This window comes from Rahnella sp. PD4, assembly GCF_049199325.1.
GTDB lineage: Bacteria > Pseudomonadota > Gammaproteobacteria > Enterobacterales > Enterobacteriaceae > Rahnella > Rahnella perminowiae.
This window is the reverse complement of sequence record NZ_JBLZQF010000002.1, coordinates 634386-749463: the sequence shown is the minus strand read 5'-3', so window position 1 is coordinate 749463 and position 115078 is coordinate 634386. Positions and strand designations below refer to the sequence as shown.

At 51.7% G+C, this 115078-nt stretch carries 104 protein-coding genes, 6 tRNA genes, 1 other RNA gene and 5 pseudogenes (2 of these 116 only partly in view); 53 read left to right on the top strand and 63 right to left on the bottom strand.

What is annotated here, in order from left to right; all coding sequences use genetic code 11:
* The 5 genes from yegQ to mdtD form a co-directional block, all read right to left on the bottom strand.
* On the bottom strand, positions 1–1316 hold the 5' portion of the coding sequence (yegQ, locus tag ACOZIO_RS08060) for a tRNA 5-hydroxyuridine modification protein YegQ (protein ID WP_421595169.1). The gene continues 70 nt to the left of window position 1, outside the view; the window shows 1316 of its 1386 coding nt (coding positions 1–1316); its start codon is at positions 1314–1316; its stop codon lies off the left edge, out of view.
* 186 nt (positions 1317–1502) lie between these two features.
* Positions 1503–1850, bottom strand: a complete 348-nt coding sequence (locus ACOZIO_RS08055) for a YegP family protein (protein ID WP_129952176.1) — start codon at positions 1848–1850, stop codon at positions 1503–1505.
* A 154-nt stretch (positions 1851–2004) separates the two neighbouring features.
* Complete coding sequence (gene baeR, locus ACOZIO_RS08050; RefSeq protein ID WP_129952177.1) at positions 2005–2724, bottom strand: two-component system response regulator BaeR; 720 nt, start codon at positions 2722–2724, stop codon at positions 2005–2007.
* Positions 2725–4110 carry a two-component system sensor histidine kinase BaeS gene (gene baeS, locus ACOZIO_RS08045; protein WP_129952178.1) on the bottom strand — a complete coding sequence of 462 codons (1386 nt, stop codon included), beginning with the start codon at positions 4108–4110 and terminating at the stop codon, positions 2725–2727. It abuts the gene before it with no gap.
* Positions 4107–5582, bottom strand: a complete 1476-nt coding sequence (gene mdtD / locus ACOZIO_RS08040; RefSeq protein WP_129952179.1) for a multidrug transporter subunit MdtD — start codon at positions 5580–5582, stop codon at positions 4107–4109. The genes baeS and mdtD overlap by 4 nt, the downstream gene beginning before the upstream one ends.
* 260 nt (positions 5583–5842) lie before the next feature.
* Between mdtD and ACOZIO_RS08035 the strand changes: the two genes are divergently transcribed.
* A complete protein-coding gene (locus ACOZIO_RS08035; RefSeq protein WP_129991779.1) occupies positions 5843–6796 on the top strand; it encodes an aldo/keto reductase in 954 nt (317 codons plus the stop codon).
* 68 nt (positions 6797–6864) lie between these two features.
* On the opposite strand, the gene yegD is transcribed toward ACOZIO_RS08035, so the two are convergent.
* The 3 genes from yegD to tal all read right to left on the bottom strand — a co-directional run bounded on the left by yegD (position 6865) and on the right by tal (position 11343).
* Positions 6865–8217 carry a molecular chaperone gene (yegD, locus tag ACOZIO_RS08030; protein ID WP_129952773.1) on the bottom strand — a complete coding sequence of 451 codons (1353 nt, stop codon included), beginning with the start codon at positions 8215–8217 and terminating at the stop codon, positions 6865–6867.
* A 124-nt stretch (positions 8218–8341) separates the two neighbouring features.
* Positions 8342–10336, bottom strand: coding sequence for a transketolase (tkt, locus tag ACOZIO_RS08025; protein ID WP_421595168.1), 1995 nt, complete (start codon positions 10334–10336; stop codon positions 8342–8344).
* 56 nt (positions 10337–10392) lie between these two features.
* Positions 10393–11343: a transaldolase gene (gene tal / locus ACOZIO_RS08020; RefSeq protein ID WP_129952181.1), complete on the bottom strand. Its 951-nt coding sequence runs from the start codon at positions 11341–11343 to the stop codon at positions 10393–10395.
* 384 nt (positions 11344–11727) lie between these two features.
* Here tal and maeB point away from each other — a divergent pair, with 384 nt between their 5' ends.
* Entirely contained in the window at positions 11728–14007 is a 2280-nt protein-coding gene (gene maeB, locus ACOZIO_RS08015) for an NADP-dependent oxaloacetate-decarboxylating malate dehydrogenase (protein WP_129952182.1), read from the top strand.
* Positions 14008–14070: 63 nt separating this feature from the next.
* Here the strand turns inward: maeB and ACOZIO_RS08010 are convergent, their stop codons facing one another.
* The 4 genes from ACOZIO_RS08010 to amiA form a co-directional block, all read right to left on the bottom strand.
* The gene (locus tag ACOZIO_RS08010) at positions 14071–15018 is read right to left on the bottom strand and encodes a nucleoside hydrolase (RefSeq protein ID WP_421595167.1); all 948 of its coding nucleotides are present in this window, start codon (positions 15016–15018) and stop codon (positions 14071–14073) included.
* Positions 15019–15087: 69 nt separating this feature from the next.
* Positions 15088–15537, bottom strand: coding sequence for a YaiI/YqxD family protein (locus tag ACOZIO_RS08005; protein WP_217158046.1), 450 nt, complete (start codon positions 15535–15537; stop codon positions 15088–15090).
* Positions 15537–16505: an oxygen-dependent coproporphyrinogen oxidase gene (hemF, locus tag ACOZIO_RS08000; RefSeq protein ID WP_129952185.1), complete on the bottom strand. Its 969-nt coding sequence runs from the start codon at positions 16503–16505 to the stop codon at positions 15537–15539. Before hemF ends, ACOZIO_RS08005 begins: the two co-directional genes overlap by 1 nt.
* 99 nt (positions 16506–16604) lie before the next feature.
* Positions 16605–17489 (bottom strand): N-acetylmuramoyl-L-alanine amidase AmiA, encoded by an 885-nt coding sequence (gene amiA, locus ACOZIO_RS07995; RefSeq protein ID WP_129952186.1) that lies wholly within the window; start codon positions 17487–17489, stop codon positions 16605–16607.
* A 277-nt stretch (positions 17490–17766) separates the two neighbouring features.
* Between amiA and ACOZIO_RS07990 the strand changes: the two genes are divergently transcribed.
* Positions 17767–18192, top strand: a complete 426-nt coding sequence (locus tag ACOZIO_RS07990) for a GNAT family acetyltransferase (RefSeq protein WP_095922987.1) — start codon at positions 17767–17769, stop codon at positions 18190–18192.
* Between the two features lie 64 nt (positions 18193–18256).
* On the opposite strand, the gene ACOZIO_RS07985 is transcribed toward ACOZIO_RS07990, so the two are convergent.
* Entirely contained in the window at positions 18257–18655 is a 399-nt protein-coding gene (locus ACOZIO_RS07985; protein ID WP_205951576.1) for a YgiW/YdeI family stress tolerance OB fold protein, read from the bottom strand.
* A gap of 296 nt (positions 18656–18951) precedes the next feature.
* On the opposite strand from ACOZIO_RS07985, the gene ACOZIO_RS07980 reads away from it, so the two are divergent.
* The 10 genes from ACOZIO_RS07980 to ACOZIO_RS07935 all read left to right on the top strand — a co-directional run bounded on the left by ACOZIO_RS07980 (position 18952) and on the right by ACOZIO_RS07935 (position 28340).
* Positions 18952–19395 carry a DUF2919 domain-containing protein gene (locus ACOZIO_RS07980; protein ID WP_421595166.1) on the top strand — a complete coding sequence of 148 codons (444 nt, stop codon included), beginning with the start codon at positions 18952–18954 and terminating at the stop codon, positions 19393–19395.
* 150 nt (positions 19396–19545) lie between these two features.
* On the top strand, positions 19546–20169 hold the full coding sequence (locus ACOZIO_RS07975; protein ID WP_129952189.1) for an RpoE-regulated lipoprotein: 624 nt from the start codon (positions 19546–19548) through the stop codon (positions 20167–20169).
* Positions 20170–20274: 105 nt separating this feature from the next.
* The gene (locus tag ACOZIO_RS07970) at positions 20275–21174 is read left to right on the top strand and encodes a Dyp-type peroxidase (protein ID WP_129991698.1); all 900 of its coding nucleotides are present in this window, start codon (positions 20275–20277) and stop codon (positions 21172–21174) included.
* A 211-nt stretch (positions 21175–21385) separates the two neighbouring features.
* A complete protein-coding gene (locus ACOZIO_RS07965; RefSeq protein ID WP_421595165.1) occupies positions 21386–22426 on the top strand; it encodes a sulfate ABC transporter substrate-binding protein in 1041 nt (346 codons plus the stop codon).
* Positions 22426–23256 carry a sulfate/thiosulfate ABC transporter permease CysT gene (cysT, locus tag ACOZIO_RS07960; protein ID WP_129952192.1) on the top strand — a complete coding sequence of 277 codons (831 nt, stop codon included), beginning with the start codon at positions 22426–22428 and terminating at the stop codon, positions 23254–23256. Before ACOZIO_RS07965 ends, cysT begins: the two co-directional genes overlap by 1 nt.
* Positions 23256–24131 carry a sulfate/thiosulfate ABC transporter permease CysW gene (cysW, locus tag ACOZIO_RS07955; RefSeq protein ID WP_129952193.1) on the top strand — a complete coding sequence of 292 codons (876 nt, stop codon included), beginning with the start codon at positions 23256–23258 and terminating at the stop codon, positions 24129–24131. The genes cysT and cysW overlap by 1 nt, the downstream gene beginning before the upstream one ends.
* Complete coding sequence (gene cysA, locus ACOZIO_RS07950; protein ID WP_129952194.1) at positions 24121–25215, top strand: sulfate/thiosulfate ABC transporter ATP-binding protein CysA; 1095 nt, start codon at positions 24121–24123, stop codon at positions 25213–25215. Before cysW ends, cysA begins: the two co-directional genes overlap by 11 nt.
* Before the next feature lie 115 nt (positions 25216–25330).
* Positions 25331–26215, top strand: coding sequence for a cysteine synthase CysM (gene cysM, locus ACOZIO_RS07945; protein ID WP_129952195.1), 885 nt, complete (start codon positions 25331–25333; stop codon positions 26213–26215).
* A 102-nt stretch (positions 26216–26317) separates the two neighbouring features.
* Positions 26318–27001 carry a response regulator transcription factor gene (locus ACOZIO_RS07940; protein ID WP_129952196.1) on the top strand — a complete coding sequence of 228 codons (684 nt, stop codon included), beginning with the start codon at positions 26318–26320 and terminating at the stop codon, positions 26999–27001.
* On the top strand, positions 26982–28340 hold the full coding sequence (locus tag ACOZIO_RS07935; protein WP_129991702.1) for a HAMP domain-containing sensor histidine kinase: 1359 nt from the start codon (positions 26982–26984) through the stop codon (positions 28338–28340). Before ACOZIO_RS07940 ends, ACOZIO_RS07935 begins: the two co-directional genes overlap by 20 nt.
* Before the next feature lie 152 nt (positions 28341–28492).
* On the opposite strand, the gene crr is transcribed toward ACOZIO_RS07935, so the two are convergent.
* The 5 genes and pseudogenes from crr to cysZ all read right to left on the bottom strand — a co-directional run bounded on the left by crr (position 28493) and on the right by cysZ (position 33451).
* Entirely contained in the window at positions 28493–29002 is a 510-nt protein-coding gene (crr, locus tag ACOZIO_RS07930; RefSeq protein ID WP_101076258.1) for a PTS glucose transporter subunit IIA, read from the bottom strand.
* Positions 28981–30778, bottom strand: a pseudogene (gene ptsI / locus ACOZIO_RS07925) (phosphoenolpyruvate-protein phosphotransferase PtsI). The gene crr and the pseudogene ptsI overlap by 22 nt, the downstream one beginning before the upstream one ends.
* Positions 30779–30828: 50 nt before the next feature.
* Complete coding sequence (gene ptsH / locus ACOZIO_RS07920) at positions 30829–31086, bottom strand: phosphocarrier protein Hpr (protein WP_013574433.1); 258 nt, start codon at positions 31084–31086, stop codon at positions 30829–30831.
* Positions 31087–31489: 403 nt separating this feature from the next.
* Positions 31490–32455: a cysteine synthase A gene (gene cysK / locus ACOZIO_RS07915; RefSeq protein WP_129952199.1), complete on the bottom strand. Its 966-nt coding sequence runs from the start codon at positions 32453–32455 to the stop codon at positions 31490–31492.
* A gap of 210 nt (positions 32456–32665) precedes the next feature.
* On the bottom strand, positions 32666–33451 hold the full coding sequence (cysZ, locus tag ACOZIO_RS07910) for a sulfate transporter CysZ (protein WP_129952200.1): 786 nt from the start codon (positions 33449–33451) through the stop codon (positions 32666–32668).
* 223 nt (positions 33452–33674) lie between these two features.
* Between cysZ and zipA the strand changes: the two genes are divergently transcribed.
* The 3 genes from zipA to ACOZIO_RS07895 all read left to right on the top strand — a co-directional run bounded on the left by zipA (position 33675) and on the right by ACOZIO_RS07895 (position 37012).
* On the top strand, positions 33675–34673 hold the full coding sequence (gene zipA, locus ACOZIO_RS07905) for a cell division protein ZipA (protein WP_217138984.1): 999 nt from the start codon (positions 33675–33677) through the stop codon (positions 34671–34673).
* Between the two features lie 71 nt (positions 34674–34744).
* Entirely contained in the window at positions 34745–36766 is a 2022-nt protein-coding gene (gene ligA, locus ACOZIO_RS07900; RefSeq protein WP_421595164.1) for an NAD-dependent DNA ligase LigA, read from the top strand.
* A 3-nt stretch (positions 36767–36769) separates the two neighbouring features.
* On the top strand, positions 36770–37012 hold the full coding sequence (locus ACOZIO_RS07895; RefSeq protein ID WP_129952203.1) for a DUF3820 family protein: 243 nt from the start codon (positions 36770–36772) through the stop codon (positions 37010–37012).
* Between the two features lie 79 nt (positions 37013–37091).
* Here ACOZIO_RS07895 and ACOZIO_RS07890 read toward each other — a convergent pair whose 3' ends face one another.
* Positions 37092–38081, bottom strand: a complete 990-nt coding sequence (locus ACOZIO_RS07890) for a bile acid:sodium symporter family protein (protein WP_421595163.1) — start codon at positions 38079–38081, stop codon at positions 37092–37094.
* 98 nt (positions 38082–38179) lie between these two features.
* Here ACOZIO_RS07890 and ACOZIO_RS07885 point away from each other — a divergent pair, with 98 nt between their 5' ends.
* Positions 38180–39106: a LysR substrate-binding domain-containing protein gene (locus ACOZIO_RS07885; protein ID WP_421595162.1), complete on the top strand. Its 927-nt coding sequence runs from the start codon at positions 38180–38182 to the stop codon at positions 39104–39106.
* A gap of 33 nt (positions 39107–39139) precedes the next feature.
* Here ACOZIO_RS07885 and ACOZIO_RS07880 read toward each other — a convergent pair whose 3' ends face one another.
* Positions 39140–39481: a FlxA-like family protein gene (locus ACOZIO_RS07880; RefSeq protein ID WP_217220023.1), complete on the bottom strand. Its 342-nt coding sequence runs from the start codon at positions 39479–39481 to the stop codon at positions 39140–39142.
* Between the two features lie 123 nt (positions 39482–39604).
* On the bottom strand, positions 39605–40156 hold the full coding sequence (locus tag ACOZIO_RS07875) for a nucleotidyltransferase family protein (protein WP_421595161.1): 552 nt from the start codon (positions 40154–40156) through the stop codon (positions 39605–39607).
* Positions 40157–40432: 276 nt separating this feature from the next.
* On the opposite strand from ACOZIO_RS07875, the gene eat reads away from it, so the two are divergent.
* Genes eat through eutC form a run of 3 tightly spaced genes read left to right on the top strand, consistent with a single transcriptional unit; the run spans position 40433 to position 44067 of the window.
* Positions 40433–41842, top strand: a complete 1410-nt coding sequence (gene eat / locus ACOZIO_RS07870) for an ethanolamine permease (RefSeq protein WP_129952208.1) — start codon at positions 40433–40435, stop codon at positions 41840–41842.
* Between the two features lie 21 nt (positions 41843–41863).
* Positions 41864–43246: an ethanolamine ammonia-lyase subunit EutB gene (locus tag ACOZIO_RS07865; RefSeq protein ID WP_217138986.1), complete on the top strand. Its 1383-nt coding sequence runs from the start codon at positions 41864–41866 to the stop codon at positions 43244–43246.
* A gap of 11 nt (positions 43247–43257) precedes the next feature.
* On the top strand, positions 43258–44067 hold the full coding sequence (gene eutC, locus ACOZIO_RS07860; RefSeq protein ID WP_217158568.1) for an ethanolamine ammonia-lyase subunit EutC: 810 nt from the start codon (positions 43258–43260) through the stop codon (positions 44065–44067).
* Between the two features lie 110 nt (positions 44068–44177).
* Here the strand turns inward: eutC and ACOZIO_RS07855 are convergent.
* The 5 genes from ACOZIO_RS07855 to ACOZIO_RS07835 all read right to left on the bottom strand — a co-directional run bounded on the left by ACOZIO_RS07855 (position 44178) and on the right by ACOZIO_RS07835 (position 44747).
* Positions 44178–44303, bottom strand: a non-coding RNA gene (locus ACOZIO_RS07855) — RtT sRNA.
* A gap of 44 nt (positions 44304–44347) precedes the next feature.
* Positions 44348–44423 (bottom strand) — tRNA-Lys (locus tag ACOZIO_RS07850).
* Positions 44424–44430: 7 nt separating this feature from the next.
* A tRNA-Val gene (locus ACOZIO_RS07845) sits at positions 44431–44506 on the bottom strand.
* Between the two features lie 43 nt (positions 44507–44549).
* Positions 44550–44625: transfer RNA gene (locus ACOZIO_RS07840), tRNA-Val, on the bottom strand.
* 46 nt (positions 44626–44671) lie between these two features.
* Positions 44672–44747 (bottom strand) — tRNA-Val (locus ACOZIO_RS07835).
* A gap of 264 nt (positions 44748–45011) precedes the next feature.
* Between ACOZIO_RS07835 and gltX the strand changes: the two genes are divergently transcribed.
* A complete protein-coding gene (gene gltX / locus ACOZIO_RS07830) occupies positions 45012–46430 on the top strand; it encodes a glutamate--tRNA ligase (protein ID WP_129991708.1) in 1419 nt (472 codons plus the stop codon).
* A gap of 101 nt (positions 46431–46531) precedes the next feature.
* Here gltX and ACOZIO_RS07825 read toward each other — a convergent pair whose 3' ends face one another.
* Positions 46532–47323 carry a formate/nitrite transporter family protein gene (locus ACOZIO_RS07825; RefSeq protein ID WP_013574448.1) on the bottom strand — a complete coding sequence of 264 codons (792 nt, stop codon included), beginning with the start codon at positions 47321–47323 and terminating at the stop codon, positions 46532–46534.
* Between the two features lie 353 nt (positions 47324–47676).
* Here ACOZIO_RS07825 and ACOZIO_RS07820 point away from each other — a divergent pair.
* Together ACOZIO_RS07820 and ACOZIO_RS07815 are read left to right on the top strand one after the other, a co-directional pair.
* Positions 47677–47752, top strand: a tRNA-Ala gene (locus ACOZIO_RS07820).
* 71 nt (positions 47753–47823) lie between these two features.
* Positions 47824–47899: transfer RNA gene (locus ACOZIO_RS07815), tRNA-Ala, on the top strand.
* Between the two features lie 134 nt (positions 47900–48033).
* Here the strand turns inward: ACOZIO_RS07815 and ACOZIO_RS07810 are convergent.
* Positions 48034–49221: a NupC/NupG family nucleoside CNT transporter gene (locus ACOZIO_RS07810; RefSeq protein WP_013574449.1), complete on the bottom strand. Its 1188-nt coding sequence runs from the start codon at positions 49219–49221 to the stop codon at positions 48034–48036.
* A 416-nt stretch (positions 49222–49637) separates the two neighbouring features.
* On the opposite strand from ACOZIO_RS07810, the gene ACOZIO_RS07805 reads away from it, so the two are divergent.
* Entirely contained in the window at positions 49638–50867 is a 1230-nt protein-coding gene (locus ACOZIO_RS07805; RefSeq protein WP_129952212.1) for an Nramp family divalent metal transporter, read from the top strand.
* Between the two features lie 74 nt (positions 50868–50941).
* On the opposite strand, the gene ACOZIO_RS07800 is transcribed toward ACOZIO_RS07805, so the two are convergent.
* Positions 50942–51376: a DUF2502 domain-containing protein gene (locus tag ACOZIO_RS07800; RefSeq protein WP_037038488.1), complete on the bottom strand. Its 435-nt coding sequence runs from the start codon at positions 51374–51376 to the stop codon at positions 50942–50944.
* 159 nt (positions 51377–51535) lie between these two features.
* On the bottom strand, positions 51536–52525 hold the full coding sequence (gene mgrA, locus ACOZIO_RS07795) for an L-glyceraldehyde 3-phosphate reductase (protein WP_129952213.1): 990 nt from the start codon (positions 52523–52525) through the stop codon (positions 51536–51538).
* A 327-nt stretch (positions 52526–52852) separates the two neighbouring features.
* On the opposite strand from mgrA, the gene ACOZIO_RS07790 reads away from it, so the two are divergent.
* Positions 52853–54511, top strand: a complete 1659-nt coding sequence (locus ACOZIO_RS07790; protein ID WP_129952214.1) for an alpha-keto acid decarboxylase family protein — start codon at positions 52853–52855, stop codon at positions 54509–54511.
* On the opposite strand, the gene ACOZIO_RS07785 is transcribed toward ACOZIO_RS07790, so the two are convergent.
* The gene (locus tag ACOZIO_RS07785; protein WP_129952215.1) at positions 54500–55387 is read right to left on the bottom strand and encodes a LysR family transcriptional regulator; all 888 of its coding nucleotides are present in this window, start codon (positions 55385–55387) and stop codon (positions 54500–54502) included. The two genes, ACOZIO_RS07790 and ACOZIO_RS07785, sit on opposite strands and share 12 nt — an antisense overlap.
* A 144-nt stretch (positions 55388–55531) precedes the next feature.
* Here ACOZIO_RS07785 and ACOZIO_RS07780 point away from each other — a divergent pair, with 144 nt between their 5' ends.
* Both ACOZIO_RS07780 and ACOZIO_RS07775 read left to right on the top strand, forming a co-directional pair.
* Positions 55532–56005 carry a multidrug/biocide efflux PACE transporter gene (locus tag ACOZIO_RS07780; protein ID WP_129952216.1) on the top strand — a complete coding sequence of 158 codons (474 nt, stop codon included), beginning with the start codon at positions 55532–55534 and terminating at the stop codon, positions 56003–56005.
* Between the two features lie 102 nt (positions 56006–56107).
* A complete protein-coding gene (locus tag ACOZIO_RS07775) occupies positions 56108–56806 on the top strand; it encodes an aspartate/glutamate racemase family protein (RefSeq protein WP_129952217.1) in 699 nt (232 codons plus the stop codon).
* Here the strand turns inward: ACOZIO_RS07775 and ACOZIO_RS07770 are convergent.
* On the bottom strand, positions 56803–58065 hold the full coding sequence (locus tag ACOZIO_RS07770; RefSeq protein WP_129952218.1) for an ion channel protein: 1263 nt from the start codon (positions 58063–58065) through the stop codon (positions 56803–56805). The two genes, ACOZIO_RS07775 and ACOZIO_RS07770, sit on opposite strands and share 4 nt — an antisense overlap.
* Positions 58066–58283: 218 nt before the next feature.
* Between ACOZIO_RS07770 and glk the strand changes: the two genes are divergently transcribed.
* Positions 58284–59249 (top strand): glucokinase, encoded by a 966-nt coding sequence (glk, locus tag ACOZIO_RS07765; RefSeq protein ID WP_129952219.1) that lies wholly within the window; start codon positions 58284–58286, stop codon positions 59247–59249.
* Between the two features lie 127 nt (positions 59250–59376).
* On the opposite strand, the gene uraH is transcribed toward glk, so the two are convergent.
* The 4 genes and pseudogenes from uraH to ACOZIO_RS07745 form a co-directional block, all read right to left on the bottom strand.
* Positions 59377–59784, bottom strand: a complete 408-nt coding sequence (gene uraH, locus ACOZIO_RS07760) for a hydroxyisourate hydrolase (protein ID WP_095922951.1) — start codon at positions 59782–59784, stop codon at positions 59377–59379.
* A 238-nt stretch (positions 59785–60022) separates the two neighbouring features.
* Positions 60023–60349 (bottom strand): annotated as a pseudogene (locus ACOZIO_RS07755) (LytTR family DNA-binding domain-containing protein); the annotation flags it as partial.
* 89 nt (positions 60350–60438) lie between these two features.
* Positions 60439–60793: pseudogene (locus ACOZIO_RS07750) on the bottom strand (response regulator); the annotation flags it as partial.
* A 65-nt stretch (positions 60794–60858) separates the two neighbouring features.
* Positions 60859–62577, bottom strand: a complete 1719-nt coding sequence (locus ACOZIO_RS07745; RefSeq protein WP_129991716.1) for a sensor histidine kinase — start codon at positions 62575–62577, stop codon at positions 60859–60861.
* A gap of 114 nt (positions 62578–62691) precedes the next feature.
* Here ACOZIO_RS07745 and ACOZIO_RS07740 point away from each other — a divergent pair, with 114 nt between their 5' ends.
* Both ACOZIO_RS07740 and alaC read left to right on the top strand, forming a co-directional pair.
* Complete coding sequence (locus tag ACOZIO_RS07740) at positions 62692–63231, top strand: GNAT family N-acetyltransferase (RefSeq protein WP_129952223.1); 540 nt, start codon at positions 62692–62694, stop codon at positions 63229–63231.
* A gap of 116 nt (positions 63232–63347) precedes the next feature.
* Positions 63348–64607 (top strand): alanine transaminase, encoded by a 1260-nt coding sequence (gene alaC, locus ACOZIO_RS07735; protein ID WP_129952224.1) that lies wholly within the window; start codon positions 63348–63350, stop codon positions 64605–64607.
* 96 nt (positions 64608–64703) lie between these two features.
* Here alaC and ACOZIO_RS07730 read toward each other — a convergent pair whose 3' ends face one another.
* Positions 64704–66509, bottom strand: a complete 1806-nt coding sequence (locus ACOZIO_RS07730; RefSeq protein WP_421595160.1) for a DUF4153 domain-containing protein — start codon at positions 66507–66509, stop codon at positions 64704–64706.
* A 193-nt stretch (positions 66510–66702) separates the two neighbouring features.
* On the opposite strand from ACOZIO_RS07730, the gene ACOZIO_RS07725 reads away from it, so the two are divergent.
* The gene (locus ACOZIO_RS07725; RefSeq protein ID WP_129991719.1) at positions 66703–67161 is read left to right on the top strand and encodes a nuclear transport factor 2 family protein; all 459 of its coding nucleotides are present in this window, start codon (positions 66703–66705) and stop codon (positions 67159–67161) included.
* Between the two features lie 67 nt (positions 67162–67228).
* Here ACOZIO_RS07725 and csgG read toward each other — a convergent pair whose 3' ends face one another.
* From csgG to csgD, 4 genes are read right to left on the bottom strand one after another with little or no spacing between them, the layout of a single operon-like run.
* Positions 67229–68062, bottom strand: coding sequence for a curli production assembly/transport protein CsgG (csgG, locus tag ACOZIO_RS07720; protein WP_129952227.1), 834 nt, complete (start codon positions 68060–68062; stop codon positions 67229–67231).
* Positions 68063–68094: 32 nt separating this feature from the next.
* On the bottom strand, positions 68095–68487 hold the full coding sequence (gene csgF, locus ACOZIO_RS07715; RefSeq protein ID WP_129952774.1) for a curli production assembly/transport protein CsgF: 393 nt from the start codon (positions 68485–68487) through the stop codon (positions 68095–68097).
* Between the two features lie 60 nt (positions 68488–68547).
* The gene (gene csgE / locus ACOZIO_RS07710) at positions 68548–68943 is read right to left on the bottom strand and encodes a curli production assembly/transport protein CsgE (protein ID WP_421595159.1); all 396 of its coding nucleotides are present in this window, start codon (positions 68941–68943) and stop codon (positions 68548–68550) included.
* 4 nt (positions 68944–68947) lie between these two features.
* Positions 68948–69598 (bottom strand): biofilm master transcriptional regulator CsgD, encoded by a 651-nt coding sequence (gene csgD / locus ACOZIO_RS07705; RefSeq protein ID WP_129952229.1) that lies wholly within the window; start codon positions 69596–69598, stop codon positions 68948–68950.
* A gap of 874 nt (positions 69599–70472) precedes the next feature.
* Here csgD and ACOZIO_RS07700 point away from each other — a divergent pair.
* The 3 genes from ACOZIO_RS07700 (at position 70473) to csgC (ending at position 72051) form a co-directional block, all read left to right on the top strand.
* Positions 70473–70961: a curlin gene (locus tag ACOZIO_RS07700; RefSeq protein WP_129952230.1), complete on the top strand. Its 489-nt coding sequence runs from the start codon at positions 70473–70475 to the stop codon at positions 70959–70961.
* 70 nt (positions 70962–71031) lie between these two features.
* Positions 71032–71508 (top strand): curli major subunit CsgA, encoded by a 477-nt coding sequence (gene csgA / locus ACOZIO_RS07695; RefSeq protein ID WP_421595158.1) that lies wholly within the window; start codon positions 71032–71034, stop codon positions 71506–71508.
* A 213-nt stretch (positions 71509–71721) separates the two neighbouring features.
* Entirely contained in the window at positions 71722–72051 is a 330-nt protein-coding gene (gene csgC, locus ACOZIO_RS07690; protein WP_235173801.1) for a curli assembly chaperone CsgC, read from the top strand.
* A gap of 11 nt (positions 72052–72062) precedes the next feature.
* Here the strand turns inward: csgC and ACOZIO_RS07685 are convergent, their stop codons facing one another.
* From ACOZIO_RS07685 to hycA, 13 genes are all read right to left on the bottom strand, one after another.
* Complete coding sequence (locus ACOZIO_RS07685) at positions 72063–73088, bottom strand: HoxN/HupN/NixA family nickel/cobalt transporter (RefSeq protein ID WP_217138994.1); 1026 nt, start codon at positions 73086–73088, stop codon at positions 72063–72065.
* On the bottom strand, positions 73081–75402 hold the full coding sequence (gene hypF, locus ACOZIO_RS07680; protein WP_421595157.1) for a carbamoyltransferase HypF: 2322 nt from the start codon (positions 75400–75402) through the stop codon (positions 73081–73083). The genes ACOZIO_RS07685 and hypF overlap by 8 nt, the downstream gene beginning before the upstream one ends.
* Before the next feature lie 136 nt (positions 75403–75538).
* Positions 75539–77710, bottom strand: a complete 2172-nt coding sequence (fdhF, locus tag ACOZIO_RS07675; protein ID WP_129952235.1) for a formate dehydrogenase subunit alpha — start codon at positions 77708–77710, stop codon at positions 75539–75541.
* A 23-nt stretch (positions 77711–77733) separates the two neighbouring features.
* Complete coding sequence (gene hydN, locus ACOZIO_RS07670) at positions 77734–78279, bottom strand: electron transport protein HydN (RefSeq protein WP_129952236.1); 546 nt, start codon at positions 78277–78279, stop codon at positions 77734–77736.
* Between the two features lie 329 nt (positions 78280–78608).
* On the bottom strand, positions 78609–79094 hold the full coding sequence (gene hycI / locus ACOZIO_RS07665) for a hydrogenase maturation peptidase HycI (RefSeq protein ID WP_129952237.1): 486 nt from the start codon (positions 79092–79094) through the stop codon (positions 78609–78611).
* The gene (locus tag ACOZIO_RS07660; RefSeq protein ID WP_129952775.1) at positions 79087–79566 is read right to left on the bottom strand and encodes a formate hydrogenlyase maturation HycH family protein; all 480 of its coding nucleotides are present in this window, start codon (positions 79564–79566) and stop codon (positions 79087–79089) included. The genes hycI and ACOZIO_RS07660 overlap by 8 nt, the downstream gene beginning before the upstream one ends.
* Positions 79566–80363, bottom strand: coding sequence for an NADH-quinone oxidoreductase subunit B family protein (locus ACOZIO_RS07655; RefSeq protein ID WP_129952238.1), 798 nt, complete (start codon positions 80361–80363; stop codon positions 79566–79568). Before ACOZIO_RS07655 ends, ACOZIO_RS07660 begins: the two co-directional genes overlap by 1 nt.
* Complete coding sequence (locus ACOZIO_RS07650) at positions 80360–80917, bottom strand: formate hydrogenlyase complex iron-sulfur subunit (protein ID WP_129991725.1); 558 nt, start codon at positions 80915–80917, stop codon at positions 80360–80362. The genes ACOZIO_RS07655 and ACOZIO_RS07650 overlap by 4 nt, the downstream gene beginning before the upstream one ends.
* A gap of 13 nt (positions 80918–80930) precedes the next feature.
* Positions 80931–82655 carry an NADH-quinone oxidoreductase subunit C gene (locus ACOZIO_RS07645; protein ID WP_129952240.1) on the bottom strand — a complete coding sequence of 575 codons (1725 nt, stop codon included), beginning with the start codon at positions 82653–82655 and terminating at the stop codon, positions 80931–80933.
* A gap of 44 nt (positions 82656–82699) precedes the next feature.
* On the bottom strand, positions 82700–83653 hold the full coding sequence (locus ACOZIO_RS07640; RefSeq protein WP_129952241.1) for a respiratory chain complex I subunit 1 family protein: 954 nt from the start codon (positions 83651–83653) through the stop codon (positions 82700–82702).
* Between the two features lie 10 nt (positions 83654–83663).
* Complete coding sequence (locus ACOZIO_RS07635; protein ID WP_421595156.1) at positions 83664–85568, bottom strand: proton-conducting transporter membrane subunit; 1905 nt, start codon at positions 85566–85568, stop codon at positions 83664–83666.
* Entirely contained in the window at positions 85565–86194 is a 630-nt protein-coding gene (locus tag ACOZIO_RS07630) for a 4Fe-4S dicluster domain-containing protein (protein ID WP_129952243.1), read from the bottom strand. Before ACOZIO_RS07630 ends, ACOZIO_RS07635 begins: the two co-directional genes overlap by 4 nt.
* Before the next feature lie 147 nt (positions 86195–86341).
* A complete protein-coding gene (gene hycA / locus ACOZIO_RS07625; protein ID WP_129952244.1) occupies positions 86342–86809 on the bottom strand; it encodes a formate hydrogenlyase regulator HycA in 468 nt (155 codons plus the stop codon).
* Between the two features lie 360 nt (positions 86810–87169).
* Here hycA and hypA point away from each other — a divergent pair, with 360 nt between their 5' ends.
* The 6 genes from hypA to flhA all read left to right on the top strand — a co-directional run bounded on the left by hypA (position 87170) and on the right by flhA (position 92994).
* Positions 87170–87514: a hydrogenase maturation nickel metallochaperone HypA gene (hypA, locus tag ACOZIO_RS07620; RefSeq protein ID WP_421595155.1), complete on the top strand. Its 345-nt coding sequence runs from the start codon at positions 87170–87172 to the stop codon at positions 87512–87514.
* Between the two features lie 31 nt (positions 87515–87545).
* Positions 87546–88337, top strand: coding sequence for a hydrogenase nickel incorporation protein HypB (gene hypB / locus ACOZIO_RS07615; RefSeq protein WP_217158605.1), 792 nt, complete (start codon positions 87546–87548; stop codon positions 88335–88337).
* On the top strand, positions 88328–88606 hold the full coding sequence (hypC, locus tag ACOZIO_RS07610; protein ID WP_129991729.1) for a HypC/HybG/HupF family hydrogenase formation chaperone: 279 nt from the start codon (positions 88328–88330) through the stop codon (positions 88604–88606). Before hypB ends, hypC begins: the two co-directional genes overlap by 10 nt.
* A complete protein-coding gene (hypD, locus tag ACOZIO_RS07605) occupies positions 88606–89778 on the top strand; it encodes a hydrogenase formation protein HypD (protein ID WP_129952248.1) in 1173 nt (390 codons plus the stop codon). The genes hypC and hypD overlap by 1 nt, the downstream gene beginning before the upstream one ends.
* Positions 89771–90793: a hydrogenase expression/formation protein HypE gene (gene hypE / locus ACOZIO_RS07600; RefSeq protein ID WP_217158609.1), complete on the top strand. Its 1023-nt coding sequence runs from the start codon at positions 89771–89773 to the stop codon at positions 90791–90793. Before hypD ends, hypE begins: the two co-directional genes overlap by 8 nt.
* Positions 90794–90909: 116 nt before the next feature.
* Positions 90910–92994 carry a formate hydrogenlyase transcriptional activator FlhA gene (gene flhA, locus ACOZIO_RS07595; RefSeq protein WP_408004143.1) on the top strand — a complete coding sequence of 695 codons (2085 nt, stop codon included), beginning with the start codon at positions 90910–90912 and terminating at the stop codon, positions 92992–92994.
* Positions 92995–92998: 4 nt separating this feature from the next.
* Here flhA and ACOZIO_RS07590 read toward each other — a convergent pair whose 3' ends face one another.
* Genes ACOZIO_RS07590 through ACOZIO_RS07580 form a run of 3 tightly spaced genes read right to left on the bottom strand, consistent with a single transcriptional unit; the run spans position 92999 to position 94291 of the window.
* A complete protein-coding gene (locus ACOZIO_RS07590; RefSeq protein ID WP_129991731.1) occupies positions 92999–93541 on the bottom strand; it encodes a DUF4865 family protein in 543 nt (180 codons plus the stop codon).
* Positions 93541–93945, bottom strand: a complete 405-nt coding sequence (locus ACOZIO_RS07585) for a tautomerase family protein (protein WP_129952252.1) — start codon at positions 93943–93945, stop codon at positions 93541–93543. The genes ACOZIO_RS07590 and ACOZIO_RS07585 overlap by 1 nt, the downstream gene beginning before the upstream one ends.
* Before the next feature lie 22 nt (positions 93946–93967).
* Positions 93968–94291, bottom strand: a complete 324-nt coding sequence (locus ACOZIO_RS07580; protein WP_129991732.1) for a carboxymuconolactone decarboxylase family protein — start codon at positions 94289–94291, stop codon at positions 93968–93970.
* 104 nt (positions 94292–94395) lie between these two features.
* Between ACOZIO_RS07580 and ACOZIO_RS07575 the strand changes: the two genes are divergently transcribed.
* A complete protein-coding gene (locus ACOZIO_RS07575) occupies positions 94396–95277 on the top strand; it encodes a LysR substrate-binding domain-containing protein (RefSeq protein WP_129991733.1) in 882 nt (293 codons plus the stop codon).
* Between the two features lie 10 nt (positions 95278–95287).
* Here ACOZIO_RS07575 and ACOZIO_RS07570 read toward each other — a convergent pair whose 3' ends face one another.
* A complete protein-coding gene (locus ACOZIO_RS07570; protein ID WP_129952255.1) occupies positions 95288–95488 on the bottom strand; it encodes a DNA polymerase III subunit theta in 201 nt (66 codons plus the stop codon).
* A 155-nt stretch (positions 95489–95643) separates the two neighbouring features.
* Here ACOZIO_RS07570 and yghX point away from each other — a divergent pair, with 155 nt between their 5' ends.
* A complete protein-coding gene (yghX, locus tag ACOZIO_RS07565) occupies positions 95644–96549 on the top strand; it encodes a YghX family hydrolase (RefSeq protein ID WP_129952256.1) in 906 nt (301 codons plus the stop codon).
* Between the two features lie 52 nt (positions 96550–96601).
* On the opposite strand, the gene yghU is transcribed toward yghX, so the two are convergent.
* Both yghU and ACOZIO_RS07555 read right to left on the bottom strand, forming a co-directional pair.
* Positions 96602–97447 carry a glutathione-dependent disulfide-bond oxidoreductase gene (gene yghU / locus ACOZIO_RS07560; RefSeq protein WP_217139004.1) on the bottom strand — a complete coding sequence of 282 codons (846 nt, stop codon included), beginning with the start codon at positions 97445–97447 and terminating at the stop codon, positions 96602–96604.
* Positions 97448–97538: 91 nt separating this feature from the next.
* A complete protein-coding gene (locus ACOZIO_RS07555; RefSeq protein ID WP_129952258.1) occupies positions 97539–98600 on the bottom strand; it encodes a LacI family DNA-binding transcriptional regulator in 1062 nt (353 codons plus the stop codon).
* 285 nt (positions 98601–98885) lie between these two features.
* Here ACOZIO_RS07555 and ACOZIO_RS07550 point away from each other — a divergent pair, with 285 nt between their 5' ends.
* From ACOZIO_RS07550 to ACOZIO_RS07535, 4 genes are read left to right on the top strand one after another with little or no spacing between them, the layout of a single operon-like run.
* Entirely contained in the window at positions 98886–100061 is a 1176-nt protein-coding gene (locus ACOZIO_RS07550) for a Gfo/Idh/MocA family protein (protein ID WP_421595154.1), read from the top strand.
* 2 nt (positions 100062–100063) lie between these two features.
* Complete coding sequence (locus tag ACOZIO_RS07545; RefSeq protein WP_129952260.1) at positions 100064–101131, top strand: Gfo/Idh/MocA family protein; 1068 nt, start codon at positions 100064–100066, stop codon at positions 101129–101131.
* 14 nt (positions 101132–101145) lie between these two features.
* Entirely contained in the window at positions 101146–102168 is a 1023-nt protein-coding gene (locus tag ACOZIO_RS07540; RefSeq protein WP_217233163.1) for a Gfo/Idh/MocA family protein, read from the top strand.
* Between the two features lie 39 nt (positions 102169–102207).
* On the top strand, positions 102208–103746 hold the full coding sequence (locus tag ACOZIO_RS07535; RefSeq protein WP_217233153.1) for an MFS transporter: 1539 nt from the start codon (positions 102208–102210) through the stop codon (positions 103744–103746).
* Between the two features lie 43 nt (positions 103747–103789).
* Here ACOZIO_RS07535 and ACOZIO_RS07530 read toward each other — a convergent pair whose 3' ends face one another.
* On the bottom strand, positions 103790–104317 hold the full coding sequence (locus tag ACOZIO_RS07530; protein WP_421595153.1) for a GNAT family N-acetyltransferase: 528 nt from the start codon (positions 104315–104317) through the stop codon (positions 103790–103792).
* Between the two features lie 232 nt (positions 104318–104549).
* On the opposite strand from ACOZIO_RS07530, the gene nlpA reads away from it, so the two are divergent.
* On the top strand, positions 104550–105368 hold the full coding sequence (gene nlpA, locus ACOZIO_RS07525; RefSeq protein ID WP_421595152.1) for a lipoprotein NlpA: 819 nt from the start codon (positions 104550–104552) through the stop codon (positions 105366–105368).
* 68 nt (positions 105369–105436) lie between these two features.
* On the opposite strand, the gene ACOZIO_RS07520 is transcribed toward nlpA, so the two are convergent.
* On the bottom strand, positions 105437–105715 hold the full coding sequence (locus tag ACOZIO_RS07520; protein WP_129952265.1) for a DUF3761 domain-containing protein: 279 nt from the start codon (positions 105713–105715) through the stop codon (positions 105437–105439).
* Between the two features lie 158 nt (positions 105716–105873).
* On the opposite strand from ACOZIO_RS07520, the pseudogene ACOZIO_RS07515 reads away from it, so the two are divergent.
* The 5 genes and pseudogenes from ACOZIO_RS07515 to ACOZIO_RS07495 form a co-directional block, all read left to right on the top strand.
* Positions 105874–105984: pseudogene (locus ACOZIO_RS07515) on the top strand (type VI secretion system tube protein Hcp); the annotation flags it as partial.
* Positions 105985–106642: 658 nt separating this feature from the next.
* Positions 106643–107050: a YbjP/YqhG family protein gene (locus ACOZIO_RS07510; protein WP_258453696.1), complete on the top strand. Its 408-nt coding sequence runs from the start codon at positions 106643–106645 to the stop codon at positions 107048–107050.
* 227 nt (positions 107051–107277) lie between these two features.
* Complete coding sequence (locus ACOZIO_RS07505) at positions 107278–108012, top strand: hypothetical protein (protein WP_421595151.1); 735 nt, start codon at positions 107278–107280, stop codon at positions 108010–108012.
* Between the two features lie 96 nt (positions 108013–108108).
* On the top strand, positions 108109–108408 hold the full coding sequence (locus ACOZIO_RS07500; protein WP_235173813.1) for a hypothetical protein: 300 nt from the start codon (positions 108109–108111) through the stop codon (positions 108406–108408).
* The gene (locus ACOZIO_RS07495) at positions 108405–108680 is read left to right on the top strand and encodes a hypothetical protein (RefSeq protein ID WP_129952268.1); all 276 of its coding nucleotides are present in this window, start codon (positions 108405–108407) and stop codon (positions 108678–108680) included. The genes ACOZIO_RS07500 and ACOZIO_RS07495 overlap by 4 nt, the downstream gene beginning before the upstream one ends.
* Positions 108681–108916: 236 nt before the next feature.
* Here ACOZIO_RS07495 and ACOZIO_RS07490 read toward each other — a convergent pair whose 3' ends face one another.
* Positions 108917–114439, bottom strand: a complete 5523-nt coding sequence (locus tag ACOZIO_RS07490; RefSeq protein WP_421595150.1) for a DUF3320 domain-containing protein — start codon at positions 114437–114439, stop codon at positions 108917–108919.
* Between the two features lie 432 nt (positions 114440–114871).
* On the opposite strand from ACOZIO_RS07490, the pseudogene ACOZIO_RS07485 reads away from it, so the two are divergent.
* Positions 114872–115078, top strand: a pseudogene (locus ACOZIO_RS07485) (integrase core domain-containing protein) (its annotated part continues 87 nt past the right edge of the window); the annotation flags it as partial.

Here is a 115078-nt window from a genome sequence, read left to right as displayed (position 1 = left end):
ACATCTTCCGGCAGCGCAACATAAACGAAGTGGCCATTACCCGGTGCCACGTCGGTCGGCTGACCTTTTTTGTTGCGTAACGCGTCGAGTGTGAACTGAACGTTGCCCTGCGGCGTCATCATTTCCACGCTGTCGCCGACGCTGAACTTATTTTTTACGTCGATTTCTGCCCAGCCATCTTTACGGTTACCGGTAAATTCACCGACAAATTGCTGGCGGTCACTGACCGAGAAACCGTATTCGTAGTTCTGTTGTGCGTCATGTGTATGACGGCGCAGAAAACCTTCGGTATAACCGCGATGCGCCAGGCCTTCCAGCGTTGACAGCAGCGTCGGGTCAAACGGTTTTCCGGCCACTGCGTCGTCAATGGCACGGCGATAAACCTGTGCGGTGCGGGCGCAATAATAGAAGGATTTGGTACGGCCTTCTATTTTCAGCGAATGTGCGCCCATTTTAGTCAGGGTTTCCACATGCTGAATCGCACGCAGGTCCTTAGAATTCATAATATAAGTGCCATGCTCATCTTCAAAAGCACTCATGTATTCACCCGGACGCATCGCTTCTTCCAGCATAAATACTTTATCCGTCGGCTGGCCGATGCCTAACGTGGGTTCTGCGGCTTCTACCTGCTGAACCGGGATCGGTTCGTATTGGTGCACGATGTTGCCGATGGCGTCTTCTTTGCCTTCCTGAACTTTATACTCCCAACGGCAGGCGTTGGTGCAGGTCCCCTGATTCGGATCGCGTTTATTGATATAACCGGAAAGCAGACAGCGGCCGGAATACGCCATGCACAGTGCACCGTGCACGAAAATTTCTATTTCCATGTCCGGCACCTGAGCACGGATTTCAGCGATCTCTTCAAGCGACAGCTCGCGGGACAAAATGACGCGCGTCAGCCCCATTTGTTTCCAGAATTTCACTGTTGCCCAGTTCACGGCGTTGGCCTGCACCGAGAGGTGAATATCCATTTGCGGGAACGCTTCGCGTACCATCATGATAAGGCCCGGATCGGACATGATCAGGGCGTCCGGTCCCATATCTATGACCGGTTGTAAATCACGGATAAAGGTTTTGAGCTTGGCGTTATGCGGGGCGATATTGACCACCACATAGAATTTTTTACCCAGGGCGTGGGCTTCGTTAATGCCTGTTTCCAGGTTCTGGTGGTTAAATTCGTTATTACGCACACGCAGGCTGTAGCGGGGCTGGCCGGCATAAACCGCATCAGCACCGTAGGCAAAAGCATAACGCATATTTTTCAGGGAGCCGGCAGGGGACAGCAGTTCCGGAACAAAAGAATCGCGGGTAAACATAGTCAATCTCAGTCTGATCACAAGTCAGGGCCGTCCCGGATGCGGGGCGACGAAAGGTCAGAATTGTAACGTCTGAGTTGTTTAAAAGCAGCCAGTTCGTGTGGGTATTTGAAGTTTTACCGGGGCAGATCAATTTTTGGATCCTGAGGTTGCAGCAGGAAATGTAGCAACCTCAGGATAACGAGGTCAGGCGATTTGCTGGGTGAGATCACGGATCTCCGGGCTTAGCCCGTTTTTGATAACGGACAGCACCCCTTTTTTAGCGGTGCGGGGTGCGGTGTACATCTCGCTTATGGCAATGACCTGATGATTTTTTGCTTTCAGGACAAAGTAAAACTGCCCGTCTTTCGTGGGTTTGATCTCGTACTGGGCTTCTTCTGAGACGTTGTTTTGTACCGATAAGATGCCGTTTTCCGCTGATGCTTTGCTGGCATACATTTCACTGGTGAGAAGAATCTCTCCGTTACCGGCTTTAAGGATAAAGTGATATTGCCCGTTCCTCGCCTTAATCAGCTCATAGTGGCTATTAGCCATAAAGGTAATCTCCATAAGAGGGGTTATTTTTCAGAAATAAGTGTAGTTAATGGAGACTTTTTCGCGGCGATAGCGGAAATTTAAGGTATGAAATGTGAGCTGGCCGACAGACTTTCAGTAACTTTACAAACCTGAATTGCCGGCCCGAAGAACATTAAACTAAATGGCAAGGCTCCGCTTCCCAGCGGTAACCGACGCCGTATACCGCGCGGATAAATGCCTTTTCACCATCAAGTGATTCGAGCTTACGGCGCAGGTTTTTGATGTGGCTGTCGATGGTGCGATCCGTCACAACGCGGTAATCGTCATAAAGATTATTGAGCAGCACTTCCCGGGTAAAGACATACCCGGGTTTCACAGACAGGGTTTTTAGCAGACGAAATTCCGCCGGAGTCAGCTCAAGTTCGTGTCCCTGAAAAGTGGCCTGAAAGCGAGCCTCATCAATATGCAGGCCGGTATCTTTTGTCACGTGCTCATCCGGACGTACACAACGGCGCAGGATAACCTTCACGCGCGCGACCACTTCCCGCGGGCTATAAGGCTTACAGATATAATCATCTGCGCCAATTTCCAGCCCGAGCAGACGGTCAATTTCTTCCGTTTTGGCAGTCACCATCATGACCGGCACATCGGAGAACTGGCGGATGTCACGGCATATCGTTAAACCACTGCTGCCCGGCAGCATCAGATCCAGCAGAATCAGTGCCGGGGGCTGGGTTTTAACCAGCGTAACCACGTCGTTGCCGTCGGGTAACCACTGCGTGGCATAACCTGCCGCTTCGAGATAATCAATCAGTAACTGGGCGAGTTTAGGCTCATCCTCCACGATCAGGATTTTCAACGGCGCAGGGCCGGACAATGCAGAGTCGTTCATTCAGTTTCTCGGGCCATGTGGGACAGAAAGAGGCAGGACGACCGTAATGCGTACGCCACCCGCCGGGGAGTGGCTTGCGCTGATCTGCCCGCCGTGGGCTTCGACGATATTCTGGCAAATTGCCAGACCTAAACCCGAGCCGCCGCTGGCGCGGTTACGCGAGCCTTCGGTACGGTAAAACCGTTCAAAAATACGGATGAGCTGCTCATCGCTGATGCCCGGCGCGCTGTCCTGGAAAATCAGATTCAGCGTTTTTTCACAGATTTCTCCCAGGATTTCCAGGCCGCCATTCGGATCAGTATAGCGCAGGCTGTTTTCCAGCAGATTATTGAAAAGCTGCGACAGCCGCTGCGGGTCACCAAAGACTTCAGCACTTTCCGGCAGATGGCTGTTGAGCGTTAACTGTTTGCTGTGGAAACGGTCACGCGAGCCGGCCTCGGCCAGTTGTAGCAGATGTACAACGTCGGTATCGACTTTGCGATAAGCCAGCGCACCGGCATCTGACAGAGAAAGCTGATGCAGATCATCGACCAGTTTGGTCAGAATCGCCACTTCAGATTGCAGCGATTCCAGTGAACCGACGGTCATTTTACGCACACCATCCTGCATGGCTTCCAGCTCACCGCGCAATACCGCCAGCGGGGTGCGTAACTCATGGGAAATATCTGCCATAAATGCCCGGCGCATCTGTTCGTTTTTCTCCAGCGTCATTGCCAGCTGGTTAAAGTCCTGCGCCAGTTTCCCCAGTTCATCTTCACTGTCGACTTCCACGCGGGTGCTGAAATTTCCCGCAGCAAGCTGATGGGTGCCATTAACCAGCCGTTTTACCGGTGCGAGCATACCGCGAGATAACACCCAGGTTACGACGGCGGCCAGCAGTGCGGTAAAAGCGACAATCATCCAGCTGGTGCGGCTCTGCTGACGCTCGAAGTTGATATCGGCATCGCGGGTCAGGCGCTCAGCGGGCGTGGAAATTACTGAACCGATGATCACGCCATTGACGGTCATCACGCGACGCGGCCCTTGCAGATCGGGCGGGACCGGTTGATCGTAACCGCCGATCCGGCGATCGTGACTGTCGAGGATCCAGAATTTTGTCCGCCAGCCCTGTGGCGGCATTTTCGAACTGCTGTTTTGTTCAAAGGAGCGCATCAGCTGGTAGATCAACCGATCATTTGTTTCCAGAAACTCCCAGCTGCCATGCTGCTTGTATTGCTCCTGCAACGTGTCCGCTAACAGTTCGACGCGCTGTTCGTTGCTTTGGCGGATATAGTCAATAAAGCCTCTTTCGAAGCTCATCCGCACGCCCCAGTTCATGATGATCAACACCAGTGCGCAGGTACAAAAGATGGCCATAAACAGCTTGGCGGTGATACCAGGTTTCATGATTTTCTCATCGGATCGGGGGAAGCGGCCGCCGCACGACGCCGGTTAATGATGGCGTTTTTCTGCCTGTCAGGCGGCACTTTGGAAAATACCCAGGCAGGCAGGGCAATCACCAGCGCCATCGACATATAGCAATACAGAAAAGCGGTGTGCAGGGTACTGCTGTCAGGTGTCATTGCTTGCTGATGTGCGAACAGGCCAATCAGTAAACCGGCAACGCTGACACCGAGGCTCATTGACAATTGCATGATCATCGACAGTAAGCTATTGCCACTGCTGGCAAGGCGTGGCGGTAAATCTTTAAGTGTCAGGGTATTCATCGACGAGAAGCGCAGCGAGTTCACCATTCCCTGGAAGAACAGCACAATCGGGATCATCCATACGGCGCCGTAAATCGCCACCAGCGGAAAAATCAGGGTAATCAATGCCAGCAGCAATGTGGCGCTGACCAGTGCCGAACGATAACCCAGCTGATTAACCAGCCGGACCACCACGCGTTTCATCCCCATGCTGCCCAGCACCATTGGGATCATCATCAGTCCGGCATGGAAGGGCGTAAAGCCCATCCCAAGTTGCAGGAAGACCGGTGTCATAAACGGCAGCATGCCGCTGCCGATACGCCCCAGCAAGCTGCCGGTCAGGCCAATTTTAAAAGACGGTGTATGGAACAGGCGCAAGGAAAACAGTGCTGAAAGATTACCGCGAGCGTGTAACCAGTAAATGCCCAGCGCCGCACCACCGGCGATGACCAGTAATACGATTTCCAGCGCCGTCAGCCCCATGCTGCGGCTGCCTTCCAGCGCCAGCGTCAGCGTGGCCATACACACTGCCAGCATAACAAACCCGCTGATATCAAAGCGCCGGGTTTGCATTTTATAGTTCGGCATGATCATTAATGTGGCGATGCATCCGGCCAGACCGACCGGCAAATTGATCAGGAAAATCCAGTGCCAGCTTGCATATTGCACCAGAAAACCGCCTAACGCCGGGCCCAGTAACGGGCCGACCTGACCGGGCAATGTCACCATTGTCATCGCTGCCATGTATTCGCTGCGCGGGACAATTTTCAGCACTGTTAGCCGGCCAACAGGCACCATCATCGCGCCGCCAATCCCCTGAACGATGCGTGACATCACCAGTTCGCGCAGGCTTTCCGATTGTGCGCACAGCAGCGAACCGAGCGTGAACAGCACAATGGCTGAAAAAAATACCCACTTAACCCCGACTTTGTCCGCCAGCCAGCCACTCGCCGGTAACATCACCGCGACCGTCAGCACATAAGCCACAATGACCGAATGCATGTGCAACGGATTTTCACCCAGACTGCGGGCCATCGACGGCAGGGCAGTATTAACGATCGTAGTGTCAAGGGCCTGCATAAAAAAGCCAAAGGCGACGATCCATAATTGCCAGCGAACTGAAGCTGGCAGCGGCGTGGAAGGAGGTAAAGTGTCAGTGTTTTCAGATTTCATGAGTCATCGCATCAGCACAATCATTGTTGCGGTATTTCAGGCGGGAATTAACCTGCAGACCGGCTTACAGTGTAGCCAGAATGTTTCAGCAGAAAATGGAGGAAATAAGGAGAGTCTTTCCCATTTTTTGACAATACTTCTGACTATAAAGAATAGCTTTCAGCCTGACATTTTATATCAAAATGCTAAGGTTGACCTTTGACCATCAACCGTTCGCATGCAAAGTAAGTCTGATCTGAGCGTTTAAAAGGGAGATAATGATGAACAAAAGAGAACTGGGTCGTACAGGTATCCAGGTGCCGCCGTTAACCTTCGGTGGCAATGTATTTGGCTGGACCGTCGATCAGGCAGCCTCGTTTAACCTGCTGGATGCCTTGCTGGATCATCAACTGAATTTCATTGACACAGCTGACGTCTATTCGAGCTGGGTTGAAGGTAATAAAGGGGGCGAATCCGAAACCATTATCGGTAACTGGCTGAAAAAAACCGGTAAGCGTGATCAGATTATTCTCGCCACCAAAGTCGGAAAACCGATGGGTGAGGGGAAAGTCGGGTTGTCGCCACGCTATATCAAAGAGGCGGTAGAGGCCTCGCTGAAGCGTCTGCAAACGGATTATATTGATTTGTATCAGTCACATGATGACGATGCCGATACACCGCTGGCTGAAACCATGGCGGCATTTGACCGGCTTATTAAAGAAGGGAAAGTGCGTGCCGTTGGGGCATCCAACTACAGCGCACCACGTCTGGTTGAAGCGCTGAAAGTCAGTCAGGAAAACGGACTGGCGCGTTATGAAACGCTGCAACCGCAATATAATTTGTATGACCGTAAAGTATATGAAGAAGCGCTGGAAAAAGTCGTGACGGATAACGGCTTAGGTGTCATCAACTTCTATGGCCTGGCAGCCGGTTTTCTGACCGGGAAGTACCGTACCAGGGCCGATGCAGGGAAGAGTAAACGCGGTGAAAGTGTGATTGCGCGTTGCCTGAATGAGCGTGGCCTGAAAATACTGGCCGGATTGGATCAGGTTGCCGGTAAGCATGGTGCTCAGCCGGGACAGGTAGCACTGGCCTGGCAGATTGCCCGTCCGGGTATCACTTCACCGATTGTCAGTGCGACCTCTCTGCAACAGCTAAACGAACTGGCGCAGGCTGCGACCCTGAAGCTGGATGAGTCTGATATCAGGACGTTAAATGATGCCAGTGCCTGGTAAGTCCTGGCTCTGAACCATAAAAAACCGCCTGGATTCAGGCGGTTTGCGTTTATCGGTCTCTTTAAATCCTAACGGAATAACGTTTGGGCCCAGCGTGCCAGACCTGCCGTAACCGAGCCGAAATCATTTCCTCCAACCAGCGGGATCCCGGGTAACTGCGCCTGCAAAGCGGCGCGCAGCAACGGTGAACGTGCACTGCCACCGGTCAGGTAAATCACATCCGGTTTAATTTCGCTGCTGGCGAGTGCCAGACTGACCTGCTCCTGAATACGTTCCAGGGGCTGAGAAATCGCGTCACTCAGTTGCTGCTGGGTAATGGTTTCTGCCAGACCCGATTCAATGAAGTCCATGGCTGCCGTCACGCTTTCACGTTCAGACAATGCAATCTTACTTTCTTCCGCTGCACGAACCAGACGGTAGCTCAGACGTTGTTGCTGAACTTTCAGCAGGCGTTTGATCAAATCAGGCTGCGCTGCATCACGGATCAAATCACGTAACATGCGGCCGTTCGCCACACTATAGAAATCCAGTTGCGCCGGAACATCGTTGGTCGCGACGGCATTCCAGTAAGGCAGGGCCGGGATAGCGATACCTTTCTGGGTTTCACTGCCCATACCAAATTGTGGAGTCAGCTGTTTGAATGCGGTCATAATATCCAGATCATTACCGCCGATGCGGCAACCACTATGACCAAGCAGGCTGTTCTGACGCTCTGCTTTATCACGCCATTGTGGCCCCATCAGCAGTACCGAGCAGTCAGTCGTGCCGCCGCCGATATCGACAACCAGCACCGTTTTCTCTTCGGTCAGTGTGGCTTCGAAATCCAGACCGGCCGCGACCGGTTCAAACTGGAAAGCGATATCACGAAAACCCGCACGTTCTGCCGCACGCTGCAAAATACCTTGTGCCTGAGCATTGGCTTCATCACCGCCCATGCCCTGGAAGTTAATCGGGCGGCCAATAACCGCCTGTTCAATACTTTCCTGAAGGACAGACTCAGCCTGACGTTTGATGTGGAACATCATCGCGCAAACCAGATCTTCGAACAGGGCGATCTGTTGTGGCTTCAGGCCGTTTGCGCCGAGGAACGATTTGGGAGAACGCACAAAGTACACTTCTTCCGGATCTTCCATATAGGTCGAAAGTGCCCGCAAACCGAAGTTTACGCTGTTGGCATTAACCGGGATATCTTCCTCGCGGTTAAAGCTGATACTGCGACGCAGCAGCGCCAGATTTTCATCACTGCCTGCGGGAACCTGCCCGTGACGGTTCAGCCATTCGCTGACCGCTTCACGTGTCGGTGCACAAAGCATGGAGGGTAAGTAAGGATCGTTATTTTCTAGCGCCAGAAGGTGAGCGTTATCGTCACGCATCACTGCAACGGAGCAATTCGCTGTACCGTAGTCAAATCCAATAAACATCATTGTTCCCCATGCCAAAGAAGGGACGGGACTTTACCGGAGAGAGGGCGATTCATCAAGTCAGATAGGATGCGCAATGAAGAGGAAATCCCTCTCCTGGGGAGAGGGAATCAAGTACAGAGAATTACTTCAGCAATGCCTGCGCTTTAGCGACGACATTATCAGCGGTAAAACCGAACTCTTTAAACAGTTGCTCGGCTGGCGCAGATTCCCCGAAGGTTGTCATGCCGACAATGGCACCATTGAGGCCGACATATTTGTACCAGTAATCGGCGATACCCGCTTCAACCGCAACCCTTGCGGTCACGGCTTTCGGCAGAACCGATTCGCGGTAAGCCGCGTCCTGTTGGTCGAAGACATCGGCAGACGGCATGGAAACCACGCGTACTTTGGTGCCTGCGGCAGCCAGAATGTCCGCAGCTTCTACCGTGATGCCCACTTCCGAACCGGTGGCAATCAGGATCACCTCCGGCGTACCGTCAGAATCTTTCAGTACATAACCGCCGCGTGCAACGTTAGCCAGCTGTTCCGCCGTACGCGGCTGCTGTGTCAGGTTCTGACGTGAGAAGATGAGCGCAGAAGGGCCGTCAGTACGTTCGATGGCGTATTTCCAGGCGATAGCCGACTCCACCTGATCACCCGGACGCCATGTGTTCATATTTGGCGTCACGCGCAGGCTGGCCATTTGTTCTACCGGCTGGTGCGTAGGGCCATCCTCACCCAGACCGATTGAATCATGGGTGTACACAAACACGTTGCGGATCTTCATCAGTGCCGCAAGACGAACGGCGTTACGGGCATATTCCACAAACATCAGGAATGTCGCGGAGTACGGCAGGAAACCGCCATGCAAAGCGATACCATTAGTAATGGCGGTCATGCCAAATTCACGAACACCGTAATGAATGTAGTTACCCGCCTGATCATCACCGATGGATTTGGAACCAGACCACATTGTCAGGTTACTTGGCGCGAGGTCAGCGGAGCCGCCAAGGAATTCCGGCAGAATTTTACCGAAGGATTCCAGCGTATTCTGCGAGGCTTTACGACTGGCAGTATTGGCCGGTTTCGCCTGCAATTCTTCGATGTATTTCTGCGATTCGTTTTGCCATTGCGCAGGCAGTTTGCCGCTCATGCGGCGCTCAAATTCTGCGGCCAGTGCCGGATAGGCTTTGGCATACGCGGCAAACTTCTCATTCCAGGCTTTCTCTTTCGCTTTGCCGGCTTCTTTGGCATCCCACTGGTCATAAATATCTTGTGGGATTTCGAAAGGTGGGTAGTGCCAGCCGATATGTTCACGGGTGGCTGCAACTTCATCATCACCCAGCGCAGCACCGTGGGCACCGTGAGTACCGGCTTTGTTCGGTGAACCGAAAGCAATGACGGTTTTGCACAGCAACAGTGACGGTTTGTCAGTGACTTTGCGGGCTTCTTCGATAGCCGCTTTCACCGCGTCAGGATCGTGCCCGTCAATACCGCGGATCACATGCCAGTGATAGGCTTCGAAGCGTTTGGCGGTGTCATCGGTGAACCAGCCTTCAACATGACCGTCGATAGAGATACCGTTGTCATCATAAAACGCAATCAGCTTGCCGAGTTTCATGGTGCCGGCAAGCGAACAGGCTTCGTGTGAGATACCTTCCATCATGCAACCGTCGCCTAAAAAGACGTAGGTATAGTGGTCGACGATGTCGTGATTTTCACGGTTAAACTGAGCCGCAAGTGTACGTTCGGCAATCGCGAAACCTACGGCGTTCGCAATCCCCTGACCCAGCGGGCCGGTGGTGGTTTCCACGCCCGGCGTATAGCCAAATTCCGGATGTCCTGGCGTTTTAGAATGCAGCTGGCGGAAGTTTTCCAGCTCTTTCATCGGCAGATCGTAACCCGTCAGATGCAGCAGGCTGTATTGCAGCATTGAACCGTGGCCGTTTGACATCAGGAAGCGGTCGCGATCGACCCATTTAGGGTTGGTTGGATTGTGATTCATATAATCACGCCACAACACTTCAGCGATATCCGCCATTCCCATGGGGGCTCCGGGATGGCCTGAGTTCGCTTTTTGAACGGCATCCATGCTCAGTGCACGGATCGCATTTGCGAGTTCTTTACGAGAGGGCATATTCACTCCATCTGTTTTTTTCAACGCTAAAATTCAAAACTTACATTCAGTTAAAACTAAAGTTGTGCCGACAGCATATCTTCGAGTTTCTTCTGATCGACGGCAAATGAACGGATACCTTCGGCCAGTTTTTCTACGGCCATAGCATCCTGATGATGCTCCCAGAGGAATTCAGCCTGTGTCAGCGGTGCCGGCTTTTTATCTGCCTGAGAAGACGGCTGCAGTTTGCGTTCAACCGGTGCATCACTGGCTTTCAGTTCTTCCAGCAGGTTTGGTGAAATCGTCAGGCGGTCACAACCTGCCAGGGCCAGAATTTGTTCCACTTTGCGAAAGCTCGCGCCCATGATGACAGTCTCGTAACCGTGGGATTTGTAGTAGTCGTAGATATTCCGGACAGATTCTACGCCCGGATCTTTTTCGACGTCGTAGGTGGCGTTGGGCTCTTTGGCTTTGTACCAGTCATAGATACGGCCAACAAAAGGCGAAATCAGATATACCCCGGCTTCGGCGCAGGCCCGTGCCTGAGCAAAAGAGAACAGCAAGGTCAGATTGCAGTTGATGCCTTCTTTTTCCAGTTCATTAGCGGCCTGGATACCTTCCCACGTTGATGCCAGTTTAATCAGGATGCGCGATTTATCGATGCCATGATCCTGATATAAACCGATCAGTTTGCGGGCTTTTTCGATACACAAATCCCGGTTAAATGACAGGCGGGCATCCACTTCTGTCGAGACGCGCCCCGGCACACTTTTCAGGATTTCGGCCCCGATATTAACGGCCAGTTTATCTGTCGCATTGATCACCTGAGTTTCTTTGCTGCCACCTTGCTTGCGGGCGTAGTCCAGCGCGTCTTTAATCAGGTTTTGGTACTGCGGCAGGTCGGCTGCTTTGAGGATCAGCGAAGGATTGGTCGTCGCATCCTGAGGCTCGAAATGACGGATAGATTCAATGTCACCGCTGTCGGCAACGACGGTGGTGATTTTTTTTAGTGCGTCTAACTGGTTCATCTCTTAGCTCCTTGGCGAGAAAAAACGATACAGCAATAAGGTCTGACGACTCTCTTTCGTAGGGCTCCTACCCTGCATCATTCGGTTAACAAACTGAATGCGCTTTTTCTGATTACTGCAATGGGTCTCAACAATGGCGGCCCTGTTGCCCGACAAACTGAGCGTCTGGCGAGAAAAGCGCAAGGACAAACTTTAAGCTTAGTGCATTTTTACGAGACGTCTTCCATGAATGAAAAGTAATCAATGTAACGGCTAAGTTTTGGTCGTGATTCACCCTTAGCCATGGCAGGGTTATCTATACTTGTCAGCAGGAAAATCAGATGCTGATGTTTCCCGTACCCTGTTGTCTCTGCAAAAAATAAGAAACACGAAAAGGATCCTGCAATGGACGAACAACTCAAACAAAGTGCGCTCGATTTTCATGAGTTTCCGGTGCCTGGCAAAATTCAGGTTTCACCCACCAAGCCTCTCGCGACACAACGTGATCTGGCGCTGGCCTATTCTCCGGGCGTTGCCGCTCCCTGTCTGGAGATCGCTAAAGATCCGCTGGCGGCTTACCGGTACACCGCACGCGGCAATCTGGTGGCGGTGATTTCCAACGGTACCGCTGTTCTCGGGCTGGGAAATATCGGTGCCCTGGCCGGGAAACCGGTGATGGAAGGTAAGGGCGTATTGTTCAAAAAATTCGCCGGTATTGATGTGTTTGATATTGAAGTGGATGAGAACGATCCCGATAAACTGATCGATGTGATCGCCGCGCTGGAGCCGACGTTCGGCGGCATCAACCTTGAAGATATCAAAGCGCCGGAGTGCTTTTACATTGAGAAAAAGCTCCGGGAGCGCATGAAAATTCCGGTGTTTCATGACGATCAACACGGCACCGCCATTATCTGTACCGCCGCAGTGTTAAATGGTCTGCGCGTTGTGGGGAAAAGCATTTCCGATGTGCGGCTGGTCGTTTCAGGGGCGGGGGCTTCTGCCATTGCGTGCCTGAATTTACTGGTGGCGCTGGGGCTGAAACGCCATAACATCACGGCCTGCGACTCCCGTGGTGTGATTTATCAGGGGCGCGAAGACAACATGGCTGAAACCAAAGCGGCTTATGCGATTGAAGATAACGGCCAGCGCACACTGGGGGATGCAATCCCGGACGCCGATATTTTTCTGGGGTGTTCCGGCCCCGGAGTTTTGACGCAGGAGATGGTGAAAACCATGGCCAAAGATCCGCTGATCCTGGCGCTGGCTAACCCTGAGCCGGAGATTTTACCGCCGCTGGCAAAAGCGGTGCGACCCGACGCCATTATCTGTACCGGCCGTTCGGATTATCCGAATCAGGTGAACAATGTCTTGTGCTTCCCGTTCATTTTCCGTGGTGCGCTGGATGTCGGGGCAACCACCATTAATGAAGAAATGAAACTGGCCTGTGTTCATGCTATCGCGGATCTGGCAATGGCCGAGCAAAGCGATGTGGTGGCTTCCGCTTACGGTGAAGAAGAGCTGTCTTTCGGACCTGAATATATTATTCCTAAGCCTTTTGATCCGCGCCTGATCGTGAAAATTGCGCCCGCCGTAGCGAAAGCCGCGATGGAGTCCGGTGTGGCTATGCGCCCGATTGAGGATCTGGAGGCGTATGCCGAAAAACTTACCGAGTTCGTCTACAAAACCAATCTGTTCATGAAGCCTATTTTTTCGCAGGCTAAGAAAGACGCCAAACGGGTGGTAATGGCGGAAGGAGAAGAGGAACGCGTGCTGCACGCTACGCAGGAACTGATTTCCCTGGGGCTGGCGAAGCCGATTCTGGTCGGACGGCCGAGCGTCATTGCCATGCGCATCAAAAAACTCGGTTTGCAACTGGAAGCAGGCCGGGATTTTGAAGTGGTGAACAACGAATCTGATCCGCGTTTTAATGAATACTGGCGCGAATATTATGCGTTGATGAAAAGGCGCGGTGTGTCTCAGGAACAGGCGCGCCGGGCTGTGATCGGCAATCCGACGCTGATTTCTGCCATCATGCTGCTGCGCGGCGAAGCCGATGCGATGATTTGCGGCACGGTCGGTACCTATCATGAGCATTACGATATCGTGGCGAATGTGTTCGGTTTTCGCAAAGGTACGCATGTTGCCGGGGCGATGAATGCGCTGCTGCTGCCGAGCGGCAATACCTTTATTGCTGATACCTACGTCAATGATGATCCAACCCCTGAACAGCTGACAGAAATCACGCTGATGGCAGCAGAAACGGTGAGACGGTTTGGGATTGAGCCGAAAGTCGCGCTGTTGTCGCACTCCAGTTTTGGTACTTCAGACAGCCCGGCCGCGCTGAAAATGCGCCGTACCCTGGAATTGATTCATGAGCGCGATCCTGATCTGGAAATCGACGGTGAGATGCACGGTGACGCGGCGCTGGTGGAAAGTATTCGTCAGGATGTGATGCCGGACAGCCCGCTGAAAGGATCGGCGAATATTCTCATCATGCCGAATATGGAATCGGCGCGCATCAGTTACAACCTGCTGAGGGTATCGTGTTCGGAAGGGGTAACTGTCGGACCGGTCCTGATGGGGGTATCGAAACCGGTACATATTCTGACGCCAATTGCCTCGGTCAGGCGAATAGTCAATATGGTAGCGCTGGCGGTCGTGGAAGCCCAAACCGAACCTTTATAACCACGCAACTGTTAGCGTAAAAAACGGGCATCAAAGCGATGCTCGTTTTTCTCAATCGCCGTCTCAGTATTTCACTTCGCCGATACGCTCCAGCGCATCGACGATCAGATCCCAGAAACGCTGATGGTCGAGTTTGACTGCCACCTGCGTATGGCAATCCGGCGGGGGCGGTGCGCGGAAATCGGCGACGGTCATACCCAGTGTTAAGGTGCCCGTCAGTTCGATATCTACCGGCACCTTTTGCACGGTCATTACGTTCGCATCGATGACATAAGCCACGGCACACGGATCGTGAACCGGCGGTGAATCAAAGCCCTGGCGGTCTTTGTAGCTCAGGCCAAAGAAATCCAGCAGTTCGCCGACAAATTTAGCCGGCTGAGTACCTACAGCGGCGATGCGTGCGGCAACTTCAGGGGTAGCCAGTGCCTGATGGGTTAAATCAAGCCCGACCATCGTCAGCGGCCATTTCTCGTTAAATACAATATGCGCGGCTTCAGGATCAATTTTGATATTGAATTCTGCGACTGCACTCCAGTTTCCCACGTGGTAACCACCGCCCATGAGTACCACTTCTTTCACACGTTCAATAATACGAGGCTCTTTGCGTACAGCCATAGCAATATTGGTCAGCCCGCCGGTGGGCACCAGCGTAATGGTTTTTGGCGGGTGAGACATGATCAGATCAATTATCAGATCGATAGCATGAACAGGTTCAAGAGTGAGGGTCGCTTCCGGTAGCACCGGACCATCCAGACCGGACTCACCGTGGATTTCGTCAGCAATTTCAACCTGACGTACCAGCGGACGGGTTGCGCCCGCCGCAAACGGCACGCCAGTCAGGTTAATCACACGTGCCACGGCGAGGGCATTGCGGGTGACTTTCTCCAGCGTCTGATTACCAACGACCGTTGTGACAGCCAGCAGTTCGATGTCTGGGTTACCGTGTGCCAGTAACATCGCGATAGCATCGTCGTGCCCAGGATCGCAATCAAGGATGATCTTTTTGACCATTTTTTACATCCTTTTCAATTTATCCACTTTTATCAGTCCCCAAAATCATTCGAATTGCATGAAGGGGAATTAGTTTTTGGCCTGTTGCAACCACTTATCCAGTTCATTGGCAAATTGCTGACGGTCGCGCTGATTAAGCGCGGGCGGTCCGCCGGTTTGTACGCCACTGGCGCGCATGGTGTCCATAAAATCACGCATGTTCAGGCGTTCTTTGATGGTCTCGGTGGTATAACGCTCACCGCGCGGATTCAGCGCCACGCCGCCTTTTTCAATGACTTCCGCTGCCAGCGGAATATCGGCGGTGATCACCAGATCACCTGGCTCAGTGCGTTTTACAATTTCGTTATCTGCTACGTCAAAGCCCGCTTCTACGCGTAAGGTGCGCAGGAATTTTGACGGAGGTGTACGGATGATCTGGTTGGCAACCAGCGTCACCATCATGCCGGTACGTTCGGCGGCGCGGAACAGCACTTCTTTGATGACATTCGGACAGGCGTCTGCATCAACCCAGATTTGCATCAGTTTGGCTCTCCCTTTTCAGCCAGCCAGTCGCGAACCGGCAGAAAGTCGTTATAAAGTGCGGCTTCCGGGCTGCCTTCTTCCGGCTGATAGCCGTATTCCCAACGCACCAGCGGAGGCATCGACATTAAAATAGATTCCGTGCGGCCACGGGTTTGCAGGCCAAACAGGGTTCCGCGATCCCATACCAGATTGAACTCAACGTAACGCCCCCGGCGGTAAAGCTGGAACTGGCGCTCACGCTCGCCCCACGGCAGAGCTTTGCGTTTTTCTACCAGGGGCATATAGGCGTCGGTAAAGCCGTTGCCCACAGCCTGCATGAAACTGAAACAAGTGGCGAAATCCGGCGAATTAAGGTCATCAAAGAATAAGCCGCCGATACCGCGTGCTTCGTTACGGTGTTTAATAAAGAAGTAATCGTCACACCATTTTTTGTATTTCGGATAGACATCATCGCCGAACGGCTGGCAAAGCTGTTGTGCAGTTTGGTGCCAGTGGTGGGCATCTTCTTCAAAACCGTAGTATGGCGTGAGGTCAAAGCCACCGCCAAACCACCAGACCGGCGCTTCACCGGGTTTTTCCGCAATGAAAAAGCGTACGTTGGCATGGCTGGTTGGCACGTAAGGATTCAGCGGATGAATAACGAGTGAAACGCCTATGGCCTGAAAACTGCGACCAGCCAGTTCAGGTCGATGCGCGGTTGCGGAAGCGGGCAGGGTTGCACCGGCAACATGCGAAAAGTTGACACCTGCCTGTTCAAACACTGCGCCATGGGTCAGCACCCGGCTCTGGCCACCACCACCTTCCTCCCGTACCCATTGATCTTCAGCGAACCGGCCCTTGCCATCGGCGGCAGCCAGTTGCTGGCAAATGTGATCCTGGAGTTTAAGCAGAAAAGTTTTAACTTGCTGGATGTCGGGAATGGATTGGCTCACGGGCAAACTCGCAGACGTTGACTTAAGAGGCATTCAGCGCCTTGCGGGCGCTGAATCAAAAAGAGGAAGTGATTATATACCCAAAAACATCCGCGTCGGCTAGAGACGCCTGCTTTTAGCAGCGCAAAGACGTTACCGGGGCTTACGTTCGTTGGCATCGAAGTAACTGAAGAAATTTACGATCCCCTGTGAAATGGCCTGCGCGATTTCACGACGGAACGCCGTAGTGCTGAGTAACTGTTCTTCCTGGTGATTGGTAATAAACGATGTTTCCACCAGAATCGACGGTATCGACGGGGATTTTAATACAGCAAATGCCGCCTGTTCGGTCTGCTGGCTGTGCAGATGGTGTATCGGACGGATTCTGTCGAGCACATGATGCCCCAGTGTCAGACTGTTTTTGATGGTGTCGGTTTGCACCAGATCGAACAATACCTGTTGCAGATAATTATTGTCTTCTTTGGCATATTTCGCGCCCGCGACCAGATCGGCATCGTTTTCTTTTTTAGACATATACCGCGCCATCGCGCTGCTGGCCCCGCGATTAGAGAGGGCGAAAACAGACGCGCCTGAAGCCGTCGGGCTGGTGTAACCATCGGCATGAATCGAAACAAATAAATCGGCCTGATGCTGATGAGCCAGTTCAACCCGCTGATAAAGCGGTATAAAGTGATCAGAATCGCGGGTCAGTTTAACGTCAATATGACTTTGCTCGCCCAGGAATTCCCGCACATAGTTGGCGATTTCCAGCACGACATGTTTTTCTTCCGAGCCTTCATGACCCACCGCACCGGAATCGATGCCACCGTGTCCGGGGTCAATCATCACCAGTTTTTTCGCACCCGGAGGTTTAGGGGCCGGTGCAGATTGGGTGATGTGTTCATGCTGCGCGGCGCTGGCAGAACGTGAACCGAAAGCGGCAATCGCCAAACCAAGCCCGGAAAGTAGCAGCTGGCGACGGGTGGCGGCGGCAGGCAAAGGCTGGAAATGCAAAAATTTATTCAGGGGGTTTAACATCAGTCCGTTACCGTCAGAAAAAATGCAGAATGCCCTATGTTATAGAGTATCTTTTTTATCGTTTCGACCTGAGAACTATTACTTTTTATGAATAATGTGTCGTGAATGATGTCATGACCGAATAACTATCCAGGACAGACAGAGCGTCATGGTGTTTTATGTAAAGATTTTATCGCTCAAAACGGTTTATAAAGTACACAATTGGTGATTTTGATGTTGCGTATCAAACAGATCACGCGATAATCATATAAACCCCGATTAACAGCGGCGAACAGTGATGGAAATTCGCGTATACCGTCAAGAAGATTTCGAAGAAGTACTGACCTTATGGGAACGCTGCGATTTACTGCGTCCGTGGAATGATCCAGAGCTGGATATTGAACGTAAAATTAACCACAGCCCTGAGTTTTTCCTGGTGGCGGAAGTGGGCGGTGAAGTGGTGGCGACGCTGATGGGCGGCTACGATGGTCATCGCGGATCAGCCAATTATCTGGGGGTACATCCGGATTATCGCGGCCGTGGCATTGCCAATGCGCTGGTAAACCGTCTGGAGAAGAAGTTAATCGCCCGTGGTTGCCCGAAAATGAATTTAATGGTGCGTGCTGAAAACGATGCGGTAGTCAGCATGTATGAAAAACTGGGTTATGAAATTTCGGATACGCTTTTACTGGGTAAACGACTGATCGAAGATCAGGAATACTAAATCGTTATTCCGGCGAATAAAAAAGCCCCGGCAGGAGTGATCCGCCGGGGCTTCGTTTTCTGAGTTACTTGATCAGTTTTACGCTTTTGACATCCACTTCGACAGAATTCCAGTCTTTATCGACTTTACCTTCAATGCGGATTTTGTCCTTGGGTGACACGTTCTGTCCCTGCCAGCGTTTGCCGTCAATTTCGACATTGAGGGTGCCGGTATTGTCGCGGAAAATGTATTTATCATGGTCGATACGCTGATCGATGAACCCTTCCAGCATGATCCACTGATCATCCTTCATGGTTTGCGCGTCTTTCACTGTACTCAGCGCCGTGGTACCCGTGAAGCCACCCTGTGGGGCAGGCTGGGTTTGTGATTCCTGCGCCGACGGGCCGTTAAATCCGCCAGCCTGCTGGGCAAAGGCAGTGGCTGAACAAAGTGCAATGAGGGTTGCCAGCGTGATCTTCTTCATCATAATAGTCTTCCTTAAGTTAACGTTTCCAGAGTACCGGCAACGATGACATCTTTTCGGATGTGTTGCCGCGTTGGAGACCAGTAAAGCAGACAGTTCTTAACAGTTTCTTAAGCCTATACCCGGCATACTTAAAATTGCAGAGGTGTTGGCTGCGCTCAGTGATGTGAATCACTTACCTGAGTAAGTTCATCGGATCACTCCGCTGGCGGTTTTTCTGTACTTCGAATTATTTTAGGTATGCTCTTGATATATTTTAAAAACTTAACTTCATTTGCAGGAACGTTGTCCTTTTTATGAACCCGGATGATTATAACGACCATGGTATGTTGCGCTTGCCATTGTGGTTTTGGACTATTTTGATTTTGCAGGCGCGGACCTGGATATTATTTGTGATGGTCGGGGCGTCGCGCCAGCAGGGCAGTGACCTGTTGGCGTTGTTTTATCCTGAGTCGCAAAATTTCTGGTCCGGAATGTTACTCGGATTGCCACCCGCGCTGTTGTTTTTACTCAGCGGGCGTCGTCATGTATGGCCGCGTATCTGGCAGGCCGGTTACTGGTTGCTGCTGGCTGGCATGTTTATCACATTTGCCTTGCAGGGGCTGGGGTTATGGCAAAGTACAGATACGATTTCCGGCGTGGATATCGTGCTGGCCTTGCTGGATGCAGCGGCGCTGGCTTACTGGCTCATGAGCCGCCGTCTGCGCGCCTGTTTTGATGCCACGCGCCGTCTGGCCTGATGCATATTCCATTCGGGGATGAACTTTTTAACCAGAAAAGTACTCGAACTGGCGCTAAACCCTCATGCATAAATAAACAATAATTTCACTGCCGGTTTATCCGCCAGGCCGCACCGGCCGACGGGAACGGGGAGTCAAGGAGTGTACCGAATGACTGTTCGCATACGGGTTCGCCCGATGTTGCTGGCGCTGCCGTTAATTCTTACGGGCTGTTCATCACTGTCTAACATGTCGTGGCCAGATATTTCCTGGTCGGGTATGAATCCGCTTAACTGGTTTGGCAGCAGCCTGACAGTCAGCGATAAAGGCGTGGGCGGAATAACCAGCAGCACACCGCTGACAGAAACAGCCGTTAAAGACGCGCTGGACGGCGACTATACCCTGCGCAGCGGGATGTCGATGAGCGATGGAAAAATGCTGAGTTTCTTCCAGGCGATGGACGGCAAAGACGTGAAAATGTCCATCAGCGGTGAGCCGAAAGGCAATGTGCAACGCGTTGATGTGGTAGATCCGAAAGTTGAAAGTGAATGGGGTGTCAAAATCGGCACACCTTTCAGCACGCTTTACAGCAAGGCCTTCGATGTCTGCGTCAAAGGCGAAGGGGATGATGCCGAAAACGTCGAGTGTAAAGCGCCGCAAAGTGCTCACGTAACCTATGTGTTCAGCGGTATCTGGCATGGTCCGGATTCGCTGATGCCTTCGGATGATGCCCTGAAAGACTGGAAGGTCAGCAAAATCATCTGGCGTGCTAATCCGGCAAATAACGCGCAATAAAACGGGAATCTGTGTTTAAAAAGCCCTCAATGCCTTGCCTTCGCGCAAGGCATTTTTATTGACATCCGGTATGATGTCGCCGGTCAAATTAACGAGGATGAGAAAATGACTCAGGTTCAGAGCGGCATTTTACCCGAACATTGCCGTTTCGCGATTTACATCGAAGCGAAAGCTCAGGGTGACCTGGATGCGCTCCGGCAGGGCTGCCGTGCATTTGTGGCCGTACTGGAAGACATGCAGAAAAAATTTCCCGCAGAACATCTTGGTGCGGTCATTGCCTTTGGCAACGATGTATGGCGTGATTTATCCGGCAATCAGGGTGCAGAAGAACTGAAACCTTTCGAGCCGCTGGGCAACGGGCTGGCACCGGCGACGCAGCGTGATATGTTGCTGCATATTCAGTCGCTGCGTCATGACGTGAATTTTGCGCTGGCACAGGCGGCATTAAAAGCATTCGGCAGTTCAATCACTGTCGAAGAAGAAACTCACGGATTCCGTGCGCTGGAAGAACGTGACCTCAGTGGTTTTGTCGACGGCACTGAAAACCCGAAAGCAGAAGCCCGCGCTCAGGTGGCCATTATCCCTGAGGGTAGCGTCGATGCCGGTGGCAGTTACGTGATGGTCCAGCGCTGGAAACATAATCTGGTGCAATGGGAACGCTTCACTGTGCAACAACAGGAAGAAGTGATAGGGCGTACTAAAGAAACGGATGAAGAGCTGGATTCAGAAACCCGTCCGGCCACCTCCCACGTCAGCCGCGTTGATCTGAAAGAAGACGGCAAGGGCCTGAAAATCCTGCGCCAGAGCCTGCCTTACGGTACGGCCAGTGGTGAACACGGCTTGTATTTCATCAGCTATTGCGCCCGTTTGTGGAATATTGAGAAACAACTGCTGAGCATGTTTGGCGATCTTGATGGCAAACGCGATGCTATGCTGCGCTTCACCCGTCCGGTAACCGGCAGCTATTATTTTGCCCCCTCCCTGACCCGCCTGTTAGCGCTTTAACACCTCCCGGCGCGTTCCGTTGCGAACGCGCTGTTTCTGTCTCTCCTGTTATTCCCTTCGCGTTTGTTAACGTCTTATAGCTTTTCATGCTTGAAAATCACCAAATGGTATATAAAACCGTTACAGCCTGACCCTCAGTTATAAATACACTGTGTAGTATTGAGCGGTTCATATGCGTATCGCAAATCGATGAATTCACCAAAGGCTGAGCATGAAAACAGAAACGGGGTTTGTTAAAGCGTGGTTTACAGGCAGCCTGCTTAAAGGATCTGTCGCGGCAGTGTTGCTGGCCAGCGGGGCGGCTTCGGCCACTGAATTGCTCAACAGCTCTTATGATGTCTCCCGTGAACTGTTTGCCGCATTGAACCCGCCTTTTCAGAAACAGTGGGCGGACCAAAATAATGGCGACAAACTCGATATCAAACAGTCGCATGCCGGTTCGTCCAAGCAGGCACTGGCCATTTTGCAGGGACTTAAGGCCGATGTGGTCACTTACAATCAGGTGACGGATGTGCAGATTTTGCATGACCGTGGCAATCTGATCCCGGCCAACTGGCAAAGCCGTCTGCCTAATAACAGTTCGCCGTTCTATTCAACCATGGCGTTTCTGGTGCGCAAGGGCAATCCAAAAAATATTCACAGCTGGGACGATTTAGCGCGTCCGGGCGTGAGCCTGATTTTCCCGAATCCTAAAACCTCCGGTAATGGCCGTTATACCTATCTCGGTGCCTGGGGCGCCTTCAATCTGGAGGATAATAAAAACCAGGCGCAGACCCGCGAAAAGATGGCGAGTTTCCTGAAAAACGTGCAGGTATTTGATACCGGCGGCCGTGGCGCCACCACCACTTTTGTCGAACGCGGACTGGGTGATGTACTGATCAGTTTCGAATCGGAAGTGAACAACATCCGTAAGCAGTACGGTGATGATAAATACGAAGTCATTGTTCCGAAGGTGGATATCCTGGCGGAGTTCCCGGTCGCCTGGGTGGATAAAAATGTCGAGAAAAATGACACAGAGAAAGCTGCAAAAGATTATCTGAATTATTTGTGGAGCCCGCAGGCGCAGAAAATCATCACCAGTTTTAACTACCGTGTGTATGACAAAACAGCAATGGCGGCAGCGAAAGAGCAGTTCCCGGCAACTAAATTGTTCAAAGTTGAAGATCAGTTCGGTGGCTGGCCACAAGTGATGGAAACCCATTTCAGTACCGGCGGTGAGCTGGACAAACTGTTAGCGCAAGGTCACAAGTAATGTTGTTGTCGAGCAAACGCGTATTACCCGGATTTACCCTGAGCCTCGGCAGCAGTTTGTTGTTCGTGTGCCTCGTGCTGTTGCTGCCGCTGAGTGCGCTGGTGATGCAGTTGTCACAAATGACACTGGCGCAATATTGGGATGTCATCACCAACGGTCAGGTGGTGGCGGCCTATAAAGTGACGCTGCTGGCGGCAGGTGTGGCGAGTATTTTTAACTGTTTCTTCGGCATGCTGATGGCATGGATCCTGACCCGTTATGAGTTCCCCGGTAAAAGCCTGGTGGATGGTCTGATGGATTTACCGTTTGCCCTGCCGACGGCCGTGGCCGGTTTAACGCTGGCAGGATTGTTTTCTACCACCGGTTTTTACGGTCAGTGGCTGGCGCATTTTGATATCAAAGTAGCGTATACCTGGCTGGGTATTGCCGTGGCGATGGCATTTACCAGCATCCCGTTTGTGGTTCGTACCGTGCAACCGGTGCTGGAAGAATTAGGCCCGGAATATGAAGAAGCTGCTGAAACACTGGGTGCATCGCGCTGGCAGAGCTTCCGTCGTGTGGTGTTGCCTGAAGTGATGCCATCGCTTCTGGCGGGTACGGCGTTGTCCTTTACCCGCAGTCTGGGAGAATTCGGCGCGGTCATTTTCATCGCCGGTAACATTGCGTGGAAAACCGAAGTGACCTCACTGATGATTTTTATTCGCTTACAGGAATTTGATTACCCGGCAGCCAGCGCCATCGCTTCGGTGATCCTCGCGGCATCGTTGCTGCTGTTGTTTGCGATTAATACCTTACAGAGCCGTTATGGCCGTCGTCTGGGAGGCCAGTAATGTCTGATGTTCCGGCTTTTGCAGGCGAAAAGCGCCAGCGTATTGACTGGGTAAAATGGTCACTGATCGGCACCGGTGTGCTGATTTGTGTTCTGTTGTTGCTGATCCCGATGATTAGCATTTTCGTACTCGCGGTTTCCGACGGCCTTGCTGCCGTGTGGAAGAACCTGTCTGACACTGACATGTTGCACTCCATCTGGCTGACGGTGCTGATGGCGCTGATCACCGTGCCGGTTAACCTGATTTTCGGCACACTGCTGGCCTGGCTGGTGGCCCGCTTTAATTTTCCGGGACGTCAGCTGTTACTGACGCTTATCGACATTCCGTTCGCGGTGTCGCCGGTGGTGGCAGGGCTATTGTATCTGCTGTTTTACGGCACCAACGGTCCGATTGGCGGCTGGCTGGATGCCCATAATATTCAGTTTATGTTCGCCTGGCCGGGTATGGTGATGGTGACAGTATTTGTCACCTGTCCGTTTGTTATTCGTGAGCTGGTGCCGGTGATGTTAAGCCAGGGCAGTCATGAAGATGAAGCGGCAGTGTTGCTGGGGGCGTCAGGCTGGCAGATGTTCCGCCGCGTGACATTACCGAATATCCGCTGGGCATTGTTATACGGCGTGGTGCTGACCAACGCCCGCGCCATTGGGGAGTTTGGCGCAGTATCGGTAGTGTCCGGTTCTATCCGTGGCGAAACCTACACGCTGCCTCTACAAGTCGAATTACTGCATCAGGATTACAACACTGCAGGCGCGTTTACTGCCGCTGCGCTGTTAACCCTGATGGCAATTGTCACATTATTTCTGAAAAGCGGCCTGCAATGGCGTCTGAAGCGCCACAATGACCGTCTTGAGCGGGAGGGAAGTCATGAGCATTGAAATTAACGGTATCAACAAATATTTTGGCCGCACTAAGGTGCTCAATGATATCTCGCTCGATATTGCTTCCGGAGAGATGGTTGCGCTGCTCGGGCCTTCCGGTTCAGGTAAAACCACGCTGCTGCGTATTATCGCCGGGCTGGAAAATCAAAACGCCGGCCACCTGAGCTTCCACGGCAAAGACGTGACGCGCCTTCATGCCCGCGATCGTCAGGTCGGTTTTGTATTCCAGCATTACGCGCTGTTCCGTCATATGACCGTGTTCGATAATATCGCGTTTGGTCTGACGGTGTTGCCGCGCCGCGAGCGTCCGGATGCCGGTGCGATCAAACAGAAAGTCACTAAATTGCTGGAAATGGTGCAGTTAGGCCATCTGGCAAACCGTTATCCGGCACAACTTTCCGGTGGTCAGAAACAACGTGTGGCACTGGCGCGTGCGCTGGCGGTTGAACCGCAAATTCTGCTGCTCGATGAACCCTTTGGCGCACTGGATGCACAGGTGCGTAAAGAGTTGCGCCGCTGGCTGCGGCAGTTACATGAAGAACTGAAATTTACCAGCGTGTTCGTGACGCACGATCAGGAAGAAGCCATGGAAGTGGCTGATCGTGTGGTGGTAATGAGCCAGGGCAATATCGAACAGGTCGGCGCACCGCAGGAAATCTGGCGTGAACCGGCAACCCGTTTCGTGCTGGAATTCATGGGTGAAGTCAACAAGATCAGCGGTGAAATCCGGGGCTCTCAGCTGTACGTCGGTGCATACCACTGGCCACTGGATAATCCGCCGCTGCATCAGGGCGCAGTCGACTTATTCCTGCGTCCATGGGAAATGGAAATTACGCCGCACAGTACAGCGCGTTGCCCGTTGCCGGTGAAGGTGCTCGAAGTCAGCCCGCGTGGCCATTTCTGGCAGCTTATCGTGCAGGCCGAGGGCTGGCACGACGAACCGCTTTCGGTTGTGCTTTCCGAAACCCACGGTAACAGCGCACCTCAGCGCGGCGATCGGTTCTATGTCGGCGGGCTGAATGGCCGTCTGTATGCGGGCGACCAGCCTCTGCAACCCGTTGCGTTAGCGAAGAGTGCCTGATATTTTTTGATCAGAATTTTTCTCAGGGCGGTCATCGGGCCGCCCTTTTTATCGTCTGATATCTGTTTATGTATTTTTTATCGGCAGATATAATTTTTTAATATAAGGCGGGCCCGTGAGTACGCTCGAACATTACATCGGCAATACCCCTCTGGTGAGATTACAGCGTCTGACGCAGGGTCTGGACAGCGAGATTTGGGTTAAGCTGGAAGGGAATAATCCTGCCGGATCGGTAAAAGATCGTGCCGCACTGTTTATGATTGAGCAGGCGGAAAAACGGGGTGAAATTCGCCCTGGTGATACGCTGATTGAAGCCACAAGCGGAAATACCGGGATTGCGCTGGCGATGATTGCTGCACTCAAAGGCTACAAGCTGAAATTGCTGATGCCGGAGAATATGAGTCTCGAACGTCAGGCATCGATGCGGGCGTATGGTGCCGAACTGTTGCTGGTCAGTCGTGCGCAGGGCATGGAAGGCGCGCGCGATCTTGCATTGGAAATGGAAAAACAGGGGCAGGGGAAAGTGCTGGATCAGTTTAATAACCCTGATAATCCGCTCGCGCATTTCACGACAACAGGCCCTGAAATATGGCAACAGACGCACGGACGCATCACCCATTTTGTGTCCAGCATGGGCACCACCGGCACCATTACCGGTGTCAGCCGTTATCTGCGCAGCCAGCATGCTGGCGTCAGGATTGTCGGGTTGCAACCTTCTGAAGGCAGCAGTATTCCCGGTATACGCCGCTGGCCGCAGGCCTATCTCCCGGGCATTTTCAATCCGGAACTGGTCGATGAAGTGATGGATATGGGACAAAACGAAGCAGAAGATACCATGCGGGCGCTGGCGCGGTCGGAAGGTATCTTCTGTGGGGTGAGTTCCGGCGGCGCGGTAGCGGGTGCGTTGCGCGTGGCCAGAAGCCATCCGGGCAGCGTGATAGTGGCGATTATTTGTGATCGCGGTGACCGTTATTTATCCACTGGGGTTTTTAATGTTTAATTCTATATTCAGCTGTTGAATGTAAAATTAGAGTAAAAGCGGCTGCGAATGGCTGGCTTAGTGGTAAAAATGACCAAAATTTTAGCCAGGCGGAAATGAACAATGAAAATTTTATTAGTCGATGACGACCTTGAATTAGGCACCATGCTCAGTGAATACCTGATTGCAGAAGGTTTTGATGCGTCTCTGGTGCTGACCGGTAAAGCGGGTGTGGAAGGTGCGATGTCTGGCGAATACACCGCGATGATCCTGGATATTATGCTGCCAGACATGAGCGGTATTGATGTATTGCGTCAGGTGCGTAAAAACAGCCGGCTGCCGATCATCATGCTGACCGCGAAAGGGGACAACATTGATCGCGTCATCGGTCTGGAAATGGGGGCGGATGATTATATGCCGAAACCGTGCTATCCACGTGAACTGGTGGCACGTTTGCGTGCTGTATTGCGTCGTGTGGAAGAACAGCAGCAATCACACGCTGATACGTCCTCGGTCAACTATGGTGATCTGACGCTGAATCCGGCGACCCGGAGCAGTGAATGGCGCGGCGTGCCCTTCGATCTGACCGCTTCTGAGTTCAACCTGCTGGAATTACTGTTGCGTTCGCCTGAACGTGTGGTCTCCAAAGATGAATTGTCGGAAAAAGGTCTCGGGCGTCCGCGTGAAGCGTATGACCGCAGTATTGATGTGCATATCAGTAACATCCGCCAGAAACTGGGGTCACTTGAAGGTGGCGATATGCTGACTATTGAAACGGTGCGCAGCATTGGCTATCGAATCCGCTAAACGACTGCGCGGCAGGTTGTTCTGGAAAATATTGCTGGGTTTCTGGTTTACTTTCGTGGCAATCGCTCAGGGGCTCTGGGTGGTTTTTGCTTTCTACAATCCGCATGAACCGCCGGAAAGTGGTATTGCCCGCCGGTTTGTGAAACTTCAAATTACTTCGGCTGTGTCCACGCTGCATTCCGGCGGTATGCCTGCACTGAATGCCATGATTGCTGACTGGCCGCAAGATGACCGGCAGTTCTTTTCGGTGTCACCGTCTTTGCTGCCGGCAAAAGGTAGCAGCATGCAGGAGCTTGAGCCCGGAAAAACGCCGCATGAAGTGGTGGAGTTTGTGCAGGGGCCCGACGGCCAGGGTTACCGTCTGCGTTATGACGTGGCGGGGCTGATGGATGAATACCGGCCACGAAAGCACCACCGCGAACTGCTGAATATGCCACCGCCATTGTTGTGGCTGGGCGGGCTTGGCGGGTTGCTGTTCAGTGCCGTTCTGGCGTGGAACCTGACACGGCCGATGCTGCAAATGCGTAAAGCTTTTGATCGGGTGGCGCAAGGCGATTTATCGGTACGTCTGTTTAGCAGCATGGGTAAGCGGCACGATGAATTGTCCGAAGTGGCGCGCGATTTCGACTCGATGGCTGAACGCCTGCAAGTGCTGGTCAGGGCGCGGGAAGAGCTGCTGCATGATGTCTCGCACGAACTGCGCTCCCCGCTGGCGCGCTTGCAACTGGCCATCGGTCTGGCGCGGCAGAATCCGTCGAACGTCGAAAGCTCCCTGAGCCGCATAGAACACGAGGCGGGGAGGCTGGATAAAATGATCGGCGAACTGCTGGCGTTATCGCGCACCGAAAGCAGTGAAATTCCTGATGAAGAGTACTTTGATCTCTACGGGCTGGTGGAAGCCGTGGTTAACGATGCGCGCTATGAAGCGCAGTTGCCGGGTGTTGAAATTGCGATGTATCCCTCGTCTCCGGATAACCTGGATTACACGGTAAAAGGCAATGCTGAACTGATGCGTCGTGCGGTAGATAACGTAGTGCGTAATGCGCTGCGCTTTTCGGCCCGCGGGCAAACTATCAGTGTTTCACTGGCACAGATTGAGCAGTATTTGCAGATTGAAGTGGCCGATCAGGGGCCGGGTGTGGAAGAGGATAAGCTTTCGAGTATCTTTGACCCGTTCGTGCGCGTTAAATCGCCGCTGTCAGGCAAAGGCTATGGCCTTGGGCTGGCTATCACCCGTAAAGTGATGTTGGCCCATGAAGGTAAAGTGGATGCCCGTAACGCGCAGCCTCATGGGCTAATTATCAGCCTTCAAGTCCCGCACTGGAAGCCTGCGTCATAATCCGGGCTGAAGATGCATTGGGGCCAGCGCAAGCGCTGTTCAAAAAGCTATAGCCTTTTGTCCTGTCACTCTAATTATTTTGCGGACAGATATTTACAGGCAATAAAAAACGGCGCTGATTAGGCGCCGTTTTTTATTTCTCGCTGAGCGAATTACTTTTTGATGCGGATGATCGGGGTTTCGCCCACAGTCACGCTACCCGTCAGTTTAATCAGCTCTTTGATCTCGTCCATGTTAGAGATAACAACCGGAGTCAGAGTAGACTTCGCTTTCTCTTCCAGCAGCGCCAGATCAAACTCGATAACCAAATCGCCTTTCTTAACGCGCTGGCCTTCTTCAGCGATGCGTTTGAAGCCTTCGCCTTTCAGTTCAACGGTGTCGATACCGAAGTGCACGAACAACTCGATGCCACTGTCGGATTCGATTGAGAAAGCATGGTTAGTTTCGAAGATTTTACCGATAGTGCCATCAACCGGAGCAACCATTTTGTTGCCAGCAGGTTTAATAGCAATACCGTCACCTACGATTTTCTCAGCGAAAACAACGTCAGGCACGTCTTCAATATTGACAATTTCACCAGACAGCGGTGCCACAATCTCAATGGTACCTACGTCTTTTTTATCATCAGAAACCAATGATTTCAGTTTATCGAACAAACCCATGATCTTCTCCTAAGCATTAATTTGGGCAGCTTTACCAGCATCGCGCAATTAGCAGAGTGTTTTTTCTTCAATGAACTTGTTAACCAGGTTCATCAACTCTTGCGCCGTAGGTTGGGCCAGGGCCTGGTCTGCCAGCGCTTTCACATCTTCGAAGTTTGTATTGCGAATAATTTTCTTGATGCGTGGGATAGAGATAGCACTCATGCTGAACTCATCTAACCCCATGCCCAATAGAAGAAGTGTAGCACGTTCGTCGCCGGCTAGCTCGCCGCACATCCCTGTCCATTTACCGGCAGCATGAGATGCGTCAATAACTTGTTTAATTAAACCAAGCACAGACGGTGACATTGGGTTGTACAGATGAGAAATCAGCTCGTTACCGCGATCCACTGCCAAAGTATACTGGGTAAGATCGTTTGTACCAATACTGAAGAAATCAACTTCTTTCGCCAGGTGATGCGCAATCACAGCTGCTGCTGGCGTTTCAACCATCACACCCACTTCAATGGTTTCATCGAATGCCTGACCTTTCTCACGCAGTTGCGCTTTCAGCAGTTCAAGTTCTGCTTTCAGTTCACGCACTTCTTCGACTGAAATGATCATCGGGAACATGATGCGCAATTTACCGAAGGCAGAGGCACGCAGGATGCCTTTCAACTGATCGTGAAGAATTTCTTTGCGATCAAGGCAGATACGGATTGCGCGCCAACCCAGGAACGGGTTTTCTTCTTTCGGCAGGTTCATGTACGGCAGGTCTTTATCACCGCCGATGTCCATGGTACGTACGATAACCGCCTGTGACCCCATCGCTTCAGCAACGGCTTTGTATGCCTGGAATTGCTCTTCTTCGGTAGGCAGGCTGTCACGGTCCATGAACAGGAATTCTGTACGATACAGGCCGACACCTTCAGCGCCATTGCGCTCTGCACCCGCGACGTCGCGCACGGTACCGATGTTGGCACAAACCTCTACCTGATGGCCATCCAGCGTAATAGCCGGTAAGTCTTTCAGCTTAGTCAGTTCGTCTTTTTCACTGATGTACTGGTTCTGAACGGCTTTCAGCTCGTCAATAATGTCTGCTGTCGGATTGACATAGATTTTATTGTTCACGGCATCGAGGATCAGGTAGTCATCATTTTTGACTTGTTTGGTCACGTCGCTGGTACCCACGATAGCAGGCAGTTCCAGTGAGCGGGCCATGATCGAGGTGTGAGAAGTACGGCCACCCAAATCAGTAATAAAGCCCAGAACCTTGTTCAGGTTCAGCTGTGCAGTTTCTGACGGCGTCAGATCGGTCGCAACCAGGATAACTTCGTCCTGAATGGAGCTCAGATCAACGATGGTCATGTTCAGAATATTGCGCAGCAGACGTTTGCCGATGTCGCGTACGTCAGCCGCACGTTCTTTCAGGTATTCGTCATCAAGCTCTTCCAGGGCTTTCGCCTGGCCTTCAATGACAGAGAAAGCTGCAGCGTCAGCAGAAGCGTGCTCGTCTTTGATAAGGGCTATGATTTCCTGTTCAAGCTCTTCGTCTTCCAACAACATGATGTGGCCTTCGAAGATGGCTTCTTTCTCTTCACCGAAGGTCTCACCGGCTTTAGTCTTGATCACTTCCAGTTGAGCAGAGGCTTTCGCACGGCCCGTCAGGAAACGTTCAACTTCCTGATCAACGTGATCTGGAGAGATTTTTTTCCGGTTGATGACAATTTCATCTTCTTTCAACAGAAGTGCTTTGCCGAAAGCGATACCGGGAGATACTAAAATGCCTGAAATCATAACCCTACCTTTCTCTTGACTGGTTTAAACTATATAAGAGCGGTTGTTTATTACTCGAGCTCTGCCATCAGTTTTACCAAGTGTTCAACGGCTTTCTGCTCGTCTTCACCTTCAGCTGAGAGGGTCACAACGGTACCTTGGGTCAGGCCCAGAGTTTGCAGTTTGAAAAGGCTTTTAGCACTGGCGCTTTTACCGTTTGAAGTCACGGTGATGTCAGAAGCGAAACCTTTAGCTTCTTTCACGAACTGTGCAGCAGGGCGGGTGTGCAGACCATTAGGAGCGGTAATAGTAACTTCTTGCTGGAACATTGTTGTTTCCCCAACTTATTAAAGTAATGTTGTGGAGCTAAAGTTTAGCTTATGGCCTTCACTTTAGCCTGTAGAGATTAGCGCCTGACTATGGTTCAGGGGCAGGTTCAGATGCAACAGAAAAGAGAAAATAACGCACTCAGCGATAAAACTCTTTGCCCTGGATCCAGGCTTTTTCTGTTATTCCTCCATTATGCCGTCTTTTTCCCTGATGTAACAAATCAGTAAATCGATTCAGCCGGGAAGCGTCATGGAAGCGATTAATTTCGAGCATCGAAATAATTGTCCGGTTAAATACTAAACCTGGCGGGTAAAATCAATGACGAAGTGGTGTAAAGTTTGACGCAGGCCACAAAAAAGCACCCCTTGAGGTGCTTTTTTAGCCGCTTTTAAGGATGTGGCATTATTGTTGCAATTCTTTCTCGGTGAATAAATCTGCAAACAATGCGGTGCTCAGATAGCGTTCACCAGAAGAAGGCAGAATAACCACGATAGTCTTATCTGCAAACTCCGGTTCTTTGGATAATTTCACCGCAGCTTCAACTGCTGCACCGGAAGAAATCCCGGCCAGAATACCTTCTTCTTCCATCAGACGGCGTGCCATGTGAATGGATTCATCGTTGGTGATCAGCGTAACGCGATCCAGCAACTCCAGATCCAGGTTACCCGGAATAAAACCTGCACCGATACCCTGAATTTTATGCGGGCCCGGTTTGACTTCTTCGCCGTTCAGTGTCTGGGTGATAACGGGAGAGTCGGTTGGCTCGACGGCCACCAGTTTCACGCTGCTTTTTTTACTTTTCAGATAACGACCCGTTCCGGTGATCGTGCCGCCGGTACCCACGCCTGCGATCAACACATCCACTGCGCCATCGGTATCTTCCCAGATTTCCGGGCCGGTAGTCTGTTCGTGGATAGCCGGGTTGGCCGGGTTGCTGAACTGCTGAAGAATGAGATAACGCTGCGGATCGCTGGCCTGAATTTCTTCGGCTTTGGCAATCGCGCCTTTCATGCCTTTGGCGCCTTCGGTCAGCACCAGATTGGCGCCGAGAGCTTTAAGCAGCTTACGACGTTCAACACTCATGGTTTCCGGCATGGTCAGTGTCAGTTTGTAACCCCGCGCGGCAGCCACATAAGCCAGTGCAATACCGGTGTTACCGCTGGTGGGTTCAACCAGTTCGATATCTTTGGTCAGAATGCCTTTTTTCTCAGCATCCCAAATCATGTTCGCACCGATACGGCATTTTACGCTGAAGCTCGGGTTACGTGACTCGACCTTAGCCAGAATACGACCATTACCGATACGGTTCAGACGAACCAGTGGCGTATGGCCAATTGTTAATGAATTGTCTTCATAGATCTTGCTCATAACCCGTCCTTTACCTGTATGAAATATTCACGGTGTGAAGCTTTCAACACTATGAAATAAGTGGGAATCAGGAAAGCATACGCGAACCGCTTTCCCAGTGAAGTAAGGTTTTGGTATTTGCTATACCGATACGTTATTAAGAAATAAGTTCGGTGAAGAAAAGTCAAGCATAGCAGGCAGCCGCCCGCAGGCGGCTGTGAGAAAAAGGGACTATTTTCGGGTGGCATTCACATCGATATTATTTTTGACGTAAACATCGCGGTAACGGTCACACCACATGGCCGTCGCGCCGCATACAGCAACCGGCAGGATCACCAGATTCAGCACCGGGATCATCGTAAACAGACTGACCAGAGAACCAAATTGCATGTTGTCGATTTTATTGCTGCCAAGTGAGCGACGCATATCGGCAAAACTGACTTTGTGATTATCGAACGGATAATCGCAATACTGAATCACGACCATCCACGCGCTGAAAAAGAACCACAGTACGGGCGCGATAGTCTGGCCTATCACCGGAATGAAATACAGCGCGAACAGCAGCAGGGCGCGTGGCAGGTAATACGCCAGTTTCTGCCACTCACGTTTCATGATGCGCGGGAGATCTTTCATGATGTCCCAGATGCCCGTATCAGGCAGCGGTTTGCCGGTAAGACGCGCTTCGAGCTGTTCGGCGAGTAATCCGCTGAAGGGGGCGGCTATCCAGTTGGCAAGGGTGCTGAAGAAATAGCTGAACACCAGTACCACGGAAAGCACCGCCACTGGCCAGATCAGATAATCCAGCCAGCTGAGCCACGACGGCACCTTGCTCATCATTGCCGGGATCCATTCACCCAGTTGGGTGAACAGCCACCAGAATGCACCGCCCATCAGCAGCACGTTGACAGCCAGGGGTAAAATCACAAAACGTCGTATCCCGGGTAAGGAAATGAGCGTCCAGCCCTGTGTGAAATAATGTACGCCGTTTTCTTGTCTGGCGCTTTGCGATGAGCTCATAAACGAAATTTTCTCTCTGAGTTGAATGACATGGGCTATCATATCGGTATGATTTTCCACTGGCTAGCGGTGGATTGGCTGAAAAAACAGCAAAAAAAGGTGCAACTGCCCTATTTATTAGCAGAAAGTAGAGTCGAGACTTGCACTTATCTACGTGGGCAAATAGAGTTAATCATGTGAATGTTTGCCGTGGTGGCAATGTATTAGAACAACAGAGATAGCAATGATGCAGGATTTGCGTCTGATATTAATCGTTGTTGGTGCGATCGCCATAATAGCGTTGTTGTTACACGGTTTGTGGACCAGCCGTAAAGAACGCTCTTCGCTTTTCCGCGATCGTCCAGCTAAACGTGTGAAAAAAGAACGGGAACAATCTCCGTCCGAAGATTTTGTCGATGGAGTGGGGGAAGTGCGCGTGCGTCCTGCTTATCCTCAGGATGAACCGACTTTTGGTCAGTATGATGAGCCTGAACAGACTGCACCGCCACGTCAGCCGCAGGTTTCTCCTGCGCAGCCAGCGCCAGCACCTGTTGCTCGTCCTCAACAACCGGCTCAGCCACAGCAATATGCTGCGCAGGATGATCCGTTGCTGAGTGGTTATTCAGCCTCTGAATCCGCCACTGCACCGCGTCGCGAACCTGTCGCTGATTTTGCACCTCAGGACTCCGCACCTGAAGCCAGAACGCATGCGCCGGTTGCGCCGCAAGATATCCATGCTGACGCGGCGCCTGCTGCGAAAGCAGAACCTCAGGCTGCGCCTTTTGCCCCGGCAGAAGAAGCCCCGGCTGAGAAAGCGAAACTGAAAGAAACGGTCCTGGTACTGCATGTTGCTGCCCATCAGGGCGGTGTCATCGGTGGTGAAGTGTTGCTTAACAGCGTGCTTCAGGCCGGTTTCCAGTTTGGTGCGATGAATATTTTCCATCGCCATGTCAGCCCTGCCGGGAGCGGTCCGGTGTTGTTCAGTCTGGCCAATATGGTTAAACCGGGTTCTTTTGACCCGGACAATATGTCTGACTTCTCTACGCCGGGTGTGACGTTGTTTATGATGGTGCCTTGCTACGGTGATGCGCATCAGAACTTCAAACTGCTGCTGCAGTCTGCCCAACGTATTGCCGATGATGTCGGTGCGATGGTGCTTGACGATGAGCGTCGTATGATTACGCCGCAGAAGCTCGAAACGTACAAAGCGCGGATCCGCGAGGTCCTCGAGGCGATCGCCTGAGTCAGGCTTTCGTGAAATACCCATTCCCCTGACCCCCGCTTGCCGGGGGTTTTTTATCTCCACGGTGAGTCATGGCCACTATCGAAGAACAGATCAATCAGTTACGCACTCAGTTACGCCATCACGAATATCAATATCACGTTCTGGATGCCCCGGAAGTGCCTGACGCCGAATATGACCGCTTAATGCGCGAGTTACGTGAGCTGGAAACCGCGCATCCTGAACTGGTCACCGCAGATTCACCGACGCAGCGCGTGGGCGCGGCACCGCTTTCCGCATTTGAACAGGTCAGGCATCAGATACCGATGTTGTCGCTGGACAACGTATTTGATGAAGAAAGCTATCTGGCATTTTATAAACGTGTTCAGGATCGTCTGAAGACGTCAGAACCGCTGACTTTCTGCTGCGAGCTGAAACTTGACGGGCTGGCAGTGAGCCTGTTGTATGAAAATGGCGAACTGGTGCAGGCCGCCACACGTGGCGATGGCACGACCGGTGAGAATATTACGGCCAACGTGCGCACAATACGTGCCATCCCCCTGCGCCTGCATGGCGACAATATTCCTGCACGTTTTGAGGTGCGGGGTGAAGTATTTATGCCACAGCCGGGCTTTGAGGCGATGAACGCTGAAGCACGCCGTACCGGGGGCAAAGTATTTGCTAACCCGCGTAATGCTGCTGCAGGTTCATTACGTCAGCTTGATCCGCGTATCACCGCCAGACGTCCGCTGACTTTCTTCTGCTACGGCGTGGGTCTGCTGGAAGGGGGGGAGCTGCCGCGTAGTCATCTTGCCCGCCTGCAACAATTCAAGGCCTGGGGTTTACCGGTCAGCGATCGTGTGCGTCTTTGCACCGGCAGTGATGAAGTGCTGGCGTTTTACCGTCAGGTTGAAGCGGAACGTCCATTGCTGGGGTTTGATATTGACGGCGTGGTCGTGAAAATTGATTCGCTGGATATTCAGGAAGCACTGGGTTTTGTGGCGCGGGCACCGCGTTGGGCGACAGCGTTTAAATTCCCGGCGCAGGAACAGATTACGCGGGTGAAAGATGTCGAGTTCCAGGTCGGGCGCACCGGTGCGATCACGCCGGTCGCACGTCTTGATCCCGTGCTGGTTGCGGGTGTGATGGTCAGCAACGCAACGCTGCATAATGCTGATGAAATCGAACGTCTGGGCCTGCGTATCGGCGATACCGTGATTGTCCGCCGTGCCGGTGACGTTATCCCACAGGTCGTGGGCGTGGTGCTGGATGAACGTCCGCAAGATGCCCGTGAAGTGGTTTTCCCGACGCATTGTCCGGTCTGTCACTCCGATGTCGAACGTGTCGAAGGTGAAGCGGTAGCGCGTTGTACGGCGGGTCTGATTTGTGGTGCACAGCGTAAAGAAGCGCTGAAACATTTTGTCTCCCGCCGGGCGCTGGATGTTGATGGCATGGGCGACAAAATCATCGATCAACTGGTCGAGAAAGAATATGTCAAAACGCCGGCGGATCTGTTCCGGCTGACGGCGGGTAAACTTACCGGTCTGGATCGCATGGGACCTAAATCGGCACAGAACGTGGTTACTGCGCTGGAAAAAGCCAAAGAAACCACGCTGGCCAGATTCCTGTATGCGCTGGGCATTCGTGAAGTGGGCGAAGCCACAGCCGCTAACCTTGCCGCGCATTACGGCTCGGTTGAGGCGCTTAAAGCGGCAGATATTGAGTCGCTGAAAAGCGTGCAGGATGTCGGCGATGTGGTGGCTAAACATGTGGTCAATTTCCTGTCGGAAGAACATAACCAGCAGGTGATTGATGAGCTGTTAAGCCCTGAAATCAATATTCACTGGCCGGAAGTGCAGGTCATTGTGCCGGAGGAAATTGACAGTCCGTTTGCCGGTAAAACCGTGGTGTTGACCGGTTCGCTTTCGATCCTTTCACGCGATGAAGCCAAAGATCGTCTGACCGCGCTGGGGGCAAAAGTCTCCGGCAGCGTGTCGAAGAAAACTGATCTGGTGATTGCCGGTGAAGCGGCAGGATCCAAGCTGGCGAAAGCACAGGAACTGGGTATTGAGGTGATCGACGAGGCGGAAATGATCCGTCTGCTGGGTGAGTAAAGCATGGAAAAAGAAGATCTGATCCAGATAGCCAATACGGTCATGCCGTTCGGTAAGTATGCCGGACGCGTGCTGATCGACCTGCCGGAAGAATATTTACTGTGGTTCGCCCGTAAAGACGAATTCCCTCAGGGGAAACTGGGTGAACTGATGCAACTGACGCTGGCGATCAAAAGTGAAGGATTGCAAAGCCTGATCAATCCGCTGCGTCGTCATGGTCCGGGGCTGGGTGGCACCGACGAGTAACGGTCCGTCTACCCGATGTAGAAGGCGCTGATGTCAGCGCCTTTTTTCTTTTTGCTCTCTGTCTGTCCTTCAGCGACGACTATTCCGTTGCCTGTGCCTGTTGCAGTGACACTGCTTGTTGTTTTTTCTGATAACGTTTTGCCAGCACCGCACAGGTCATCAGCTGTACCTGATGGAAAATCATCAGCGGCAGCACCATCATGCCAATGGCACTGACCGGAAACAGAATATTTGCCATCGGAATACCGTTCGCCAGACTTTTCTTCGAGCCGCAGAATACGATAGTGATTTCATCGGGTTTACTGAAGCCCATCCAGCGCGCCATGTAGGTGTTAATGACCAGAATAAAGGCCAGCAGTACCAGACTGAACAACAGGATAAACAACAGTGAGCCGACACCGACCTGATGCCAGATCCCCTGAGTCACGGCTTCACTGAAAGCGGAATACACCACCAGCAAAATCGATGTCTGGTCGGTTTTGCCAATCATTTTACGGTGGCGTTCGACAAAGCCGCCAATCAGCGGACGCAGCAAGTGTCCGGCGACAAACGGCACCAGCAGTTGCAGCACAATATGCCAGACCTGTGCTAAACCATTCCCCGTTTCCCCCTGTACATGCATCAGCAGGCTGACCAGCAACGGTGAAACAAATATCCCCAGCAGGCTTGATGCGGAAGCACTGCACACCGCTGCCGCCACGTTGCCGCCCGCCAGTGAGGTAAACGCAATCGCCGACTGCACGGTGGCAGGCAAAATACACAGATACACAAAGCCGCTGTAAATTTGCGGGCTGACATCCACCGGATGCCACCACTGAAAAAGCAGCCCGAGGATCGGGAATAAAATGAAAGTGCTGAACATCACCCATAAATGTAAACGCCAGTTATTGCTGCCCTGAAAAATAGCTTCGCGTGAGAGTTTTGCGCCATGCATGAAAAACAACAGACCAATGGCGAAAATGGTCAGGTTATTGAAGAAAGCGACAAATATGCCGCTGGCCGGGAAGAATGTCGCCAGCAGAACAGTGGCGATAAGTGTCAGGGTGAAGCGATCAGGTAAGAAGCGCATAGCAGGTCTCGGAAAGGTTGTCTCTGAATGCGGCTATTTTGTGCTTTTCCGATATAATTAAAAAATTGATTTATTTAATCCATTAATGCAGAAAATTCATGAATTATTCACTCAGACAACTTCGCGTGTTCGTGGCGGTTTCACGCTATGGCAGTTTTAGCCGGGCAGGGGAAGCGATAGGGTTAAGCCAGTCGGCTGTCAGCCACAGTATGAAAGAACTGGAAGCTGAAATGGGGGTACGCTTGCTGGACCGTACAACGCGCGAAGTCGTGCTCACCGACGCCGGTCTGCGCCTGGCGAATCGTGTCGAGCCGTTGCTCGACGAACTCCACGCCATGCTGCTTGATACCCGCAGCTTTGGCACACAGCACAATGGCCGGGTGCGCATTGCTTCAAGCCAGACGATTTCGGCGCAACTGATGCCACAATGTATCTCCAGCGGCGAGCGACAGTATCCTGAGATCAGTATCCTGCTGCGTGACCAGGCGCAGCAACTGGTGCTTCACAGCGTCAGAAATGCGGAAGTGGATTTCGGCATTGTGATTGATCCGGGTGAAAGCACCGACCTCGACTGCGAGCCTATTTTGCACGAGCCGTTTTTACTGATGTGTCGCGAGGATCACCCGCTGGCGGCGCTGGCGGAAATTGAATGGCAGGCGCTGAACGGCCAAAAACTGGTGCTGCAGGATTACGCATCAGGAAGCCGGATCCTGATTGACGGCGCACTGAAAGCGCAGAAAGTGGATACCATGATCGCCCAGGAAATCGGCCATCCGGCCACTTTATTCCCGATGGTTGAAGCCGGGATTGGCATCAGTGTGATCCCGGCGCTGGCTTTACCCATGCCGCAAGGGAGTCGTCTGGTGGTGAAAAATCTGGTGCCGGAAATTAACCGGGTACTGATGTTGGTCAAACGTAAAAACCGGTCGTTATCACCCGCTGCGCAGGCTATCTGGCAGGTGGTGAAAGAGCAGGCGAACTTATTGCGGGAAAAACGCAGCCAGCAGGGAATGTACGGACTCTGATACCTTGCCGGCTGTTTCAGGCTTTAACTGCGGTTACACGTAAATATCGACAGCATTGGTTTCTGAGGGCTTATTCACGCCTTCGTCTTTCTTCATTTCGGCGGCGGCTTGTTGTTGCTGCTGTTGCTGAAGCGCTTTCTGAGCCTGCTGTTGTTGAATCTGAGCGATTTGCTGTTGCAGCAGTTCGATTTGCTGCTGCAGGAGTTCTTGCTTTTGCTTAACTGTGTCAGCATCTTCGCCTGAACCGCCCAGACTTTTGAGCTGTTCAGTCAGTTTGGTAATCTGCTTAGTCAGTTTTGCAATCTGGCTGGCACTGCCTGAGTCACTGGTGGACGCGGAGCCCACCGGACTGCCAGTCGCGCTGATAGTTGTCATAAAAAGCCTCACTTAGTAAGAATCAAATTTTGCACGTAAGCGTGCGTAACAGATATCGGCAGTAATCAGAGAGGCTTTACCGGCTTTTCATATTCCTTACAGTATTTGTGGTTTTTATTCGATTCACGCTTTCACGCTGAGCTTCGGCCACCGGCTCAGCCAGCCTTTGCTGCGGACCCGTTCGGCAAAAACGGCGGGGATCGCATGGCGCGGGTTTGGCGTAATACTGAAAGCAAACAAAGCCTCCAGTCCCAGCGGTGCATTCAGCTCGATTTGCCCGTCAGTATTCATTCTTGCGCCGATAGCGGTTTCCACTTCCACCCAGTAGCTCATTGCCTCAGCGCTGGAGGCATAAGGCGTGTGACCGTGGCGCTCATGCATGCGGGCCTGATTTTTCACTGACCAGGGGAGATCGGGCGAATTCGATTTCAGATGTTGTTCATAGCGTTTGTCAGTCTGTGCCGAACAATCCTGAGGATTGAAATATACCAGGTCGATATCATTAAGCGGTGTGGCCTGTATATAGCCGTGCAGCCGGTCCCAGACCAGATTCCGGACAAATCCCGCCGCCAGCCACCCGTCGTTAAGACCCAGTGCATGTGCCTGCGTCAGCGCCTGCAAGTGAAGTGGTTCCTCTCTGAGCCAGGTAACGATTCTCTGTTCCAGGGTCGCCATGCGATGTTCTCCTTTTTGCACATCTTCGTTCTGAGAAGCCAAAGTGTAGCGCCATTTGGTGACACTTTTTCAACGCACCATTTCGGAGATGCGGTTGACTGCAGCGCGCTAAAATGTGGCAAATCTCCCCGGAATACGGCTCCGGACCGCATTTGCTCAGGGCTTCTTAAGTGGTACAGCCTTTGCAACATCAACCTTTGTAACACCAGAAATGGGCAAGGCTGTCACATTTTCTCTTCTTACAGAATTGATTTACCACCGGGCAGGGGATCATTTATGCAAACCACGAAAGTCGCACCCGTTTTAAAACGTACACTGGGGAGCTTTAAACTCTGGGGCATCGCTGTCGGACTGGTAATCTCCGGCGAATATTTTGGCTGGAGTTATGGCTGGGCGCAGGCAGGCACGCTGGGCTTTCTTATCACCGCACTGGTGATAGCGGCCATGTATTGTGCCTTTATTTTCAGTTTTACTGAACTCACCACATCGATTCCGCACGCCGGCGGGCCTTTCGCTTACGCTTACCGTGCGTTCGGGCCCACCGGTGGATTTGTGGCGGGTTTTGCCACGCTGGTGGAATTTGTCTTTGCACCGCCCGCTATCGCGATGGCGATCGGCGCGTATCTCAATGTGCAGTTTCCGGCCATTGAGCCGAAATGGGTGGCTGTAGGCGCGTATCTGGTGTTTATGGTGCTCAATATTCTTGGTGTCAGTATTGCCGCCACCTTTGAACTGCTGGTCACGTTACTGGCGATTTTCGAATTGCTGGTCTTTATGGGCGTGGTGGCACCCGGTTTTGAAATGTCGAACTTTGTTCACGGCGGATGGGCGGGCAGCGACACTTTCAGCCCGGCGGCGTTTTCCGGCATCTTTGCAGCCATACCTTTTGCCATCTGGTTTTTCCTGGCCATAGAAGGTGCATCAATGGCCGCAGAGGAGGCAAAAGATCCGCAGCGTACCATTCCGAAAGCCTTTATCGGCGGTATTCTGACCCTGACCGTTCTGGCGCTCGGCGTGATGTTGTTTGCCGGTGGTGTGGGCGACTGGACCAAGCTGTCGAACATTAACGACCCCTTACCACAGGCCATGAAACTGATTGTCGGCAGCAACAGCGGCTGGCTACATATGCTGGTCTGGCTGGGGCTGTTTGGCCTGATAGCCTCTTTCCATGGCATTATCATGGGATATTCCCGGCAGATCTTTGCGCTGGCCCGGGCGGGTTATTTGCCTAAACGACTGGCCAGCGTCAATGCCCGTTTCCAGACACCGCATCTCGGTATCATCGCCGGGGGCGTTGTGGGCATTGCGGCCATTTTCTCAGATTCACTGATCGTCATCGGCGGCCAGCCGCTGACGGCCAATATCGTGACGATGTCGGTATTTGGTGCCATTGTGATGTACATCATTTCTATGGCCGCGCTGTTTAAGCTGCGTCGCAGCGAACCGAATTTAATCCGCCCGTTCCGTGCGCCGCTCTATCCTTTTGCACCGGCGCTGGCGCTGGTACTGGCTGTTGTCTGTCTGATCGCTATGATTTACTACAACACCTTACTGTTTCTGATTTTCGCCGCCATGATGTTGCTGGCGTATGCCTGGTTCCGCATCACCCATCAGGCGCGAACGGATGCTGCAGAAGATCCGCAATTACGTGGCCTGCGCCCGGTGCCCGCTAAAAGCAGCAAATAATCCGGTGCGCTAAGGAGTGTTATGTTTCAGACGACATTAAGTCACCGACGCTATCAGTTTAAGGATTTACGCGAACTGATGGCAAAGGCGTCGCCCGCACGGTCAGGTGATTATCTGGCTGAAGTGGCTGCCGCCAGCGCCGAAGAGCGGATGGCGGCGAAAATGGCACTGGCCGATGTGCCGCTCAAAACCTTTCTGCAACAATTACTGGTGCCGTATGAGGATGATGAGGTCACGCGGCTGATTGTCGATACTCATGATGTCGCGGCGTTTGCCGCGATCTCGCATCTCACCGTCGGAGATTTCCGCGACTGGCTGCTCAGTGAGAAAACGGACAGTACGGTGCTGGCTGCGGTTGCCCGCGGGATTACGCCGGAAATGGCGGCGGCTGTCAGCAAGCTGATGCGTAATCAGGATCTGATCCTGGTGGCTAAAAAATGCAGAGTGATCACTCAATTTCGCAACACTATCGGATTGCCTGGTCACATGAGCGTGCGCCTGCAACCGAATCATCCGACCGATAACTTACAGGGCATTGCCGCCAGTATGCTTGACGGCTTGCTCTATGGTTCCGGCGATGCGGTAATCGGCATCAATCCCGCCAGCGACAGTTTACCGTTGCTGGAAAATCTCAATTACATGCTTGATGACATCATCACGCGCTTTGACATCCCTACGCAGTCCTGTGTTCTGACCCATGTTACCAACACCATCAAACTGGTGGAGCGCGGCGCGCCGGTGGATCTGGTGTTTCAGTCAATTGCAGGCACTGAAGCGGCGAACAGCGGGTTTGGTATCAATCTGGCATTGCTGGCGGAAGCGCAACAGGCGGCACTCAGCCTCAGGCGTGGGACGCTCGGCGACAATGTGATGTATTTCGAAACCGGGCAGGGGAGTTGTTTATCCGCTAATGCACACTTCGGGATAGATCAGCAAACCTGTGAAGCGCGGGCATACGCGATTGCACGGCATTTTTCACCGCTGCTGATCAATACCGTGGTGGGGTTTATCGGGCCGGAATATCTGTATGACGGCAAGCAAATCATCCGTGCAGGACTGGAAGACCATTTCTGCGGCAAACTGCTGGGCGTACCGCTGGGTTGCGATGTCTGTTACACCAACCATGCCGAAGCCGATCAGGATGATATGGATACTTTACTGACGCTGCTTGGCACCGCCGGACTGACATTCCTGATTGGCGTACCGGGCGCGGATGACATCATGCTCAATTATCAGAGCACTTCTTTCCATGATGCGTTATATATCCGCGAATTACTCGGGCTGAAACATGCGCCGGAATTTGCCGTGTGGCTGGAGAAAATGAAAATTATTGATCCGCAGGGCGCCTTACAGGATACCCGTGCGTCCCATCCGTTACTGCGTCAGTTACCGCAACTGAGCTGAGGTTGGCGTTGATGAACAATCAAAAAGGGCAGGGCTTATCGTCCGTGGTACATAATAACCCCTGGGAAACGCTGCGTCAGTTTACGGCCGCACGTATCGCGCTGGGACGGGCAGGGTCGAGTTTGCCCACAGAAGAGCTGCTACGGTTTGGTTTAGCGCATGCGCAGGCGCGTGATGCCGTACATCAGCCCTTTGACAGCCAGAAGCTTGAACCCGAACTTTATGCGCTGGGGCTGGAAACACTGACCGTTGCCAGCGCGGCTCCGGACAGGGCGACCTATCTTTGTCGTCCTGATCTCGGGCGCAAATTGTCAGAAACCAGCCGTCAGGCATTGCAGCAGCTGGCACCGGAGCCGGCAGACGTGATACTGGTCATTGCTGATGGTCTGTCATCGAAAGCCGTGCACCGCCAGGCCGTACCCTTGATTGCGGCGTTATTGCCGTATCTGCGTACGCTGGAGCTGAAAATCGGGCCGGTGGTACTTGCGCATCAGTCGCGGGTGGCACTGGGCGATGATATTGCGCAGGTGATGAAAGCGAAGGCTGTGGCGATTTTGATAGGAGAACGCCCGGGATTATCCTCTCCCGACAGTTTAGGTATTTACATGACCTGGGGGCCGCATACCAAAAGGCTGGAATCGGAAAGAAATTGTATTTCCAATGTGCGGCCGGAAGGGCTCAATTATCCTCAGGCCGCTTTTAAACTCGCCTGGCTGCTTGAGCAGTCCTTCCATCGCCAGCTGTCGGGCGTGAATTTGAAAGATGAAAGCGATAACCCGGCGCTGCACAACAAAGTCGTGCCGATGTTTAAATTAAAATAGGGGGAAAGAGGGGGAGAGAGGCTCGAACCAGCAGCTGGTTCGCCTCCATCACGGTTAAAGTTCCGGAGTACAGATGCGAAAAAAGCGCCTAAAGGCGCTTTTCTCTGAATTGGTGGGCCGTGCTGGATTGATTCGGCCTCCGGCCTTACCCTTCGGGCAACGCTGTCGCGTTGTCGTCTCGCTGCGCTCGGCTCGAACCAGCAGCTGGTTCGCCTCCATCACGGTTAAAGTTCCGGAGTACAGATGCGAAAAAAGCGCCTGAAGGCGCTTTTCTCTGAATTGGTGGGCCGTGCTGGATTCGAACCAGCGACCAATTGATTAAAAGTCAACTGCTCTACCAACTGAGCTAACGGCCCGCAGAAGTGGTGGGCGATGACGGGCTCGAACCGCCGACCCCCTCCGTGTAAAGGAGATGCTCTACCAACTGAGCTAATCGCCCACTTCTGGGTACTTCCCTCGGTAAGAAGAAATGTGCTGAGAAATGGTGGGCGATGACGGGCTCGAACCGCCGACCCCCTCCGTGTAAAGGAGATGCTCTACCAACTGAGCTAATCGCCCATTTCTCAATTCTTCCTACTTATCACAACGCGGCACTCTTAAAGAGTGGTGGGCGATGACGGGCTCGAACCGCCGACCCCCTCCGTGTAAAGGAGATGCTCTACCAACTGAGCTAATCGCCCCCGTCGTGATGGAGTCGCATTATAGGGATACTTGAAATTACGTCAATGCTTTTTAAAAACAAAAATGTTCGTTCGGCTTATTTTTAGTCAACCTGACGGGTTTCTCGCCCCCGTAGTCGATTCTTTACGCATTCATGGCCTTAAACCACGCGACTGCCTCTGGTTGTGCGTTGAGGAATCAGGGCAGAGTGGTAGAATGTCTGCCACTTTTTGTTAATTGATAGCGACGTTTTTTTGGCGTTGCGTGATTAAGGTTGCACCCGGATGAAAATCAAAACCCGTTTTGCCCCAAGCCCGACCGGCTATCTGCACGTCGGTGGCGCCCGTACCGCGCTCTATTCCTGGCTCTTTGCCCGCAACCTTGGCGGTGAATTTGTGCTGCGTATCGAAGACACCGATCTCGAACGCTCCACCCAGGCTGCTATTGACGCGATTATGGATGGCATGAACTGGCTGAATCTGGACTGGGATGAAGGCCCGTATTTCCAGACCAAACGTTTTGACCGTTATAACGCGGTGATTGATGAGATGCTGGAAAACGGCACGGCTTATAAATGCTATTGTTCTAAAGAACGTCTGGAAGCGTTGCGTGAGGAACAAATGGCGAATAACGAGAAGCCTCGTTATGACGGCCATTGTCGCGACAGCCATGAACATCACGCGGCCGATGAGCCGTGTGTCGTGCGTTTTCGTAACCCGCAGGAAGGTTCGGTTATTTTTGACGACCAGATCCGCGGTCCGATCGAATTTAGCAATGACGAGCTTGATGATCTGATCATCCGCCGTACCGATGGTTCCCCGACCTATAACTTCTGCGTTGTCGTTGATGACTGGGATATGGAAATTAGCCATGTTATCCGTGGTGAAGATCACATCAACAATACTCCGCGCCAGATCAACATCCTGAAAGCGCTGGGCGCACCGGTACCGGTTTATGCGCACGTTTCAATGATTCTGGGCGATGACGGTAAAAAACTGTCTAAACGCCACGGCGCGGTAGGCGTGATGCAATACCGTGATGACGGTTATCTGCCCGAAGCCCTGCTGAACTATCTGGTGCGTCTGGGCTGGTCTCATGGCGATCAGGAAATTTTCAGCCGTGATGAAATGAAGGCCCTGTTTTCACTGGAAAACGTCAGCAAATCAGCCAGTGCGTTCAACACTGAAAAACTGCAATGGCTGAACCACCACTATATTAATACGATGGATCCGCATTATGTGGCGACCCATCTGTTGTGGCATGTGGAGCAGGCAGGTATCGAAACCCGTAACGGCCCGCAACTGTTCGAAATCGTCACCCTGCTGGGTGAGCGCTGCAAGACCCTGAAAGAAATGGCCGTGTCCTGCCGTTACTTCTATGAAGATTTTGCAGAGTTTGATGCGGATGCGGCGAAGAAACATTTACGTCCGGTTGCGCGCCAGCCGCTGGAAGTGGTGCGCGCCAAACTGGCTGCAATCACTGACTGGACTGCTGAGAACATTCACCACGCGATTCAGGGCACAGCGGATGAGCTGGAAGTGGGGATGGGTAAAGTAGGGATGCCACTGCGCGTTGCGGTAACCGGCGCAGGTCAGTCACCGGGTGTTGACGTCACCGTTCATGCTATCGGTCAGCGCCGTGTGCTGGCGCGTATCGATATGGCATTAGCCTTCATTGCTGAGCGTGAAACACAAGCGCAGTAATGACCGCTCAGTAGCTTGTTAAAAACAGTCGTAAAAAAGCCAGCACGGGAAACCGGCTGGCTTTTGTATTTCCGTAAAACGTAAGCGTGAAAACGGCTTAATTAACGTTGTTCAGTCGCCGGTGTTTCAACGGTCGGACGGTAGGCCAGGAAATACATCAGACCAACGAAGCCTGCACCCCCTACAGCGTTACCGAGGAAGACGGCCACGAAGTTAGGCAGATATTCTGACCAGCTCAGAGCACCGGCAAAGATTGCTGCAGGCACGATGAACATATTTGCCACCACGTGCTGGAAGCCGATGGCCACGAACGCCATAACCGGGAACCACATACCGATCACTTTGCCGCCCACTTCTTTACTGGCGAAGGCCAGCCAGATTGCCAGACACACCAGCCAGTTACAGCCGATACCAGAAATGAACGCGTGCATGAAGTCTGCATTGACCTTCGCAGTGGCGGTTGCCACGGTTTTGCTCAGGAAAGCCCCTTCCGTCAGCCCCAGAACGTGACCGAAGAAATAGGCCACGGCCAGACTGCCCAGCAGGTTAGCGACAGTCACCCAGAACCAGTTGCGCAAAACAGCGTAAAGGCTGATCTGACGCGCGAACCAGGCGATAGGTAAGGTCATCATATTACCGGTCAGCAGTTCTCCCCCTGCTAATACAGTCAGAATGATGCCTACCGGAAACACAGCAGCGCCCAGCAAGTTACTGAATGAACCCCAGGAAGCAGGTAATGTCCCTATTACATGCAGATCCAACAGGAAACCGGTGGCGATAAAGGCGCCAGCCAGGAAGCCCAAAATTAACAAATTCAACACGGTGGCGCGGCTTTTATTAACGCCCGCTGTGACGGCGATGGAAGCGATTTCTTTAGGTGAATACAAGGACATGGGAGTGCTCGAATGGTTTAAGTTATGATTATTGCGCGAGCAGTCTATTCTGAGATTTATCTCAAAACAAGACGATTTTCATAGTCTGCTAACATTCTATTAATTATTCGGACATAGATGTTAAGGAAATGCGTAAGCAGATCAGAAAGCTAGGAATCGTGCGGGCTGGCGGGTGTTTTGTAAAACAAAGTGTCTGTCTGAAAATTTCCCTGAAGAAAGGTGTTTTTTGCCGGAGGGATGAGGGATTTGACGGCTTTTTCAGCGCTTGAATTCAGAAACGGATTTAGCCGTTGACAGGGGTAGCGACGTTTCATATTATGCGCCCCGTTCACCCGTTTTTACGGGCATGAATTGGGGGTATAGCTCAGCTGGGAGAGCGCTTGCATGGCATGCAAGAGGTCAGCGGTTCGATCCCGCTTATCTCCACCAACTTCCTTTCCAGAGCAAGTTGGCTGTTTCCTTCCCAGGGAAACAAAAAGTAAACAGATACAACCTCGTGTGGGGGTATAGCTCAGCTGGGAGAGCGCTTGCATGGCATGCAAGAGGTCAGCGGTTCGATCCCGCTTATCTCCACCAAATATTAAAGAAACCTGCTTCGGCAGGTTTTTTGCTTTCCGGGGTTTGTGATTTTCCTTCCGGTTTTCCTGCCTGAATTGCAGACATAAAAAAAACCCGCCGAAGCGGGTTTCTTGTCGTTCTGTATTGGCTTACTACGCCAGTACCAGACCTGCGATAGAAGCAGACAACACGCTGACCAGCGTTGAGCCGTACAGCAGTTTCAGACCGAAGCGTGAAACCACGTTGCCCTGATGTTCGTTCAGACCTTTAATAGCACCTGCAACGATACCGATCGAGGAAAAGTTCGCGAATGACACCAGGAACACGGACAGGATGCCCACGCCGCGAGGTGACAGCTCAGTCGCGACTTTCTGCAGATCCAACATCGCAACGAATTCATTGGAAACCAGTTTGGTTGCCATGATGCTGCCGACTTGCAAGGCTTCGTGGCTTGGCACACCCATCATCCATGCGAACGGATAGAAGACATAACCCAGCACGCCCTGGAAGGTGATACCGAATACCACGTCAAACAATGCATTCAGGCAGGAGATCAGTGCGATGAAACCAATCAGCATGGCTGCAACGATGATAGCCACTTTGAAACCCGCCAGGATATATTCACCCAGCATTTCAAAGAAGCTCTGGCCCTGATGCGTATTACCGATTTGCAGGTCTTCTTCTGAATCAACTTTATAAGGGTTGATCAACGACAGTACGATGAAAGTACTGAACATGTTGAGCACCAGCGCAGCAACAACAAAGCGCGGTTCGAGCATGGTCATATACGCACCCACAATCGACATAGAAACCGTCGACATAGCTGTGGCTGCCATGGTGTACATACGTTTTTCAGACATTTTGCTCAGAATATCTTTATACGCGATAAAGTTTTCTGACTGACCCAAAATCAGGGAACTGATGGCGTTGAAAGATTCCAGTTTTCCCATGCCATTAATTTTCGACAGAACCGTACCGATAATACGGATGACGAAAGGCAGTACACGAATGTGTTGTAAAATACCGATGAGTGCAGAAATGAACACGATCGGACACAAAACTTTCAAGAAGAAGAACGCTAATCCTTTATCGCTCATGCCTCCAAATACGAAGCCGGTCCCTTCCGCAGCGAATCCTAATAATTTCTCAAACAAGTCTGAGAAGCCTTTCACAAAACCTAAACCAACAGAAGAATTCAGGAAGAAGTAGGCTAATAAGACTTCGATGACCAGCAGCTGAACAATGAAACGTAAACGGATATTTTTCCGGTCACGGCTCACCAGTAAAGCGAGTGCAGCGACAACGGCCAACGCTAATACAAAGTGCAATATTCGGGACATGGGTGCTCCAAATTAGAGGCAGGCTATATTTCGACGGACATTTTATGTAACGCGTACATTTAAAACGTGAAGTCGATTGCAAATATAGAAATTACAGACACGAATTGCAACAAATCACGGCTCATCACACAAAAAATCAAGATGTTAATAAAACTAAGCACAATTAGCATTCCTGTGCTAGTTTTATCATGTGCCGTAATGCATTCTGAATCTGGCCCGTTAATGTCTGTTTTAGGAAAGTACGATGCGTCTGGCTTTCTGAAATCGGGTGAGCGAATCACCTCTCAGTTATTACCTTCCCGCTTACAGCTGCTGCCTATCAGAGCAATCACTCAGATCATTCTAAATGCACTTGATAATCATTATCAATTAGATATGATTGATGTAAGCGTAATAATTGTAAGGGTTAACTAACTATGCTGAACAGCCGGGCCGAATCCACAGGCCGCGCGTCCAGAAAGATGAAGCTTTCACTGATGGGGCCGGCTTTTATTGCCGCCATCGGTTATATCGATCCGGGCAACTTTGCGACTAATATTCAGGCCGGAGCCTCTTACGGTTATCAGTTGCTGTGGGTGGTGGTATGGGCCAACATCATGGCGATGTTGATCCAGTTGTTGTCTGCCAAACTCGGTATCGCCACCGGCAAAAACCTGGCCGAACATATCCGCGATCGTTTCCCGCGTCCGGCTGTCTGGGCTTACTGGGTGCAGGCGGAAATTATCGCGATGGCTACCGATCTTGCCGAATTTATTGGTGCCGCCATTGGCTTTAAACTGCTTCTCGGGGTATCGCTGTTACAAGGCGCGGTGCTCACCGGGATTGCGACCTTTATTATCCTCGGGCTGCAAAAACGCGGGCAAAAGCCGCTGGAACTGGTGATCGCCGGTTTGCTGCTTTTTGTCGCGGCGGCGTATATCGTTGAGTTATTCTTTTCGCAACCGAGCATGGTGGCGCTGGGCAAAGGCATGTTGATCCCTGCACTGCCAACCGCCGATTCAGTCTATCTGGCTGCCGGTGTACTCGGTGCGACCATCATGCCGCATGTCATCTATCTGCACTCCTCGCTGACTCAGCGGGGCGGTAAAGCCTCTAAAGCGCAGCGTTATTCAGCCACCAAGCTGGATGTCGGCATTGCCATGACTATTGCCGGTTTCGTGAATCTGGCGATGATGGCGACAGCCGCAGCGGCATTTCATTTCAGCGGACACAGTGGGATCAGCGAGCTGGATGAAGCCTATCTGACGCTGCAACCGTTGCTGGGTCACGCTGCTGCGACTACCTTTGGTCTGAGTCTGGTGGCTGCCGGTTTATCTTCAACAGTGGTCGGTACGCTGGCCGGGCAGGTGGTGATGCAGGGGTTCGTGAAATTCTACATTCCGCTGTGGGTTCGCCGTACGGTGACCATGATGCCGTCTTTTATTGTGATCCTGATGGGATTAGATGCCACACGCATTCTGGTGATGAGCCAGGTCTTGCTGAGCTTCGGGATTGCGCTGGCATTGCTGCCGTTGCTGGCTTTTACCGGTAACCGCAGCCTGATGGGTGATATGGTGAATACGAAAACCGTCCAGTGGGCGGGCCGGGTCATCGTGCTGATCGTCGTCAGCCTTAACCTCTATCTGCTGATCGGTATGTCGAAATAACGCCTGCGCAGCGACAGGCAAACAAAAACGGGACAGTTTGCGCTGTCCCGTTTTTGTTTGTTTTATTCAGTTGATTAATGGCGGTGGTCGCCATGCCCGCCGCCCCGGTGATCATCATGGCCGTGCCCCCGGTCATGTCCCCGACCCCGATCCGGCCCGCGGCCGTGATCATAATGCGCACGCCCGTGGTCGCTGTAATAATAACGCGGCGGTGGCATCGGACGACGTGGCGGATGGCGTTCGTTCCACCAGCCATGATCGCGCCAGCGATAACCATCCCAGTAATAGCCGCGCGGGCTGCGTGCACCATAGTGGTGGCCCCGATAGCCGTTCCACCAGCTTGGGTTACGCCAGTCATAGCCGTCCCAGTAATAACCCCGCCTGTCGCGGTCACCGATATTGATAGAAAGGCCCGGCGTATTCAGGCTGAAACTGCTGGCCTGTACGGTGGGTACCGCCGCAGGGAGCAGGGCAAAGAACAAAGTCGCAAAAAGTACCGGTTTTAACATGTGTGGCCCCAGATTCCTTATAATTTATGCTGACAGTTATAAGGGGAAGCGGACACCGGTTCTATTGCTTACAATCCTGTTTTGAATGATTTACGCGCCTTAACGGTTTGCTTACGAAGCCTCCATAAAGGCGCGTTTTTTATACTGAAGAGTAACCGTTTACACTAAAATCCCTTCAATAGCCGCCAGTTCTTCTGCGCTGAAATGGCGATGTGAGACCATGCCCACGGCGTCGTCGATCTGGCTGGTTTTACTGGCGCCAATCAGGACAGACGTCACGCGGTCGCCCCGCAGAACCCAGGCCAGCGCCATCTGCGACAGCTTCTGACCACGTGCCTGGGCAATCTCATTCAGCTTACGCACTTTCGCCAGTTTCTCTTCTGTCAGTTGATCCGCAGTCAGGAACTTGCTGTCACTGGCCGCACGGGAATCTTCAGGAATACCTGCCAGGTAACGGTCCGTCAGCACGCCGCCCGCCAGTGGCGAGAAGGCGATGGAACCCACGCCGTTATCCGCCAGCGTATCCAGCAAATCCGCCTCCACCCAGCGTTCGAACATCGAATATTTCGGCTGATGGATCAGGCATGGCGTGCCAAGTTGCTGCAAAATCTCAAACGCTTTTTTCGCGCGTTCTGCCGGATAGTTCGACAAGCCGACGTAAAGCGCTTTGCCCTGACGTACGATTAAATCCAGCGCCGCCATCGTTTCTTCCAGCGGCGTATCAGGATCAGGACGGTGATGATAGAAAATATCCACATACTCCAGACCCATGCGTTTCAGGCTCTGATTCAGGCTGGCGACCAGATATTTTTTTGAGCCCCAGTCTCCATACGGGCCGTCCCACATGGTGTAACCGGCTTTGGAGGAGATAATCAGCTCATCGCGGTAGGGTAATAAATCTTCCTGCAGGATGCGGCCGAAATGTTGTTCCGCAGAACCCGGAGGCGGGCCGTAGTTATTAGCCAGATCGAAATGGGTAATCCCATGGTCAAAAGCATGGCGGATGAGTTTGCGGCCATTTTCAAAATGCGCGTTATCGCCGAAGTTATGCCACAGGCCAAGAGAAACGGCAGGTAATTTCAGACCGCTCCGGCCGCAGCGACGGTATTCCATATTCTCGTAACGGGTTGGACTGGCTTGATACACCATGTGAGTCCTTATAATCAATTCAGGAGTGAACAGAAGGTAATAACTTCATAAAAAAACCATTTTAGTGTATGCGCTTTCACAAGCATTTCCAGCTAATCAGATCACATCCGGAACAATCCTTACGCGCAGAGAGATTGATTACCGTGACTATTCTTCCTGCATATTACCTTTACTGCTGAATCCGCTTTCCTGCCTTAACGCAGTGCAGGGGTGTAACTCTGCGTTGCCATGCCTTATTTCGGATAATTAATATCCTCTTCCCCGGTTTGGGGTAATACTTAAATTAGTGGGATTAACTGTTTACTTTATTTTTAACAGAGGATCGTCATGGATAATGAATATACCGTAGGTGACTATCTCTTGGACCGCTTATCATTAAGCGGGATCTCCGAGTTGTTTGGCGTACCGGGCGACTACAATCTGAAATTCCTCGACAGCGTGATCAATCATCAGCAAATCACCTGGGTCGGCTGTACCAATGAATTAAATGCTGCCTATGGCGCAGATGGTTATGCGCGTATTAAGGGGCTGGCGGCGTTGCTGACCACATTTGGTGTCGGTGAACTGAGTGCGCTGAATGGCATTGCCGGCAGTTATGCGGAATATGTGCCTGTCGTGCATATTGTGGGCGCACCAGCGCTGACGTCTCAGCGTAAGGGGGAGTTGCTGCATCACACGCTGGGAGATGGTGTATTCACCCATTTCGCACGGATGTCCGCGCCGGTCAGCGTGGCGCAGGCGTCCCTCACACCGGAAAATGCCCTGGCTGAAATCGACCGTGTCATTGAAGAGGTCATGTACAACTCGCGGCCGGGGTATCTGTTGCTGCCCAGCGACGTGGCCGCATTGCCGGTCAGTACCCGGGCGCAGGCGTTACCTGTGCGTCAGCCGCCTTTCTCACCTTCTTCTCTGGATGCTTTTGTTGCTGCTGCTGAAACGCAGTTGCGGGGCGCAAAACGGGTTTCACTATTGGCAGATTTTCTGGCAGACCGTTTCGGGGTTAAAGCTGCGCTGGAACAGTGGATGGAAGACGTGCCGCTGGCGCATTCAACATTGCTGATGGGCAAAGGTTTATTTAACGAGCAACAGGCGCATTTTGCCGGTACTTATTCCGGGGCCGCCAGCGCACCATCAACGAAAGACGCGATTGAAGGGGCCGATGTGGTGATCACAGTCGGGGTGAAATTCACTGACACCATTACCGCCGGTTTTACCCAGCAGCTTCCGTCCGGAAAATGTATTGACCTTCAGCCCTTTTATGCCCGGGTAGGTGACCAGATTTTCCACCAGCTACCGCTCGAAAAAACGGTCAGTGTGCTGCACCGGCTTACCGCTGAGCTGGCTGGCACCCGGACACCCTATCCCGTTAAACATAATAGATTGCCGTTGTCGCACGATAACAGCCTCGGGCAATATGCCTTCTGGCAACAGATTCAGGATTTCCTGCAACCGGGAGATGTGCTGGTCGCTGAGCAGGGCACGGCCTGTTTTGGTGCGGCAGCGCTGAATTTGCCGGAAGAGTGTCAGTTTGTCGTCCAGCCTTTATGGGGATCTATCGGTTTCACGCTGCCCGCTGCGTTTGGTGTACAGATCGCCGTACCTGAGCGCCGTGTTGTGCTGCTGATTGGCGACGGATCTGCACAGCTTACCCTGCAGGGATTAGGTGCCGCGATCCGTTACGGTCTGCCACCGGTTATTTTTGTGATTAATAATGACGGTTACACCGTTGAACGGGCGATCCATGGTGAAACCCAGCGCTATAACGATATTGCACAGTGGAACTGGACACAGTTCCCGGCGGCCTTCGGAGGGACAGAAGTGTTCAGCGCGCGGGCGGATTCGCCGCAGGCGCTGAAAGAAGCGATAGAGAAGGCCACCGCACGGCGGCAGATGGCCTGGATAGAAGTCATTTTGCCGAAGATGGATATTCCTGACTTGCTTAATTCAGTGACTAAATCACTGGCGAAGCGTAACTCAGGGCAATAGATCAGTGTCCGGTGACGGCGGGTTAGTCAGCTGGTCGATGAACCACCAGCCCGCCGGACCGGGCTGATTGTTTTTACTCCAGACCGCATCCACGGAAATTTGCTTCGGCCAGCCGCGTAACGGCAGGCTGACAAGCTTGTCATGGCCAAACTGTTGCACCAGCCAGTGCGGCAGTATCGCCCAGCCAAACCCCTGTTCTGCCATTTCCAGCAACATCAGATAGCTTGGCGCTGACCAGATTTGCCCCTGTGTTTGCGGCATTTCACGGCGGCTATAAGGTTGCAGGCAAAGCTGGCGGAAGGTATGCAACTGTTCCGGCTGCAGACCGGTGGTGTTTGCCAGCGGATGCTCACGGCTGCAAAACACCGACATGTCCGTTTGTTCCGGTAAACGTGCCACGCCGATGTCCGGCGGATAATGATCCTGCACTTCCACCATACCAATATGGGCGCGGCCGGACTGTAACAGGTCAATCACATCCTGATCTTCGGCGATCTGACATTCAAATTCGATATCGGGGTAACGGCGCTCAAACCGACGCAGCAGCGCCTCGTGGTGGGTCGGCTGATAAGTGTCCGACAACACGAATGTCAGGCGGGTTTCGACCTGTGCCGACAAACGTATCGCCAGTTCATCAAGCCGCTCGCTGGCCGCCAGAATAGCCTGAACGTGACTAAGTACGCGTTGACCGGCCGGTGTCAGCACCGGCTGGCGGCTCTGGCGGTCAAACAGCGTTAGGCCCAGATCCACTTCCAGATTGGCGATGGCTGTACTGACGGTAGACTGACTCTTGCGCAGCTTACGTGCCGCTGCTGAGAATGATCCGGTATCGGCCGCTTCGACAAAAGCCATCAGGGCTTCCGGTGAATAGCGCATCCTGTGCTCCTTCTGGTTTTAATCCATCTATTTTATCGATACTTCCTATCTTTTATCTATCTTATTTACTGATGATAATGGCCGCCTGTGACAGCCGTCACGTAGCAGTTCACCTAACAACGATCAGAAATCAGGCAGGTTTTTATGGCTAAGCAAACACGGAATATCTCGCAGAAAACGTTCGGCGAACGCATTTTTCATGCGGTAGGTTTCGAAATTCTGGCTGTGTTGATTTCAGCCCCCGCCGCAGCCTGGGCGCTGAACAAACCTGTCTGGGAAATGGGCGCACTGGCGATCATGTTGTCGACGACAGCGATGGTCTGGAACGTTGTCTATAACAGTCTGTTCGACAAATTCTGGCCGGTTTCCCGGGTGGTGCGGACATTTAAAATCCGCGTGGCGCACGCGCTGGGCTTCGAAGGTGGATTTATCATGATTGGTCTGCCGGTTGCCGCGCTGTGGCTGGGGATCGGGCTGCTGGATGCCTTGATGCTGGAAGTGGGATTCTTTCTGTTCTTCCTGCCGTATACCGTGGTCTACAACTGGGTTTACGACACGTTGCGCCAGCGCTGGGTGAACCGCCGTCTGGCCGCAGAAGATTGCCCAGCCAGACGTTGATCCGCGTTACTGAAGGTACAAAAAGCCCGCCGGCATTTTCTTTGCCGGCGGGCTTTTTGTCGGTTATGGTTTTGCCATCGGGGAAAAATACAGGGTGTGCAGATGAAAACATTAGGGCTGATTGGTGGCATGAGCTGGGAATCCACCGTACCGTATTACCGCATGATTAACGAACAGGTAAAGCAGCAACTGGGCGGATTACATTCGGCCAAACTGTTCCTTTACAGCGTCGATTTTTACGATATCGAAAAGCTGCAAATGGCCGGTGACTGGCAGCAGGCAGGCGAAATTCTCGGTAATGCCGCGCATTCACTGGCGCGCGCAGGTGCGCAATTTATTGTCGTATGTACTAACACCATGCATAAAGTGGCGGATGATATCGAACGTATCGGCGGCCTGCCGCTGCTGCATATCGCCGATGCGACGGCAGAAAAAATCGCAGGGCAGGGGCTGCGTAAAATCGGCCTGCTGGGTACGCGCTTTACCATGGAACAGGATTTCTACCGCGGGCGTTTGCAGGACAAACATCAGATTGACGTGGTGACGCCGGATGAAGCTGACCGTGCGATTGTCCATCGCATCATTTATGAAGAGCTGTGCCTGGGCGTTATCAGGGATGATTCCCGCGAAGAATATCGGCGGATTATTGGCAAATTAGAACAGCAGGGCGTGGAAGGTATTATTCTCGGATGCACCGAAATTACCCTGCTGGTGGGCGAGGAAGACGCGAGCGTACCTGTTTTTGACACCACTGCCATTCATGCGCTGGCGGCAGCGGAGTTTGCATTAAAGCAGGATTAATCTTCTTCCGGGGCCTGACGTACAAGCCGCTGTTTTGCCACCTGCATCAGCGGCTTCCCGGCCAGCATTAACCAGGCTGGCAGCATCACGATACACAACAACGGCAGCAGCTTCAGCCCCGGAACCACGGCGGCAGCCATAAACAGGCTAAGCCAGCCGTCGCGTGTCACCACCAGTACCATACCCATCACGGCGCATGAAACAGTCACCGCCGCTGGCACATCTGGCGCGTACTGATGCAGCATCAGGCCAAGCGATACCCCGACAAACACCGCCGGGAAAATACGTCCGCCACGAAAACCGCAGGCCGCCGCCACCACCAACGCCGCCAGTTTGGTCAGGGTGATCGCCAGCAATGGCCCCATCTCAAACAGCGCATTGGAATGCGCCAGCTCTTTCATTTCATCCAGCCCTTTAAACAGGGTAATTTCTCCGCCAATCAGTGCCAGTAACCCCAGCACAAACCCGCCAATACCCAGCCGCAATATCGGATTATGAATACTGTTAAACATCCGGTGCACATGCGGGAACAGCCAGACAGCAATCATCCCCAGTGCGATAGCAATCAGCACCACCACTGACCCGCTGAAAATATCCATCAGGCTGGCGGCGTCATACGACGGAATACTGAGCGAAAAATCGGGCTGGAAAAATTGTTCGGTGGTGATGGCACCTGCACCTGCTGCGAGTAATGGCGCAAAAAGGCGATCCCATAACTGCACATCTTTGTTACCGCCGAGGGTTTGCGAAAAAATCAGCGCGGCCGCCACTGGCGTGCCAAATAACGCGCCGACAGTCCCGGCTGCCGCCAGGATCACCCAGTCAGTCGTCGGTACCCGGGGCAATAAGCGCGAGCCTAATGCCGCCACCAGCGCAATATTAATCACCGTGATCGGATGTTCCGGCCCCAGACTGACGCCGCCTGCCAGTCCGACCATCAGCGCCAGCGCAAGACCCGGCAAAGCATTGATCGCCACCGGTGCCCCAATCAGCGACTCCGTAGCAGGATCCGGCCCGGCGTGGCCTGGCATATACTTTATGATGGCACCGACGCCAATGCCGGTCAGTGTCAGCATAAACAGCGTCCAGCTGGCGGATTGAGTATTGATATTGAGCACGGCGGGAATGTTCTCCCACAGCAGATTCTGCAGCGCGCCAGAAATCATCATGACGAACACCAGCACCAGGCTGGACATCACACCAATAATGATCGCGGGCAGGGCAAAAGCTAACATGACTCTGGCGCGGGGATGGAACATGCACGTATTTCCTTATTTATAATTTCGTTTGCTCTGATAGCTTAGATGAATCCCGGCAAAGTCAGTTTGCGGGCTGTCGACATAATTTTGTGTAGCATGCTGCATAAATGTGGGTTGTTTCAAAACTGCATTGCAGCGTATAGCAATTACCGCTATTTTGCCCACACGAATTTGGCGCGGATGCGCAGCATAATGAATTTACTTTTGCGGAGAATAACATGACCAAATACTCCCTGGTGGGCGATGTCGGGGGCACTAACTGCCGCCTGGCGCTTTGCGCTTTGGACAGCGGTGAGATTTCGCAGTCGAAGACTTTTTCCGGGCTGGATTACGACAGTCTGGAAGCCGTCGTTCGTGAGTACCTCGCGCAGCAGCATCAGGAGGTTGAGGATGCATGCATCGCTATCGCTTGTCCGATAACCGGCGACTGGGTGGCGATGACCAACCATACGTGGGCCTTTTCCATTGCCGAAATGAAGAAAAATCTTGGACTGCAACATCTGGAAGTGATCAATGATTTCACTGCCGTTTCTATGGCAATCCCGATGCTGAAAGAAGATGACCTGTTGCAGTTTGGCGGTAAAAAAGCACAGGACGGCAAACCGGCAGTGATTTACGGAGCCGGCACGGGGTTGGGCGTCGCACACTTAATTCATGCCAACAACCAATGGCTGAGCCTGCCGGGCGAAGGCGGCCACGTTGATTTTGCGCCAAACAGCGAAGAAGAAGACATTATTCTTGAGCAGTTGCGTACCGAAATGGGGCACGTTTCTGCTGAGCGTATTCTCTCCGGTCCGGGACTGGTGAATCTTTACCGCGCCATCGTCAAATCAGATAATCGTGTGCCGGAAAACTTCAGACCGAAAGACGTGACGGAGCTGGCTCTGGCGGATGAAAATCTGGATTGCCGCCGCGCACTGTCACTGTTTTGCGTGATCATGGGACGTTTTGGCGGCAACCTGGCACTCAACATGGGCACCTTCGGCGGCGTGTACATTGCAGGTGGCATCGTTCCGCGCTTCCTGGAATTCTTCAAAGCCTCAGGCTTTCGCGCCGCGTTTGAAGACAAAGGGCGTTTTAAAGATTACCTGATGGATATTCCGGTATTCCTGATCACCCACGATCAGCCGGGGCTGTTAGGTGCAGGGGCTTATCTGCGTCAGTCGATTGGTATGACGATCTAAAACTGCCCCTGAGAAGGTAACTCGATCGGCTCCTCCCCTGCGAAGGGGAGGAGCAAGGAACCCCTCCCGAGATTTAGCATGAAGTCGCACTCAAGTTCATCTTGCCCATCATGATTTTTTTCTGACTTTAATTCCCGCGATAAGTCGAGAAACCGTAAGGACTGACAAGCAGAGGGATGTGATAGTGAGGCACTGAGCCATCTGCTTTAAAAATAACAGGGATTTCCGGGAAAAATGAAGCGGTATGATGTTTTTCAAACCATTCGCCAGTTTTAAACGTTACCCGATAATTACCTTTCTCCATCACACTTTCATTGGGATACAGCGCCGGAATTCGTCCCTGCTCATTGGTCACTCCACTGCTCAGTTGCACCCATTTGTTACCTTCCTGCTTCTCGAGCGATACGCTTACCCCCTGTGACGGCAGCCCGTTTTGCAGGTTCAGAACGTGGACGCTAAGAGGGTTTGCTGCAAAGGCGGATGTCAGACACAGCGCATTGATAATACCGGCGAGTAATAATTTCTTTTTAAACATATGTTCGTCCTTTTGAACTCAATGTTATTTGTTAATAACGCAGAATATCTGGCAGAGGTATATTTAGGTTTTCCACATCACAGACGTGAGAAAGTGCGAAATATCCTCTGTCTTGACGAAACAAAGTCTACTTTTTACTGGCTAACCTGAGGATGACGGGCTAATGACATTTTTGTAATAATTCAGAGCCGGACGCCAAAAAATAACGCCCTCCGCCTCAAAACCCGTCAGATCCCCATCAAAACCGCATTAATTGCCTGAATTCTTTAACTTTGCTCCGGCTCACCGGCACTTCAAAATCCAGATCACTTAACCGCAAAATATAGGTGTTGTTAAACCACGGCACGATCTCGCGGATTTTCGACAGATTCACGCAATATGAACGGTGACAGCGAAAGAAATACTCCTCCGGCAGGCGGTTGCATAATTCAGTGATGTTCATTGGCATCGTGAATTCTTCTTTGCGGGTATAAACCTGTGTCACCTTTTCCTGCGCGGCGGCGTAATAAATATCGTTAATATCGGTAACGATAATACGCTCATCTTTAATCAGATTGATGCTGTGACTGACCCGCAGGGGGTTACCCGTGGCCGGTGCAGTACCTTCCTGTTTATCACCGGGCTCCTTCGCAGCCAGCTCTTTATCCCGACGAAAATGTGACTCCAGCTTTTGCAGCATGGTGACAATGCGCGACTCATGATAAGGCTTAAGAATGTAATCAAACGCCTCAATTTCAAACGCTTCTGCGGCATGCTCCTTATAGGCGGTGATAAACACGATATACGGCTTGTGCGCAAACTTACTGATGTTTTGCGCCAGCAATACGCCATCGAGGGAAGGGATGCTGATATCGAGAAAAATCGCGTCCACTTCATGCGATTGCAGGTATTTAAGCACGTCCAGCCCGTCATCAAAAACTGCTTCAATGCTGATGCTGCTGTGGGTATTAATCAGATAACTCAGCTCTTCCTGAGCCGGTACTTCATCTTCGACGATAATAGCGTTCATGGAATTATCCCCCGGTGCGATGGCCCGAAATGCGGGCGGGTAAAACTAAAAAGCGTTTCTGCGGGTCAGGCGATTTTGCTCTCTGAGGCTGCCGTGACCTGGGGTTGCGTATGCGTAATCACAAACGAAATATCCGTGCCGGGTTCAAGACGGCGGATAGTCAGGCCCTGACCATACAATAATGAAACGCGGTGATGTACATTCAGCAGGCCAATTTTATTGCCGGGCATTTCATTGCGTGCCACGCGGTCAATCGTTTCCTGATTAATACCATGGCCGGTATCTTTTATTGATACCCTGATGCCGTCAGCCTGATGCTTCACTGAAATGACCACCACGCCTTTTCCGCTGCATTTCTGGATGCCGTGCACAATAGCGTTCTCTACCAGCGGCTGGATCAGCAGGCTCGGAATTTTCACCGAAATGTCATCATCAATGTCATAAATCACCGTCAGCTTGCTGCCGAACCGCGCCTGCTCAATGGCGATGTAATCCTGCACCTGATGCAATTCTTTGCGCAGATCAATCAGCTCATCGTTCAGTTCCAGGTTATAACGCAGATAGCGGGAAAGATTGATGATCAGCTGGCGCGCCACGTCAGGGCGGGCACGGATAGATGATGAAATCGCGTTCAGCGCGTTAAACAGAAAATGGGGATTTATCTTGCTCTGCAACGCCCGCATTTCCGCTTTATTGGCCATCTCGCGTAACTGCTCGGTGCGTGATACTTCCATCTGTGTCGACATAATCTGCGATAACCCGATCGCCATCACTTTCAGCGAATAAGTGATGCGGTGCGGGTCACAGTAATAGATTTTCAGCGAGCCGGTGACTTCACCTTTTTCCCAGAGAGGAATGATAATCAGCGAGTGTATCTGTGGCGTACGGTGCATTTCGTCGTTGTTTTTCACCGTAATTTCACCGCTTTCCAGCGTCGCTTTGGTCATCTCACTCAGCGTTTCATGGCCGATATTGTATTCTTCTGCGCCCACGCCGACGTACGCCAGTATGTTTTTGGTGTCGGTTATCGCCACCGCATCAGCATCGATATCATCGCGAATAATACTGCAAATACTGGCTAACGATCCGGCGTTGATATTTCTGCCTTCTATGTTACGAAAATAGGGCAGGGTTTTATTGGCGATATCCAGCGCCAGCCGCGCCTGTCGTGCGGCGATCACCTCTTTTTCATCCTCGACACTTTGCACCAGCAACACAATCAGGCCGATGGAACTGGCACCGAGGATCAGCGGTGCGGCGATATTCATGACGATATCCAGCCCGAGCGAAAACGGTCGCGCCATCAGCAAAATCAGGATCATGGTCAGCGTTTCGCACAGCATGCCGCCCAGAATACCGACTTTCCAGTGCAGCGATTTTTTGACTTTTTTATTGATATAACCGGAGAGGAAACCTGCGGTAATACTGGTAATCAGACACGGAACAGACGTCGGCCCGTGGATGTCGATCAGGAAACGGTGGGTGCCGGAAATCAGGCCGGTAATGATCCCGACCCAGGGCCCGAACAGGATCCCGCCCGACATGATCGCGATCGTACGTACGTTGATCAGTGAACCTTCGACGTTGATGCCTGAGAGCGTACCGAAAATAGCGAACAGTGAGAAAATGGCGGTAACCGCAGTCAGTTCCAGCGGTGTATGGTTTTCATTTTCTTTATGCAGCAATTTGCGGAACAGCGGAGTTCGCGTGAGGAAGAACAAACAGATAAGCATCAGCGCCGCACGGTCGAAGACCGCCAGCAGCATATCGAACATGTGAGGCATGGCAGATTAGACTCTTTGCACGATTGAAAGATAAGCGTGCCAAATGGATTCAGCGGTTATTATATGTAAAAGGTCAGACTTTCACCATCGGCAGACACAGGAGCACATTCCGACATGATTTCGTTATCCACGCCGCGGCTGATCATGCAGCCTCTCCAGGCTGATGACTGGGCATTTTTCTTGCGGCTGTATCAGACCCCGGAGGTCATGCGTTTTATCGGCGATATTGAAACCCACGCGCAGGTTCATCGCCGTTTTGAACAACGTCTGGGTCACTGGGATCGCGACAGTGATTTCTGGCTGTGCCTGCTGATGCGTGAAAGAGAAACCGGCGCAGCAGTGGGGCTGACCGGATTTTTCCCGGACTGGCGGCCGTATAAACAGGGTGAAGTCGGATTCATTCTGGCACCTGAACATCAGCGTAAGGGGTATGCCGTGGAATCCCTGCGTGAAGTGCTGAACTTTGCGTTTGACCAGTGTGGTTTTCATCGTTTGCAGGCTAACGTGTTGGAAGGCAACGACGCATCGCGCCGTGTGCTGGAAAAATGCGGATTCCGGATGGAAGGGCGTTTGCGGGACAGCTACCGGATCGGTGATGAGTGGAAAAACGACTGGCTGCTGGGGCTGCTGGCCACCGATCCACGTCCGCAGTGAAAAAAAGATGCCCGGTATCTCGACAGCCATTTTCCTCTGCGTTATGTTCGTTGTAGGCCGTTACGCGGCCAGCGTCGCTCGGACGGTCCGGGCGCTTACGTATCCCAGAGGAAATTATGGCTGATTCCAGTTCACCCCGTCGTTTTTCACGTATTGATCGTCTTCCCCCTTATGTTTTCAACATTACCGCTGAACTGAAAATGGCCGCACGCCATCGTGGCGAAGACATTATCGATTTCAGTATGGGCAATCCCGACGGCCCGACACCGCCGCACATTGTGGAAAAGCTGGTGCAGGTTGCGCAGCGCGAGGATACCCACGGTTACTCGACCTCACGCGGCATTCCGCGTCTGCGTCGTGCCATTTCCCGCTGGTATGCCGATCGCTATCAGGTGGAAATCGATCCGGAAAGCGAAGCTATTGTCACCATCGGTTCGAAAGAAGGGCTGGCGCATCTCATGCTGGCAACGCTCGATCATGGCGACACCGTACTGGTGCCCAACCCAAGTTATCCGATCCACATTTATGGTGCCGTGATTGCCGGTGCGCAGGTGCGCTCCGTGCCACTGGCCGAAGGCGTGGATTTCTTTGCTGAGCTGGAAAAAGCCATTCGTGAAACTATTCCGCGCCCGAAAATGATGATCCTCGGTTTCCCGTCTAACCCGACGGCGCAATGTGTGGAGCTGGATTTCTTCGAGCGTGTGGTGGCACTGGCTAAACAATACAACGTGTTGGTGATCCACGATCTGGCCTATGCGGATATCGTCTACGACGGCTGGAAAGCGCCGTCAATTATGCAGGTGCCGGGCGCAAAAGACATTGCGGTGGAATTCTTCACGCTGTCGAAAAGTTACAACATGGCGGGCTGGCGTATCGGTTTTATGGTCGGTAATCCTGAACTGGTCAGCGCGCTGGCACGCATCAAAAGTTACCATGATTATGGCACTTTCACGCCGTTGCAGGTGGCGGCCATCGCCGCGCTGGAAGGCGATCAGCAATGTGTGAAAGACATTGCTGAACAATACCGTCAGCGCCGTAATGTGCTGGTACGAGGTCTGCATGAAGCGGGCTGGATGGTGGAAAATCCGAAAGCATCAATGTACGTCTGGGCAAAAATCCCGCCTGCTTATGCGCATTTAGGATCGCTGGAATTTGCCAAACGATTGCTGGCCGACGCAAAAGTGTGTGTGTCACCGGGGATCGGTTTCGGGGATTACGGCGATACGCATGTCCGTTTCGCCCTGATCGAAAATCAGGACAGGATCCGTCAGGCCGTGCGCGGCATCAAAGCGATGTTCCGGGCCGACGGTTTGCTGCCACCTAAAAAAACGGTGGGTGAACCGCCCGTGGAACAGGATCCGACGGTCACTGCCTGAGGCGCATTTGAACAAAAGCCGGGCGACGCCCGGCTTTTTTATGACATCAGGCTAACTTCTTTATTATCCAGGTCATATTTATCCGGGAATTTTGCGTTATTCTTCGTCGTGGTTGTAGTGAATGACCCGGCGTTTACCGTCAATCTGCACATCACTCCATTTACGCTGCATCGGTTTTACCTCACCGTTGCGCAGGGCGGTAATCAGTGCAGATTTATCTTTTTCTTCATACAGATAAAGTTCTCCCGCCTGGGTCCATTTCCCGGCCTGTCTGGCGTAAATGCGACAATTAACGGAAGGTGCATCCAGCGTATTACAGAGAAAAACCTCTTTCTGCCGGTCATTGTTTAAATCCAGCGTATTGACGATACACGCACCCTGAAGGCTGAGGCAATCGCGCAGTGTATTGCGGTACTCCTCCAGCTGCGGCAGGTTTTTCCACCATGCGTCATCGGGGGATGTCGCACCTTTCGCCACCTGAATCCGTTTTTTCGCCTCTTCCACACGATAATTTTTCGCCAGTTCGGCTGCATTTTTATCGTTGTAGGAACCCCAGCGTGATGTCTGTGCCATCATATTTTTCACTGTGGTCAGCAGGCGCGGATCGGCAGTGAATGCGGGGTGCTGTTGCAGCGCTGCCAGCGCGTCGTTACCCCGCCGACCGGTGTCAAAACGCAGCCATTTCAGATCAACATCCTTCGCCTGTATCTTGCCCTTGTCGAGGCGTGCAATCTGGTTGTTCACGCTGATGCGGTAAGGATCGAGCAGCGGGCTGTTGGCGGCAATCACCAGTATCACCACCAGCACCGACAGCGGTTTATTGAGCTGGGTGATGCGTGGCAGCCAGCCGGGGTGCTTATCGATAACCGATAAGCTGTAGCAAAGCGATGCGAGCAGCGTAATGATGATCAGCAGCACCGCCCGCAGACGTTCCGGTGTCCAGCCGTGTTGCGAAACGCGCAGGCCGGTGGCGTAGAGCGCCAGTATGGCATACAACGGCAGCAACAAAATCGCCGCATTCACCAGCAGGCGGATAGCGCGCGGATAGGGTTTGACCTCGCTGTCAGTTTCACGCACGACATTGACCAGCAACAGAATACTCAGCGCCATGGTGGTCAGCAGGCTCGCTGCAGACCAGGCTTGCGACAGCGTTGACAAGCCGGTGAAGGGCAGGGCAAACAGGAAAATCAGCGCGACAAACGCCACCAGCGGCAATAAGCCTTTCAGGATGAAACGGATGATGTGGCGGGTGGTATTGATGAGCGCCGGCTGCGTGCGGCAGATGACGATACTGGCCCCTAACAGCAGCCCGTAAACCAGATACATAAACAGCGGCGTTTCAAAAAATAATTCATGGAAATATTCGATGCCGACCAGCCGGAACAGCGCCGCGCACAGAGCCATCACGCCCACTGCCAGCAGCATCAGCAGGAACGTAAGCATGGCCGACAGCGTGTTCTGGCTGTAACACGCAGAAAGACTGGCATAGCGGTAACGGTTTGCCGCCGGGAAAGTTTGTACCTGCAGCCACGGCAAAACGAAGTAGACCAGCAGCGCCAGAGACAAATTAAATGACACCAGCACTGAATCCGCCGATGTCTCCGCTATATTACTTTTTACCCAGGTGGCCATACCGGCCAGCAGCAGCGCCAGCAGGGCCACTGAGGCCCATAACCGGCGGTCATTCAGATGAACGACGGACAATGAAATCAGCACCGGTAATGTAAATGCCATAGTCTGGCCGTAAATATTGTGAGAGAAACCGGCAAATTTTGCTGCAATGTGGTCTGAGAAAAAGAAGTACAGCAATAATCCCTGAAGCAGGCAGAGGGTAATGATTAACCCGCGGCCGGGTGTAGGCAGGTGTGGCATCGGGCGACCTGTCTGATTGAACTGAGGCATCCGTGGCTCTCCGGAAAAAATAATGTAAGGGGAAGTAATATAAAAACTCCCGCCAGTGTAGAGAATTCCCGCCCGCTGTGCAGAAAACTCTTCATCAGGCAGAAACGGTGGTTTTGTGAGCACTGCCGCTTCACTGGCAAAATCAGCTGTAGTCACTAGGCTTATGTATTAAATGGAGAATTCCGAGGTGAAAATGGCAGAACACGAACTGAAAGAAAAACGCATTGAAATTGTTAGAAATTTCTACGCCAAACTGGATCAGGCAGATGCGTCATTGCTGGATCTCTTTGCTGAAGATGTGGTGCTGTTTTTTCCAAAATTTGGCACTGCACAGGGAAAAACTTCGCTGGGGGAACTCGGTAAACGCTTCGCGCTTGAAATCGATAAGATCCAACACATTCAGGACGCGTTCCGTTTTCTGAGTGACGGAGATGCCATTGTGCTGGAAGGGCAGATGCGTGGCGTGATGCAAAACGGTGACCGCTGGCCGACGTCGGAGGCCGGCAGCCATCATTTCTGCACGGTCTTTGTTTTTGAAGATTTGCTGATTAAACGGCTGAGTATTTATCTCGATCCTGATTTTAATCTAGAGGATAAGAAGCGGGTGAATAATTATCGTCAGGCGGTGAAAACTGAGGAAAACAAAACCTGAGATCACCGGATAAAAAAAGAAGGGAAACCGTTTCAACCCACGGTTTCCCTTCGCCAACTGCCGGTTATCAGGATTCGGCAGGGACAATATTGTTCTTGTAGCGTTGCAGAATCGGTGAGTTGATGTCCGACGGGTTCTGCAACTGCCACAGGTTACGTTCGATGCCGTCATTCACCAGATAAATCACCCCGGATTCAATCGCCGACATCAGGCACAACATCACAGGCTCATTGGTGGTGTAACCCAGTTCACCTTCCAGTAACCGCTGATAGTCGATAAAGCGGAACACCCCGGCCTGTACTTCATACGACAAAATCGTCTTGCTGGTATTCACGGACGATAAAACTTCTCCGGTATTGACGTCGACAGCACGCAGGTTCACGGCTATCTGGTCCAGCTGGTATTGTGTGCTGGCTCCGATACCGAAGTATCGCGCCCCCGCACCGCCTGATTTCACATTACTTTCGTAACCGATTATCGAGCCTTCAATCAGGATATTCGCCGCGACCAGCGAGGAAAGCGGCCGCTGATTATTGATGGCGACGCTGCCATTCTCCTGCGCGGCACGAATAATTTTGCGTTCGTTCAGTAAGTTTTGCAGCCCCTGACGTTCCAGCGGGATAAACCATTTGGAATCTTTGAGTGCCGATACCAGCATCGCTGTGGCACTTTGCGGCACGGCGGTCGAGAAGTTACTGGCCGGATATGGCTTGAACTGGCCCGTTTCATCCTGAATGTTATAGACCGACACAAAAATCCGGCCCTGCGGCGAAGGCAAGTGAGTCAGATCGGTATAGCTTGGTGCCCGGGGCAATAATGTCGGTCTTGCGGCTTCTTTCGGTGCTGCTGTGAGGCACCCGCTCAACACAAAAACTGCGATGAGTAATAAATAGCTGCGCATGATGTCGTTCCTGTTTTTATTGGTCATCGGAATCAGTTGGTCGTGGCGGACAAGCCCTGTACCTGGATAGTGGAAATTTTGCCGGTCTTGCGGTCAGTGACATTCATCACCAACTGCCCGTCGGTATTCTGGATATCCACGATAAAGTCTTGTGTTACCAGCCGCCCCGGTTTCCCCTGATTGACATTGCCCATCAGGCTGCCCAGTAATTGCGACTGTATCGAGGCGGTAAAATTATCCAGCGCGGACGTCTGGGTGGAGCCGAAGTCATAGCTGTCGGGATCTTTATAAGAATTCTGCGCCTGAGCTTCGTTGAGCAGAAACGCACCATTATTCGGGTTGCCACCAAAATTCGGGTTGATGAACTGAAAAACCATGTTGCCGCCCCAGGAAACTGGGGATGCCGTCAGTAATGCCAGCAGCATGACTGAACGCGAAGCTGAGACTGGAATATTCACGATGCTCTCCTTAAAAGAGGCTGTGCATTAAAATTCGTCATGGGCGAGATCCCCGGTGCCCAGTAACGCTTTGTCTAACTGCCGCCGTGATAGTGCTTCGCTCACCCCGGCAATGGCGGTATCGATGTCCTTATTAAAATTGCGACGGTTCGGAAACAGCAAAGCCTGATAAAGGGTGTCCTGACCTATTTTTATGGTGATCCAACTGCCCCAGCGGGCGCTGGGCCTTTCTGAAATGGTGAGCGTTTCCGGGTAGTTCTGTTCCCATTTGCCGGTGAAGCCACGGTAAAAATCGTGGCCAACCGAAGTCACGGTTCTGTCGGTGATAAGCCCCGGATCTTTTATATCCGCAGCCTGTACATGCAGGCAGGTGGCGCACAGCAGCGCCAGCCAGAGCCAGAGGCCCTTTATGCACATAGTCATGATGTCAGCGCTTGAGGTTGTCGTTAGCCCAGGACGCCGCCTGGGTACGGTTTTTAACCGATATTTTCCTAAATAAATTATAGAGATGCGTTTTAACGGTGTTCTCGCTGATAAACAGCAAACGCGCGATTTCCGTATTCGAGGCACCCACACGTAACTTATTAAGGATCTCTTTTTCGCGATGAGTCAGGCCGGTATCTTCTGAGTGAAGCTGGCGGAAAGCACCGGACTGATTGATCAGGTAACTGGCGAAGCCCTGAGAGAAGTAGCATTCTCCACGGATCACGCTTTTAATCCCTTCCACCAGATGTGCTTCATCGGTGGAAAGATAAAAAACGGCGCTGATCCCCGGCCAGGTTTCAATTTCCCGAAAATGATAATTATCCGGTGTGTTTAATAATAATAACTTCACATTGTCGTGATAACGGTTTACCGCTGTTTGCCACAGATCAATTGTCCGACGATCGGCCTCCATCATATCGAAGAGAATTAATGCCTGATGAAGCGGCTGATCTTCAAGTAATTTATGGATATTGTGAAGCCGGGCATTAACACAAAGTTGCTGTTTTAATTGCTGCAATAAAGCACTGGCTTGTAATGATGGTTTAGTCACTAATAAAAGAATATTATTATTGATTGCTGCTTCATTACTCATAATGAAACCCTGCCCTGATTTTTATAGCCACAGTCTGCCATTGCCTGATCACTGAAAAGGCAGGAAATAGACTGAGATTTTATTTTGCTAAACCTATAGCGATATGTTTGCTGTGTATATCTGAAAGTAGCAAATATTCACAACCTGAGGCACATAATATTTTCAGGCGGTTTTATGTGCGTTACTGACTCAATTTAGCTTTTGGTTTACCTTACGCAAGGCTTATTTGTGTTTCAGAATGTAACATAAAATGTATAAAGCTTTCCTTATGTATTGGCGGGAATTAATTCCCGTCATGTTAAAGAGGACTTAGCTACTAATTTTACACTAAATTAACGTTTGGCCTTGTTAAGGCTAAATATTTCTTCGATAGCAACCCGGTTTAATTGTGCTGAAACACCCGCCGGCTGCATGCTTCGCCTTTAATAACCCAAATTATGGTGTCTTTTTGTATTGATTTCACTTAGGTGAGCAGGCCTGTAAGTCACTTTACATCGGGTTAAACAGCGCTATAAAGCAGCGGAAAGGCTTTTTTTTGCGACTGCTAAGGGATGAAAGTGTGCAGGTGATCTCTTTTACGTGGGTTTTTAATTTCAAAGAGAATTAAGAATAGTTGCATTTGTGTGATTATTTAAACTGTTCTGCACTTTAATTTTAGGATTAATGCCATGGGGTTGATTAGCCCCGCTGACCTTTTACGCCATCGTTCCGGACAGTCCGCATGATAAAGGTTGTCTCATACTTTCTGATGAAGCCGGAAATTAAAATACGACGGGCGGGTGAGTTCCTTATTTTCAGTAAACACCATAATCAATTTGTCCGCAGCAATTAACCGGTGAGCTAAGTAAGGTGCCGGTATATACAGGGTGGCGAAATGAAAAAGACTTTATTAACCCTGGCGTTACTTACAGCATCCTGGGGGATTCATGCACAGCAATTTGATATGACTTATCCGGAAATCAATTCTGCAGGGTCGGATCAGATTTTCGCGGGTGCAGGAAATTCAACGGGGAACTCCGCTGTAATTTATCAGAGCGGTAATAGCAATCTGACCGTCACCCATCAGACGGGTTACGGAAATTCAGGTGCTATCCGTCAGACCGGGTCAGAGAATACAGCACTGCTGAATCAGCGAGGTAATGGAAATAACGCGGATATATCCCAAAGCGGTAGCGATAATTTCGCCTACATATCGCAAACCGGCGGCGGGGATGCATCCATTACGCAACAGAATTTTGGCAATACCGCATACATTCTGCAAAAAGGCCGGAGTGTAACGGAAATTCGTCAGAATGGTACGAACCAGAGCAGCGGCGTCGTACAAAACTCGTCAGGAATGGCGATTAGAGTGACACAGCATTAGCAATCAAATCGGCCCAAAAAGGGTAGAACGTTTTTTATGACATCCGACATTAAACCAATGGGGTAGCATCATGAAACTTTGGAAAATTGTGGCAGTTTCCGCTTTAGTCGTCAGTGGCAGTGCGTTTGCAGGGGGCAATGATGGTCATCACGGTGGCGGATCCTCCGGCCCGTCAACACCGCCGTCAACGGTCCCGACATTCACGGCAACTCAGTGGAATTCTGAAATTCAGATTTACCAGCAGGGCACGGCTAACCTGGCGAATGCCACTCAGTCTGGCGCACAAAAATCGCTGACCTCCATCGGTCAGGATGGTTACAGAAATACCGCGAGCACCAATCAGACTGGCGACGGCAGTCTGGTGAGCGTTTCTCAGAAGGGTGACTTCAACAATGCTAACGTTGCACAAACTGCAAACGGCAGCAAAGTGCTGGTTTCCCAAAATGGTTCTGGCAACTATGCTCAGGCTTCGCAAGGGGCTAACGGTGCTCTGACCAATATTGTTCAGTCTGGTACCGGCAACCTCGCGTACGCTTCACAAAACTGATTCAGCTCCTTCCCCTGTGAAGGGGAGGGCTGGGGTAGGGTATTACTCGCAACGTCGAATTTGATGTTGCCTGCGAAACCCCCTCCCGACCTCCCCCTTCGCAGGGAGAGGAGCAAAAAACAGGTTTAGCTTCTACCATGAGTCATGGCAAAAGCTTCTCAGAACAGGGCGCTGGCCCTGTTTTTTTTCGACCGGATACGGAGGATAAACGTTATGCATTTACTCCTGATTGCTGCCGTGATGTCCAACCAGCTTTGGTTCGATACACAAAACAATGCGCAGAATTATGTCATTACGCCGATGGTCAGCCTCACCAAAGCCTGCGCCTGTCAGGTAGCGGTTTCTGTTTCGCAGGAAAGTACTGCGGGCACCAGCACCAGCCGTCAGAGCCATAATATCAATCTTTCCGCTAACCAGCCGCAGCCTCTGGGGCAGATGCGTTTTGCCGTCCAGCCCGGGGGCAAAACGCAAATTATGATAACCGTAACGGACGGCGATAAACTGCGTCTGGAAAAGCAACTGACCTTGCCGGACGATGCCTGACGGCGCGCGGATCACACCGCCAGATTGTCGTAGCCTTTACGGCGATAATTGAGGGCAGAGATACCCCAGAACACCACAAAAATCGCCACGGCAGCGTACCCCACGCTGCCCATATTTTCATTGAGGCGCCCGACAACGACCCAAATTCCACCGTGTAAGTCCAGCTTATCGGCCAACAGTCCGAGCGCTTCCAGGCCACCGATAAACAGGGCGATTACCACACTGGTGGCGGTAATTGTCATGTTGTAATAGAGCTTACGCACCGGTTTATCGAACGCCCAGCCGTAAGCGCCGACCATGACAAAGTTATCCAGTGAATCGACCAGCGCCATGCCGCTGGCGAACAGCGCCGGAAATACCAAAATGCTCCATACGGACATACCGGAAGAGGCCCCGGCGGCGGAAATACCCAGCAGGCCAATTTCAGTGGCCGTATCAAAACCCAGCCCGAATAAAAAGCCTACCAGATACATCTGCCAGCTTTTATTTACCAGATTAAACGCAAAGCTGAATAACCGGCTCATCATCCCACCCTGCATCCTGTGATCTTCTCCGGTTTCCGCAGAATTTTTACCCTGTTTGATTTTCTGAAAACGGCGGTAAACATCGCGCAGGATCAGCGCATTCAACAGCGCCATCATCAGCAGAAATAGCGCGGAAACCAGTGTGCCAATCGTGCTGCCATAGTCATGCAGCCAGCCAATTTTATTACCAAACACCAGAGATGTTGCCGCGATCGCCACGCAGGCCAGCACCACAATGCTGGAATGTCCGAGAGAAAAAAATGCCCCGACTGCCACCGGCCGCTGTCCTTGTTGCATCAGCTTACGGGTGACGTTATCAATAGCCGCAATATGATCGGCATCAACGGCGTGACGCAGCCCGTAACCGTAAGCCAGCAAGGCCGCCGCCACCAGCGCAGGGTTGTGGCGAAACACCACCAGAGCCCAACCCCAGGCCAGTAAATTGACAGCCAGCAGCCCGATCAGCAGCCAGAAAGCACGACGGTGCGTGTGAAAAAAATCACGGTTAATCATGGGAGTCCTTGTTGTTAAAACCAGAAGAATATTGCAGGCGGGCGCAGACGATAACAGCCTGCCCCAGCGCCAGACCGCCGTCTCCGGCAGGCACCTTTTGTGGCATCAGCACGCGAAGGGGCGCTAAATAGTGATGTAAAAGCCGGCGCAGCAGACGGTTATGCAGCACGCCACCCCCCAGCGCCACAGTACGGGTGCCAGTTCTGACCGCGTGATAGCAGGCGAGGGCGGCAAAGCCTTGCGCCAGCGCATCGTGAAAAGCGAAAGCCCGTGCGTCAGGCGTAGCCCTCCAGCCGAGCCATTGCTGCCAGAACGTCGCTAAATCAAGAAACATGCCCGACGGTGTATGCCGCAGCGGCATTGTCACCGGATGCGAAATACCCTGTCCGCGTTGCGCCAGCGCTTCCAGACGGCTTGCCGCCTCGCCTTCCCAGCTCAGTTGCGCAGGCGTACAGCCGAGTGCGGCGGCGACGGCATCAAACAGGCGTCCGCAGGAAGACGCCAGCGGGGCATTAATCCCGGCGGTGATGGCTCTGGAGAGCGGCAACCACGGATGTTCCTGTAACGCCTTTGCCTCAGGGCGTGTCTGCCAGTCCGGCACAAAGGCCTGCCAATGTGCCAGTAAATTCCGCCACGGTTCCCGCGCGGCGCGGTCGCCACCCGGCAGCGCAACGGCGGGCAATCCGCCTAAATGTTCGCAGTGCAGATAATCTGCCTGCAAACACTCGCCGCCCCACAGGGCACCGGTTTTAGCATCAGCAATGCCATAACCCAGCCCGTCAAGCGCCAGCCCGATAACCTTGCCGCCATCCAGCGGCCAGCCATGTTCCGCCAGACATGCAGCAATATGGGCGTGATGATGAAGAACCTCCGTCACGCGTACACCGTGGCTTTCCGCCTGTCTATGGCTGACATACCCCGGATGCGCGTCACAGGCCACTGCCACCGGCAGGCAATCATAAAGGCGCTGAAAATGTTCAATCGCGTGCTGTTGTTGTCCGGCAATATCGCTGCAGGTGAGTGATCCGAAATGCGTACTGAGAATGGCCTGATCGCCGCGCACCAGACAGAAGGTATTTTTGAGATCACCGCCCAGCGCCAGCAGCGGCGGCTGGATGTTGAATCCGGCAGGCAGTGTAAAAGCATCGGGCACATAGCCGCGCGCGCGGCGCAGCATTTCAATACCCCGGGGTGTCACACGCAGCAGTGAATCATCGGCGCGCTGGACAATATCGCGGTTATGCAGCAACCACACGTCGGCAATACCGTTGAGTTGCAACAGCGCAGCTTCATTGGTCAGTACAGGCGCACAACCGTTCGCATTGCCGGAGGTCATCACCAGGGGGGTATGAACCGCCTGTATCAGTAAATGATGCAGCGGAGTAAACGGCAGCATCAGTCCGACTTCGTCCAGGTCCGGCGCAATGGCAGCGCACAGCTTTGATATCGCACTTTTCTCTGCCAGTACGATGGGTGCAGCCGGTGATTCCAGCATTTCACGCAGTGCAAATTGCGGGCTTTCATCGCTGCATTCTGCCAGCCAGCTGATATCCGGCAGCATCACCGCCAGTGGTTTTGACGGCCGCTGTTTACGTTCCCGCAGCCGCATTACCGCGTTTTGTTGTGTGGCATCACAGGCCAGATGAAAGCCGCCCAGCCCCTTAATGGCGACGATTTTACCCGCGCGTAATGCCGCGACGGCGCATTCCAGTGCCGCTTCTCCTTGTGCCAGAATGTTGCCATTTTGCAACGTCGCGCTGACCTGCGGCCCGCATTGCGGACAGGCGACCGGCTGTGCGTGAAACCGGCGGTCAGCAGGATCCTGATATTCGTGCTGGCAGTGCGGGCACAAGCGAAATTCCGCCATGCTGGTGGAAGGGCGGTCATAAGGCATGGCGCGGATCAGCGTAAAACGCGGGCCGCAATGTGTACAGTTGGTGAAGGCGTAGCCGAAACGACGATCCCCCGGACGGGTAATATCTTTCAGGCATTCGGGGCAGGTTGCCGCGTCGGGCACTACCTGTGTATCCATCCGGCTGTGACGGCTGTCAGCGATAGTGAAATTTTGCGGCGGTATCGGCCAGTCGAAAGGATCGAAAGTGATGCTGTCGATGCGTGCCAGCGGCGGGCAGTCGCGTTGTAACTGTTCAATAAAAATTTCAAGATTGACCGGCTGAAGCAGCCTGATTTCCACACCTGCGCTGTCGTTACACACTTCCCCGCGAAGCCGCAGACGGTCAGCCAGTTGCCAGACGAAAGGCCGGAAACCGACGCCCTGGACTTTACCGCAGATGCGAATGAGCAGACCGGACATAAAAACCCTTTTTAAACGTAGAGGAGGGTTTTAAAGCTCCTCCCCTTCGCAGGGGAGGGAGCAAAACTAAAACCCAATTCCCACTCTTCAGGGAGGCGCTTAAAACCCACTCCTTTTGGTGAGGAGCTAAATCAAACTAAATCTCAACCACCGGGATCACATCCTCCACGGCGCTGCGCAGGCGTGCTTTCATATCGCTGTAAGTCTGATGTGCGTAGTTTTCGGCCCAGCGCTGATCGGTGATTTGTTCGACTTTCACTGCGCAGTATTTGGTTTCCGGTGTTTTGGAAATCGGGTCGAGATTATCTTGCGTCAGCTCATTACAGGCGCCAATCCACCACTGATACGTCATGTACACCGCACCCAGATTGATACGTTCGTTGTAGTTGACGCGTGAGATAACTTTGCCGCGGCGTGAGGCCACCCAGACCAGTTGCTGGTCACGGATATTCAGCGCCTGGGCGTCAGCCGGGTTCATTTGCACGAAACCCGGTTCGTCAGCCAGCGTCTGCAATGCCGCACAGTTACCGGTCATCGAACGGCAGGAATAGTGGCCGACTTCGCGCACGGTGCACAGGACCAGCGGGTAATCACCGTCCGGCACTTCGGCCGGTGCGCGCCACGGTGCGGCAAACAACTGGCCTTTACCTGTCGGGGTATCGAAGTGATTGTCGGCGTACAGGTATTGCGTCCCCGGGCTTTCAAGTGTGGTACAAGGCCACTGCACGTGTCCCAGTTCGCCCATTTTTTCGTAGGTGGCGCCGTAGAACAGCGGGCAAAGGTTGCGCATTTCGTCCCAGATTTCCTGGTTATCGTTGTAATGCATCGGATAACCCATCTCGGTCGCCAGCAGACTGATAATGTCCCAGTCGCGTTTGACGTTGTATTTTGGCTCAATAGCTTTCTCGAAACGCTGGAAGCCACGGTCTGCGCAGGAGAATACGCCACCATGTTCGCCCCAGGAGGTGGCCGGTAAAATCACGTCGGCCTGCTCGGCGGTTTTGGTCATGAAGATGTCCTGAACCACCACGAATTCCAGCGCTTCGAAGCCTTTTCGCACCAGACCTAAATCGGCTTCAGTCTGCAATGGATCTTCACCCATAATGTAATAGGCTTTGACCTTACCTTCGATTGCCAGATGCGGGATCTCGGTGATGCGGTGACCGACTTCGGCGTCCATTTGATTAACGTCAATGCCCCAGGCATCGGCAAATTTCGCACGAACTTTTGCATCAGTGACGGACTGATAACCCGGGAATTCATTCGGCAATACGCCCATATCACAGGCACCCTGCACGTTATTCTGCCCGCGAACCGGCCCGACGCCGACATTGGCGCGGCCCAGATTACCGGTCAGCAAGGCCAGCCCTGCCAGCCCTTTCACCACGTCAACTGCCTGACCAAACTGAGTGACGCCCATGCCCCACATGATGGTGGCAGAAGGTGCGGCGGCGTAAGTGCGCATTGCCTGGCGGATTTGCTGTGCGGAAACACCGGTTTGTTCTGCCACGGCTTCCGGTGAGTAATCCGCGACATTTTTGCGGTATTCCTCAAAGCCCTCGGTGTATTTCGCCACATAGTCATGGTCATACAGATCTTCTTCGATCAGCACATGGGCGAAGGCATTCACCAGCGCCATGTTGCAGCCGTTTTTGATTTGCAAATGTTGATCGGCAATGCGGGCGGTTTCGATGCGGCGCGGGTCGCAGACAATGATCTGTGCGCCTTTTTCTTTCGCTTTGATCACGCGGCGTGCGACGATCGGATGAGAATCCGCGCAGTTATAGCCGAACACCAGCAGACATTTTGAGTTTTCGATATCGCCGATGGAGTTACTCATCGCACCGTTACCGAGGGTGGCCTGCAAACCGGCAACTGACGGGCCGTGACAAACACGGGCACAGCAGTCAACGTTGTTGGTGCCGATCACCGCACGGGCGAATTTCTGCATCACGTAGTTGGTTTCATTGCCGGTCCCGCGGGAAGAGCCGGTAGTCATAATGGCGCGCGGGCCGTGTTTTTGTTTAATGTCTTTCAGGCGTTGTGCAGTGTAGCGGATGGCTTCATCCCAACTGACGGCTTCGAATTTCCCGCCTTTCTGGCGGCGGATCAGGGGTTGGGTCAGGCGCGGGGTCAGCAGTTTGGTGTCATTGAGAAAATCCCAACCGTAATAACCTTTCAGGCACAGTTCGCCCTGATTGGTAACGCCGTTCGCCGCTTCCGCACGGATGATTTTTCCGTTATCGACAACCAGATTCAATTTACATCCGGCACCGCAATACGGGCAGACAGTAGTGACTTTTTTCATGCTATTGCTTCCTTAATCCGGGGTTAAAACAGCAGCGGGGAGGTGCTGTCGAGCGCAGCGCGGCGGCGTTTTTCTGCGTTCATTTCCTGTAAGTGGTTACGGTCGATGGCAAACAGTGCCTTGGTCGGGCAGATTTCCATACAGGCCGGGCCTTCAGCGCGGGCATGACACAGGTCGCATTTGTGCGCCTCGGCTTTATCCGAGGTGGTGATCATCGCCGCGCCGTTCTGGCGGAAAACCGGTTTGGTGACCACTTCCATGGCGCCGTACGGACAGGCGACAACGCAGGTCTTACAACCGATGCAGCGTTCCTGCATCACCTGCACATGATCCCCGGTGCGAAGAATGGCGCCGTTCGGGCAGACGTTGGCACAAGGCGCATCTTCACACTGGCGACACATCACCGGTGTACTGAGATTGACGCCTTTGATGACGTGCAGACGCGGGGCGAAGGTGGCGGCGTTAAGCAGCGAGATATCTTGTGATTCACTGTGAGCCATCACGCAGGCAATTTCACAGGTACGACAGCCGATGCATTTTTTAGGGTCGGCGATAATAAACCGGTTCATCTCTCTCTCCAAATCCCCGTCGTCCTTGACACCGCAGGTGCGTTGGCTGCGTTCACTCGCCCGAATCACTGACTCATGTCAGCTCATCGGGACTCCTTCGCTTGCTGCCTTCCTGCAATGCCAATGCCTTAGGGGATTTCAGTATGCTTTTAATTGAGGGGGTTAAAAGTTTTCATCTACTTCTATACATAAAGCGTGCCAGTTTCTTGGTTGTGATATTTATCATTAAATTCAATACGTTATTTGTTTTGTGTGTGACGGTGACGAAACCAGTCGCTGACGTCATGTCTGTTTCGTCACCGCATCGACAGTTATGTCGACAGACGCTGTCAGGCGGTTTCCTGCCGGAAAGGGGCTATCCCGAGCCCTTGCTCCAGCGCAGGCAATCGCTGATACAGATGGCTAACAGCCTGTTCAACAGCGGCGCTCATGGGGAAGTAAAAAGCCACCACATCCGGCTGAATGCCGACAAACGTGATGTGCGGGATGTCTGTACGCAACTGCTGAATGAGGAATGTCAGCGGCAGATTATGGGTGGTCATCATGAACATGTCGGCGATGTCATCTTCATCGATGATGCGCATTTCACCGGGCGCCAGCCCCATGTCAGTGGCATCGACAATCACCAGATGTGCAGGCCGCAGTTCGCGTAAATAACCGATGTCGTTTTCCGGTACCGCGCCGCCGTCAACCACTGTCCAGCCGGCCAGCGGTTTTTCAACGCAGAGTTCGGCCAGCCGCGGACCGGCACCGTCATCACCCATCATGCTGTTGCCCACGCACAACAGTGCGTAGCGGGAGGTTAAATCAGGCATCGTATCTCCTGACCATCAGGTACATGGCGGGGTCGTGTTCAATTTGGGTGAGCAGGGCGATGAGCCGGTCGCTCCAGCCCTGTTGTTCAGCACTCATTTTCGGGCGGGCATCACGCAGCGCCAGCGCCAGCAAGTGGGTGTGGCTGCTGTCGATATTGATCTCCCCGAAACGCCGCACACCGGCCAGTTTGCGGTGCGCTTCGCTGTTTTCAGGCAGACAGTCAACCCAGTGCAGATACCCCTCAAGCGGGCATTCCAGGCGGGATGTCAGACAGTCGATCACCCCGAGGTGATGTCCGATCGCCAGGCTGTAATACACCACTTCCTGCACTTTTTGCGAACTGCGTTTCTGTGCGCTTTTCTCATCGACAAACTTGCTGCTCAGTGAATAGAAAATCACTTTGTTTTTGTCCGGCTGATGACCGGTATAAGGTTGATGGCGCGCGTAGCGCTGGTCGTTAACGGAGGTCATCACAGATGTACCTCACCACGCAGAACCTGCTGATAAATGTGTTGCAGATTGCCGACAATTTCGTTGAGACGCAGATCACCTTGTTCCTCAAGATATGCAGACACCCGCTGTTCCACCGGTTGTAAGCCGGGCGCGGCAACGATATCCATAAACTTGTCAGCAATCTGGCGGCCATAACGGTAACCGGCCATCCGGCGTGCTTCCCTGTCCAGTAATACGCGCAGTGGCTGCGGTATATCCGGGTGCAGCAGCGCTGCCGGTCCGGTGGCCGCTTCGTCGTGTTGCTGGCCTTTAATCTTCTGATCCAGCAAACCCAGCGCCAGCGCAAAACCATAAATGGTGGCAGCCGGTGTCGGCGGGCACCCGGGAATATACACATCCACCGGCACGATTTTGTCGGTACCTCCCCATACGCAGTACAGATCATGGAAGATGCCACCGCTGTTGCCGCAGGCTCCGTAGGAAATGCAGATTTTCGGATCCGGTGCACTGTCCCAGGCGCGCAGTGCCGGAATGCGCATGGCGCGGGTGACGGCACCGGTGAACAGCAAAATGTCGGCGTGGCGCGGCGACGGTACAACCTTGATGCCGAAACGTTCGGCATCGAACAGCGGGGAAATGGCGGCGAAAATCTCAATTTCACAGCCGTTACACCCGCCGCAGTCCACGCGGTAAACATAAGCTGAGCGGCGGATGCTGTTAAGCAGTGTGGATTTCAGTTTAGTAATGCTTTCGTCCAGCGTGACGGGGACCGGCAAGCCGTTTTCGTCACGCGGAGCAAACAGGTTATGACTCATGAACGGGCCTCCGTGGTCATGTGCCGGCCGATATCAATCCGGTCGGTCGAAGAAAGGCTGTGTAGTTTTTTGCATTCGGGACAGGTTTCGTACTGTTCGCGGCGTTCAGAAATTTGCCGGTCGCTCAGTGCGGCACTTTCCTGCAACAGGCTGAGTGCAAAGTCGATTTCCTTTTGTACCGCGTAAGGTTTGCCGCAGGCCCGGCAATGACAGATCGGGAAATCCGCCGTCTCAAACAAATCTTCTTTCCGCCAGACTGCCAGTTCGAATTCCTGCGACAGTCTGATGGCGGCCGTCGGGCAGACTTCTTCACAGCGGGCGCAGAAAATACAGCGTCCCAGAAACAGCGACCAGCGGATCGTTTCGCCGTCTTCTGCCGTGGTCATGGTCAGCGCGTTAGACGGACAAGCGTTGGCACATGCGCCGCAGGCAATACACTGCTGTGCGGTGTATTGCGGTTTGCCGCGAAAATTGGGTGCCAGATCCAGCGGCTTAAACGGATAAGCCACGGTTGCGGTGCCGGTTTTAAGCACTTTTTTAATCAGTTTCAGCATGATAAGCAGTTCCTCAAAGCGGCGAATTTTTGCGTTCGATGCCGTAACGTTCGATCTCTTTGTAAGGCACGACAATGGACGTTTTCTTACGCACATCAACAACCGTCATGCGGTCGGTGCAGGAATAACAAGGATCGAGACTGCCGATAATCAGCGGCGCATCAGACACCGTATTGCCGCGCAGCATGTAGCGCAGTGTCGGCCAGTTGGCGTAAGTCGCCGCACGGCAACGCCAGCGGAACAGCTTTTGGTTGTCGCCGGTCATGCTCCAGTGAATGTCATCACCGCGTGGTGCTTCGGCAAAACCAAGAGCAAAGCGGTGTGGAATATAATTGAAACCTTCGACTGCCAGCGGGCCGCCGGGCAGGCTTTGCAGGCCGAACTCGATCATATTCAGGGCGTTAAACACTTCATGGATACGCACTTTCAGGCGGGAATAAACGTCGTTACCGGTTTCGCTGCACAGCTCAAATGGCAGTTTGGCGTAACCGGCATAAGGGTGATCCTGACGCATATCGCGGCGGTGACCACTGCCACGGACCATCGGCCCGACGTTACTGAAATCGCGAGCGACTTCAGGATCCAGAATACCGACGCCCACGCTGCGCTGCCGGGTATTCGGCGTGCTGAGCAGAATATCAACCAGCTCGTTAAGATCACGGCGCATGCTGCCCGCCAGGGCAATCGTGGCTGTCATATCATCTTTGAGAATGTCGCGGCGGATACCGCCGATCAGGTTCATACCATAGGTTTTACGCGCGCCGGTCAGGATTTCTGCCATCTTCATCGACTGTTCACGGACGCGGAAAAATTGCATGAAACCGGAATCGAAACCGACAAAGTGGCAGGCCAGTCCGAGATTGAGCAGATGGCTGTGCAGACGTTCCACTTCCAGCAGAATGGAACGGATCATCTGGGCACGTTCCGGCACCACAATGCCCATCGCATTTTCGACCGAAGAGGTGTACGCCACGCTGTGCGTGAAGCCGCAGATGCCGCAAACGCGGTCTGACAGGAAGGTGACTTCGTTGTAGCCCATGCGGGTTTCAGCCAGTTTTTCCATGCCACGGTGCACGTAAAACAGACGGTAATCGGCATCGATAATGTCTTCGCCGTCGACGAACAGACGAAAGTGTCCGGGTTCGTCAGACGTGACGTGCAGCGGACCAATCGGCACGATTTTGCTGCCTTCTTTGGCTTCGGAAATAAACGGATAGGTTTCTTCATCCGTGGTCGGTGCCGGGCGCTGACGGTAATCCATCGCGTCTTTACGCAGCGGATATAAATCGTCCGGCCAGTCATCCGGCAGCACCAGACGTCGTTCATCCGGCAGCCCGACCGGACGCAACCCGTACATATCACGGACTTCGCGTTCGCCCCAAACGGCAGCCGGTACGCGCGGTGTCACGGAAGGAAATTCGAGGGACGCGGGATCCACTTCGGCGCGCACGGTGATCCAGCACTTCACGCCCCGTTCCATCGACAGCACATAATACAGCGCGTAATTGCCGCACAGCGTCCGTTCGTCGTTACCGAATAGCACGGACAGCCAGCCACCCTGCTGGTAATACAGCCATTCGACGACTTCCGGCAGCCAGTTCAGCCGGATGGTGACGGTTGCCTGTGTATCGGTCTGCCATTCACTGCCTAAAATTGCCGACGGAAACTGTTTCGCCAGCGCGGCCAGATATTCTTTGCCGACCGGGTTTTGATTTAATGCGGTATTAAACTCACTCATTACAAGGCCTCTTCCCGCCGCAGCGGGACAAGAAAAATGTCAGGTCAGCCTGCGACCAGCCAGGAAACCAGCGCCAGAAACGCCAGCCCGAATCCCGCCCAGGTGGTGCGGGAAGTTTTAAGAAAGCGCAGACGGGCGACGCTGTTCTCGATTAGCGCGACCACAAAGACCGCGATCAGCAGTTTCAGCAGGCACCACACCACGGCCGTCAGCAGGGCCAGCGGCGTGAACTGTTCCGTCAACCCGAACGGGAGGAACAGACCGATGAACAACTGCAACACCACCAGTTGTTTCAGGCTGATGCCGATTTTCAGCACGCCGAGCGCCGCGCCGGAATATTCTGTCAGCGGGCCTTCCTGTAATTCCTGCTCGGCTTCCGCCATGTCGAACGGCAGTTTGCCCATTTCGATATAAGTGGCGAATGCACAGGCCAGACCGGCCAGAACGAGAGTCAGGGAAGAGGACAGCGGCCAGTGCAGTACGCGGGCAGCAATGGCACCCAGCGAGGTTGAACCGGCCACCAGTGCCGCAATCCACAAACCAAGCAGCAGGATCGGTTCGACCAGCACACCGAGTACCGCTTCACGGCTGGCGCCTATACCGGTGAAGGTGCTGCCGGTATCGAGACCGGCAATCGCAAACACAAAACGCACCACGGCAAACAGATAAATAACGGTGATCACATCGCCCGCAGCTCCCACTGGCGAGGCCAGCGTGACCACCGGCAGGGCCGTAGCGATCACCAATAATCCGCCGGTCAGCAGATACGGCATGCTGCGAAATGCTGAACCCGCGGCAGCGGGCGCGACACTCTGGCGGGTCAGCAGTTTGGCGATATCACGGTATTCCTGTAATACGCCCGGCCCCTGACGGTTGTGCATCCGCGCGCGCATCACGCGGCTGAAACCGGCAAACAACGGCGCAAGCGCCAGCAAGGCAATGGCCTGCAGCAGCCCCAGCGGCCACAACGAACCTGCGAGTAAGAATGAAAAGTTCAAAGTCAGTTCCTCAGGCAAAAGCCACGACCAGCAACACGGCCAGTTCGATGAGCGCCAGACGACGGCAGAAAGCCCCCAGCCAGCCACGGTGCAGCGCAGCCACCAGCGGCACGGGTGTCATGTGCTGACGCAGACGATAAAGCGGGGCAAACATCACGCGCAGCGGCTGAGCAAAACCGGTCGCCGTCACCACCATGGCAGCGCAATGACCGTAGCCACAGGCCCAGGCATCGCCGCGTGAACGGTTTGGGAGACGGGAGCCGCGCAATGCCGCCGCGATAATCCATGGCAGCAGCGGCATGCCCAGCAGCAGCAGCGCGATCATCGGTGCAGACACGGCGGACGTGTCAGAAAACACCACGCCATGCGCAGCTGCCGGTAAAACAGACGCATTCAGCACCGAGGCGGCCACGGCAGAAAAATGCGGAATAATCCATGGCGAGGCGACACCGGAAAGTACACACAACAGCGCCAGCAATACGCTGCTCAGCGTCATCATCCTCGGGGCCGGCGTGGCTTCTGCCGCCGCCTGACTGCGGGGTGAGCCTAAGAATGTGACGCCAAAGACTTTGGCAATACACATCAGGGCCAGTGCACCGGTCAGCGCCAGACCGGTTGCCAGTAACGGCCCGAGCAGACGTGCGAGAAACACATGACTGGCGCTCAGCTGGAATAAAGACTGGTAGAGCAGCCATTCGCTGGCAAAGCCATTCAGCGGCGGCAGCGCAGCCATCGACATCAGGGCAATCAGCATCGCCACGGCGGTCCACGGCATCAGACGGGCGATCCCGCCGAGTTTTTCCATGTCCTTAATGCCGGTCTGCATTTCGATTTCACCGGCACCGAGGAACAGCGCAGTTTTAAACAGCCCGTGATTGAACAGGTGGAATAATCCGGCCAGCAGGGCGAGTGAGGCCAGCAGCGGCAGATTCAGTGCCACGCCCACCATGGCACCACCGACGCCGAGCAGAATAATCCCGACGTTTTCCAGAGTGTGATAGGCCAGCAGACGGCGGATATCATGTTCCATCAGTGCGTACAGACCGCCGATAAATGCGGTCAGGATCGCCAGAAGCAATACCATCAGGCCCCACCAGAGTGGCGGTGCACCCAGCAGATCCAGACCGACTTTTACGATGCCGATAATGCCGATTTTCATTAATGCAGAAGAGAACAGAGCGGCGGCGTGGGCGGGGGCGCTGGAATGCGACTGCGGCACCCAGGCGTGCAGCGGGATAATTCCGGCATACAGTCCGAAGCCGGCCAGCGCCAGCAGGAATGCCAGAGATTTAGTGCCCGGCGTAAACGTTGTGTGGCGAAGCACCTCAAAATCCAGACTGCCACCGGCGCGATGCAGCAGTGCAAACGCCAGAATCAGACACAACGTGCCGAGGCGGCCGGATAAAAACTGATTCAGACCGGCACGTCGGCTTTTCACATCGTCGGCCTGGACGATCAGGAAATAAGCACACAGGGCGGCCATTTCCATCATCATGATCAGTTCAGCCGCATTGGCGGAAATCGCGGCGGCGGTCAGCGCTGCCAGCAGCAGATTACATAACGAACCGGTGCGGGCGCGCTGGCGCGGACGGGCATTCGCCAGCCAGGCGCAGGCATACAGGCTGCTGCACAAGGCTGTTACGGACATCGCCAGTAATAACAGCGCATTCAGCGGGCTGAAGCTGGCGCGGTAAGGCAGAACCGGCAGCGTGAGTGTCACTGATGTGCCATTGCTCAACATAAGAATCGCAGCAAGAATGACGGCTACCGATGCGATCATGCCGCCGGTGCCTGAAATCAGACTGCTGATTTTTGCAGCCCCGGCCAGCAATCCGCAGGCGATACCGCTGAGAACCCAGACCAGCATTGCCAGCGTCATCAGCGACGCCGGATCCAAAGCTAATAATGCCGTCATTGTTTGGCCTCCGTGTCAGGCGCACTAAAGGAAGTCAGCCCGGCCGGAAATACATTCATTGCATTCAGGCGTTTTTGCTGACTGGCGTTTTCAGACAGACTGGCCGTGACCAGGGTGATGGCCTGCGTAGGGCAGGTCCTGATACACGCCGGCCCCTCAGGGCTGAAGCTGCATAAATCGCATTTGACCGCCACCGCGCGCACTCCCGGTACGCAATCCAGAAACGGGCTGACGGCCCGTGGATCTCGCGGGGCGGGCAGGGCTTTGGGGGTATTGCAGTCGCGGGGAATATCCAGCGGTGCGCTGCCGGAAAAGGTAATGGCGCCGAACGGGCAGGCAAGCCCGCATAGCTTGCAGCTCACACACAGACTTTCATTGAGATGAATGGCGTCATTTTCACGGGTGATAGCATTGACCGGACACACCTGTGCGCAGGGGGCATCTTCACACTGGTGACACATCACCGGCGCGGAATCCAGACGGTTACGCATCACCTGTAAACGGGGAGCAGATTGCAAACCGTGACGCTGGTGCTCCTGCGAACAGCTGGCCATACAGGTATTGCAGCCAATACAAAGTTTCGCATCGGCTATCACATATTGATTCATGGCATTTTTAAAGCTCATGAAGTCTCCTTGGTATTTCGTCAAAGGTGACGAAATCGGCACTTAAATTGACATTTCGACATTTATGTCGGAATTGATCCCAGTAAAAGTTCGGCAATAAAAAATATTTCTGTTGTGCCGAAGGGGTAATGTATTTCCGAATGTAAATCAGGCGTGGCTGAGTAATTTATCGAGTTGGGAATGAATCGGCTGATTACTTTTCAGTGAGTCAAAAATACATTGATAAATAGCCGAAATTTTATTGAGATAATGTTCAAGCACGGCGTTTTTATCTTTAATGTCCACGGTGCCATCAACCCGGCCTTCTTCGCTCAGCGTGGCGTGTGCAAACACTCTGAAGACAGGGTCTTCACCGTTGTGTGCCATGTTCAGGCTGTAAACGATATCCTGACTGTAGAAGTCGTCGCTGAGATGAATGCTGACTGAAAAATGGTTAAACAGCGTGAAGCGGATATCCTGATCTTCGCCGCAGCTGAATTCATGGTTTATCTTTTTATTTGAATGAGTTATTGCCTGTATCAGGCTGTTTTGATACGTGCGCCATTGTAACTTCAGGTGGCTGTTTTTACTGGCTATGTAATCCGCTTTGCTGGTCAGTTCACTGAGAGTGCTCATTGTTATTACCCGTTATTGAGGTGTGCGTAAGTGCCTTTCCGGTGCGTCTTTATGCATAAAATGACGACGAAAATACGGCGCATATAACACTACTGGCATAAAACGTGCCAGCTTCGGATTTTATTGCTTATTTCCTTTATTATCATGTGGTTGTGGAGTTCCCGTGCTGAATGCCGGGCCGCATGGAAAACATGATGACATGTCGAAGGCACTGTATTTCGACATATATGACGGACGATGTCAGAGTTATTCCGCTATTTGATTTTCAGTCCTGTTTACACCTGTCGAAAAATTCTGGCACCAATATTGCTACTCATGTTTCCATGCGCTCTTTATTAATCTCCTGCCGGAGGGGAAATAATGCACGAGATTACGTTGTGCCAGAATGCCGTAGAAATAATGCAGCAATTTGGACGACAAAATAATGCCCGGCGAATTACGGCGGTATGGATGGAAATTGGCGCATTTTCCTGCGTTGAACCGGAAGCGGTGGAATTTTGCTTTGAACTGGCGTGTCGCGAAACCCTCGCCGAAGGTTGTGAATTACATCTCGTGACACCGGCAGCAGAAAGCTGGTGCTACAGCTGCCAGCAGGACATCTCCTTACTCAGCCCTGGTGTGCTGCTGTGTCCGCAATGTGGCGGGCGTGATGTACGGGTGGTGGCCGATGACGGCATGAAAATTAAACGAATCGAAATCGAATAACGGGTGCCCGATATGCCCGGGGGAGAAAGCTATGTGCAGTACCTGTGGTTGCGCCAGCGGCGAACTTCGTATTGAAGGTGTCAGCCCTGAACACGTTCATCAACATTCCCATGATCACATTCATCCACATGATCATTCCCACGATCACCACCACGGCCTGCCGTTTGCGCCGCGACGGCTGGTGGACATCGAAATGGATGTGCTAGCCAAAAATAATCATATTGCCGCCCACAACCGCGAGCATTTTGCGGCAACGGGCATTCTGGCCCTGAATCTGGTGTCCAGCCCCGGCTCCGGTAAAACGACACTGCTGACCTGCACCCTGACCCGGCTGGCACCCTATTTTGACTGTGCGGTAATAGAAGGCGACCAGCAAACCACGAATGATGCTGATCGTATCCGTGCCACCGGCGTACCGGCGATTCAGGTCAATACCGGTAAAGGCTGCCATCTGGATGCACAAATGGTTCACGATGCGCTGCATCAGCTGTCGCCTAACAATAACAGTCTGCTTTTTATTGAGAATGTCGGCAATCTGGTGTGTCCGGCCAGCTTTGATCTGGGGGAATTGCACAAAGTGGCAGTGCTGTCCGTCACGGAAGGCGAGGACAAACCGCTGAAGTATCCGCATATGTTTGCGGCGTCGCGTCTGATGATCCTCAACAAAATCGATCTGCTGCCGTATGTCAGTTTTGACGTCGACGCCTGCATTGCCAATGCGCGGCAGGTTAATCCGCAGATTGAAGTGATCCGGCTTTCTGCCACCACCGGCGAAGGCATGGATCTGTGGCTGACCTGGCTGGAGCAGCAACGATGTGCATAGGCATTCCTGGGCAAATCGTTGCACTGCACGACCAGCAGCCCGATCACGCCTGGGCAGAAGTCTGTGGTCTGCGCCGCGAAGTGAATATTGCACTGGTGTGCGACGGCCAGCCACAAATGCTGATCGGCGGCTGGGTATTGATCCACGTCGGCTTTGCATTAAGCAAACTTGATGAACAGGAAGCACAGGAAACGCTGGCTGCGTTGCACGCGATGGAAGAAGTGGAAGCCGATGTCGCCCTGTTTCTCGGCGCGGGAGAGGCAAAATAATGCGTTTTGTTGATGAATTCCGTGATCCGAAACTGGCGAAAACGCTGATTGAAAGGCTGCATCAGCGCGCGGCATTGCTGCCTTATACCGCTGAAAAACCGATGCAGATTATGGAAGTGTGCGGTGGTCATACGCATGCCATTTTCAAATTCGGGCTGGATAAACTGCTGCCACCGCAACTGGAATTTATTCACGGGCCGGGGTGTCCGGTGTGTGTGTTACCGATGGGGCGGATTGACGCCTGCTGCGAAATTGCCGCGCACCCCGGGGTGATTTTCTGTACCTTCGGCGATGCGTTGCGTGTGCCCGGCCAGCATGGCTCGCTTTTGCAGGCGCGCGAACGCGGTGCTGATGTACGCGTAGTGTATTCCCCGCTGGATACGCTGAAACTGGCGCGTGAAAATCCGGCGCGTCAGGTGGTGTTTTTCGCCCTTGGTTTTGAAACCACGCTACCGGTTACCGCCGTTACGCTGCAACAGGCGCGACGCGAACGCCTGTCCAATTTCAGTGTGTTCTGTCAGCACATCAGTCTGATGCCAACCTTACGCAGCCTGCTTTCGCAGGATGATGTGCGGATTGACGCTTTTCTGGCACCCGGTCACGTCAGCATGGTGACAGGCACCGCACCTTATCATTTCATCAGTGAAGAATTTGGCAAGCCGCTGGTGATAAGCGGCTTTGAACCACTCGACATGCTGCAAAGCGTGCTGATGCTGGTGGAACAAGTTTGCGAGGCATCGTGTAAAACCGAAAATCAGTACCGCCGCGTGGTGCCGGAAGAGGGTAACCTGCTGGCACAGGAAGCGATGCGGGAGGTGTTTACGCTTTCCGGCAGCAGCGAGTGGCGCGGCCTGGGCGTGATTGAAGCCTCAGGAATTACCCTGACGCCTGCCTATGCCCCGATGGATGCGGAGCGGCGCTTTAATCCGCAGGCACAGCCGGTGGCAGACGATCCCCGCTCCCGTTGCGGTGAAGTCCTGACCGGGCGCTGTAAGCCACATGAATGTCCGCTGTTTGGCAGCGGTTGTACGCCACAGAATGCATTTGGTGCGCTGATGGTGTCTTCCGAAGGTGCATGTGCGGCATGGTATCAGTACCGTTATCAGGAAACGGCGAGTGCGAATAAACCGCCGCAAAAACAGATAAAACAGAAGGTAAGCCAGGATGAGTGATCGCAAAGACGTCGTCACTATGGCGCATGGCAGCGGCGGCCGTGCCATGCAGCAGATGATCGAACATATGTTCCTCAGTGCGTTTGATAATCCCTGGCTTAACGAACAGGAAGACGGCGCCCGGTTGTCGCTTGCCAGCCTGAATGCCCTGGGGGACCGGCTGGCATTTACCACAGACAGTTACGTTATCGACCCCGTCTTTTTCCCCGGCGGCAATATCGGCAAGCTGGCGGTGTGCGGCACGGCGAACGATCTGGCGGTATGCGGTGCGATACCTGCCTATCTTTCCTGCGGCTTTATTCTGGAAGAAGGATTAGCGCTGGATGACTTACAGAAAATAGTAAGTTTGATGGCGCAGACGGCACGGGAGGCGGACATTGCCATTGTGACCGGTGACACCAAAGTCGTGCAGCGTGGGGCAGCCGATAAAATCTTCATTAACACGGCCGGAATAGGCGTGATCCCAACCGCCGTGAACTGGGGCGCCGCTATGATAAAAGCGGGGGATAAAGTCATCGTCAGCGGGACGCTTGGCGATCACGGTGCGGCGATCCTGAATTTGCGGGAAAATCTGGGGATGGATCTGGGCGTGGAAAGTGACTGTGCAGTGCTGGCCCCGATGATTGCACCGCTGCGACCGCTGGCCGGTGTCCATGCCTTACGCGATGCCACACGCGGCGGAGTGAATGCAATTCTGCATGAATTCAGCGCCGCCAGTGGGTTGGGGATCGCCATCGACGAAACTGCGTTGCCGGTTAAACCCGCAGTGCGTGGTATCTGCGAATTACTGGGACTGGAACCGCTGAACTTTGCCAACGAAGGCAAACTGGTGGTGGTGGTATCCGCCGGGGCCGAAGAAAAAGTGCTGAAGCTGTTACGCCACCATCCGCTCGGAGCCGGTGCTGCGACGATCGGTGAGGTGACGGTCAATCCACAGGTGTGTCTGCGCGGCGCACTGGGGGTTTCCCGCCAGCTAATGTTGCCCCACGCGGAGCCCTTACCTCGCATTTGTTGATCTCGTCAGGGGGCTGACTGCGCCGAAAGGGGTAGAATTTTCGCTGTTCTCCGAGGTTAAAAAAGCTTGTTTCCAAAATCACGTTATCCAGAGCCAACGCTATGCAGAGTGCAACAATGAGCACCACAAAACACAAAGGATTACTGGAACTGACGCGCACCTTGTTGCTGCAGCAGACCATGACATCGCTGCTGGAAACCCTGACTCAGGTGATTCAGACTGCCGGTATTGCGGAAGCCGTAACACTGGTGTTGTTCGACAATAACAGTGAACGCGTCAGCTTTTATGGTATCGATCCTCATCATCAACCGGTCAGTTATGAGGATGAAACGCTGCTGGCGACAGGCCCGGTGCATGCGCTGTTGAAGAATCCCAAAACGCAGGTCTGGCGCAGCGAAGCGCTGCATCTTCGCTATCCTCAGCTGGCTGCGCTGAATCTGTATCCGGCGTTTACCGATTATTGTCTGGTCCCTTTACTGGCTTCTTCCGGGTTGCTGGGCGGCTGCGAATTTACCCGTCAGCATGCGACCCCGTTCAGTGAGGAAGACAAAAATGGTCTCTATGACCTTTGCACGCTGGCTGCCATTGCGGTCGAACAAATCCAGTTGCGCGAAAACGCGTTGCTCCAGCAATCGCTGCTACGCCATGAACGTGATGATTTCCGTATTCTGGTCGATATCACCAATGCCGTCCTGTCCAAGCTGGATCTCGACGAACTGACCGGTGAAATCGCCAAGACTATTCACCACTTCTTCCACATTAACGCCATCAGCATTGTGCTGTGTGATGCCGATAAAGACAGCGAACAAGCCAGTGTTTACGCGACCCATTACGTGCAGACGCACGTTGCGGAGCGTGAACAGTCGCGCATGTCGCTCGACGGATCACTGGAACAGCAGGTGATGAAAAATGGCGAAATGTTGCTGACTAATGTGCGGGCTGCGGAAGAGCCGGATGATGAAAGCACATTGTTCCAGCTGTTATGGCGGGATCAGACCAAAACCCTGTGCATTCTGCCGTTACGTTTTGGTCATAAAACGCTGGGCGTTCTGAAACTGGCACAGTGCCAGCCGGATAACTTCAATTCCGCTAACCTGCGGGTGTTACAGCAGATCGCCGAACGCATTGCGATTGCCGTGGATAACGCGCTGGCCTATCAGGAAATTAAAAGCCTGAAGGAGAAACTGCAACACGAAAATCTGTATCTCACCGAGCAGATCAACAGCAATAATCCGGATTTCAGCGACATTGTCGGGCGCAGCTCCAGCATGTCAGCAGTACTGAAACAGGTGGAAATCGTAGCGAAAAGTGACTGTTCGGTGCTGATCCTCGGCGAAACCGGCACCGGTAAGGAGCTGATCGCCCGTGCGATCCATAATCTGGGGGATCGTCGTGATCAGCGGATGGTGAAAATGAACTGCGCAGCCATGCCTGCCGGCTTAATGGAAAGCGATTTATTCGGCCATGAAAAAGGCTCGTTTACCGGTGCCACCGCGCAACGTATGGGCCGTTTTGAGCTGGCTGACAAAGGCACGTTATTCCTCGATGAAGTCGGTGAAATCCCCGTTGAACTGCAACCCAAGCTGCTGCGCATTTTGCAGGAGCAGGAGTTTGAACGTGTCGGCGGCAATAAACTGATATCGGTGGATGTGCGGATGATTGCAGCAACGAACCGCGATTTACGTCAGATGGTGGCGGATAAAGAGTTTCGCAGTGATTTGTATTACCGGCTGAATGTCTTCCCGATTGTGATCCCGCCGCTGCGTGAACGCCCTGAAGACATTCCGCAACTGGTGAAATTCCTGACCTATAAAATCGCCAAACGCATGAAACGCACCATCGACAGTATTCCGGCCGAGACCTTACGGTTACTGAGCCGGATGCCGTGGCCGGGCAACGTGCGCGAGCTGGAAAATGTTATCGAACGCGCCGTATTGCTGACCCGTGGAACGGTGCTGGATTTACAACTTCCTGAACTGAATTACCCGTTGCCGGTGTCGCAGCCGGTGCCGGTGGCCTCCGCGCCTGATATTGCGTCCGCTCCGCACCTGAGTGAGGAAGACGAGCGCGAACGCATCCTTCAGGTACTTAAAGAAACCAACGGCGTGGTCGCCGGTCCGCGTGGCGCGGCGCAACGTCTGGGGTTAAAACGCACGACACTGTTGTCGAGAATGAAGAAATTAGGCATCGCCGCGCATTAACCGGTCAGACTGCTTTTACCGCACCGGACAATGAAATGTGGCCGATGCGGTAATTCTGTCCACCGCCTGCCAGCGGGTTTCTCCCTGCTGTAAAATGTATTTTCTTCCAGTTTGTTGTATCCCAGGCGGTGACGTCGATCAGCCTGTCATTGATGTTTTCCTCAGCTAATGGCGCAAGATCACTGAACGGTGCGATGTCCGTTATCTCTCTTTTGGCGTAAACCGCTTGTGCGACATCATTACTCATTTTTGCTGCCAGCACCGGATAAACCCGGATCTGCGGCCAGCCGAAGGCGTTGGCGACACCCTGAAAACCCGCTCCTGAAATAAAACGGTTCATGCCTGACACGTCCTGCCACAGATAAAACGGCGCGTAGATATTTTCTGTACTGCCGGTTTGCGGGCAGTCACGGCGGGCGTAGAGATACGTTTTGAAAATAAGCCCCGCCAGGCCATCAGTCCGGTATCCGTTATCGGCAATGCGCTTTTCAATAATGTCCATGTCGTAATCTGCGGGCAGCGTAAAACTGTATTGCATGGCAATCATCAGGCGGCTCCCTGCGGGATGCTGAACATGTCTCCGTGACTGAACGACCAGTCTTCCGGCCGGGTAAAACTCACCACCACCATCACATCAGCCGGAGAAATGCCCAGCGTGATGTGTAGCTTTTCGGCCAGATGCCGGAACAGTTGCTGTTTCTGATAACTGTTACGCGGTTTACCTGCCGTAATGTGAAACAGCAAAAAATCGTCCGAACGCCGGTCATTTTCGCCCGCTAAATAGGTGGGACTGATCACCCGCTGGCGGCGGACCGCCGGTTCGAACAGCTGAAAACAATCCTCTGCGGGCACGGAAAAGTGATCAACCAGTGTTTCCTGCAATGTGGCTGAAATGGCGTTCTGCCAGGCGTCCGCGCGGTGAGCAGGTAAAGAGATTCGGGTAAAAGGCATCGTCGGTTCCTCCGGTTACTGGTTACTGATCATTGAGAGCGGCGAAGCGGCTCAGGGCAGACGCGGCGGCGGGCCATCCGGCATAAAACGCCAGATGAGTGATCACTTCCGACAGTTCGGTATGTGTGACACCGTTGCTGACCGCCAGATCCAGATGAAAAGGCAGTTGTTCACTGCGGCTGAGGGCAATCAGTGCGGCAACAGTGATCAGGCTGCGGTCACGCGCAGACAGTTCATTTCGTTTCCACAGATCGCCGAATAACACCTGTTCCGTCAGTTCTGCCAGTTTGGGTGTCAGGCGCGACATGGTATCCAGCGTCTGCGTTTGGGAAGAGGTTGTGCTCATATCAGGCTCCTTTTTTCGGTGTGAAAAGGAGCATAAGGCGTTATGATTATCCTGAATATCGAAAATATCAGCAGTATTAATCCATAAAAACAGGATGATTAAGCATGGCGAAAAGACCGGTCACTTTTGATTCAGAAGCCTTGCGCAGTTTTGTTACCGGCATTGAGCTGGGGAGCTTTGTGCTGGCCGCTGACCGGCTGGGGCGTTCAACGTCTGCCGTCAGCGCACAGCTGAAAAAACTGGAGCAACAGGCGGGCACGGAGCTGGTACAGAAATCCGGACGGCACCTGATCCTGACCGGACGCGGCGAAGTGATGCTCAGTTATGCGAGGCGGATCCTCAGCCTGAATGATGAGGCCAGTGCCGTGCTGCTTGCCGGCGCGCTGAGTGGCAGCCTGAATCTGGGCATGCAGGAGGATTTCGGCGAAACCTTGTTACCGGCCATTCTCGGCACATTCACCCGCACGCATCCGCAGGTGCAGGTTTCGGCCAGTATTACCCGTAATCAGCAACTGCTGGACGGGATCCGGCATAACGAGTTTGATCTGGCTGTGTGCTGGCAGGCTGATGAAACGTCGCTTTTCCCGTCAAGCCGGTCGCTCGGACGTGTGCCGTTGCGCTGGATTGGCCCTGAAAATTTCAACCTGACGCATTATCAGGAAACCGGCGAACCCGTGCCTTTACTGGTGTTCGAAGCGCCATGCCTGATGCGTAATGCCGCGACGACGGCACTGGATAACGCCGGGATTGCCTGGCGTATAGCCTTCACCAGCCGCAGTCTGAGCGGAATTTGGGCAGCGATGTCGGCCGGGCTCGGGGTCACCGTGCGTACGGATTTCGGTGTACCGGCAACCGTCAGAATTTTAAGGGAATTCCCCGCGCCAGGTGACGTGGGGATCAGCCTGCACCAGAGCCTGACGCCGCCGGGCGAGGCGGCCGCCAGCCTGAGGGAGGCCATTATCGGCTTCTTTACGCAGCAATACTGAGCCGCGGTAATTACTTTTTAACCGGTTGCTGACGGTAATGTTCCAGACGTTCGCGAAAATAAGCACGCAGATGTTCCGGCTGCTCCATCTCCACTTCATCTGCGTTGACTGGCAGATTATTGCGCTCACGCACCGCGACAGTCCCGGCCGCCAGCCCGGCACTCACTTTATCCATCTCTTCTTTACTCAGCCCTGCGAGTGTTTTGTTCATGGTATCTCCTGTTGACTGCTTGCAGTTTAGCATTCTCAGCGGGCGAAAGGTTTTGCTTCCCGGCTCAGATCAGGTCTCAATTTCACCGTTGGTTTACAAAATCGTCAAAAACAGGCCATTATTTATTCTTCACTTGTCCGGAACGGAGCCTGAAGATGACCCGAATGACCGCCAGAGATTTCCCGCCTGAACTCCTCGAATACTTTGATTTCTACGTGCACGGCAAAATGACCAAACGTGAGTTTCTTGATCTCTCGGCGAAGTTTGTGGCGGGCGGATTGTCGCTGGCTGCACTGACGACGCTGATGACGCCAAATTATGCCTATGCCGAACAGGTACCCTTCACCGATCCGGATATTGTGGCGGAATACATTCAGTATCCGTCACCGCAGGGGCACGGCAGCGTGAAAGGTTATCTGGTACGTCCGGCCAACCTGACCGGCAAAGTGCCCGGCGTGGTGGTGGTGCATGAAAATCGCGGGCTGAATCCGTATATCGAAGATGTTGCGCGGCGGGTAGCGAAAGCCGGATTTGTGGCGCTGGCACCGGACGGACTGAGTTCGGTCGGCGGTTATCCGGGCAATGACGAAAAAGGGCGCGAACTGCAAAAAAATGTCGATCCGACCAAGCTGATGAACGACTTTTTCGCGGCGGTAGAATTTCTGATGCACCACGGGACCGGCACCGGCAAAGTGGGTATCACCGGTTTCTGTTACGGCGGAGGTGTGGCGAATGCGGCTGCGGTGGCTTACCCTGAACTTGCTGCTGCCGTGCCATTCTACGGACGCCAGCCGAAACCGGAAGATGTGCCGCGCATCAAAGCGCCGTTATTGCTGCATTATGCTGAACTGGATAAGCCGATTACCGAAGGCTGGCCGGCATATGAAGCGGCGCTGAAGGCCAATGATAAAATTTATGAAGCGTATATTTACCCCGGTGTTAACCACGGTTTTCACAACGATTCGACGCCGCGTTATGATAAAGCGGCAGCCGATCTGGCGTGGGAAAGAACCGTTGCCTGGTTTAAAAAATACCTCGAATTACCGACAGAAAGTGCATAAAAGAAAAGAGCGGGAGGGTAAAACCCCCGCTCTTTTTTGTTTCAGACGCCTGTTATGATTTCAGGATGCCGTCGAAATCCGAAGCATCATGGCGCTCTTCCAGCTGTTCATCGCCCCAGGTGCGATTCACAATGCGTCCGCGTTTAACCGCCGGACGGCTTGCGACCTCGGCGGCCCAGCGCTGGAAGTGCTTATAGGATTGGATGTCGAGGAATTTAGCAGACTCGTACAGACCGCCCTGTGCCAGACTGCCGTACCAGGTGAAAATGGCGATATCGGCAATCGTGTATTCTTCACCGGCAATATAACGGTGTCCGGCAAGCTGACGGTCTAATACGTCGAGCTGGCGTTTGGCTTCCATGGTAAAGCGGTTAATGGCGTATTCGATTTTGACCGGCGCGTAGTGATAAAAATGGCCGAAACCGCCGCCAAGATAGGGTGCGGACCCTTGCAGCCAGAACAACCAGTTCAGGGTTTCGGTGCGACCGGCAAGATCTTCAGGCAGGAATTTGCCGAACTTCTCTGCCAGATAAAGCAGGATGTTGCCCGATTCAAACACTCGGATCGGCGGGGTGGTGGAGTTATCCAGCAACGCCGGAATTTTCGAGTTCGGGTTAACGTCAACAAAGCCGCTGGAGAACTGATCACCTTCGTTGATGCGGATAATAAATGCATCGTACTCCGCACTGCTGATGCCCAGCGCCAGTAACTCTTCCAGCAGGATTGTCACTTTCTGGCCGTTCGGCGTACCAAGAGAATAAAGCTGAAGCGGGTGTTTACCCACCGGCAGCGTTTTTTCATGCGTCGGGCCCGCTACCGGACGGTTGATGTTCGAGAACTTACTGACTTCGTCTTTATTCCAGGTCCAGACTTCAGGTGGCTGATACTGTTCTGACATGACATTCTCCGCGTCTTTTTTGAGGTTACGACCCAAAAGTTTAGCAGGAGTTAATCAATGGCGACGCTGAGAATGTGCCCCCGGCAGTTGGCTAACGGGCGGTATGCTGCAACCCTTTGCGTTTCCATTTCACATCGGCTACCGACTGGCCGGCATGAATTTTCCCCTGTAACAACAGATTGAATTTCGCGCCATTGGTGCGCATCAGACGGCTTTGCAGGATATACACGGCTTCAGTTCCCAGTTCACGACATGGCAGGTGCACGGCCGTGAAATTTTGCGCTGCCGCGCTTTTCGATTCGTGAGCGAAATCCAGACTCATCACCGAAATATCTTCCGGCACATTAATACCGTGCTCCGTCAGGACTTCCACAGTCGCTAACGCCATCGGATCGCCGCCGCAGATAATGGCCGAAGGTAAGGACTCGCGTTTATGCTCCCGAAGATATTTATCCATTGTTTGTCTGGCCTGTTCCCGGCCATTGCCATGATTAATCAGCAAATGGGTTGTATCCTCGAATGCAACGTGATGCTCAAGACAGGCACGTTTAAAACCGTCCAGCCGTTGCATCATGGTTTCTCGCCGCAGGTCGGTAAACAACAACACCGGACGATGGCCTTTAAGGAACAGGTAATTTGCCGCGCTGTAACCGATGGAATAATGGTCTGCCGAGACGCAGTCCAGACGCATCTCACTGTCCTTGGCATTGATCATCACCACCGGTTTGCTGGATTCTGCTGCCAGCCGGTACAGCATCACATCATCAATACCAATAATGACGATCCCGTCGACATCCGGCTGATGCAGTGCCTGCATAAAAACAGCAATATCCGGCTCATTCACCGCCAGCGTACATTTGCGCACGTGTATATCAAAGCGTGCCACTTCCGTGCTTATTTCCTGGATCACTTCATAATAATACCGGTCTTCATGCGGGGAGAAGGCGGCGGGTGGCGCGCAGATCAACAGACAATTCATTAACAGACGGCTGGCAGGAATATCGCGCAAAATACCCATGTTTCTTGCGTGGGTAAATACTTTCTCTTTTGCCTGCGGGCTGACATTTGCTTTCCCTGCCAGCACACGGGAAACGGTGCTCGGAGATAGCCCGGTTAATTCCGCTATTTGCCTGATTTTTAATTTTCCCGTCATTTTGTGATCAACGCCTCATAAGAAGATGGACTTATTGCCACGGTTAACTGTTTGTAATTCATGGGCTATTCAGGATGATAGCAAATCCCGCAAACAGCACTGCAATTCCTGTCACAAATAGCAGTTGTTGGAAAAAAAAACCATTACTACTCTCCAGAATATAAACCTCACAAACAAGAAATAAGGTATTTATCCGCGCTGAATATTTAAAGAATTCAACAGGGTGACGTCCTTTATGTCGCTTAAATTCGTCTGCTGTCCGGTAAAATATTAAGGAGTAAAATAATGTTAAAAATAGCAATCATTGGTACGGGTAATATTTCGCATAATCATATTCAGGGATATTTAGAGTTTGCTGACCGTTGCCAGATTGTTGCGCTGGTAGATATTTACCCGGAGAAAGCCGAAGAGAAAAAACGTCATTACGGCCTCACGGGAGCCAAAGTCTACGCCAGCCATGAGGACATCCTCAATGATGCGAATATCGACGTTTTTGACGTTTGTACGCCACCGTATGTTCACGCTGAGATTTCTATTAATGCGCTGAATGCGGGGAAACATGTACTTTGCGAAAAACCCATGGCGGCCTCGTTACAGGAATGCGATGCGATGATCAGCGCCGTGCAGGCGAGCGGGAAAACGTTATCGATCATTGCGCAAAATCGTTTTACCGACGCGTTCTGGCGGCTGAAAAAAGTCCTCGATTCCGGCGAGGCCGGTAAGGTATGCCATGCGCAAGTGGATTCCTTCTGGTGGCGCGGACATTCCTATTATGATTTATGGTGGCGCGGTACCTGGGAAAAAGAAGCGGGTGGTTGCACACTCAATCACGCCGTTCATCATATTGATGCAATTCAGTGGATGCTCGGTTTCCCGTCTGAAGTGGTATCGGTGATCACTAACGCCGCGCACGATAATGCCGAAGTGGAAGATCTCTCGGCGGCTATTTTCAAATACGACTCCGGCGCACTGACCCAACTGACGGCGTCGGTGGTGCATCACGGGGAAGATCAGAAAATTGTCATCCAGGGCACGAAAGCGCGCATTTCTGCTCCGTGGGATAAATACGCCAGCATTTCTGCCCCTAACGGTTTCCCGATCGATGCGCGCGATACGGATCGGGAAAACCAGCTTGAAGACATTTATCAGTCTGTCCCAAAACTCACTTATACCCTGCATACCGGCCAGATTGACAATTTCCTGACGGCACTGGAAACCGGCACCGCGCCGCTGATCGACGGCATTCAGGGCAAGCGCTCACTGGAGCTTATCGCCGCAATTTATAAATCAGCCATTACCCGCAGCATTGTCTCTTTGCCACTGACCCCTTCCGATCTGTTTTATCAGACCGGCGGGCTGATGTCGCTGGCACCGCATTTTTATGAAAAATCCGCCTCGGTAGATAACTTCGCCGATGAAGATGCAATCCCGCTCGGTAAAAACATGGATAAAGGAGCCTGAACATGAGTAATAAAGATGGTATGAACTACGCGCCGGTAGGCAAACCGCAGCCGGTGGTGAAACCCGGTGAATTCGTGATTGCCGCGGCGGCATTGGATCACGGGCATATCTACGGCATGTGCAACGGGCTGATCGAGGCGGGTGCCAGCCTGAAATGGGTTTACGATCCTGATCCGGCCAAAGTCGAAAAATTTGTCGCGCAGTATCCGCAGGTTAAGGTTGCGGATTCATTGCAGACACTCCTTGATGATAAGGCAGTGCAGATGATCGCCGGGGCAGGCATTCCGTCTGAACGCTGTGCGCTGGGGCTGAAAGTCATGGCGGCCGGGAAAGATTATTTCACTGACAAAGCGCCGCTGACCACGCTGGAACAACTGGCGCAAGCGAAGGCCAAAGTGGCCGAAACCGGGCGCAAGTATGCCGTGTATTACAGCGAACGACTGCATGTTGAAAGTGCGGTTTTCGCGGGGCAACTGGTGCAGGAAGGGGCGATCGGCCGGGTGATCCAGACCCTCGGGACGGGCCCGCACCGTGAAGGTGAAGGGCGTCCGGACTGGTTCTACGAGCGGGAACGTTTTGGCGGCATCTTGTGCGATATCGGCAGCCATCAGATTGAACAATTTTTGTTTTATACCGGCAACCATAATGCGCGCGTGGTGGCGGCACAGGCACTCAACTTCAATCACCCGCAATATCCGCACTTTGAAGATTTCGGCGACACGATGCTGGAAGGTGAAAACGGTGCGCGCGGTTATTTCCGCTGCGACTGGTTTACCCCTGAGGGGCTGAGTACCTGGGGCGACGGCCGTCTGACGCTGCTCGGTACCGGGGGTTATATCGAGATCCGCAAATATGTCGATCTCACGCTCGGCGAACAGGACGTGGTGTATCTGGTCAATCAGCAAGGCGAATTCCGTTTCCCGGTTTCCGGCCACGTCGGCTTCCCGTTCTTTGGCCAACTGATCCTTGACTGCCTGAACCGTACCGAAAACGCCATGACGCAGGAGCATGCCTTTAAAGCCGCCGAGTTGTGCGTCCGTGCGCAAATGCTGGCAAACGAAACCCACTGAAACGGGAGCAGATGATGAAAACTCTTCAGGCTGCGGTGATCGGTTGCGGAGCTATCCATACCTGCCATGTAGCGGCGATCCGCCAGAACCCGGAGTGCCGGTTACGCGCGATTGCGGAGTGCGATATCGGCAAAGGCCGGGCGCTGGCCCGGGAATACGGGTGTGATTTTTACACGGATTATCATGAGATGTTGAGGGACCCGCAGATCGACGTGGTGCATATCTGTCTGCCGCATCATCTGCACAAGGAGGCTATTCTCGCCGCACTGGCAGCCGGAAAGCATATTTTCACCGAGAAACCGGTGGCGCTGAATAGCGGCGAAGTCAGCGCCATTAAACTCGCGGAGGAAAAGGCCGCAGGACACATTGGCGTCTGTCATCAGAACCGCCTGAACCCTTCCAGCCAGAAAATCAAAATGCTGCTGGAAAGCGGGCAACTGGGCAACATGCTGAGCATCAAAGCCGTTCTGACCTGGTCGCGCAGCGATGCCTATTACAGCGAAAGCCTGTGGCGCGGGCGGTTTGCCACCGAAGGCGGCAGCCTGCTGATCAATCAGGCAATTCATACACTGGATTTAATGCAGTGGTTTGGTGGCGGTGTTCTGGCGCTGAAAGGGGTGGTCGAAAGAACCTTTCTCAGTGATGTGACGGAAAATGAAGACACCGCCATGGCCAGTCTGAAAATGACCAACGGGGCCCGCGGATTGTTTTATGCCACCAACTGCCACAGCACAGATTCGCCGTTACTGCTGGAGATCCACTGTGAAAAAGGACTGCTGCAGTTGTATCACAACACGTTATGGCTGACTGAAGGAGAAAACAAAACATTGCTGGTCAGCGATGACAGTCCGTCAGGAGCAACCAAAAGCTACTGGGGTGACAGTCACCGTCAGGCCGTTTCAAATTTCTATTATTCACTTCGACATCCTGAAGAAAAAAATTATACCTCTGTTTCACAAGCCGGAGTGTCTCTGAATATTATCGGGGCAATCTACCGTTCTTCACAATCAGGGAAATGGATCACTCTGGCTGATTAAATAATTTATTAATTACCTCACATTCACAGGATAATAATAATGAAACCTACTGAACGCAGAGTGGGTTACGGCACGGCTATAGGCTATGGCGTAACCGACTTATTTGGTGGCGGTGCATTCGCCGTTATCGGTACCTGGCTTTTATTCTTCTATACCATGTATTGCGGATTAACCGTTTTAGAAGCGGGGTCTATTTTTGCTATTGCCCGTGTGATTGACGCCGTATTAAGTCCGATTATGGGCTATATTACCGATCACTTTGGCAATACATGGCTTGGAAAACGGTTTGGCCGCCGTCGGTTTTTCCTGCTGCTCAGCTCGCCGCTGATGTTCCTGTATGCGCTGGTCTGGATCAAAGACATGGGCTACTGGTATTACCTTGGCACGTATCTGTCGATTGAATTACTGTCGGCGATGGTGCTGGTGCCGTGGGAAACGCTGGCGGCAGAGATGACCAACCGCTTTGGCGAACGTACCCGCCTTGCCGGTGTGCGTATGATTTGCTCGCAACTCGGTGGCTTCCTGGCCGTGTCTGTGCCGGGGGTGATCATGATGTTTACCGGTAAAGATAATCCGATGACCTATACCTATACCGGTATGTTTTTCGCCACGGTATTTTGTATTGCGGTTTTCACCACATGGCTGTGTACCTGGGAAGCCAAAGATGTGCGGGATCCGGATGAGCCGGAACCGGAAATGGAAACCGGCGGCAACCTCTGGCATCATCTGAAACGTCTGGTTTTAGATTTTATCTCATCGTTTAATATCCGTATGTTTCGTCAGCATATTATTATTTATATTGCTTCCTTCACGGCCATGGACGTATTCGGTGCTGTCTTTACCTATTATGTGGTTTATGGCCTGAATCAGGATGTGGGGGCAGTTTCCGGTTATTTAAGTGTGGCGGCTTTTGTTTCTGTGCCATCGACAATTTTTTATATGATGGTTATGGAACGCCTGAATCTTTCACCGTCAGCTGCGTTGCGGATAGCGTATGGGTGTATATTTATTGTGCTGGCTGTTCTGTTTTATATTTATATCACCAGGACCTCAGTACCATTAATCCTATTTACCTCCATATTTGTTATATTAGGTTTCGGACGTTCAGGGCTTTATTATATCCCATGGAATATTTACAGCTTTATTCCGGACGTCGACGAAATAGTCACTAAAAAACGCCGCGAGGGGATCTTTGCCGGGGTCATGGTATTTACCCGTAAAAGTACCGTCGCGATTGCCATCATGATCGTTGGCCTGGTGCTGGAAGAATGTGGATTTGTGAAAGGGCAGGGCGCTCAGCCGGTCAGTGCGTTACACGCGATCATCGGTCTAATGATCTTCGCCACCGGTGCGTTGCTGGCGATCAGTTTCTATATGACTTTCAAATTCAAACTAACGCGGGATACGCATAAAATTCTGATCAAAGAAACGGCGCGCCTGAAACTGGGCGGCGCTCAGGAAGATTGTGATGAAACCGCGCGTAAGGTGATTAAAGATCTGACCGGTTACGAATACAACGAAGTCTGGGGCGGCAGCGCGACACGTAAAACCACGCGGGAAAAATTAGCGATTGAGTAATCAGTCGCCTGCGGGCAGCAACAAGGCCCGCAGGGATTTCCTGTCAGTGATCCGGTGCGGGCAGGGTCTGGTTTCCGTCCCCCAGTGCGCGCTGCATAAACACGGTGTCCAGCCAGCGGCCATGCTTAAATCCAACGCAATGCAGCGTGCCTTTCATCTGAAAACCGGCAGCGAGATGTAAGCTGATTGAGGCTTTATTTTCGCTGTCACCAACGTTACCGATCAACTGACGATAGCCGTGGGTTTCTGCCCAGTCTATCGCCCGGCGAAGCAGGGCTTTCCCCGCGCCGCGCTTCTGAAAAGCAGGAGCAATATAGATTGAATCCTCCAGGGTATGGCGGTACGCATAGCGTTCACGATAATGTCCGAGGTAGCAATATCCCTTCACTTCGCCTTCATGCAAAACCACCAGCCAGAGTAAACCTGCGTCTTTAGTTTTCTTCAGACGACCCGCCATCTCGCGTTCATCCGGTGGCTGCGTCTCAAACGAGGCGGTTCCATGAAGCACGTGCCAGGCATAAATTTTCTGTATCGCAGGAATATGCTGCGCTTCGGCTTCTGTAATTTCCATTCTTGCAGGTTCTCATCAGTGATTTCTGTTTTGCCTACTCTTTCCCAAATGTATCAGGGAGAGCAAACCCTTTATCACTGATATAAGGAAAAGCTTTGGTTAGCCGGACTTAAGCGGGGCATCTATATACTTTTTTCTTCTTAGCAGTGCTTTATTGGTTTTTTAAACTGCGGTAATCCTCCTGCTATAGTCAGTCCATTGTCCATTAGCGGTTATTTTTTAAGGAAAAAAAGTGAAACTGACGTTACCTCATTTACGCACGGGTGCTGTGGTATTGCTGGCGGGATTACTGCTGGCGGGTTGTGATCAAAAAAGTGACGATGCGAAGCATATCAAAGTCGGCGTGATTAATGGCGCAGAGCAGGATGTGGCGGAAGTGGCGAAAAAGGTCGCGAAGGATAAATACGGTCTGGATGTCGAACTGGTTGGTTTCAGTGGTTCATTATTACCAAATGACGCAACCGAGCATGGTGATCTGGATGCGAACGTTTTCCAGCACCGTCCGTTCCTTGATCAGGATAATAAAGCCCACGGTTATCATCTGGTGGCGGTTGGCAACACTTTTGTGTTCCCGATGGCGGGTTACTCGAAAAAAATCAAAACGGTGGATCAGCTGAAAGATGGCGCGACGGTGGCGATCCCTAACGATCCGACCAATTTAGGCCGGGCGCTTCTTCTGCTGCAAAAAGAGAAGCTGATCACCCTGAAAGAGGGCAAAGGACTGCTGCCGACGGCGCTGGATATCACCGCAAACCCGCATCATCTGAATATTATGGAACTGGAAGGTGCGCAGTTACCGCGCGTGCTGGATGATCCGAAAGTTGATGTGGCGATCATCAGCACGACCTATATCCAGCAAACCGGGTTATCACCGGTGCATGACAGCGTATTTATTGAAGATAAAAATTCGCCGTACGTGAACATTCTGGTTTCACGACCAGACAATAAAGATGCGGAAAATGTGCAGGAGTTTCTGAAATCGTATCAGTCGCCTGAAGTGGCAAAAGCGGCGGAGAAAATCTTTAACGGCGGCGCGGTGCCGGGCTGGTGATTGGCTAAACCGGACAATTTAACCTGCTGGTAAACCTGAATAGCCCACTTAAAGGTGGGCTTTTTTATTCAGTTCAGCCAGGCCGCCACCCCGCCGTGCCTTGAACATGTACCCCGGCGATGCGTACTGAAACTGTATGTTCCATCCCTGCACTGAGCCGATGCGCCATCGGGCGCTTTTCCCGATTTGGTATGCGCCGGACGGTGAATTTCCTGACCGTCTGAGTTAGTGTAATCCCCTTGCTCAATGAGTTCACTATCCTGCGAAGAAGGCGGCGTATGCTGTCTGGCCACAGCCGTGTTGCATAAAAGAGCCACTGCAAAAAGGAAAAATCCCAGTAAGCGCATGATTGCACTTTTCCCTGTAGAGGTTGTATGACCTGAATGATTGACGAGGAGAATACTCCTGATAACCACATAAACAATACTGATATTTAAACAGTAGTTAACTGACTTATTAAGTTTCGTAATGATTAGTTCAGCATCTCCTTCTATCAGGCAGGTGTAGAGAAGACATGAATCATTTAGAATCCGCTTCACTACGTTATGAAAAAATTACATGGAAATATTGCAATGGTAACGTTATTCATAGCGATACAGGGAAAGAAAAAGCGTAAATAATAAAACTAAGTGGCAATAACTCTCCGTTTATTAAGGGGCTGTATGACGTGGATCTATGATGTTAAAAAAACGTTCAGTCATAATATTTTTTTTCAATGAAAATGAAGTTTTCGAGAACGGGCATTTAACTCAATACAATGACAAATAAGAGGGTTTTTAGAGTTAATGTGAGTGTATTCATTAGGAGGATTTAAATGGCGATAAATATATAGGTTATCTATGGCACATATTAACCCAAAACAACAATTCCGGAGGCCTAATATCTGAGCGGTTTTAACGGAGAGATTAATATGACATGGAATAAAGAGGAAGCAATAAGCTGGGCAAGGCAACATGTGCAGCCTCACAGCACTGGTTATTGTGCGCGTTATGTTGCGAGGGCAATTGAGGAGGGTGGGCTTCTCATTTCTCATGCGAACGCTCATGATTTCGGTGGGTCACTAAGGGGGCCGGATTTCATGAGATGCCAGGCGGCACCCCACCCGAAAAAGGGGACGTTGCGGTAATCCAGCCGATACCAGGCCCCCCTGTGGACATACCGCTATTTTTGATGGAGTAAGCTGGTACTCAGATTTTAAACAGCGAACAATGTACCCCGGCGAAGCCTATCGCCATTATCAGCCCGCCTATAAAATTTAGCGGAAGAGGTGAGTGATGCGCAGATACATTCTGGCTGCAATGATGTTTACCTGTGTGGCGCGCGCTGAGACAACACCGCAGCAGCAGGCTGAAATATTTTATCGTTGGTACATCCAGCAGGTTAGTGGCCTTGAAAACCCGCTGGAGAATCCGAAACTTTCCGGATACGTAGAGCACGGGACATATGCCAGCCTGATGAAAGCCTATAAGGTCAATGAGATTGATGTTGATTACTTCACGAAAGTTCAGGACTTTGATGATAAGGACTGGCTACAGCATATAACGGCTGAAAAGGTGGTTATTGATCCTGTTTGCACAAACGTTTACATGTCCTTTGGACTGGCAGACAGGAAACGGGTTGCCGCCTGCTTTGTTAGAGATAAGGGAGGGTGGAAAATTAGGTCAGTGACAGACCTGCCCTAAAATGTATTAGCTCAGACACTTGACCTGACACAACTACGGCACAAACCAAAGTGACAGTGAAGTGGCATACTGAATAAATCGCCCTATTTTTGGCGGTTTTAATGCATGCATTTACTTCACTAACTAATTTTTATGTAGGCATATAAACACAATAATTTTGGTTAACTCAAAAAAATAATATGATGAAAATCTGATCAGTCCAAACTGCAAGGATTAGCAGGTGCATCATGTTTACACTCTACGAAGGCCGTGAAATTAAATGGGAACTCAGCCCAGAAGACTTCGCCTATATCTGCTCACCCGAGCACGCTTTAGAACAATCTAAAACCCACTATGATCTGGATGAGCGAAATTACCGCAGCAGATTCAGGCCCTTTAGTGTTCCTGAGCGCCTTTACTCACGACAGCCCATATGGCGACGGGCACAGGCCGGGTATGTGGATCCCATTTACGACTCAATAAAGGAGCATCTTCAGTTAGGCTGGCTGATTGGTGTGGATACCACTGAGCAATGGAATTGGGTCGAAAACCCATTTTACGTTGATGAAAATGGTGACCTGATTTGTGACAGAGCCTACCTGTACCACGAAGGGTTTATTCGACAGGCTATGGATGCTTATGAATTCGCCGTAGCTGAAAGACAAGGTGTAAAAGCCCTTCCAACTCAGAAATATGATTACGGGGGTTGGGGTTCAGCGCCTGTTCAACATGCCCAGTCAACTAAGACAATCAATAGTAAAGCTGCCGGGCGGTTATTAGCTGCTGGCGGTATCTACAATGGAAACATAGAAGGCTACGCCAAAACAGCTCAGCAGCTCGGAGGAGATGCCCCGGCGGGTTACGATCAAGTTCTTAATGAAACAACAGCAGGATCGGCTATTGCTTTGGCATCTATCGGCGCGGCCTTTGGGCTTGGTCGGTTGGGGTCAATGCATGAAATAGAGAGCATTGAAAAAATATAGGGAGCAAGAGGGCCTGCAAGTCTACGAGAGTTTGATCCTGACTTGGCCGGTGGGCCGCTTAAAAAGCTAAGTACAGAAGGTGTTAACATCACGCTCGTGGGCGTTGATACCGTTGAGCTTCATATTTCGCGTTTCGAACCCGACAGTGCTAATGACTTTATGATTGACCGGCTACGAAAGATCTCTGACGGTACTTTAGCCCCAGCACCAGTAGATTTGAACTATTTCACCCATGAATGCCGTGAATTTCAACGATATTGCAATTTAGGATGGGAGTCAGGGCAACCAACAGACGGTGTTGCAGCGTATGATTTATGGAATAACGCCCACACAGCAACCCTTGAGGAATTCGGTTTGCGAGATAATCAACTTTATCACCCGGATGCGTTTAAATGATGACTAAAGCAGAACAGGATATTCTCAAGGTTTTAATGGCTGATGAGAAAAAATGGACTTGGATGACTCTGGATCGGATGCTTTCGATAAGGGGCTTGGGCGGGGTTGGGCAGGTACCACGTTATGTAGCGAAACTTGCGGAGGATGGAATGATCAACATAGTTGAAGGCAATAAGCCAGCAATGCCTTTCTATGTAATTACCCCTAAGGGGCGAGCGATAGTTGAGAGACTTATCAGCCAAAGTGACGACTCAGTCTCTCAGAGTGACTAGTGGTCTTGGCAAAACTAGCACTAGCGGCTAAATGCCGACCAACTCATTGGGCGGTATTTTAATGCCTGCTGCATGGCTCAAAGTGGCACTGTAGTCCCTCCGGTTTGTAGTATTGACTATTTCATTTTTCTTTTCGCTATTAACTCTTCTTTTAATATGAATCTTATCAATGAAATTAAATGAATAAGTACTGCTTCGCACTAATTTTATTAGTGTTGACAGTACCTATGCTAATATCAATCTATCTGCAAAATTAGAAGCCCATTCTCTAATTTTATTTTGTTTGAGTTAATTAATGTTTGGATTGCATCATTTATATTGGATCTTAACAGTAAACTTGTAGACTTGAATCCAAGCAATCTTGATATTGAGATGACAAGTTCATCATGAGTTGCTCCAAAGCTTTTTGAAATAGTAGCAACTATACCAATTGAGATTTCTTCGGGAGAAATATTTTCAGGCTTTCTTAATGTCTGTGATAATACATTTTGTCGATTTCTTATTGTAATATTAAGATCATTTACTGTAAGGAAATCATTTTTAAGTATTATTTTTCCGTTACCTAAGGCGATTTGAATAGCATTGTTAACTGCTGATTCAATACGAGCCCCAGCACGCTGTAAACCCCAAGCTGTTCTTATCCGAGTGATTACTTCATTCATATGTATCGGAGCTTCAACAAGAACAATTTGTTCGACTATTTTTGCGAGTATTCCAACAGGCGTTTCATGAATCTGGACTCTTGTATCAACGTCTGGTAACGCCTCTACATATATAATAGCTTCGTTTAAGCTGTCATCAATAATCTCTAAACCGATTTCAGTGACAGTTTCTCTTTCAACTGTGACGATTTCTACTGGCACAGCTCTAGAAGGGGATAGTGAGGTTTCAGAACGATTTTCAAGCTCTTTCTTAGCCGCTTGGATAGCAGAGAGAGTTTTCTGAAGTTGCTCTTCGGGACGCTGGAACCAGTCCGTACTCCAAATCCTGTGAATAATCCAACCATGATCTTCAAGTACAGCCTGACGTAGGCGATCCCTCTCTCTTGAAGAGCGGGAAGAATGGTAAGTAATACCATCGCACTCAATGCCTATCAGGTAGCGTCCCGGCATATTGGAATCGGCAATAGCTAAATCAATGAAGAACCCCGCAATACCAACCTGAGGGTGAACCTGATACCCCTCCTTTTGTAAAGCGTTTGCTACCTGTTCTTCAAACACACTATCCATTGAACGACCGCTGCGTTCTGCAACTGACAGGCGTCCTGTTCTTGCATACTGCAGGAATAATTTAAAGGCGAATACACCTTTCCCTTTGGCCCTTTCGAGAACGATATCTTCGTCGGTTATAGAAGCATAAACCTCACAGCGTCTCTTTGCTCGACTGATAAGAACATTCAAACGTCTTTCACCGCCTTCAGCGCCAAGAGGACCAAATCTCATTGCCATATAGTTTTGTGGGTTTCTGGCATATCCAACAGAAATGATAATAACGTCTCGTTCGTCACCCTGAATATTTTCTAGGTTTTTCACAAAAAATGGTTCGCTTTGGTGAGCATGAAAGAAGTCCTCAAACTCAGGGTTAAGTCTGCGCAGCAATTCAAGTTCGTCCTGTATGCGCCTTCTTTGCGTAACTGAGAAGGTCGCCACCCCTAAGGATAAATTAGGATAGCTTCGCGCGTGTTCGAGAATCGCCGTCGCGACACGCTTCGCTTCATTGGCGTTGCTGCCAGATTCGAATACGCCATCTTCCACATGATGGAATCTTAACCCCATACCCGCTTCTTGCGTGTATGGGCTGGGCACAATATAAAGCTTGTTTTCATAAAACTGACTATTCGAAACGGCAATCAATGACTGGTGGCGGCTTCTGTAGTGCCAGCGAAGCATTTTTTGTGGTAATCCTCTGGCAACAAAAAGCCCGAGTATGCTCTCAATATCTGCAACCTGGGTTGAGTCATCGTCATTCTCATCATCTGCTGAGCCTGTCATCTTCGCAAAGAACGAAGTAGGGGGTAACTGACGCTCATCACCGACAACGACTATCTGTTTACTTCTTGCTATTGCCCCTAATGCATCAACGGGTTGTATCTGACTTGCTTCATCCATTACCAGTAAATCAAATGATTGCTTGCCTGGCGCTAAAAATTGAGCAACTGAAAGGGGACTCATCATCATTACCGGTTTTAAGGCTTGAATAGCTGCACCAGCTTTTATCATGAGTTGTCTGATAGCCATATGACCACGTTTACGTGCCATTTCACCGCGAAGAATGCCCACCGGACCTACACCAATTTTAGAAGGAATTGCTCTGTAGTGAGCTCTTACAACTTCAAAACTCGAGGCTTTGATTCTTCGTAAGTCCATTTCAGCGAAGCTTGCTACTCTTCTTGAATGCAAATCACCATCAAAACGAGCCAGTTCCGGCTCATCTTTAACCATCAAGGCTAAAAGGGAATCAAAGTAAGCCCTGTCAAAAGTCCCCAAAAGATGTTCAGGTAAAAGGACGCCTCGACTGAGATCGGATACTAAGGAATAAATACCGTATTCCTTCGCCAGTGCTACCCGACTTTGCCAGGCAACCCATTTTGAAAGTTGTTCAGAATGGTCAATCCAAATAGTGATTTTTTCCTCAACTGATTTTAAACTCAATTCATCAATGTCAGAGTTATTGAATATGCTTTGATAAGATGAAGAAAGTGTATTAATAATTAAAGTAAGTTTATCAAACTGTTCTTTGATATTTTCATTTAAAATTTTAGCGTTATCGACAAATCCTTGTTTATCATCTATCTGGGACGCTATGATTCTCAGGTCAGCATTAGTTGCAATCCAAGAGTGGGCTTGAAGCAATTCACCCCAGTTACTTTCATCTTTTAACCACAGAGGGGAAAGTGTTGATTGAGCGATACCATCATATGAATGGATAGCTTTGAATTTTTGTTGTGCGTTAATTAATAACTTTAAAATCTCAAGACGGTCAGGAACTAACAATTCGGAGTTAATAAAAACTTCATTGTATGCAGAATCAATAGTACTCAGCGAATCAGATTTATTTATCAGAAGTTTCAAAGGAATATTTTTAACAGAATAGCAGTTTTCAAAATAGTCCTCAGGTGAGCTTCCGAAAGAACCCCATAGAATACTGCTTTCGCTTAATACTTCGTCTTTTAATTTTTTAAGTTGACTTACTTGATAAATCAAAGCATCTTTATTAGCAAGTCGACTTGCAATGATTCTTGCCTCCGAGTTTATACCACGAAGAGTGCGCATCCATTCGACAAGGGATTTTAATAATTCACTGTCACTATCTTCGCCCCTCCAATCAGAACTAAATGCAGATTGTCCAAAATCATTCAGATTATAGATCGATTTTTTTAAGTTCTGTGCCTTAAGCAAAAGATCCAGCTTTTCGACTTGCTGTGGTATAGTTAAACTATTATTTCTCAATAATGAAAGCGATAACTTTTTAGCTTTCCTCCATTCACTATTAAATATTTTAAATACGCCAGTATTGTTTTCTAAACAATTTCGCGTTTTTTCTACCTCTGTCTCCCACGATTTTTCAATAAAAATATCATTTACTTGTTTTTTGATAATTTCGAGCTGTTTGATATCACTGACTAAACTTGCAGCTTTATCAATGCCGCCTTCCCAGACAGTGGCAATGAAAGCCTCTGGACTAACATTAGGGGCAACAGCGATACTTTCCCCCAACTCTATGAGGCTTTCAATTTCATTTAAATTCGAAAATCCTATTTTTGAGCCTAATTCTTGCTGTAATCTTGAAGCTTCTTTTGAAAGTTTTGGTGTGATAAATTTAAGCTTATGAGTGGTGATGAATGCTTTTATATCAAAATCATGTGGCAGTTCACGATAAACATCTACAATATTTGCAACATCTTCATGAAATTTTTCTAAACGTATTTTGTTTTCAATTTTATTATGTAGTTCTTGATACGCAAACCCTTCGTTAATTAGGGTCTTGATCTCTTCCAGAGAACTACTCCAGAGGGGGGAGATCAATGATTCTGGTAAGATTTTTGGCGCTGAATTTATTAACTCTGCGATGCGTATAATTTTCTGTAATTCATTGATTGTTGCAATGCTAGAATGTTTGCTTATAATTTTTGAAATGCTGAAGTATTCATGAATGTTATTTAGAAAATTAGAATTCAAACTAGCTAATGCTGCAATGAGACGTTCCACTTCACTTGGAAGTATCTCTGTCCGATTAACGCCATTCCATGGGTGAAAAACTGGAGTGCCAATATCACTAATTCTTTCAATCAATTCTTTAATGAGCGCATGTCTTCTATCAAAGTCATCATTAGTCCATAAATCAAAACCTTCTAAGCTGAAATCGTTAGGATTATAGCCTGCTTGTCTGAGACGTATGAGTTGCGCCATAACCTCATAAGGCGTTAGCTCAGATGGAGTATAAATTTTATGAATTCTTATTGGGTGAGAGTTAAGAATATCCCGATTTTCTGTCAGGTTATTTATTAACGTATCTGGAAATTCTCCTCGTGGTGAACCTAGCTCCCAAACTCGTTTAAGCTCTTCAAGAAATGCTCTTTTATTAGTTTTATTACTATGTAATTCTATACAAGCATCTCCAACACCGGCTTGATCAAGCCTACGCTTAACTACTTCAAGGGCTGCCATTTTTTCAGCAACAAACAAGACCTTTTTATCATCTGCAACAGCTGAGGCGATAATATTTGCTATTGTCTGCGATTTACCTGTTCCTGGCGGGCCTTGAATGACCAAACTTTTACCATTGCGTACTTCGTGAATAGCGAGAGTTTGTGAGCTATCACTATCCAAAATATGTAACATATGAGAGGGTGGAATTACTGAATCAATAACGATATCATCAGGAATTAACTCTTCTTTACCAGAAAAACCTGTTTCTAAAAGGCATTTAATTGTTTCTTGATCTGTTATTTTTGAACCTAATGGCCAGTTATCTGGGTCTAAATCTGTATACATCATAAACTTAGCGTAAGAGAATAAACCTAAGTTAATTTCGTTATCTAATACGTCCCAGCCTTCTTTCAGTGAAACAGTTTGTTTAACCGATAAAAAATAGTCGCCTAAAGAAAACTCTTCTTCAATATTCAAATCAGGCAAATTAATTTGATGTACACGACTAAGAAAGGTTTCAAGAGAGAGGTTGCTAATAATATCCTCATCTCTGATTTTAATTTTGAAACGTTCGCCTGCTTTACCACGCATTAATTCAACAGGTATCAATAATAAAGGGGCGTGGCGAATATTTTCTTTATTATTAGGATCTATCCACTTTAATGAGCCTAAAGATAGGAAAAGGATATTAATGCCTTGCTCTTCTTCAAGAGTCTTGGAATCATAATATAGATCTAATAACTTTTTCTGCAAAGTCTTAGGCGTGAGTTTGGTCTGAAGTTTTGTATCCGTATGGTTAGCTTCTGAGTCTTCTGAAAAAATAACATCTTCAGAATCTGGATCGCTATCATTGCTTCCATCACTTTCATCCGCTTTCTTATCTTCTTTTCCATGAAGAAATGTAAAAGACTTTTTTTCCTCGTAAAGCATTTTAAACAGAATATCAGACCGTTCGTTAACAATTTCTAAGAATTTAGTATTTTTTGATTTAGGTATGTTGAGTAAGCGGTTTCTGGCTGTAAGATCTAAGAGTTCAGCTCGCGCCTTTTCAAGTTTCTGATTGAGTGATAGATTTGAGTTTCTGTAAAGTGAACCTTCATTTTCATCCATTAATTCCTACCTTTGAATAATTATTTACAAGAGTTTGAAGGTATGAGCCTTTTTACTCTATCAATTTAGAAATTCCTCACATATTAGAATTTTTTTATTCAAACTTTAAGAGTTTTCTACTAGTTTTCAATTTTTTATACAAAGCTATTTAAAATCAATCTGTTACATTTTAGTTTTTTGCTCTGTGTTTTTTGGTGAAAAAGGTTGGTTGTTTTGAAATATAATTTAAATTTAGTGTAAAGATTCAAAATTTTGATGATATTTTTTTTATTTTGCTGATTTATATAGCTATTTATATATTAGCTAAAATCCTTATTGGAACTATCCTTTGTCTTGAACTATAGACTTTTGATGTGCTTTATCCGGGAATTGTAATGATGGTACTTTTAACATTGCGCTATCATTATCAATATTATTTTTTAATTATCTCACTTAGTAGAATGTGTAAAATGCCATGGAGTGATACTCGATTTTATTCGGCCCGATAAGCCGATACAGAATGGATTTATTGAGCAATTTAACAAAATACCAAAAATACCATAAACAGAAATACTCGATATGTATCTGTTCAGAATCTTGTCTGAAGTCTGCGAAGCAATAGAAAACTGGCGCATATAACATAACGAGAAACATCCGAAT

Bases quoted from the DNA above. Each gene is read 5' to 3' on its own strand.
- mgrA (WP_129952213.1), bottom strand. From the start codon at position 52,525: ATGGTGTATCAAGCCAGTCCAACCCGTTACGAGAATATGGAATACCGT.
- ACOZIO_RS07655 (WP_129952238.1), bottom strand. From the start codon at position 80,363: ATGAGTCATAACCTGTTTGCTCCGCGTGACGAAAACGGCTTGCCGGTC.
- ACOZIO_RS07590 (WP_129991731.1), bottom strand. From the start codon at position 93,541: ATGATTGCCATGCAATACAGTTTTACGCTGCCCGCAGATTACGACATG.
- ACOZIO_RS07965 (WP_421595165.1), top strand. From the start codon at position 21,386: ATGAAAACAGAAACGGGGTTTGTTAAAGCGTGGTTTACAGGCAGCCTG.
- ACOZIO_RS07790 (WP_129952214.1), top strand. From the start codon at position 52,853: ATGGATAATGAATATACCGTAGGTGACTATCTCTTGGACCGCTTATCA.
- ACOZIO_RS08035 (WP_129991779.1), top strand. From the start codon at position 5,843: ATGAACAAAAGAGAACTGGGTCGTACAGGTATCCAGGTGCCGCCGTTA.
- ACOZIO_RS07740 (WP_129952223.1), top strand. From the start codon at position 62,692: ATGATTTCGTTATCCACGCCGCGGCTGATCATGCAGCCTCTCCAGGCT.
- ACOZIO_RS07570 (WP_129952255.1), bottom strand. From the start codon at position 95,488: ATGAACAAAACACTCGCAGGGCTGAGTAAAGAAGAGATGGATAAAGTG.
- hemF (WP_129952185.1), bottom strand. From the start codon at position 16,505: ATGCCTCTTAAGTCAACGTCTGCGAGTTTGCCCGTGAGCCAATCCATT.
- ACOZIO_RS07645 (WP_129952240.1), bottom strand. From the start codon at position 82,655: ATGAGTGAGTTTAATACCGCATTAAATCAAAACCCGGTCGGCAAAGAA.
- ACOZIO_RS07980 (WP_421595166.1), top strand. From the start codon at position 18,952: ATGAACCCGGATGATTATAACGACCATGGTATGTTGCGCTTGCCATTG.
- ACOZIO_RS08055 (WP_129952176.1), bottom strand. From the start codon at position 1,850: ATGGCTAATAGCCACTATGAGCTGATTAAGGCGAGGAACGGGCAATAT.
- ACOZIO_RS07700 (WP_129952230.1), top strand. From the start codon at position 70,473: ATGAAAAAGACTTTATTAACCCTGGCGTTACTTACAGCATCCTGGGGG.
- ACOZIO_RS07890 (WP_421595163.1), bottom strand. From the start codon at position 38,081: ATGCGCTTCTTACCTGATCGCTTCACCCTGACACTTATCGCCACTGTT.
- csgA (WP_421595158.1), top strand. From the start codon at position 71,032: ATGAAACTTTGGAAAATTGTGGCAGTTTCCGCTTTAGTCGTCAGTGGC.
- ACOZIO_RS07745 (WP_129991716.1), bottom strand. From the start codon at position 62,577: ATGCCTCACATGTTCGATATGCTGCTGGCGGTCTTCGACCGTGCGGCG.
- csgD (WP_129952229.1), bottom strand. From the start codon at position 69,598: ATGAGTAATGAAGCAGCAATCAATAATAATATTCTTTTATTAGTGACT.
- csgG (WP_129952227.1), bottom strand. From the start codon at position 68,062: ATGCGCAGCTATTTATTACTCATCGCAGTTTTTGTGTTGAGCGGGTGC.
- ACOZIO_RS08010 (WP_421595167.1), bottom strand. From the start codon at position 15,018: ATGGTCAAAAAGATCATCCTTGATTGCGATCCTGGGCACGACGATGCT.
- ACOZIO_RS07865 (WP_217138986.1), top strand. From the start codon at position 41,864: ATGTTTCAGACGACATTAAGTCACCGACGCTATCAGTTTAAGGATTTA.
- cysZ (WP_129952200.1), bottom strand. From the start codon at position 33,451: ATGAGCTCATCGCAAAGCGCCAGACAAGAAAACGGCGTACATTATTTC.
- ACOZIO_RS07875 (WP_421595161.1), bottom strand. From the start codon at position 40,156: ATGGCGACCCTGGAACAGAGAATCGTTACCTGGCTCAGAGAGGAACCA.
- ACOZIO_RS07660 (WP_129952775.1), bottom strand. From the start codon at position 79,566: ATGACCTCCGTTAACGACCAGCGCTACGCGCGCCATCAACCTTATACC.
- ACOZIO_RS07785 (WP_129952215.1), bottom strand. From the start codon at position 55,387: ATGCGCTATTCACCGGAAGCCCTGATGGCTTTTGTCGAAGCGGCCGAT.
- ACOZIO_RS07635 (WP_421595156.1), bottom strand. From the start codon at position 85,568: ATGACGGCATTATTAGCTTTGGATCCGGCGTCGCTGATGACGCTGGCA.
- ACOZIO_RS07650 (WP_129991725.1), bottom strand. From the start codon at position 80,917: ATGCTGAAACTGATTAAAAAAGTGCTTAAAACCGGCACCGCAACCGTG.
- ACOZIO_RS07800 (WP_037038488.1), bottom strand. From the start codon at position 51,376: ATGTTAAAACCGGTACTTTTTGCGACTTTGTTCTTTGCCCTGCTCCCT.
- alaC (WP_129952224.1), top strand. From the start codon at position 63,348: ATGGCTGATTCCAGTTCACCCCGTCGTTTTTCACGTATTGATCGTCTT.
- ACOZIO_RS07725 (WP_129991719.1), top strand. From the start codon at position 66,703: ATGGCAGAACACGAACTGAAAGAAAAACGCATTGAAATTGTTAGAAAT.
- ACOZIO_RS07550 (WP_421595154.1), top strand. From the start codon at position 98,886: ATGTTAAAAATAGCAATCATTGGTACGGGTAATATTTCGCATAATCAT.
- ACOZIO_RS07510 (WP_258453696.1), top strand. From the start codon at position 106,643: ATGCGCAGATACATTCTGGCTGCAATGATGTTTACCTGTGTGGCGCGC.
- hypA (WP_421595155.1), top strand. From the start codon at position 87,170: ATGCACGAGATTACGTTGTGCCAGAATGCCGTAGAAATAATGCAGCAA.
- baeS (WP_129952178.1), bottom strand. From the start codon at position 4,110: ATGAAACCTGGTATCACCGCCAAGCTGTTTATGGCCATCTTTTGTACC.
- ACOZIO_RS07585 (WP_129952252.1), bottom strand. From the start codon at position 93,945: ATGCCTTTTACCCGAATCTCTTTACCTGCTCACCGCGCGGACGCCTGG.
- eutC (WP_217158568.1), top strand. From the start codon at position 43,258: ATGAACAATCAAAAAGGGCAGGGCTTATCGTCCGTGGTACATAATAAC.
- ACOZIO_RS07895 (WP_129952203.1), top strand. From the start codon at position 36,770: ATGGAAAAAGAAGATCTGATCCAGATAGCCAATACGGTCATGCCGTTC.
- ACOZIO_RS07530 (WP_421595153.1), bottom strand. From the start codon at position 104,317: ATGGAAATTACAGAAGCCGAAGCGCAGCATATTCCTGCGATACAGAAA.
- ACOZIO_RS07575 (WP_129991733.1), top strand. From the start codon at position 94,396: ATGGCGAAAAGACCGGTCACTTTTGATTCAGAAGCCTTGCGCAGTTTT.
- ACOZIO_RS07990 (WP_095922987.1), top strand. From the start codon at position 17,767: ATGGAAATTCGCGTATACCGTCAAGAAGATTTCGAAGAAGTACTGACC.
- ACOZIO_RS07545 (WP_129952260.1), top strand. From the start codon at position 100,064: ATGAGTAATAAAGATGGTATGAACTACGCGCCGGTAGGCAAACCGCAG.
- baeR (WP_129952177.1), bottom strand. From the start codon at position 2,724: ATGAACGACTCTGCATTGTCCGGCCCTGCGCCGTTGAAAATCCTGATC.
- ACOZIO_RS07770 (WP_129952218.1), bottom strand. From the start codon at position 58,065: ATGTTCCATCCCCGCGCCAGAGTCATGTTAGCTTTTGCCCTGCCCGCG.
- ACOZIO_RS07880 (WP_217220023.1), bottom strand. From the start codon at position 39,481: ATGACAACTATCAGCGCGACTGGCAGTCCGGTGGGCTCCGCGTCCACC.
- hydN (WP_129952236.1), bottom strand. From the start codon at position 78,279: ATGAACCGGTTTATTATCGCCGACCCTAAAAAATGCATCGGCTGTCGT.
- tkt (WP_421595168.1), bottom strand. From the start codon at position 10,336: ATGCCCTCTCGTAAAGAACTCGCAAATGCGATCCGTGCACTGAGCATG.
- ACOZIO_RS07730 (WP_421595160.1), bottom strand. From the start codon at position 66,509: ATGCCTCAGTTCAATCAGACAGGTCGCCCGATGCCACACCTGCCTACA.
- uraH (WP_095922951.1), bottom strand. From the start codon at position 59,784: ATGTTTAAAAAGAAATTATTACTCGCCGGTATTATCAATGCGCTGTGT.
- ptsH (WP_013574433.1), bottom strand. From the start codon at position 31,086: ATGTTCCAGCAAGAAGTTACTATTACCGCTCCTAATGGTCTGCACACC.
- ACOZIO_RS07825 (WP_013574448.1), bottom strand. From the start codon at position 47,323: ATGTCCTTGTATTCACCTAAAGAAATCGCTTCCATCGCCGTCACAGCG.
- yghX (WP_129952256.1), top strand. From the start codon at position 95,644: ATGACCCGAATGACCGCCAGAGATTTCCCGCCTGAACTCCTCGAATAC.
- yegD (WP_129952773.1), bottom strand. From the start codon at position 8,217: ATGTTTATTGGATTTGACTACGGTACAGCGAATTGCTCCGTTGCAGTG.
- hypE (WP_217158609.1), top strand. From the start codon at position 89,771: ATGAGTGATCGCAAAGACGTCGTCACTATGGCGCATGGCAGCGGCGGC.
- flhA (WP_408004143.1), top strand. From the start codon at position 90,910: ATGAGCACCACAAAACACAAAGGATTACTGGAACTGACGCGCACCTTG.
- ACOZIO_RS07970 (WP_129991698.1), top strand. From the start codon at position 20,275: ATGACTCAGGTTCAGAGCGGCATTTTACCCGAACATTGCCGTTTCGCG.
- yghU (WP_217139004.1), bottom strand. From the start codon at position 97,447: ATGTCAGAACAGTATCAGCCACCTGAAGTCTGGACCTGGAATAAAGAC.
- hypB (WP_217158605.1), top strand. From the start codon at position 87,546: ATGTGCAGTACCTGTGGTTGCGCCAGCGGCGAACTTCGTATTGAAGGT.
- ligA (WP_421595164.1), top strand. From the start codon at position 34,745: ATGGCCACTATCGAAGAACAGATCAATCAGTTACGCACTCAGTTACGC.
- ACOZIO_RS07555 (WP_129952258.1), bottom strand. From the start codon at position 98,600: ATGACGGGAAAATTAAAAATCAGGCAAATAGCGGAATTAACCGGGCTA.
- zipA (WP_217138984.1), top strand. From the start codon at position 33,675: ATGATGCAGGATTTGCGTCTGATATTAATCGTTGTTGGTGCGATCGCC.
- cysK (WP_129952199.1), bottom strand. From the start codon at position 32,455: ATGAGCAAGATCTATGAAGACAATTCATTAACAATTGGCCATACGCCA.
- hypC (WP_129991729.1), top strand. From the start codon at position 88,328: ATGTGCATAGGCATTCCTGGGCAAATCGTTGCACTGCACGACCAGCAG.
- ACOZIO_RS07780 (WP_129952216.1), top strand. From the start codon at position 55,532: ATGGCTAAGCAAACACGGAATATCTCGCAGAAAACGTTCGGCGAACGC.
- tal (WP_129952181.1), bottom strand. From the start codon at position 11,343: ATGAACCAGTTAGACGCACTAAAAAAAATCACCACCGTCGTTGCCGAC.
- eat (WP_129952208.1), top strand. From the start codon at position 40,433: ATGCAAACCACGAAAGTCGCACCCGTTTTAAAACGTACACTGGGGAGC.
- csgC (WP_235173801.1), top strand. From the start codon at position 71,722: ATGCATTTACTCCTGATTGCTGCCGTGATGTCCAACCAGCTTTGGTTC.
- cysW (WP_129952193.1), top strand. From the start codon at position 23,256: ATGTCTGATGTTCCGGCTTTTGCAGGCGAAAAGCGCCAGCGTATTGAC.
- ACOZIO_RS07775 (WP_129952217.1), top strand. From the start codon at position 56,108: ATGAAAACATTAGGGCTGATTGGTGGCATGAGCTGGGAATCCACCGTA.
- csgF (WP_129952774.1), bottom strand. From the start codon at position 68,487: ATGCTGCTGGCATTACTGACGGCATCCCCAGTTTCCTGGGGCGGCAAC.
- ACOZIO_RS07975 (WP_129952189.1), top strand. From the start codon at position 19,546: ATGACTGTTCGCATACGGGTTCGCCCGATGTTGCTGGCGCTGCCGTTA.
- ACOZIO_RS07805 (WP_129952212.1), top strand. From the start codon at position 49,638: ATGCTGAACAGCCGGGCCGAATCCACAGGCCGCGCGTCCAGAAAGATG.
- ACOZIO_RS07540 (WP_217233163.1), top strand. From the start codon at position 101,146: ATGAAAACTCTTCAGGCTGCGGTGATCGGTTGCGGAGCTATCCATACC.
- hypF (WP_421595157.1), bottom strand. From the start codon at position 75,402: ATGTCCGGTCTGCTCATTCGCATCTGCGGTAAAGTCCAGGGCGTCGGT.
- cysT (WP_129952192.1), top strand. From the start codon at position 22,426: ATGTTGTTGTCGAGCAAACGCGTATTACCCGGATTTACCCTGAGCCTC.
- ACOZIO_RS07985 (WP_205951576.1), bottom strand. From the start codon at position 18,655: ATGAAGAAGATCACGCTGGCAACCCTCATTGCACTTTGTTCAGCCACT.
- hypD (WP_129952248.1), top strand. From the start codon at position 88,606: ATGCGTTTTGTTGATGAATTCCGTGATCCGAAACTGGCGAAAACGCTG.
- amiA (WP_129952186.1), bottom strand. From the start codon at position 17,489: ATGTTAAACCCCCTGAATAAATTTTTGCATTTCCAGCCTTTGCCTGCC.
- ACOZIO_RS07685 (WP_217138994.1), bottom strand. From the start codon at position 73,088: ATGATTAACCGTGATTTTTTTCACACGCACCGTCGTGCTTTCTGGCTG.
- hycA (WP_129952244.1), bottom strand. From the start codon at position 86,809: ATGAGCACTCTCAGTGAACTGACCAGCAAAGCGGATTACATAGCCAGT.
- cysA (WP_129952194.1), top strand. From the start codon at position 24,121: ATGAGCATTGAAATTAACGGTATCAACAAATATTTTGGCCGCACTAAG.
- ACOZIO_RS07505 (WP_421595151.1), top strand. From the start codon at position 107,278: ATGTTTACACTCTACGAAGGCCGTGAAATTAAATGGGAACTCAGCCCA.
- ACOZIO_RS07885 (WP_421595162.1), top strand. From the start codon at position 38,180: ATGAATTATTCACTCAGACAACTTCGCGTGTTCGTGGCGGTTTCACGC.
- ACOZIO_RS07490 (WP_421595150.1), bottom strand. From the start codon at position 114,439: ATGGATGAAAATGAAGGTTCACTTTACAGAAACTCAAATCTATCACTC.
- glk (WP_129952219.1), top strand. From the start codon at position 58,284: ATGACCAAATACTCCCTGGTGGGCGATGTCGGGGGCACTAACTGCCGC.
- ACOZIO_RS08005 (WP_217158046.1), bottom strand. From the start codon at position 15,537: ATGCAAATCTGGGTTGATGCAGACGCCTGTCCGAATGTCATCAAAGAA.
- maeB (WP_129952182.1), top strand. From the start codon at position 11,728: ATGGACGAACAACTCAAACAAAGTGCGCTCGATTTTCATGAGTTTCCG.
- ACOZIO_RS07940 (WP_129952196.1), top strand. From the start codon at position 26,318: ATGAAAATTTTATTAGTCGATGACGACCTTGAATTAGGCACCATGCTC.
- crr (WP_101076258.1), bottom strand. From the start codon at position 29,002: ATGGGTTTGTTCGATAAACTGAAATCATTGGTTTCTGATGATAAAAAA.
- hycI (WP_129952237.1), bottom strand. From the start codon at position 79,094: ATGCCTGATTTAACCTCCCGCTACGCACTGTTGTGCGTGGGCAACAGC.
- gltX (WP_129991708.1), top strand. From the start codon at position 45,012: ATGAAAATCAAAACCCGTTTTGCCCCAAGCCCGACCGGCTATCTGCAC.
- ACOZIO_RS07630 (WP_129952243.1), bottom strand. From the start codon at position 86,194: ATGAGCTTTAAAAATGCCATGAATCAATATGTGATAGCCGATGCGAAA.
- ACOZIO_RS07495 (WP_129952268.1), top strand. From the start codon at position 108,405: ATGATGACTAAAGCAGAACAGGATATTCTCAAGGTTTTAATGGCTGAT.
- mdtD (WP_129952179.1), bottom strand. From the start codon at position 5,582: ATGAAATCTGAAAACACTGACACTTTACCTCCTTCCACGCCGCTGCCA.
- csgE (WP_421595159.1), bottom strand. From the start codon at position 68,943: ATGACTATGTGCATAAAGGGCCTCTGGCTCTGGCTGGCGCTGCTGTGC.
- ACOZIO_RS07810 (WP_013574449.1), bottom strand. From the start codon at position 49,221: ATGTCCCGAATATTGCACTTTGTATTAGCGTTGGCCGTTGTCGCTGCA.
- fdhF (WP_129952235.1), bottom strand. From the start codon at position 77,710: ATGAAAAAAGTCACTACTGTCTGCCCGTATTGCGGTGCCGGATGTAAA.
- ACOZIO_RS07520 (WP_129952265.1), bottom strand. From the start codon at position 105,715: ATGCGCTTACTGGGATTTTTCCTTTTTGCAGTGGCTCTTTTATGCAAC.
- ACOZIO_RS07535 (WP_217233153.1), top strand. From the start codon at position 102,208: ATGAAACCTACTGAACGCAGAGTGGGTTACGGCACGGCTATAGGCTAT.
- ACOZIO_RS07580 (WP_129991732.1), bottom strand. From the start codon at position 94,291: ATGAGCACAACCTCTTCCCAAACGCAGACGCTGGATACCATGTCGCGC.